Below are 114,543 nucleotides of genomic sequence, written 5' to 3' on the forward strand. Positions count from 1 at the left end.
GGGCGGAAGTGCTGCTTGAGCTCCTCGGTGACCCGGGCGCGCATCCGGTTGTAGCCGGTCTGCGTGTCCGTGCCGGACTGGAAGCCGGTGGCAACGCTCTTGGAGATGTCCCGGGTGCCGAGGTTCGTGGTCATGATGATCACGGTGTTCTTGAAGTCCACCACGCGGCCATGGCTATCGGTCAGGCGGCCGTCTTCCATGATCTGCAGCAGCGAGTTGAAGAGATCGGCGTGCGCCTTCTCCACTTCATCGAACAGGACCACGGAAAACGGACGACGACGGACCTTCTCGGTCAGCTGGCCGCCCTCGTCGTAGCCCACGTACCCCGGCGGGGCACCGAAGAGCCGCGACACCGTGTGCTTCTCCGAGTACTCGGACATGTCCAGCGTGATCAGCGCGTCCTCCTCGCCGAACAGGAACTCTGCGAGGGCCTTGGCCAGTTCGGTCTTGCCGACGCCGGTGGGGCCGGCGAAGATGAACGAGCCGCCCGGACGCTTGGGGTCCTTCAGACCCGCACGGGTGCGCCGGACCGACCGCGAAACCGACTTAATCGCCTCATCCTGGCCCACCACACGCTGGTGCAGCTCGTCTTCCATCTTCAGCAGGCGCGAGGACTCTTCCTCGGTCAGCTTGAAGACCGGGATGCCGGTGGAGTTCGCCAGCACCTCGGCGATGAGGTCCTCATCGACTTCGGAGATGTCATCCATGCCGCCGGTCTTCCACTGGCGTTCCTTCTCGGCGCGCTCGGCAATGAGCTTCTGCTCCTTGTCGCGCAGCGACGCGGCGCCTTCGAAGTCTTGCGCGTCGATCGCGGATTCCTTCTCCAGCTTCATGGCGGCGATCTTCTCGTCCATGATCTTGAGCTCGGGCGGCGCGGTCATGCGGCGGATGCGCAGCCGCGCCCCGGCCTCGTCGATCAGGTCGATCGCCTTGTCCGGCAGGAACCGGTCCGAGATGTAGCGCTCCGAAAGGCTCGCCGCCGAGACCAGCGCGCCGTCGGTAATGGTGACCCGGTGGTGCGCCTCATACCGGTCCCGGAGCCCCTTGAGGATCTCGATCGCGTCCGCAACGGAGGGTTCCTTGACCTGGATCGGCTGGAAGCGGCGCTCCAGCGCGGCATCCTTCTCGATGTGCTTGCGGTACTCGTCCAGCGTGGTCGCACCGATGGTCTGCAGCTCCCCGCGGGCCAGCAACGGCTTCAGGATCGAGGCCGCATCGATGGCACCTTCGGCGGCTCCGGCACCCACCAGGGTCTGGATCTCATCAATGAACAAAAGAATGTCCCCGCGGCTGCGGATCTCCTTGAGGACCTTCTTCAGCCGCTCCTCGAAGTCACCGCGGTAACGGGAGCCAGCCACCACGGAGCCCAGGTCCAGGGTGTACAGCTGCTTGTCCTTGATGGTCTCCGGGACATCCCCCCGGACGATCGCCTGGGCCAGGCCCTCGACGACGGCGGTCTTGCCGACGCCGGGCTCGCCGATCAGCACTGGATTGTTCTTGGTGCGGCGGGAAAGAACCTGCATGACGCGTTCCATTTCCTGCTCGCGGCCGATCACGGGATCCAGCTTGTTCTCGCGCGCCGCCTGGGTCAGATTGCGGCCGAACTGGTCCAGGACAACAGAACCGGCCGGGGTACCCTCGGCCTGGCCGGGGCCGACGCCGGCGCCCGTGGCCTCCTTGCCCTGGTAACCCGAGAGCAGCTGGATAACCTGCTGGCGGACCCGGCTCAGGTCGGCGCCGAGCTTGACGAGCACCTGCGCGGCAACGCCCTCACCCTCCCGGATGAGGCCCAGGAGGATGTGCTCGGTACCAATGTAGTTATGGCCCAGCTGCAGGGCCTCGCGCAGCGAGAGCTCAAGGACCTTCTTGGCACGAGGGGTAAAGGGGATGTGACCGGAAGGGGACTCCTGGCCCGGGCCGATGATCTCCTGAACCTGCTCGCGGACACCGTCGAGCGAAATGCCCAAGGATTCAAGGGCTTTGGCGGCAACACCTTCACCCTCATGGATCAGACCCAACAGGATGTGTTCGGTACCAATGTAACCGTGGTTCAGCATGCGTGCCTCTTCTTGGGCAAGCACAACTACGCGACGGGCACGGTCCGTAAATCGCTCAAACATTTCGCCACACTCCTGGCTGCCCCCATACCTTGATGCTACGTCGCCTCAGGCACGCTTGGGGCGTTCGCCGGAGGCAGATATTAGAGAGCCGGATTCAGCTGACGTCCCCCGTGTGGGTGGTGATGATAAAGGACTTGTCCACCCTGGCCAAAAGCCCTTGGCGCAAATCCCGGCGACACGCTTATCGAAACGCCGATAGCAGCGCATACGTACCCGTCGGGTCAGGAACGATCTCCGCTAGCCGTGCGGCGGAGCGCCTAAGTCCCGATCACCCTTGCGAGCCGTCGTGGGACTCTGAGACGTGCCGGCCACCGAATCTGACTGGGCCGCAGTCCTGACCACAGAACGGCGCCTTGCCCTTCTGGAGGGTTATCGGACGGGCGGAGATTCGTCAGCCCCGTAATCCACGAGTGTTTCGGCGATGGCCTGATCGAGGGGTGTTGCCGTGAGACCGAGCCTGTCCGCTATTTTGCTGCTGCCGACGATGAAGGGTTCCTCGAATTGGTACTGCATTTCAAGGAGTTCCCGAACAGTGGAGTTGATGAGACTGAGGCCGCGCAGGAGCAGTGGCGGCACGGCGCGGAGCCTGGTGCGGGGCTGGCCGGCGTGCTTGTAGATCATGTCGACGAGCTCTCTGGTGGTGCGCGTCTCGGGGTCGTTGGGCAGATGCCAGATTTCTCCGGGGGCGTCCGGGTGTTCGCCCAGCACGGCAAGACCTTCACCGATGTCAGGAATGTACGTGTAAGTATGGGGCTGGTCCGGGTCGCCGAGCACATTGGCGGTCTTACCGGCCAGGGCTGCGGGAAAGACCCGGTCCCCGAGGTTGGATTGTGCACCTCCGCGGGGGCCGAAATAGTCGGAGGCGCGGCCGATCGCGACTTCGACGCGACCTTCACGGTGGGCCGCGAGGAGCTCCTGCGACATCCTTGCCCGGAGTTGTCCTTTTTTGGTGTGGGCGTTGTATGCGCGGTCTTCGGTCAGCGGACGTCCGTCGGGGCGGCCGTACATGTACACGTTTTCCATGCTGACCAGACGGGCGCCGGTGCTTTCGGCGGCGGCCAGCACCCCGGACTGCAGGGCTGGGAACTGTGTGTTCCACTCAGGGTACGGCGGGTTCAGGGTCTGATAAACGACGGCGGCCCCCCGGGCTGCTTCGGCGGCGAATGCGGGATCGCCGGCGTCCCCGGCGGCAACTTCCACGTCGTTGGGAACGCGTGCTCGTCCTGACCGATTCACGAGCCGGACGGTCCGGTCACGGCTCCGGAGGGCGTCGTACGTGGCGAGCCCGATGGCTCCGGTGCCGAAGATGACGTGCAGTCCCGTGCTCATGCTGCTGCTGCCCCGGCCGTCTCGCCGGGGCGCTGTTCCACGGCGGGCCGGCGGACCAGGATGCTGACGCCGAGTGCAGCCACCCACAACCCCCAGCCGGTGCTGCCGAGGAGGCCTGCAAGGTCCCAGACGGGGAAGCCCGGGAGTGCCGTGGCAACGATGTCACCCTGATTCAGCAGATAGATCATGCTGACGGCGAGTCCGACGGCGCCGAGCCAGCGCGGGAGGATCCCGCTGCGCAGGATGATCACGCAGAGTGTGACCGACCACGCGATGACAAGCAACTGACCCAGGTGTTCCCCCAGCAGCGCTCCGCCGAACTGGTGTTGAGCGGTCCAGGCGGCGTCCACGGCCGCCCGTGTCGTGGCGTCGCCCGTGACATAGGAGCCGGCCAGGGGCGGAACGACGAACACCCAGCGCAGGAATCCTATGAGAGACAGGAGCACCGAGGCGGCACCTGCGTACGTGGCGACCCGCAGGGCCGGATCCTGGCGGAGGCCGAGCGCCGCGGGCAGCAGAAGAATCGGCACGGCAAGGAGCCCGTACGCCCAGGCCGTCGCAAACCAGATCCAGACCAACCCGGGACCGCCGGCTGCGAATGCCGGCAGCACCACGCCGGCCGGCTCCCGCAGGATGTCCGGCCAGTCAAACGTCACCGAAAGCGTGGTAGCTGCCGCGGCGAACGCGAGGGCGCTCACGACGAACAATCCGCCCGTCACCCGCCGAAGGTTCCTGCCCGGGTACTTGAATGTCACGATGGTCCGCCCTTCAATGCTCAACGTCCAGTTTCCGTCCGCGCATAAGTCAGTCCGGTATTTCCATCTGGAAGCCGCAGCCGCAGCGCAGGACCCTGGTGCGCAGATACACCTCCAGGGGCACGCCACCGAGATCTTCGGTTGACGCCGGGGCGCAGATGCTGCGTTGCTCGGAGCCGCCCACCGTCATCGGTTTCCCGCAGTGCATGTACGCCCCGCCGAACTGCAGCACCCCGGGCCCTTGCCCGGGCCGATTCGCGATCTCGGCAGCCTGCGCCACATTGGCCGGGTGGGCATAGAAAAAGCCGCATTCAACGCAGGAGTATGCGACATCCACCAGCCCTGTTCTCGGCGGCTTCATCGCCTGGATCGATTCGATGACGAGGTGCTCGTCGGTGACACACTCGGTGTGCCAGGGCCGTCGCCCGCGGGCACGTGCCGGTTTGCGGGGTGCGAGACGGTCGACATCTACAGACTCCTTAGTCCGGGAGCGCCCGTCCGGGATCTTCCGGCCGTGGCCCCATCATCGTGTCTCCCCCGGCATCAGGGTAGCTCTGCGCCGGGACGCTGACAAGGACACGGCTCACCTCGGCCAATAGTCTCCGCCCACGCACACCCCCGCTGCCGCAGTCCCCAAAATCGGCAACTCGGCGGTGTTCCCCGGGACACTCTGTAAGGCCGGCCTCTCAGGGCTGTGTTGCGTCGAAGAAACGCTGCTCCGGTCCGGTTGCCGTGATCTGGCCTGCCCTGGACCGGATAAAATCGCGGTCTTCCTGTGAGAGCGTAATCTCGCCGTGCTGGTCACAGTCGGCACTTCCGCCGGTCGCCTCACAGATGGTGGCCACCAGCGTGCGCGGGAGGATCAGGCATCCCGGGTTGTCGATCAGCCATTGCCGCGTTTCGGGCCTGAGCCTGTGCCAGTTGCCCTTGACGATCATCTCCATCGATGCTGCCTTCCTGTGGTGGCCACGGCCGAAGCGCCAGGTCCCGGGTAGTGGATCGCGCTCAGCCTACGCCCCGTGATCGAAGAATGACACGGCGCCCGGAGCTGAATGGTCCGAGGTAACCCCGCCGATTCCGCAGGCCGCGCCTATCGCGACGACACGCGCCTCAATCGGCGGCTGAGCGAACGACGCACCACTGGTTGCCTTCCGGATCCTGCAAGACCTGGAATGTGCCGACCGAATCGGCATGGATCGCGCCGACCATTACAGCCCCAAGGGCTACCGCCGCAGCGGCAGCGCCAGACACGTCATCCACGTGCACATCTAAATGGAGGCGGTTCTTAACCTGCTTCGTCTCGGGCACGCGCTGGAAGGCTGGTCGCGTCCATCCCGGCGGATCGATGAAGGACCATTCATTGCTTCGATGCACCGGAGTTCCGCCGGCATGATCACCCTGCGTGTGGGCAGACGTCAGCACGTTTTTCTTTGTTCGACAGCGCCGGTTGGCGAGCGGATACTGAAGAACCATGAAGCCTACCCAAAGCGGGTTGCGCATCCAGCTTCTCGGCTCGTTCATCGTGTACGTCAACGGGAACGCCGTCGAGAACAGCCACTGGCGGCTGCGGAAGGCAAAGGCCGTGGTGGCGATGCTTGCGTTGGCGCGTGGTCAGCGTGGCCGTCGCGAGCAGGTACTGGACCGCCTGTGGCCCGACATGGAGCCGGCGGCCGCCGCACGGAATCTGCATCAGACCCTGTACGTCGCTCGCCGTACGCTCGCTGGCGCTGGAGCCGGCAGCGACGGGCTGCTCGCCATCCGTGGTGACGTGGTCGTGCTGGATGACACTGGCCCGGTCGATGTCGATGTCCTGCAGTTCGAGCGTTCGGCCGTGGCAGCGTTGGCTGCAGGTGTCGAGGCAAACCTGCGCGATGCGGCCGACTTGTACAGTGGTGATCTTCTGCCGGAGCTGCCGGATGCGGATTGGCTGACGACACGCCGCGATGAGCTCCGGGAAATCCATCGCGAGGTACTGGTGAAACTGGCGTCCACGGTGGCGCAGCGCGCGCCGGAGGAAGCGTTGATCATCCTCACCCATGCGCTCGAATCCGATCCCATCCACGAGGGGGCCGTGCGTGCGCAGATGGTGGTACTGGCTGGGATGGGCCGGCGGTCGGAAGCATTGGCACGATATGAGCGGCTGGTCGACGAACTCCTCGACGCGTTCGGGACCGACCCGGACACCCGGACGATGGGACTGTTTCGCGAGTTGTTGACCGGCTCGCCGCCCGAGGAGCGCCTCCACCGGCCCGCCGGCGTGACCGGCAAAGACGATGCCATCGGTTATCTGCCATCCCCGCTGACAAGCTTCATCGGGCGCGAGCGTGAGCTCGTTGACGTCGAGCGGCTGATGGGCCATGCTCGCCTGCTCACCCTCACCGGGGCTGGCGGCAGCGGCAAAACCAGACTGGCATTGGAGGCCGCGAAGGCAGTTCGTCCTGAGTACGTGGACGGAGTCTGGTTCGTCGACCTCGCGGCCGTTGGGGAGTCGCTGCTGGTGGCCGATGCCGTAGCCGAGGTCCTCGGGTTGGATTCCGGCGCGGCACCAAGCCGCGTGCAAGCGCTGGTCGACCAACTGCGGCGACGCTCGCTGCTCCTCGTGCTGGACAACTGCGAACACCTGCTCGCGGCCTGTGCGCAACTCGTCGTCGCGCTACTCGACGGATCCCCTGGGGTTAAAGTGCTGGCCACCAGCCGGGAGCCACTCCATGCCGACGGAGAGTACACCTACCGGGTGCCGTCATTGCCCCTGCCCTCGCCCCTGCGGACCGACGCTCTCGACCTGGCCGCGCTGGGCCGTCTGCCCTCTGTCCGGCTTTTCGTTGAGCGGGCAGCGCAGGTCCGGCCGGGTTTCGCGCTCGACGCCGACAACGCGCAGGGGGTGACAGAGTTGTGCCGACGGCTCGACGGGATGCCGCTGGCCCTGGAATTGGCCGCGGCCAGAACCGCCGTACTCGAACCCGCCGAGATCGTCCAGAGATTGGGCGATGCTTTGTCCATGCTCGGCGGGGGAACCAGCGGCGTCACGCGGCACCAGACGCTGCGTGGCACCTTGGAATGGAGCCACGAACTGCTCACCAAACCGGAGCAGGTTCTGCTGCGCCGGCTGTCTGTGTTCGCGGGTGGTTTCACCCTCGACGCTGTGGTAGCAGTCTGCGCTGACGCGCCCCTCCAGCAAGTCGAACTGCTCGACCTGTTGGCCAAGCTGGTGGACAAGTCTTTGGTGGTCACCGAAAGGAGGGGCGCCGGGACCCGATACCGGCAATTGGAGACGGTCCGCCAGTTTGGGCACGAGAATCTCGATCATGCAGGTGAGGCGGCTCAACTGGCGGCTGCGCATTGCGCCTACTTCCTTGCCGTCGCCGAATCCCACAATCCCGAACGGGCCACCGGGGTGGTCATCGAACAGCCGAAGGTGCTCGACCGCGAGCACGACAACCTGCGCGCTGCGCTGCGCTGGTCGTGCGCACACGAGCCCGAGACCGCGCTCCGGCTCGTCGCCAGCCTGTGGCGGTTCTGGTTCCTCCGCGGTCACGCGGTCGAGGGAGCACGTTGGGTCGAGCGTGCCTTGGCGGTGGCTCCCGACTCGACCCGGCCTCGCGCGGCCGCTCTGATCGGCCTGACCGGGCTGGACAGCCGGCAGGGCCGCGGCGATCGGCATCGGGCGCTCGGCGCGGAGGCCCTGGCCATCATGCGGGAGATCGGCAACCCCGACGAGGTGGCGATGGCCCGGCTCATTGAGACCTCACTCGCCTGGAGCACTTTCGACTTGGACGAGGCCGAACAGCTGGCAGCCGACGTGCACACCGAGGCAGTCGAGGGTGGCAGACCCGAACATGCCGCTGCCAGCAGTTGGCTGCTCGGCCAGTGCGCGTTGTCCCGGGAGGACGGACCACTCGCCGCCCGTCACCTAAACACCTGCCTGAGCGAACTCGCACAGTCTGAGACCAGCACTCCACCCTTCCTGCCGGTGATCACGCCCAGCCTGCAACTGGTCCCGATCGCCGGACGGTTGGTCCCCTGCGTCGAGGAGACCCTGCTGTTGGGCCGGCGGGTTGGCGTCATCCAAGCCAAAGGCTACGTGCTGTCCGCGATCGGCTACGCGGCCAGGCTTTCGAGGGACACGCAGTCTGCGATATCCGTCATCACGGACGCAGCCGAACATTTCGCCGAGTTAGGAGATGACCTGGCTAGGGCGCAAACACTTCACCAACTTGGCTGCATTCTGCGCGACTGTGGCGACCACAGCGCGGCCGATGAGGCCCTGTCCTTGGCGCGGGAGCTTCGGCTCGGCCTGGGCGACCGACGCGGCGAGCTGCTGACCGAGATTAATATCGCCCTGCTCCGCGCCATGGGTGGTGATATCGACCGCGGCCTGACAGACGCTCGGCGTTGCCTTTCAGGGTTCGAGTCCGCGGGAGATCAGGTGGGGATGGGCGCCACGCTGACCATTCTCGGTGCCGTCGAACTGATCTCCGGGGAGGTCCGGGCAGCGCGAGAAATGTACAGGCAGGCAGCGGAAAGGGTCGCCCCATGGCGGCGACACACCGGCTGGCAACGGTTGATGGTGGCAGAACTATCCAACGAGCTCGGCGACCCGCATCGGGCGGCCCGCGAAATTGACAGGGCTGGGGCGATTTTCGACCGAACGAGATGCCTCATCGCCGGTCAGCGGCTGGCCGCACTGCGTAGGCGGGACTCGGATGATGATGTTGAGACGGCGTTGAGTGCTCGTTGAGGACGGTTCACTAGCGTTATTCCTGGATCTGACAAACGGATCTGACAAACAAACAGCAATCAGGAGGAACGCATCGTGACAACGACGCAGACTGGGCCGACCCGCATCGGCGAGGCCACCATCGCCGAGTTCGCCGCCGGCCTGCGCGGCACGGTCGTCCGCCCAGGGGACGCGGACTACGACCACGAACGCAGCATCTGGAACGGGGCCCACGACCGCCGCCCGACGCTCATCGCACGCTGCGCGGGTGTGGCAGATGTGATCCGCACGGTCGATCTCGCGCGCAGCGAGGGGTTGCCGTTGTCGGTTCGCGGCGGTGGCCACTCGATTCCCGGGTTTTCCACCGTCGACGACGGTATCGTGCTGGACCTTTCGCTGATGAAGGGGGTCCAGGTGGACCCTGCCCGCCGCCGCGTGGCGGCACAGGCAGGGTGTACCTGGAAGGACGTGGATGCAGAGACCCAGCAATTCGGGCTTGCGGTGACCGGTGGCCTGGTGTCCTCGACCGGCATCGCCGGCTTCACCACCGGCGGCGGCATCGGCTGGCTCGTGCGCAAGCACGGGCTGGCCAGCGACAACCTGGTCGGCGCCGACGTCGTCACCGCCGACGGGCAGTTTATTCACGCCAGTGCCGACGAGCACCCCGATTTGTTGTGGGGACTGCGCGGCGGCGGCGGCAATTTCGGTGTGGTGACGTCCTTCGACTATCAATTGCACGAAGTGGGGCCCATCGTCCTTTCCGGCCTGGTTTTCTACCCCGCAGAAGAGGCGGAGCAGGTGTTGCGCGGCTATCGGGCGGCCTGCGCGGCGGCCCCCGATGAGCTGACCACGCTGGTCAACATGACCACGGCGCCGCCGGTCCCGTTCCTGCCAGAATCAGTGCACGGCAAGCCGGTCATCGCTGTGGGAGGGTGCTGGTCCGGCGACCTCGATGCCGGCGATGCCGCCACCGCGCCCTTCCGGTCATTGGGCACGGTCATCGCCGATGTGTTCGCGGCCAACCCGTACGCGGGGTGGCAGCAGGCGCTCGATCCGCTGTACCCGCGGGGCGTGCACAACTATTTCCGCTCGGCATTTCTGCGCGCCGCCGACGACGCGTCCGTGCGCGTGCTGCTGGACTCGTTTGCGGCATTGCCCAACGCCATGACGCAGATTCACCTGCACCACCTTGGCGGCGCGGTCGGCCGGGTTCCTGCCGAAGCTACGGCCTTCGCACTCCGCGACCAAGAATTCATCGTCAATGTTATTGCGCGCACGCCGACGGCGGAAGGCTTCGCGGATGTCGTCGAATGGGCCCGGGGCGTGACGTCCGCGCTCGGTCCGGATGTGGCGGCCTACGTGAATTTCACAGGTGAAGCGAATACGACGCTCGTCCGGGCGTCGTACCCGGCGGATACCTACCGGCGGCTCGTGGAACTGAAGAACGAATACGACCCCACCAATCTATTCCGGTTGAACCAGAACATCGCCCCCACGGTGTGACAGCACTGCCTGCGTGAGAAGTGGATGATCGACCGAGGATCGGGAAGCAACCTGACAGCCCGCGCCAGAGGCACCTCGATTCCCCCGGCAACTGACCAGTAACGCCGCCGTTGCGGTGGTCTTGTTATCGCTCAATTTCTCAATCATCAAAAGGTGCCAATTTCACCAACATTGACACCGCGGATGGGCCGGCGGCACCCAGCTAACGCCTAACCTGAAGTTGCGTGAGTTGAGGCAGGAAGATCCCCGGGTTTCCGGGGATCTTCCTGCCCGTCTCGTGGGAAGCAGGCAAGGAGCGAGCCACAAAGCAGCAACGGCAGGAAACTCACTCCGGTGTGGACAACGTACACACCCGCTTTGGCCGGACAAACAGGAACCAGCTCTCCCCCAAAGCCACCGGTAAACAAGGATTCCGGAAAAAAAGACCTTCAAGAAATCCCCGCGGGTCATGTCGTCAGTAGGACCCCACAGCATGAATAGGTACAAGACCAACCACGGCAACCCGAGCAAGCCAGAAAGGAGACCCACATGAGCCCACATCCCAGCAGGCGGAGGGCTCACTGGCCAGGGCCCTGAACCCGCCACCCACACAACTTCATAGGCCACTGCGGCCAGGCACCGCCCGCGGCCAGCGTCAGAGGGTCCCAAATCAGGGTCAATGTCCACACGTTAAAGCAAAAACCCCTCTGACGAGGGGGTCTACTGTGCCCGAGGTGGGACTCGAACTGCATTCCCTCCCCTGCCAATACTGGACTCCCCGAGAAACATGCGGAATCCGGCCCGGTCCGACCCATATACGACGCAGTCCGAAGCCCAAAGTGTGTACTTTGTACACACTTCCTTTTTGCCACATTTCAGGCAACCCAAAGCGCTGCGTAGGAACCAGCGAAACGGCCGGGAGTGTCTGAATAACGGTGGATCCGGGGTTGGCCTGACACGCCGGGCGGTGCCTGGCGGGGAGGACTGATCATGAGCGGAACCATGGATCCCATGGCGACTGAATTGGATCAGCAAGAGTTAGCGAAGCAGCTCCTGGCCCAGGCCAGGGAGCAGGGAATCGAGCTGGTCGGCCCGGACGGGCTGTTGAACCGGTTGACGAAGAACGTCCTGGAGACCGCGCTGGAAGCGGAAATGGACGAGCACCTCGGCTACGGCAAACACGACGTGTCCGGGCGCGGGAGCGGGAACTCGCGCAACGGCACCCGCGCCAAGACCGTCATGACAGAGATCGGGCCGGTGGAGATCGACGTGCCGCGGGACACCGGTGCGACGTTCGACCCGCAGACCGTGAAGAAACGGCAGCGCCGGCTGACCGGCGTGGACGAGATGGTGTTGTCGCTGAGCGCGAAGGGCCGAAGTGCACGGGGCTCACATTGCCCCGGAAGTAGGACCTGAACGCATTGAGCAGGCGGTCCGCTTGGATCAGTTGATGCCAGAACAGCCGGACGGCTTCGCTGTCATAAGCGGCATGCAGGTAGTCCTCGGCGAACGGTATGGTCGGTTCGACCTCGTTCGGCACCGCCCGGATGGGGCCGTCTCGATGCCGAGCCGGTTCATGGCATCGGAGGTCTCACCATGGAATTCGACCACCGGCTTCGGGCTGAGGTTAACGTTGGCGCTCATGCCGTTGCCGGTGCCTAGCCGCAGGACGTGCTCGGAGAATTCGAATTCCATGTCGAAGGCGTCATGGCGGTCGGGGATGGAAGACGTCGTCAAGCCGCGCGGGGTGAGGTACAGCGTCACCTGCCACCAGTGGTTCAGCATCGGAGTGTGCGCCATGCGGATCTTGCCGACAATCTGCGTCCACATGTGGAGGTGTCCCCGGAGTTGCGGCCACCCGTTATGAGCGCCAGAAACTTCAGACGCGTCCGTCGCACGTCCTTCACAGCTAGAGGCCGACTCGACGTCTTCAGTCCGGCCGTACCCGCTTGTTCCATCCGTGGAAGGGCGCCCAGCTGCCCGCATCCCATGCCTCAGGTAGGCCGGGCGTGCTGAGGTCCCAGTCTGGCCGGATCTCCTTCGTCACTGCGCGCAGGTCACGGCGGAGGTCGTCGACGGAGGGACGCCCCCAGAACCAGTAGCCGTTGTAGATGCTGTGTATGACCAAGCCGGGCTTCAGAACGAGCGTGTGCGGGATCATCGGGTCGTGGTCCGGATCGGTGTATTCCTGGATGTCCAGATCCTGCTGCACGGTGCGGCCAGGATCAGAGAGGAACGGCCATTGCGCACCCACCGACGCACGGAATTCCTGGAGCACGTGGTGGTCATCGGTCGCAATGGTTCCCATCTGCGTGTAGGCCACAGCGACCTTAGGGTAGAACGCCGCAAGTTCAAGGTGGTGCTGATGCTCCTTAGGGCAGTAGTGTCCGCGCGACAGCATCAAGACCAGGGGGTCCTCCCCCTGCAACTCACTGAGCCTGCGGGGGATGTTCTCGTGGTCAGGCAACTCGTAATCGGGGAAGATGCCGCCAGGTGCAATATCTGAGCGCACGATTCGGCCGCCTTTCACGTGCCGGTGAGCGGCGACGGTCCCTGCCATCGACGTCGTTGCTGGCACCCAGTTGCGCTGTGGTGGCACCGCCGCTCCTGCGGGCGAGCCTACGCCGGCGCCGGGCACCCAGCAAGGGGCCGGGATTGGACAGGGAGGGGCAGGCTCGCTTAGGGGGAGCGCCTCCCAAGGCGCGTTTTCCAGAGACGAGCGCCCCTGCTTGCCCCCCGCATTTCCACGCCGTTCCAGCTTTTTGGGTGATTGATTTAGGTCTTGACTTTGGCACTGCAGCCGCGGTCGAGGAGCGGGCCGGGCCCCGTCAGCCAGCCCGGAAGTACAGGGATTCTGTACTGTCAGTGCTGCGCTTTGCGCCGCTCCGCCTGCTGGATGGACCAGGCTGCGTTGACCAGCCCCATTGTGGCTGAAGGTTTGCGGAAAGTTCCCCAGTTGCTCACCGTTCGAGGAATCGATTTCCTCACTGAGTAGACCCACATCGTTGACGTGGCTGCATGCCCGTTCGAATACCCCCCGTGCATGCCCGGGGCGATCTGCGTTGCTCGCCACAAGGGTTGGGCCCTGGCTCTCCCCCGCTGCATCCGACAAGGTAGGCTGCCCCCTTGACTTTCGTCCCGGATGAGGCCACTGTGGGGTCCCGAGGGCAGCGTCCTCGGCCGAAGATCGACCGGGGGGCGACAAGGAAAAGCGCATGGCGACCCCCGCCGCGTAAGCCCCACAGCATTGGCCTGATGCCCGCCGCCGGCACGCCTTTCCCGGGTCGCCAGTGAGCCCGATGCCGCCCTTTCATGGCGCGCCCGACCGAGGAGGCCGGGATGAGTACCGTCGACGAAAGCAAACAAAGTGCAGCAGCCAGCCCGCCGGTGAAGCCTGGGGAGTTCAGGCTCGAGGTCGTGGTCGTGCCCGTTTCGGACGTCGACCGGGCCAAGCGGTTCTACGGCGGACTGGGCTGGCGGTTCGACGCCGAGGTCGCCGTGGAGGACGGCTACCGTCTCATGCAGTTCACGCCCCCGGGTTCCGGCTGCTCGATCATCTTTGGCGAGGGCGTTGCCTCGGCGCCGCCGGGCTCGGCGCAGGGGCTGCACCTGGCGGTGTACGACATCGACGCTGCCCGGGCCGACCTCATCGCGCGCGGGGTCGAGGTCAGCGAGACATTCCACGACGCCACGGGGGTCTTCCACCACGCCGGGACAGCGGGACGCCTGGACGGTCCGGCTCCCGGACACCCGGACTACGGCTCGTTCGCCTCCTTCAGCGACCCGGACGGCAACGGCTGGATCCTCCAGGAGATCAAGACCAGGCTTCCGGGCCGCTGAAGCCCTCACGCTGAAAGGAGATTCCGATGGCCACCACTTACGAGTCCGCGGGCGACCTTGCGGAAGCCCTCAGGCGGGCCGCGAAAGCACACGGCAAGCACGAAGAGCTCACGGGCCAGGAAGACCCGGACTGGCCTGACTGGTACGCGCTCTATATGGTGCGCGAGCATGCCGGGGAGGAGTTGCCGACATGAACAGCGACTACGACGTGATCGTGATCGGCGGCGGCTCGCCGGGCGAACACTGCGCGGGAGCCCTCGCCGAGGGCGGCTTGCGCGTGGCCGTCGTGGAGCGCGAGCTGGTCGGCGGTGAGTGCACATACTGGGCGTGCATCCCGTCGAAAACCTTGCTGCGGCCCGGCGAGGCGGTCCATGCGGCACGCCAGGCTGCCGCAACTGCCGAAGTCGACGTCGAGGCGGCGTTCGCCTGGCGCGACTTCATGGTTTCGGACTATTCCGATGCAGGGCAGGAGCGCTGGCTGGCCGATCACGGGATCGACCTGCTCCGCGGCACCGGCCGTCTCGCCGGTCGGGGCGTGGTCGAGGTTGACGGCGTGCGGCATACGGCCGACCACGTGGTCCTGGCCAACGGTGCCGATCCCGTCGTGCCGCCGGTCCCGGGCCTGCGCGAGCTCGACGGCGTGTGGACCAGCCGCGAGGCGACCTCGATGAAGGCCGTTCCTCGCCGCTTGCTCATCCTCGGCGGCGGCCCGGTCGGTGTCGAGATGGCCCAGGCCGTGCGCCGATTCGGCGGCGAGGTGGCAGTCATCGACAGGTCCGCGCACGTCCTGGCTCGGGAGCCGGCGCCGCTGGGTGAGGCCCTCGGCGAGGTTCTGAGCCGTGAGGGCATCGAACTCGTGCTGCCGGCCACCTCGACCGCGGTGCGGCGAGACCGTGGGGACTACGTCGTCGAGATCGACGGCGGGCGCGAGCTGAGAGGCGACCGCCTGCTCGTCGCCACGGGCAGGCGCCCGCGTATCCAGGCGATCGGCCTGGAGACCGTTGGCATCGAGTCGGACGCCCGCGGAGTCCCGGTCGATGCGCACCTTCGGGTGGCGGACGGGCTGTGGGCGATCGGCGACGTCACCGGCATCTGGCCGCTGACCCACGTAGGGAAGTACCAGGGCGATATCGTCGCCGCGAACATCCTCGGCGAGGTGCGGGAGGCAAACTATGAGGCCGTTCCGCGGGTCACCTATACGGACCCGCAGGCCGCGGCGGTGGGCGCCGACGGGGGCCGCTTCAGCGCGAAGGTGCCGGTCTCGCAGGTGCCCAAGACTGCCACCTACACCCGTGACTACGCCGAGAGCAACGGCTTCCTGACCCTCCTCAGCGACGGCGAACGGCTGACCGGTGCGTACGCGCTCGGCCCGGAGGCCGGCGAGTGGCTGCAGCAGGCGACGCTGGCGATCCGGGCCCGTGTCCCCATCGATGTCCTAAGCGACACGATCCAGCCGTTCCCGACATTCTCAGAAATCTATGTCTCCGCGCTGAAGGCACTACGCGGGGAAATCGCGGTTGCGCGCTGGCCGGTCGGCGCGGGACCATCCACGGCGGACTGAGGGAAGGCGATCCGATGAGCACCGCAGCTGCCGCTTCGCCGGCCGCACGCGAGCCGGATTTTGCGGGGCACCCCGTGGTGGTGCTACGTGGCAGCGCCGGCGTCATCCTCGCCGGCCGTGATTCCGCGAAACTGGAGCACGCGGCCAACGAGCTCCTGCGTTGGGACTTCCTCATCGGCGATGAGCGGAGGCGTTTGGGATGCTGTGGAAGGCCGAACAGCAGAGTCACTGTCGGCGGCTGAATCCTCCTTCACCTGGCTTGGCCTCGAATCGGTGGCTCAAATCATTGCAGATGTTCGATCCGAGATCGATGTGGGTGCCGTGGACGACGACGAGAGGGCCGAGCAACTCGAGCTGTCAGCCGACGAAAGGTACAACGCCATCATCCCCTCAGAGGCTGCCTTGCATCTGGTCAAGTTGCGATCGGTGTCGTCGACCGGTGGCGATTCGAGCGCTTCCGGCGGGGAAATCGAGACGGGATGAATTGAGCGTGTTGGGATGAGCGTTGCCACAGTCACTACTGGGCAGGCGCCAGATATCGCGGAGGCTGTGATCGGCGAGAAGGTGCCGAGCTGATGGCCGCTACCGATCATCTTCGCGTCAGCGACAACGTCGGAAAGCTGTTGTCGCTCAACGTGGGAATGCCGAAAGACGTTGCTTGGAAGGGCAGGACAGTCCACACCGGCATCTACAAATACCCGGTGGACGGCCCCCGGTTCGTTCGACGACTCAATGTCGACGGCGACGGCCAAGGGGACCTCGGGGGCCACGGCGGTGAACAGCGCGCGGTGATGGTGTACCAGCAGGGGTCGTATGAACACTGGTCTGAACACCTCAACCGCAATGACCTGGTGCCCGGTAACTTCGGCGAGAACTTCACCGTCGCGGGCCTCGCGGATGATGAGGTCTGCATCGGCGACCGGTATCGGATCGGTGACGCCGAGTTCGAGGTGACACAGCCACGGGTGACGTGTTACCGCGTCGGCCTGCGCCTGGGGGTGCCGCAGATGGCTTCGCTCCTCGTCTCTCACCGGCGACCCGGCTTCTACCTTCGGGTGCTCACGGAAGGCACAGTGCAGGCCGGCGACCCGATCGTGAAAGTCGCCGACGGACGCCATCAGCTGGCCGTTGAAGCGATCGACGGCCTGCTCTATCTGCCGGACCGATCTCACGAACTCCTGAAGCTCGCGGTCGACATTCCGGCGCTGAGCCCCGGCTGGCAGCAGTCCTTCCACGAGCTGCTCGCCGCGGCGGACATGGGCCAGACCGGGCCGCAGGCCGAGGCGGGACAGGAACCCGGATGGAACGGGTTCCGGCCCTTTACCGTGACCAAGACCGTCCAGGTGACACCGTCCGTGCTCTCCCTCTATCTGAGCGACAGATCGGGCGCGGCCCTCCCGGCGACTAAGCCCGGCCAGTACCTGACGCTGCGGCTGCCGGTCGGCGGCACGTCTGCGGTCCGCAGCTACTCGATCTCCGGCCGCCCGGACGACGCCACCTACCGGATCAGCGTGAAGCGGGAGGAGCACGGAATCGTTAGCCGGTACATCCACGACACGGTCGCCGACGGAAGCGTCATCGACGTCGCGGCGCCCCGCGGTGAGTTCGTGCTCGACGACACCGACGAGCCGGTGCTGCTGCTTTCGGCGGGAATCGGGATCACCCCGGTGCTGTCGATGCTGGCCTCGCTGGCCTCCGCGCATCCGGATCGGCAGGTGTGGTGGCTCCATGTCGCCAGGGCCGAGGCGGACTACGGCCTTGCTTCCGAGGTTGAGCAGCTGCTCGGCCAGCTGCCGAACGCCCACTCCTTCCTCTGGTTCACCCGTTCGGCCCCGCCGCTCGAGGGGCCGGCACCCGGAACGATGTTCGGACGACTGGATGCGGACGGCTTGCGCGCGCTCGGCTTCGACGTGGCGTCGAGCGCCTACGTCTGCGGCCCGACGGGATTCATCGAAGGGATGACCGAGGCGTTGAAGGCCATCGACATCGCTCCGGGACGCATCCACTCCGAGCTCTTCTGCGCGCTGGCGTCGCTGAATCCCGGTGTCGTGGCGATGACGACGGCCGCGCCGCACCCGCCGGTGGGAACCGCGGGTACCGGGCCGGCCGTGACCTTCGTCCGGAGCGGTCTCACGGTGAACTGGTCGGACCGGTACGGGTCGCTGCTCGACCCGGCCGAGGCCTGCGACGTGTCGACGCGATGGTCGTGCCGCACTGGCGTGTGCCACACCTGCATTACCGGACTGCTCAGCGGTGCGGTCGACTACTCGCCCGAGCCGCTGGAGCGACCGGAGGCGTCGCAAACTTTGCTGTGCTGTGCTCAACCGACCGCCGAAACCGTCTTGGACGCCTGACCGCGAGGAGTTCGCGTACCTGGGGCACGACTCCGTTTCCATAGAGCCGGATGTTCGTCAGCAGCGCGTCGTCGGACAGACCGCCCATCGCGTACTTCAGGTCGAACCGGTTGGCCCGACCGTCGTCATGCTCCTGGCGATCTTGGTCGCCTCGGTGCCCCCCAGCAGAGCATTCCTCAAACTACGTGTTGACGCTCACCGCGGGCAAGTGGCAAAATCTTCCCTGTCCGAGCGGCTAGCGGTCCCGCGAGACTGCACTCACGAGGACGGCATTCCGCCGGAACGCGCGGGGATGCAAAGACGCAGAGAACCAGTGAGTGGACCGATGCCACCGGATACCAGCTATGTGCAGGCGATCCTTCCCGGTGCCCTGCTTTGGGGGCTCGGAGCCGGCCTGCTGGTGACACCTCCGACAGCCGCTGTGCACCGTCCCGTTCCGCAGGGAGTGAAATGACCGTGCTCATCAACGAAGAGACCCGGCGCTCATCCGGACCGCTCACAGGACAGACTGTCGTCGTGATCGGCGGCAGCATGGGGATCGGCCGTGCGACTGCCTTCGAGGCCCGTGCGCAGGGGGCCGATGTCATTCTCACCGGCCGCGATCCTAATCACTTGCGACTGGCCGCGCAGGAGGTCGGCGCGCTCAGCACGGCTGCCTTCGACGCCACGGAACACGAGCGCCTCGAACGGTTCTTCGAGGAGCTCCCCCAACCGATCGACCATGTGCTCGTCACCGCTGGTGGGTCCTACTACGCCCGTGTGCCAGATATGGATTTGGCACGCGTCCGCGGCGCGCTCGAAGAGCACCTCCTCCTCACCCTGAACGTCGCCCGATCGGCCATCGGCACCGTGCGCCCAGGCGGCACGCTGATCTTCATCACCGGCACCGGCGCACGCCGCCCCGGCCCCGGCCTGGCCGTCGCGGGCGTTTTCGCGGCGGCCCTGCCGGCTCTGGTCGCGAATCTCGCCTTGGAGCTGGCGCCCATCCGAGTGAACCTACTCGCGGCAGGCTTCGTCGACACGCCTCTGTCGGCGTCACTGCTCGGCGACGATCTCGACGCCCGTCGCAGCGAGCTTGGCAGAACCCTGCCCATCCGGAGGGTTGTGGAACCGGAGGACGTGGCAGCGCTCGCTGTTCACATCATGACCAACTCGGCACTGACGGGTGCGACCTTCGACGTCGATGGCGGCGAGCAAGTCCTTGGGAGGCAGTGAGGAAGCAGGGTCGGCCCACGACACTTCCCTGTACGGCGACGCTGATCAGTTGCCGTCGAATACAGCCTCTGGGCTCCACTCCGATGCCGGCTGAGAGTGAAGCCGCCAGTAGGCTTCGGCGATCAGTTCCGGCGCGAACGCTGTTCCATCCGCGATGTCTCCGGCGATGGTGACCCCGGTGACGTGCACGTTCTGCCGGGCCAGCTCGTAATGCAACAAATGGGTCACCGCGCGCAGGGCGGTCTTTCCGATCGAGAGGGTCGCATGCTCGGGCTGCGGGTCGTGGCTGAGCCAGCTGCCCGTCGTCAGGAACGTGCCGGTGCGGGCGTGTGCCATCGCCGGCGTGAGAACCTGCGCAGCAGTGATGGCGCCGAGCACGTCGACGTTGTACGCGGCCATCAGATACTCGGCGTCCGTGGCCAGGACACTGTCTCTTGCGATCAGGGCAGCGTTGTAGACCACGATTCCTGGGGCGTCGATCTGTGCGATGGCTTGCAGCCGTAGACGGAACGACTCCTGGTCGGCGGCGTCGGCGAGCACGGTGTCGACGTTGGCGCCGGAAGCGCGCAATTCGTCGGCGAGAGCGGCAAGGGACTCCTCATGGCGCGCGACGAGCGTGATTCGGAACCCTCCTCTGGCATAGCGACGGGCCACAGCGGCCCCGAGGCCCGGTCCGGCTCCGATGATCAGGACGTGCTGCGGGTCGATTGCGGCCGCATTACTCGTCCCTCCGGTCGGCATCAGGCCCTTTCGATCTGCCGGCCCGGCATCGGCTCTGCGATTGCTATCCGCCATGCGGGGGCGCCAAAGGTGTCGGCGAAGTACTGCGTCTCATGCACTACCTTCTCTTGAGCGAATTGCATGACGGACACCGAGTATGTCGGCACGCCGTCATACGTGATGATGCACTCGCTCACCCACAGATTCCCGCTTCCGGCGATCCGCAGTACCGTGAAATGCCTCTCGGCAGGGTGTCCACCACGTTGCGCCGCAATTGTCGTTCGACCTCGAAAGCGTTCACCCGACTGGGGATAGTCGAGGATCGCGTCGTCGGAATAGATAGCGTGTTCGGCTTCGCTATCCCCGCTTTCCGACGTGCGCCAGTGTGCCTCGAGTGCCGCCCTGGTCGGATCCATCGTGTTGTCCTTTCCGTGGGTGATTTCCGTCGATTCAGGTCGCCGTCCAGCGGTCTGCTTGTGGTCCAGTTTGAGTGCTGGCAGTTCCTCTCGCAATCCACTTTCACCCCGACCTGGTCGATCTGAGAGGTCGCGTGCGCGGCCAATGCGGCCGGGTGCGCATGCCGAGAGTGCTTTGGGGTCGGCGAGTGTCTCACGCTCACTCCTCGACCGCCACTGCCGGTTGTCCGATCCAACCATCGTCGGGCAGCGAACTCCGACCTTCGATGCCGATGGCGCCCAGCACCTCCCTTGCGGAGCGATGAGGACGCGGGGTCCTACGCACGACTGAGCGGGATGAGGCTCGATTCCGGCTCGGCGGCTTCTCGGCCGGGCGAGGCAAGATCGGCGAGGGACGCACGCGCGTTCAAAACTCTCGGTGTGAGGCCACGGAGAGAGTCTGGCCCGAACGCTCAATGAGGCGGCCGGCAGCGAAGGGCGAGAAAAAGACCTGAAAGCGAACAAGAGGTCGTGTAACGCAAAACTCGTGACCGAATGAACTTGTGTCAGCAGAAGCAGGCGAAGAAGAAGTCACCGATGAGCCCCGGGATCACACCCACACGGGTGTGGACAGTAATGATGGAACCCCCTTTGGCCGCACGAGACGGCACGCACCTCTCCTTCAGCCCCTCAGCAGCGACGAACCGGGTCGAAAAATCCGCAGGAAATTTGCGTCAGGTCATGTCATCACCACAACCCCGGGGCATGAATAGGTACAAGGCCAACCAGGCCCACCAGACCAAGCCGCAAAGGAGACCCGAATGACCCCACATCCCAGCAGGCGGAGGACTCACTAGCCAGGGCTCTGAACCCGCCACCCACGTAACTTCACAGGCCACCGCGGCAGCCGGGCACCAGCCGAGGAACAACCGTCAGAGGGACCCGACCAGGGTGGATGTACACATGTTAAAGCAAAAACCCCCTCTGACGAGGGGGAATGCTGTGCCCGAGGTGGGACTCGAACTGCATTCCAACCCCTGTAAACACTGGGAAGTCCCGAAAACATGCGGAATCCGGCCCGATCCGACCCACATACGACCCGATCCGAGACCCGACGTGTGCACAATGTACACACGGCCGCCGGCCCAACTGAGGAAGTGGCGCCTCGCACCAGCAGTGTCTGGCCCTGTGACAGGTCCAGGCCCGTGGTGAGTTTCGGCGATTGGTAATAGGGCGGTTTCTCACCGACGTCGCAACAGGTCGTGAGGGCAGCCGGCCCGTCCGTGCTGACCCCGTCAGGCGCATAGGACATGAATCAGGATGGGTGGGTGTGTGGACTTAGACCACACACCCATCGGCATCCATACGTGAAACCTCTGAATTGGCCCAGAATTGGTATTTCCCTCACCGAATACGGGTCCATACGCTGGAGACAGCACTAAGCACGGTCGCGAGGACCCGACGAAAACTGCGGAAGGGGACACATGGAGACCAGGCATCTACGGTATTTCCTGGCCGTCGCCGAGGAGAAGCACTTCGGCCGTGCGGCGCTGCGGCTTCACATGGCCCGGCCTCCCCTGTCGCACCAGATTAAACAGCTAGAGGAGCAGGTGGGTACGCCGCTCTTCGAGCGCACCACACGCAAAGTGGAACTCACCCCGGCCGGAGAACTGCTCTTCGAACGGGGCCGGCGCATCCTCCAGGACCTCGAAGACCTTGAATCGGACATAGTCCAGGTGGGTGAAGGCGCATCCGGTGTGTTGCGTCTGGGACTCTCCGGATCCGCCACCTATCGTCTGCTTCCTTCGCTCGTGCAGAGGGTGCAGCGAGAACTCGCGGGGCTGAAGCTGACCGTGCGGGGTGAGATGCTGACACCGCAAATGGTCGCAGACCTCGAGGAAGGAAGGCTCGACATCGCGGTGCTGCGGCCACCGGTTCACTCACCGGATCTGGGATTGGCCTACCTAGAGCAGGACCGGCTCGTTGCGGCCCTGCACGCAACTCATCCGCTGGCCAGTCGGGAGCAGTTGAGTCTGGCGGACCTCGCTGACGAGGCATTCGTCGGTTACCCTGCGGAGTCGGTGGTCACCAGGATCTTCCACGAGGCCTGCCGCCGCCAGGGATTCTCTCCGCGAATCGTCCAAGAGACCCGCGAAACATCCACTCTGCTCTCCCTGGTCGCAGCCGGTATGGGTATCGCTCTCGTTCCGATTACCTCCCGCATGTTCACCTTTCAGGACATTGTGTTCCGGCACGTCAACGACGCACCCGCCGTCGACCTCGCCGTTGCCTGGCGGCTTAGCGACAAAGCGCCACTCGTTCAGCGCTTCCTGACGCTGTTCGATACCGTCCCCGGCCACCTCGGCACCATGCCGTCCCGACCAGCTGGCGTCGCAGCCATATCCAAACTCCCCGAGGAACCTACCGATGAAAATTGAACGTATCGAGACGATTCCTTACTCGATTCCCTACTCCCACCCTTTGCGGTTTGCCAGCGGTGAAGTCCATGCAGCCGCGCATGTGCTCGTGCGGATCCACACCGACGAGGGCGTCACGGGGATCGCAGACACGCCTCCCCGCCCCTACACCTATGGCGAAACCCAGGCATCGATTGTGTCCGTTTTGCAGGACATCTTCGCCCCGCAGGTCGTCGGCTTGGACCCATTGGACCGGGAAAAAGTGCAGCGGATCATGGCCCGCACTGTGAACAACCCAACCGCCAAAGGCGCAGTGGACATCGCACTTTGGGACATTGCCGGAAAAGCGTTCGGGGTTCCGGTACACAAACTGCTGGGCGGCTACACCGACAGCATGCGGGTCTCCCACATGCTTGGCTTCCGCCCAGCCCCGGAACTACTCGACGAAGCGCTGCGATTCCGCGAGCTGTACGGCATCACCACGTTCAAGCTCAAGACCGGACGTCGTCCGCTATCCCTCGACGTCGAGGCCGCCCGAGTCCTGCGAGAAGGACTTGGCGAGGAGGCTGAAATCTATCTCGATGCCAACCGGGGCTGGAGCGCCAACGAGGCCCTCGAAGTGCTCCGTCGCACCGACGGCCTGGGACTGAGCATGCTGGAAGAACCTTGCGACGCCGCCGAGGCGATGAGCCGTCGACGCCTCGTGCGCCTGTCACCCATCCCGGTTGTCGGCGATGAGTCCGTTCCGACTCCAGGAGACGTTGCGCGCGAGCTCCTGTCGGGGGGTTGCAACGCCATCTGCATCAAGACGGCCCGCAGCGGGTTCACGCAGGCCAAAGAGATCCTGGGCCTATGCACCGGGCTGGGAGTGGATGTGACCATGGGAAACCAGATCGACACCCAGATCGGGTCCCTGGCCACCGTCACTTTCGGCGCCGCCCACGAAGCCACGCAACGTCGGGCAGGCGAGCTGTCCAACTATCTGGACATGGCCGACGACCTCATCGCAGAACCCCTCACCATCCGCAACGGAGCCATCCGGGTCCGCGAAGCCCCCGGGGTTGGTGCCGACATCGACGAACTCAAACTTGCCCGCTACCGCCAAGACACCTAAATCCCGGAAATTCCTCATCCCAAGGAGCCCCCAATGCTGTTTCTGGTCCGCATGGACGTCCACCTGCCCACCGATATGCCGCCCGAACAGGCCAACGAGATCAAAGACCGGGAGAAGACCTACTCCCAGCCCCTGCAGCGGGACGGACGCTGGCGGCACATCTGGCGGATCGTCGGCGAGTACTCCAATTTCTCCCTCTTCGACGTGTCCAGCAACGACGAACTCCACGGGCTCCTTACCGGGCTGCCCCTGTTCCCATATATGGACATCGCCGTCACCCCGCTCGCGCACCACCCCTCAGATATCACCTGACGGTTTCGAAGGAGCTCTATCGCGTGGAACGCCTGCACCAGAAAATAGAACTGCAGCACAGTTCCGGCATTCATTCGTGCCGGGTCTGAATAGGAACAAAATAGGTATTTCCCTCCGCCCAATCCCGCGGCCTACCGTATAAATATCCCCGGCTAATCCCGGACACAGTCGCAAAGACGCCCTCCGACAAAAATGACATAGGAGTCATCATGAGCGTTGAAACTCCCGTCCCCCGCTCCGAAGCCACCGGCACCGCCGCCGAGGCCGGCGCCGGGGCCACCGCCCGCTTCCGCGCCAACAAAACATCAGAGGCAGCCTCTTCCCGGGAACGCGTCGCACATCTGGCTGGCCGCCTCGTCAAGGCAATCAACGACACTGTCCTCGAAGAGAAAGTCTCCTACGCCGAATACAACGCGTTGAAAGCCTGGCTGATCAAGGTCGGCGAAGACGGCGAATGGCCACTGTTCCTCGATGTCTGGGTGGAACACTCCGTTGAAGAAGTTGCGAACGAAAACCGCCACGGGTCCAAGGGCACCATCGAGGGCCCGTACTACGTGCCCGACTCACCCGCACAGGAAACCCCGGCCACCTTGCCCATGCGCGACGACGAACCCGGCACGCCGCTGCTGTTCCAGGGTCACGTCACCGATGTCGACGGCGTACCGCTGCCGGGCGCCAAGGTGGAAATCTGGCAGGCAGACGACCTCGGTTTCTATTCGCAGTTTGCTCCCGGCCTCCCCGAGTGGAACCTCCGCGGAACCGTCCTGGCCGACAACGAAGGCCATTTCCAGATCAACACGATCCGGCCTGCCCCGTATCAAATCCCGACAGACGGTGCCTGCGGCCAGCTCATCGCTGCAGCCGGATGGCACGCCTGGCGCCCGGCGCATCTGCATTTGAAGGTCTCCGCCCCAGGTGCCCAGCTGATCACGACCCAGCTGTACTTCCCTGGCGATCCACACAATGCGGATGACATTGCCTCGGCGGTCAAGCCCGAGCTCATGCTCGGTGTTCAAGACCGCGAAGATGGTCCGGGCCGCGTCACAACGTACGACTTCCGGCTCGACCCCGAAGCCTGAGGCTCCCCCATTCAGCCAATCGGGTGCGATGGCCCATCCAATGAATAGAGAACAACTGGACAATCCCGCTAGCCGATCGCGCGAACAGGAGTAGAATCCAGGGAAGTATCTTCCATGGAATCTAAATGCTAGTGTTGATTCATGGACACCAGAGCTGACCGGACTGACTTCTATCCCCTCTTCAGTACGCTGACCCGGCTTGAAACAGAGCTGTGGGATGCGGTTGACGCCCGCCTGCGCCAGGAATGCGGGCTTCCCCTGGGGAGGTTCGAGGCGATGGTCGTCGTCTCCTCCCTTGGCACGTGCAGGGTGTTCGACATCGCCTCGGCGCTGGCCATCACGGTGGGCGGCGCCAGCAAGCTGGTTGACCGCGTCGAGGCGGCGGGGTACTGCTCGCGGAAGATGAACCCGGGCGACCGGCGCTCCTCCCTCCTTGACCTCACCGCGGCGGGATCCACTGTAGTTGAGCGGGGCCGCCAGGTGGTCGAGGAAGAACTCGCCCGCTGGTTCACCCCGGCCCTGAGTCCGACGGAGACCACCACCCTGCTCGACCTCTTGGCCCGGCTTCGCAGCGCCCAGCGGCCCGCCCTGGACTTCAAGGCGGCCGGCCAGTGAGCGGGCGCACCATGCGAGCAGTCGTGCTGGACGGCCCGGGGCCGGCCGAGGCACTGGTCATCCGGGAAAGGGCCATCCCTACGCCCCGGCCCGGGCAGGTGCTCATCCGGGTCCGGGCCTTCGGGCTCAACCGCTCGGAACTGCACACGCGCCTGGGCCTGGCCGAGGGCGTCACGTTTCCGCGCGTGCCCGGCATCGAAGCCGTCGGCGAGGTGGCGGACTCCCCCGGCGGCGAGTTCCGCGCCGGGCAGAAGGTGGTCACCCTGATGGGCGGCATGGGCCGGGTCTTCGACGGCGGCTACGCCGAGTACACCTGCGTGCCGGCCCGGCAGGTCATCTCGTTCGACTCAGACTTGCCCTGGTCCGTCATCGGCGCCATCCCTGAGATGCTGCAGACCGCACACGGCTCCCTCACCATTGGCCTGGACATCCAGCCCGGCCAGAGCCTGCTCATCCGCGGCGGAACGTCGTCCGTCGGCATGGCCGCCGCGATCCTGGCCAAGCGCCGCGGGCTCACGGTCCTGGCCTCGACCCGCGACGAGGCCAAGCGGGAAGCACTGGACGCGATCGGCGTCGATCATGTCCTGATCGACGACGGCGGCCTCGCCGCTGCCGTGCGCCGCATTGTTCCCGACGGCGTGGACGCCGCCCTCGAGCTCGTCGGCACCCCGACGCTGCGTGACACGCTGCGCGCCACCCGGGTCCACGGCACCGTATGCTTCACCGGGATGCTCTCAAACCAGTGGACAGTCCCGGATTTCTATCCGATTGACTACATTCCGCGGGGTGTCCGGCTGACCTCCTACACCGGGGGCGCCGCCGACCTTCCCGGCGGTGTGCTCCAGGAATTCCTGCAGGCAGTCAGCGACGGCACTGCAACCGTCCCCATCGGCAAGGTCTACACCCTCGATGACATCGCCCAGGCCCACACCGACATGGAGGAAAGCCGCACCAGCGGCAAACTCGTCGTAACCACGTAAGCGTCACCACCTAAAGGACCCGAACCGGCACGGCTCAACCTCATGGGGCCGGCCTCTGCCTTGCCTCCAAACCAGGAGTTGAACCCATGCCCCTTTTCGCTGCCCTCCCCCGCCCACCGCACCAGGCAGAACGACCCGCAGGTGGCACCGCCGCCGGCGATTCCCTGCCGCGGACCTCGATCGCCGTCGCAGCCCTGTCCACCATCGTGGAATGGTACGACTTCACCCTGTACCTCTTCATGGCCACCATCCTGTCCCGGGTCATTTTCGGCGGTGGCACGGAATCCCTGCTGGCCACGCTCGCGGCGTTCGCCGTGTCCTACCTCTGCGGCCCGTAGGCGCACTGGTGTTCGGACGCTTCGGGGACCGCTTCGGCCGACGGCCCGTACTGCTGGCGAGCATGGCCGTCATGGCTGCGGCCATGTTCGCCACCACCCTGCTCCCCACGCACGCACAGGCTGGCGCCACGGCTGGGGCTGCCTTCCTCGCCCTGCGATGCCTGATGGCCTTCTCCGTCGGCGGGGAATACTCCGCCATCACCACCTACCTCTACGAAGGTGCCCGGCCCGGACGCCGCGGCCTGATCGCCTCGCTGGCCTCGATGGCCAGCGAAATCGGAGCACTGCTCGCCGTTGCGGTCTCCGCCATCACCACCACGATGCTGGACCAGGCGGCTCTGGACAACTGGGGATGGCGCATCCCCTTCGCCTTCGGCACCTTCCTGGCACTGGCAACGCTTGCGGCCAGGAGCACGCTGCGCGAAACCCCCGTCTTTGCCGGACAGCCGACAGGCGAGACGCACCGGCCCCTGCGGTTCACCCTCCGCACCCAGCACGCCGGACTCTACAGAACCTTCGCCATTTCCGCCCTGGCGTCCACTGCCTACTACGTCGGCATCATCTATGCCCCGACCTTCCTCACCTCGGTCTCCGGCTTCCCTGAAGGCAGCTCCTTGTGGCTGTCCACAGTCGCTTCAGTCACCGTGATCGCGATAACGCCGTTCGCCGGCGCGCTCTCGGACAGGCTTGGGCGACGGACCATGCTGCTCGTGCTGTGCGCCGCTGCCATCGCTTTACCGGTTTTCATGTTCGCCCTCATGACGGCCGGTTCAGTCACCGCGGCATTGGCCGGCGCCGTCGTCCTTGCCTGCACAGCCGGCGGCATCACCGCCGTCGGCGCCTCCGCCGCCGCAGAACAGTTCGCCCCCGCCGGCAGGCTCACCGGACTCGCCCTGGGCGCAACGGCCGCGACAGCCGTCTTTGGTGGCATCGCGCCCTACGCCGCGGAGTTCCTGACCCAGGCAACAGGATGGAACCTGATGCCCGGCGCCCTTGTGGCCGCCGTCGCGCTGGCCACCCTGCCGGTCCTGGCCCGGATGCCGGAAACGGCGGTGCGAGCCCGGACGAATTGATCCAACTGAAGATCGACGTCGGCACTGAAGACGAGATGACGAGCAACCGAGCTGCAACCCTGGCAATCGCCGACACCAAGGGTAAGCAGGCCGCCGGCAGTATCGGCCTCTTCGTGGATATCGGCACCGAAGCCTTCTTCTCCAACCTCGTCCTCGCTCCGCACTGAGCATTCCCCCGCCGTGAGGGGAATAGAACCACACCTGACTTAGTTGAACCTTAAAGTAATTATTCCAAGGCCCCAATCAGGAGACTCCATGCAGACCGCCCCACTCGACCTCACCAAGACCGCCCTAGTGCTGGTGGACCTTCAGAACGACAACGTCCATTCTGACGGTGCTTTCGCCTCGTCAGGCTCCGCCGTCCATGCCGTTGAGCAGGAGCTGGTGCCGCACGTGAAGCAGTTGCTCGCATGGGCGCGCAGCCAGTCGATGCCTATCATTCACAATCGCATTGTTTTCTACCCCGGGGGTGACTTCGGCGGCAGCAACGCCCCCATCTTCCGGATGATCGGACCCGAGTCGCTCAAGCTCGGCTCATGGGGCGCCGACGCACTGGAAGGGCTGGAGGCTCTCGAGGGAGAACCGGTTCTCCTCCGGAATCGAATGAGCGGCTTCAACGGCACGGGCCTCGATCTGCTGCTGCGGAACCTGGGCGTTACCACGGTGGTGGTGGCAGGGGTCTGGACCAACATGGCTGTGGAACACACGCTCCGGGACGCAGCCGACCACGGCTACCGGCCCATCATCGTCACCGATGCGACATCGAGCATCAATGCCGACTGGCACGGCGCCGCGCTGACTTACGCCCTGACCAACATCGCCGAGTTCACGACGACGGACGAACTCACCGGGGCAGACGCGTGAACCACCTCCCGGACCCCCTTGTCCAGTGGCACTCCACCGACGATCCCACGCGCCCGCTCGTAGTCCTGCTCCACGGCCGCGGCTCCCGCGAAACGGAGATCATCGGACTGGCAGACCACCTCCCCGCCGCCGCAAGCTACGCGGCCGTCCGGGCCCCCATAGCCGAAGGCCGGGGCTTCGCCTGGTTCGCTAACCGCGGCATCGGCCGTCCATTGCCGGATTCCCTGGCTCAGAACATGGCCTGGTTCAGGGAGTGGCTGGAAGGCGTCGCCCCGGCCGGGCGGCCAGTGATACTCATCGGATTCAGCGGTGGTGCCGCCTTCGCCGGAGGCCTCATCCTGGACGACCCGGAACGCTTTGCGGGTGCGGCAATTCTTTATGGAACGCTGCCTTTCGACGCAGGAGTTCCGACCTCTCCGGACCGGCTGCAGGGCGTGCCGATGTTCGTCGCCCAGGGGGACGCCGACACGGTCATTCCGGCGAAACTGCTGGATGCCACGTGGCGCTATCTCGGCGCGGAGTCCGGCGCCAAGACCACGGCCGTCCGCTCCACCGGCGGACACAGCCTTGATGCCGGCACTGCCGCAGCCCTTGCCGAGTGGGTTACGGGGCAGCTGGGCTGACCCCTATTGGCCCGCGGTGTCTCAGGTCCGCAAACCTTCAGGCCCGCGACGTGCGGCACTTCAACCACCGCCGCCGCGGGCCTGCCGCCGCCTGTCTTGCAGAGCCACCGCCAAGTGCTGCAGCCGGAGTCGACGCCTGTCTCCAGCGCCTGCGCGGCGGCCAGGTGATCCGGCCGGCCGACGGCGGGTCGACGTCGAACACGCTGCAATCCGCGCGCTTACCTACGGTGACGGACCCAGAGTCTGCCCACTGCCCCGCAGCCCACCCGGCAGGCCGGCGGTCGCGTGATCCCAAGAAGGGAAATCCAAGGCGCCTTGGAGACCACCGGCCTTGCACTTGTCAGAAGACGATGACGGGTTTGATCGTCTTCCCGCTCTTGGGGAGTCCTCAAAGCCCTGGTTGATGTCGTCAAGGGCATAGTCACTGACGAGTTTTTCGAAGGGGAACCTGCCGTCCTTCCAGAGCTGGATCAGCCGGGGAATGAAGACCTGCGGCACCGAGCTGCCTTGGACCACGGTCTTGAAAGTCCAGCCCTTCACAAGGGACGCGCCGATCTCGAAGCTGACCTCCGTGCCAGGTTTGGCCGCACCAACGAGGGCGAGCGTGCCGCGCACCCCCAAGGCATCGGCGGCCTGGGGAAGGAGTGCGGGCAGTCCCGTGGTGTCCACGACGTAGTCGACACCTGCATCGGCCGTGATTTCGCGAAGCCGCCCGGCGACGTCGTCGGTCTTTGAATTGATGACATGTGTGGCGCCGAGCTCCCGGGCGAGTTCCAACCGTGAGTCGTGGATGTCAACGGCGATGATAGTGGCACAGTCCGCGACGCGCGCAGCCATGACTGCGGCGCAGCCGACGGCGCCAGTGCCGAAGACAACCAGTGAGGACCCGATTTCCGGCTTGAGTTCATTGAGGACAGTTCCCGCCCCGGTGTTGATGCCACAGCCCAGGGGGCCAAGGTGCTCGAGCGGGACGTCCTTGTCGACACGGACGACCGACTCCTCGACGACGTTTGCGTAGGTCGCGAAGGATGACTGGCCGAAGAAGTGGGACGAGATGGCCTCTCCGTCCTTACTTAGCGAGGTTTGGCCGTCCAGACGGCGCCCGCCGAAGTCCGCCGCCATAAGGTTCTCGCAGTACGCCATCTGGCCGTTGCGGCAACGCTTGCAGTGACCGCAGTACGCGGCAGCGAGAACAACATGGTCGCCAGGCACCACGGAGACAACCGAGTCGCCGACCGCTTCGACAACTCCGGCCCCCTCATGACCAAGGACGGCCGGCAGTGGTGTCGGATAGACCCCGTCGCGGACGAGCACGTCCGTGTGGCAGATCCCGGTTGCTACCATGCGGACCCTGACTTCATTGGGCCTCAGGGCGTCCAGTTCAAGCTGTTCGATTGTGAACGGCGTGTTGTGCTCGCGCGCAACAGCGGCAGTTATCTGCATGTCAATCTCCTCATCATCGTGGCCGGGATGATCATGCACCCCGACGTGGCTTGCGAACCCGCGCATGGCGTTTCGCACTGTGCCGCGCCTGTGTGCGCGTCGCAGCGTGGCCCAGCTTCGTCTGGAGCAGGAGAAGGCGGGGAACAGCGAAGTAGACGGCAATGGGAACGACCACAAGAGTGAGCGTGAAAGCGCGCAGGACCGGAGGCCACCCCGGCGCCAACGCGGCCAAGATACTCATCCCCATTGCGGCCAGCGGAAAGATCGCCACCCAGGTGATAGCAGCCCTTACGTGGACGGATGCCATACCGACGGTTCGGTGATGATGCGCATCCGTTTCATCGGCCGCTAGCGCTTTGCCCTCGTGTTCCACTCAATCTCCAAACGTCTGGTTGGAATTGATGCTACTGGGCGGTGATTCGTAAAAGCAAACGAACGGTTGGAGATATGATGGGGGCCATGGCCTGGGACACTGACGCGACGCAGAAGAAGATCCTCGATGCCGCAATCGCCGAGTTCTCCGAACGGGGCTTCTCCGGTGCGCGCATCCATCAGATTTCGCAGATCTCGGGGTGCAACCGCGAACGGATTTACTTCTACTTTGGCGGCAAGGCCGGACTCTTAGAAGCGGCACTCACGCGCGAACTCGCCACCGCCCTGGACGACCTTCCGATCGCCGGCACGGGTCCTGTTGCGATCGGAGATTTTGCGGGACAGTACTTTGATTTTTCCAGGAGTCGCCCCAGCCTCGCACGCCTTACCTTTTGGGAGGGGCTTGAGCAGGGTCATCCGGTAGGAGCCGAGACCCGCGCCCTCCGCTCGGCGAACAAAGTCACCGAGATCCGGAATGCCCTTCCGGCCTTGAGCGAGGCGGCGGCGGAGGATCTGCTCCTGACCATCGTCACCCTTTGCCACGCCTGGGTCTCAAGCCCGAATGTCCCCCTTGTGATCACCGGGGTGCCGGACGAAGAACGCAGACGCGCAGCCATCATGCGCACCAGCGAACTGCTCGCTCAAGATGCCGCGGATATGGCCCAGCGGCCGTCATAAGCGCCAGCCCGGCCTGCGCAGCTACCGCTCCCCCGCGCCCAACCCCGGTGGAACTCAACCGACCCACCCGACTCGCCGCGCGGCCATCAACGCAAGTACTCTGTTCCAAAAAATAGTTGACGCTTCAACTTTCACGGCGTACCTTTAGTTGTAGCTTCAATCATCACTCCCCCAAGAGAACAGAATCTGATGAAAACCCTCCTGGCCCGCATATTCGGAAAGAAGACTCCCATGACGAACCTCACCATCATCGGCAACGGCAACATGGCCCGCGGCATCGCAACCCGTGCCCTCGCCGGCGGCCTGACCGTCGAAATCCTCGGACAGGACGCCACCAAGGCCAAGGAACTGGCCGCCGAGCTTGGCACCGGCGTCACCTTCGGCACCACCGCCGACGCCCCCCAGGGCGCCATCGTGGTCCTGGCCGTCCCCTTCGACGCCGCCAAGTCCGTGGTCAGCACTTACGGCCAGGCCCTGACCGGCAAGACCATCGTGGACATCACCAACCCGGTGAACTTCGAGACCTTCGATTCCCTGGTCGTTGAACCCGGCACCTCCGCCGCCGAAGAAATCGCACGGCTTGCCCCCACCGGCGCCAACGTGGTCAAGGCGTTCAACACCACCTTCGCCGGCACCCTCGTCGCCGGAGAGTCAGGCGGACAGCCGCTGGACGTCTTCATCGCCGGCGACAACGCGGACGCCACCGCGGCCGTCAGCAGCCTCGTCAGCGCCGGCGGCATGCGTCCCCTGGTCGTTGGCCCGCTCAAGCGCTCCCGGGAACTCGAAGGCTTCCAGTTCGTCCTCATGACTATGCAGGCCAACACGGAGTTCGCCGACTTCAACTGGGACACCGGACTCCTGGTCACCAAATAACATCCGGCTGGCAACAGCTAACGCAACGTAAGCGAAAGAAGACGACGGCGGGAAACTTCCCGCCGTCGTCTTCTTTCGCCTCAGGTGGTCAAGGCACCTGACTAAATCCAGCTACCGGCTAGAACACGATCACCGGCTTGATGACGGCACCTCTCGCAGAGTCTTCGAACCCCTGGTTGATATCACTCAGGCTGTAGTTGCGCATCAGCTTGTCCATGGGGAACCGGCCGTCCTTCCACAACTGGATGAGCTTGGGAATGAAAATCTACGGTACGGAACTTCCCTGGATCACAGTTTTGAACGTCCATCCCTTGACCAGCGACAGGCCGATCTCGAACGAGACCTCCGTTCCAGGTGCGGCAGCGCCTACCAGCGCCAGCGTGCCCCGGAGGGCCAGGGCGTCGGCTGCTTTGCGGAGCAGCTCCGGCCGGGCAGTCGTATGGCTTGTAGCGATCCCCGTCCCGCTCATGCTCATCTTCGGTCCGTCCTGGGGATGGACCGTGGCTGCAAACGTGTTCCTCGGCCTCAGCCAAGGCCTGACATGGTCCACCGCCGTGATCATGAAAATGGACCTCGTCGGCCCGAAGCAGCGCGGCCTCGCGATGGGTCTGAACGAAGCGGCAGGATACCTCGGGGTCGCCGTCACTGCCCTGGCTACCGGGTACCTCGCCTCCGCGTACGGGCTCCGACCCGGCCCGTTCCTCCTAGGAGCCGCATACATCGCCCTCGGTTTGATTTTGTCTGTCCTGACCGTGCGCGAAACCCATCATCACGCCAAGACCGAGGCGTCCCGGCACGTCAGCACACACGCCAGTGCGCACGCCGGCCTCACTACCGGGCAGGTGTTCACGCTCACCAGCTTCAAAGACCGCTCACTCCCCGCAGCCAGCCAGGCGGGCCTGGTGAACAACCTCAACGACGGCCTCGCCTGGGGCCTCTTCCCCGTCCTGTTCATCAGCTTCGGGCTAAGCCTGAACCAGGTAGGCATCCTGGCCGCCATCTACCCCGCAGTCTGGGGCGCCGGGCAGCTCTTTACCGGGGCCGCCTCAGACCGGTGGGGCCGAAAATGGCTCTTCGCGTCCGGCATGCTCGTCCAGGCTGCGGGACTCGCGATTGTCGCGGCAGCCCACAGCTTCGGGCCCTGGATCGTCGCCGCCATCCTCCTGGGACTCGGAACGGCCATGGTCTACCCCGCCCTCCTGGCCGCAATCGGCGACGTCGCACACCCAACCTGGCGGGCCCGCTCTGTCGGGGTCTACCGGCTCTGGCGTGACGGCGGCTTCGCTATCGGGGCGCTCCTGTCCGGTCTCATCGCTGACCTTTATGGCATTCAGGCGGCCATCGTCGCCGTAGCTGCACTCACCGCCGCATCCGGTTTAGTCGTCGCCGTCCGAATGCGCGGCAATGACCATACGATGAGATGAAAACTGCCCTTCGTCTAGTACACCAGCCCACATGATCCCGCATAAACGTACAACCGCCAGAAGGCACAGTTCAGCGGCACTCACGACACATACCGACAACAGAACGCCGCCACGCACCGCCAAAAGTCACAACTATTGGGGCATTCGGGTCGTTTTTCGGAGACTTGCCATGGGCGCGTCAGAAACGGTCGTTTTTGACTGCATTGAATAGCCCCCCTTCCCTTGACTTAGCCTTGATCAGGCTTCAGGCGGGGAAACAGTGCCTCGGAATTGCCGCGGTCTATCGCGGCGCGCAGGAAGGGGTCCAGCGGGTAATGCTCGTACTGCATGTTCACGAAATCGATCGCCGGGGAGGGTGCGAACGGGAAGTCAGTGCCGTAGGTGATGCGGCCAGGGTCGGCGACCTCGAGCAGGCTGGGCAGCGCCGCCGGGCTGGCTGACAGGGCGACGTCGTAGTAGAACCGCCGCAGGATGGACTGCTTATTATCTGTCAGCGCCGCCAGCGCGCTGAGGGCCAGGTCCTTATCGTTGAGCATTGTCAGCAGGATCCTGTAGGCGATGTAAGGCACGAAGCCGCCAGCGTGGGCCAGGATGAACTTGATTCCCGAGTGCTTCTCCATTGCACCGGACAGGATCAGGCTGATGGCGGTGCGGGTGGTATCGAGCAAGAAATCCGCGGCGAAGGCGGGTATGCCCGGCACCGACGGAGCGGGCAGTTCACCGGGGTGGATGAACACTACGGCCCGGCGGTGGTGCAGGAACTCCAGCAGAGGGTCAAAGCCCGGGTCGCCCAGGTAGCGTCCGTCGTTGTTGGCCAGCAATACGATTCCGTCCGCGAGCAGGGTGTCCAGGGCGTACCGGGCTTCCGCGAGGGCACCTTCCACGTCGGGCAGCGTGAGGGTCGCGAAGAAGCCGAACCGGTCTGGCCGTGCGGCCACGATTTCTGCACTGTACTCGTTGACCTCCCGCGCCCGCCGCCGCGCCTCCGCGGCGTCACCGAAGTACACCCCGGGCGTGGACAGGGACAGGATGCCGGTCTGCACGTCGTGCCTGTCCATGAACTTCACGGCGGAGCGCTCGGACCACGACGGCAGAACTAAGCCGCCGGGCCGGATGCCCTTCTCATGCATCCAGCGGGCATAGCCCGGCGGAACGATGTGCTGGTGCGTGTCGATGCGGTACGGCCGGCTCATCCGAATCCTTGTCCACATGTCCGTTTCGCTGTTCCGTGGGACCCATAGATCAGCGGATGTGAACAATCTACTCGCTAAGCGGACCCAGACACCGGCTGCAGGGGCGTATCGGCTGAGTTGGACCGCTCCGGAGTGCTCTACGGATTTCGTAAAGACATGGTGGGCAGGTTTCGGGGTGGGTGTATTCGTAGAGGGTTCCGTCTGGCTCGAGTCTTCGACGAAGCAGAAGGACGGCCAGGACCACGACCCACGGCAGGAATGCCCTCGATCATGACGCGTTCCACAATCCCTAACCATGGGCTGCAGCTGTGCAATATCGGAATCATCCGTTACCCGGTCGTGTTCCCGGCCGCGACGGCGCGGCCGGCCATCTTTCCATCGGACACCGCCGGTGTCCATATCACTGCCTAAATGCCCTATCAACAGGGACCCATGAGGGCCACGCTGGCCTCACGGCGGAAGGGCGGTCCTGATGAAAATCACGGGACTTGAAGGCTGGCGCACGTGGATGTGGGCTTCATGGCTCGTGGCGGCAATGTTGTCATTGGCATTCCCTGACCTGACGGTCTACGGAATTGTCATCCCGGCCTCCGCGCTCCTGCTGGCTGTTCTGACCGGCCCGGTGGCCTGGCGGCGCGGGAGCGTCGATAAATCGGATCTGGCAGTGGTAGCAGCGCTGTACATCACCGTCGTCGCGCTGTTCCGCGTAGCCTTCACCGTGTTCACGGCGGCAAACGTTCTCGGCCTTTTCCTTTGCTTTGGTGCCGGCCTGGTCCTGGGGGTCGCGGGGCCGGTTTTCTACACGGTTAAGCGGGGGAGCCCGCTGTCCGATCTGGGCCTGTGGTGGGGGAACTGGAAGCAGGCAACAGTGCTTGGACTCATTCTGGCTTCCATTCAATTTGCAATCACGCTCTTCGGCTACCCCCTGCCGGCACCTGTTGAATGGGTTCCTTTGCTCGTTATGTCTTTGACCGTAGGCGCCTTCGAGACCGTGTTCTTCCGTGGCTTCGTCCAGATGCGCCTCACCGCGAGTTTCGGTCAGGCTCCCGGCATAGCCATCGCGGCTGGCCTGTACACGGCCTACCACGTCGGTTACGGGATGGGCGGCGAAGGAATGGTTTTCCTGCTTGGGCTTGGCGTGGTCTATGCGGTCGCGTTCGCCATGGTCCGCAACGTCCTTGTGTTGTGGCCGCTGCTCACGCCATTGGGCTCGTTCTTTAACAGCCTCAACAGCGGTGACATCGAGCTGCCGTGGGAGGCGATCCTGGGATTCGCCGACGTCCTGGGCCTCATGGCCGCTGCAGTCTGGCTAGGCCACCGGCGGCTGCAGCGAAAAAGCCCGCAGCGGGCAGCAACACCACGTCGAGGAAAGGGCAAGATGCCCCGATAGCGCAGCCCATTGCATGAACACCGCACCGCAGCCAGGGACTGCGGCTTCCGGACCGCCCACCAATCTCGCCGACCCATGGTCAAACACTCCATGGCCCGGACCGTCAGGGCCAACCGGGGCGCGGCCAACAACGATGCCTGGCGGCTGCTGCGTACAGTTGCCGTGAATCTCAAACGACTTCTGGAAAGCGGGCCCGGCATTGTTTGACGAGGACTCGAGCTCGTTGGGGGGAGGCTGAGAATACCGGCCAGAGCCACACCACACCCCAAGACGCCTCCTCCGGCGCACTGGCTTGCCATGTCCGTCCCGCCACGCGGCTGTGCCGTCTCGATGGCATTATCGTGCGATGCTGCCTGCAGATGTGGACGAAGCAGGTTTAGCGAGTTGGCCCGTAATCTGATCCGCCCAGCCGTCGACCGCCGCCCAGTCCCGCAAATCCCCGAAACGGCCCCCGATGAGCCGGAACAACATCAGGAGCGGTGCCGGCATCTGGCCGGCCTTGTAGACACCGGAAAAGATTTTATGGCCGCGAAGCGGAACCTCCTTGACCAGGACTCCTGCCAGGCGTTCCTGCTGCAGAGCCGAACCGCGCTTGCGAAACGGCCTTGGCAGCGCATCAGCCATCCCTACGCTGAACGCCCAGACAGGTCGCGTGGCCAGCTCGTCAGCATGGCCGTTGAAGAACAACAAAGCCGGTTGCAACCAGGCCTGGTTGTGGATGGCGCTGCCGACCACGACAGCCTCGTAGCCGGAAACAGCCTCGACTTCCTCCACGGACCGACACTCGACCTCGCCGAGTGCAACCGCCATACGGGATGCCACATGTTGAGCTATCTCCCGGGAGGACCCAAAAGCGCTTGCATAGGCAACAAGAACCGTCATGATGGAGCCTCCAGTCTTCCTTTCTCCCAGCCTCATGGAACCTGTGCCACCGCGGACGTGCCATAGGTCCCCATGGGTGAAAGACAGTTTAATCGGCACAGACCTGGCCGCTAATCCCGGGGCCCGCGGGGCACGCCAGCCCCCGGAAGAACACTGCGATTTGGGCGTGCGAAACGTTCGCTGATCCAGCATCCCGACCTCGGTTCGACTGAGGTAGGACGAGCGACGGCAGCGGCTGTTTCTCCGGGTATTGCCGACTGCCTCATCCGGCGTGTGATCGTAACGCCGGCTACAGCCCGGCAAGAGAGGCAAAGCACACGGGCGAGGAGGCCTTCGGCCTCTACCGGCAGGCCACGGCCGGCCAAAGAATCGGAGTATCAATGGTCTGAGGAGAAAGGGCGCGCTCATGATGTGGGGCTACGGCCCGAACATGGGCTGGATGTGGCTGTGGGGCATACTCCTGCTCGTCGGCATAGCCCTGCTGGTACTGGTCGCCGTGCGCATGTTTGCCGGAGGCGGGATGCAGGGACCCCCGGGGCCCTACCCCGGCAGGAGCCGGGCCCGGCAGATCCTCGACGTGCGCTTTGCCCGCGGTGAGCTGACCGCGGAGCAATACCGCGAGCATTTGAAGGTTCTCGGCGAGGACCAATAGTGGGCCCACTCAGCCGCCGGAACGCGTTGCTGCTGGGAGGCTTCGGCACGGCGGCCATAGCCGTCGGCGGAGCCGGGCTCTGGTGGACGCTCAGTTCCCGGTTCTCCCCGGTGCCGGGCGGGGACTTCACCGAACCGGAGCAGCTGCGCGGCAGCAACGGACGGTTGCAGGTCCGGCTCGAAGCGTCCCCGGGGTCGGTGCAGCTCGGCGGTCAACAGGCATCGGCGCTGGCCTACAACGGCGGAGTCCCCGGCCCAACCCTGCGGGTCCGGGCCGGGGACGTGCTCGACATCGAGCTGGTCAACAGCATGGCCGTCCCGACCAACCTGCATGTCCACGGACTCCACGTCTCACCGCAGGGCAACGGAGACAACGTTTTCAATGTTGTCCAACCGGGCCACTCGTTCAGCTACGAGTACCGGCTCCCGGCGGACCACCCGCCCGGCGTGTACTGGTACCACCCCCACCTTCACGGCATGGTCGCGGACCAGATTTTCGCCGGCCTGTTCGGTGCGATCATCGTCGAGGACGCACAGCCCGTGGATGTCAGCCGCGAGCGGGTGATGGTCGTCTCTGACATCACCCTGGACGGGTCCGGAACCGTCACCGACGCCTCGCCCATGGACCGGATGCTCGGCCGGGAAGGTGAATTTGTTCTGGTCAACGGACAAAGCAACCCGAAACTGTCCGCCCGGCCGGGCGAGCGTGAGCGGTGGCGGATCGTGAACACCTGCGTGTCCCGCTACCTGCGGCTGCGCCTGGACGGGCAGCAGATGCAGCTCCTCGGCATGGATTCCGGCCGTTTCCCCACGCCCCGGAACGCGGACGAGGTGCTGCTGGCGCCGGGCAACCGTGCAGATGTGCTGGTCACAGCTGTCGAGGGCGACGCCACTCTCGGGGCCGTCTACTACAACCGTGGCAGCATGGCCGCCATGATGGGACCGGCAGAGCCAGCCCCCAGCGACGGCCAGGGCACAGGGGATCTCGTGCTGGCGACTCTCTCGGTGTCCGGCGCCCCGGCCGCTTCTCCTCCGGCGGTGCCGTCCCGGCCTGCAGCGGCGGACCTGAGGACCGCGGCCGTTGCCGCGCACCGGCAGGTGACCCTCGCCGTCGGCGGCATGGGGATGGGGATGATGAGTTTCACCATCAACGGCCGTGGATTCAACGCAAGCCGGACGGACACTACGGTGGCCGCGCAGACGGTGGAGGAGTGGACCCTGATCAATCCCAGCCCGATGGACCACCCCTTCCATCTGCATGTCTGGCCGATGCAGATCGTCGAGGAGCGGGGTCAGACCCCGGGCCAGCCCGTCTGGCGTGACGTCGTCAACATACCCGCCAACGGACAGGTGCGGGTCCGGATCAACTTCACGGATTTCACGGGCCGCTCGGTGTACCACTGCCACATCCTGGACCACGAGGACCAAGGGATGATGGGCGTCATCGAAGTCCGCTAGGCACCGTCAGCACGTGTCCCGACGACGGCCCGGCCAACGCCCAGCCTGTAGCCTTAACCTGCCTAAAGTCCGCCACCGTTATCCGGAGGGAGAATGCCATGGCCGCAGCTTTCATGAGCCATGCCGCAGCCGCCCTTCGCCGCGGATTCCTGCTGATGGGCGTACTTGCCATCGTGGCCGGATTCCTCGGGATGCACATCTTGACCGGAGTGCATGGCGCTCACGCCATGACTGCGGTGACATCCTCCACGGAACCCGCGGGGTCGTCCTCCCCTACGGTACACAGCCTCGCATCACATCCCGGCGCCCATGCCCTGCAAGGCCGCACTACGGGCCATGACTCCATGGCTCTGCCCCCTGCGGCCACAGCGGGTCCCGAGCTGACGGCCGACAGCAGGGCCGCTGCCCCCGCGGCGTCGTGCGTGTGCCAATCCAGCTGTGCCGACCTTGCGTTGATGCACTCGGCCTGTGTGCCCTCGGCGGCCGTGACCTCCCTCGCCGCGCCCCCACCGGGCATGGCACCGACGTCAATCCACACCCCGGACTCGCGCGGAGACGGCGCCGATCGGACCTACTCCTATCTGCCCGCAAGTCCTTCGCCGGGCGATCTGTCGATCAGCCGGAGGTAAGACAGGGCCGCCGTGTCGTACCCGGCGCCCCTCCTTACAAGACACGTTCCAGCCCGATATTTTGGCGCGGGCGTGTCATCCGCAGGCGTGCCACAACGCCAATTTGATGATTGAAGGACGTGACCCCATGAAGAAAACCCTGACCATTTCTGCCTTTGGCTTCGCCGCCGCCATCGCTCTTGCCGGCTGCGCGGGCACCTCCGGAACTACACCCACCAACACCATACCGGGCATGGGCAGCGGCGGCATGGGCATGGCATCCAGCTCAGCCCCCGCAACCGCGGACCACAACGCCGCCGACACCATGTTCATGCAGGGGATGATCCCGCACCACGCCCAGGCCGTGGAAATGAGCGACATGATGCTCAAGAAACAGGGCATGGACGCGCGGATCACCGCACTCGCCACCAAGATCAAGGCCGCACAGGCACCGGAAATCGAGATGATGACGGGCTGGCTCAAGACCTGGAACGAACCCACCCCGATGGCGTCCGGTCACGGCATGGGCGACGGGATGATGGGCGACGAGGACCTCAAGACGCTCGACGCCGCCCAGGGCACCGAAGCGGCCAAGCTGTTCCTGACCCAGATGATCGCCCACCACGAGGGCGCGGTGATGATGGCCAAGACCGAAATCCGCCAGGGCAAGAACCCCGACGCCATCCAGCTGAGCAAGTCGATCGTGACCTCCCAGGAAGCTGAAATCCAGGAAATGAAGGCCCTGCTGGCAAGCCTCTAACCAGCAAACCGGGCCCCGGTCCTTGCCAGGACGGGGCCCTCCCCGGATTTATCCACCACACTGGAGCTCACCATGATTCCCCTCTCTCCGCCGGGCCCGGGCCGCGGCTGCCGTCACGGCCGCCGGGCTCATCGTGTCCCCGGCCGCCTGTGCCCCGGCCACCACCGGCCCCGCGTCATCGGCCCCCACGAAGAGTGCCTCCGGGCTTCCCAGCGCCCACGTCCACCGCATGGCCGTCAACGACGAGACCGGGCAGATCCTCCTCGCCACGCACGAGGGCCTGTTCGACATCTCCCACACCCCTGCCACCAAAATCGGCCCGACCAATGACCTGATGGGCTTCACCACCGTTCACGACGAGGGGATCTACTATGCCTCGGGACATCCCGGCAAAGACTCCGCCCTGCCCAACCCGCTCGGCCTGATCAGATCCGGGGACGGCGGCAAGACCTGGGTACTACTCTCCCGGCAGCGGGAGTCTGGTTTCCACGCCCTGACAACAACGAAAAACGGCGTCGTGGCCTTCGACGGAACGCTGATGACCAGCCCCGACGGACAAAACTGGACACCCGTAACCGCAGGGTTCACCCCGGCGGTCCTGGCCGGACACACCCACAGCGACACCGTGCTGGCAACCACCCCGCAAGGCCTCCAGAGGTCCACCGATGCAGGAACCACCTGGACGCTGAACGAATCCGCCCCGGTCGTGCAATACGCCGTATTTGCCAGCACCAATCACGTCGTCGGCGTCCAACCCGACGGCAACGTCCAGGTCTCCGCCGACAGCGGGGCCACCTGGTCCTCGAAGGGACGCATCAGCGGGGGTGTCCAGGCGATAACAGCGGTCAAGAAACCGGACGGCCCTCTGCGGATTTGGGCGGCCACGGCCGACGGGGTCGAAGCATCGGCCGACGGCGGTGCTACCTTCGCTCCGTACCAACCCAACTGACCGGCATACCCGCCTGGCCGCGGGGGCATGAACCGGGGCCGGGGCGGCCGTTCGGCGTTAGCTGCGGGAACTTACGGACATGCTGATGATGCACATGTCAGGCTCTTTCGTCCGGCGGCAGTCCTAGCGTCCTGCCGCCGGGGCAAGTGGACGAGGCACTGTGACAGGGGCTGGGCCGGGTTGGCCGGGGCGGGGCAGGCGCAGTCGCTTGAGGAGCAGGGCGTTGACGGCGACGAGGAAGCTGGATCCTGACATGGACAGTGCGGCAATTTCGGGGCTGAGAACTATTCCGGCGAAGGCGAAGACGCCGGCGGCGATCGGCAGGGCGATCGCGTTGTAGCCGACGGCCCAGCCGAGGTTCTGGCGCATCTTCCGCAGGGTGCCTTTGCCGATCCGCAGTGCGATCGGCACGTCGAGCGGATCGGAGCGCATCAGCACGACGTCGGCCGTTTCAATGGCCACGTCGGTTCCGGCGCCGATGGCGATGCCGAGGTCAGCCTGGGCCAGGGCGGGGGCGTCGTTGACGCCGTCTCCGACCATGGCGACTTTCTTCCCGGCCTGTTGCAGTTCGGCGACCTTGGCGGATTTGTCTCCGGGGAGCACTTCGGCGATGACGGTGTCGATGCCGAGCTGGGCGGCGATCCGCTGTGCGGTGGCCTCGTTGTCGCCGGTGAGCATGACGACTTCGATGCCGGCCTCATGGAGGGCCGTGACGGCGGCGGCCGCCGTGTCCCGGGCGGCATCGGCGAGGGCGATGACCGCTGCGGCGCGTCCGTCGACGGCGGCGAGCACCGCTGTGCGTCCCGTCGCGGCCAGGTCGTCACGGACCGCGGCCAGCGCGCCCAGGTCGATGCCTTCGTTGGCCATGAGTTTGCGGTTGCCGACCAGGACCCTGCGTCCGTCGACGGAGGCTCCGGCGCCGTGGCCGGGCACGTTCAGGAACCCGGAGGCAGCCAGCACCTGTGCGCCGTTTTCGCGTGCATGCCGGACGACGGCGGCGGCCAGCGGGTGTTCGGATTCCTGCTCCACGGCGGCGACGAGTGCCAGGAGTTCGCTTTCGTCGATGCCGTCGACGACGACGTCGGTCACCTCGGGTTCGCCCTTCGTCAGGGTCCCGGTCTTATCCATGACCACGGTGTCGATCCGAGCCGAGGTTTCCAGGGCCGTGGCGTTCTTGAACAGCACGCCTCGTTTGGCGCCCAGTCCGGTGCCGACCATGATGGCCGTCGGTGTGGCCAGCCCCAGGGCATCGGGGCACGTGATGACCACGACCGTGATGGCGAACAGCAGGGCGACCTGCACTCCGGCGCCGAGGGCGAGCCAGGCGGCGAAGGTCACGGTTCCTCCGATGAGGGCGACCAGGACCAGCCAGAACGCGGCCCGGTCGGCCAGGCGCTGCCCGGGGGCTTTGGAGTTCTGGGCCTCCTGGACGAGGGCGACAATCTGGGCCAGGGCGGTGTCGGCGCCGACCTTGGTGGCGCGGACCCGCATCGTCCCGGTGGTGTTGATCGATGCTCCGATCACCTCCAAGCCGACCGTCTTGCTGACCGGCAGGCTTTCGCCGGTGACCATCGATTCATCGACCTCGGACTGCCCTTCCTCGACTTGGCCGTCGACAGGGATCTTTGACCCGGGGCGGACGAGGAGCAGGTCGCCGGTCTGGACCTCGGATGTGGGGACTTCCACAGGTTCGCCGTCACGGATGACGACCGCGACCGGCGGGGCCAGTTCGAGCAGAGTACGAATGGCCTCGTTGGCTCCGCCACGGGCGCGCATTTCAAACCAGTGGCCCAGCAGCACGAAGGAGGTCAGGACGGTGGCAGCCTCGTAGAAGACCTCGCCGCCGCCGGTCAGTGTGACCCCGAGGCTGTAGAGCCAGCCGGCTCCGACGGCGAACGCGACCAGCACCATCATGTCCAGGGTGCGGGCCTTCAGCGCCCGGTAGGCGCCGTCGAAGAAGATCCAGGCGGAGTAGAAGATCACGGGCAAGGAAAGGATGAGGGCCATGACGTCATCGCGGAGGCCGAACGGCGTCGGGGCGGTGAAGCCGAGCATGTCGCGGCCCATCGGGGAGAACAGCGTCACGCCGACAGAGAGGATGGCGGCGACCAGGAACCTGTTGCGCATGTCCCGGACCATGTCATCCATCGACATTCCGCCGTGGTGTCCCCCGTGGCCCATCATCTCCTGTGGGCTGCGGGGGGCTGGCCCGGGAGCGTGCACGTGGCCAGGCATAGTCATGCCGGGAGGCATCCCATGACCCGTGTCGGTCACCGCCTGCGCGGACGCGGGGTGGGCAGCGTGGCCATCATGCTCGCCGTGGTGGTGCCCGCCGGCTGCCGGGGCGGCGGTGGGCGACACGGCAGCCGGTTCCTCCATGGGATAGCAGATGTGCTCCGGCACTGACTGTCCACGGCAGTGGTAGCCGCAATCGATGATCCAGCCGCCGATCTGCTCAACGGAGGTCCTGGACGGGTCGAAGGTGACCGTGGCCGTTTGGGCAACGGCGTTCGCATCAACGGCGGTGATGCCTGGTTGGCCGCCGAGCACTTTTTCGATGATTGCTTTGGACGTTGCCCATTGCAGTCCCTGGACTTCGACCGTTGTGCTTTTGAGTGTTTGTGGCATTGCTACTCTCCCGATATTGGTGACAGGCATCAGGGACGTCTGTCCGGCCCCTGGATCCAGGAGTCAGGTATGGCCTAGCTCCTGTGCAGGCTGTATCCGGCCTTTGCCACGGCTTCTCTGACATCGTCCAGCGAGAGTTGTGAGCGGCTGTCGACGGTGACCGGGGACGCCTTGCCCGGAGTCAGGGAGATCCGTACATCCGTGACGCCGGTGACCTTTTTCAACTGGGTGGTCACTCCCGAGGCGCATCCTGCGCCGGTCATGCCCTCGACCTCGTAGTCGGTCGCGACGATGGATCCGGTGTCCTGTTGAGGGCGGCCGATCTGCAGCCCGGACGTCGGTGCCGGGGCGCAGCAGGAGCAGCCGGACGTTTCGGCGGCCGGAGTCGCTGGGGTGGGGGGAATATCACTCACGTTCGGTCCGTTCATTTCGCTGTCAAGGAACGGGACCGCTCGGTGTGCAGCCCCGGAGACCTTCACTGCGTGTGAACCTGTCGGCTCGGACGCGACTTTCCGGTGACTTGAAACTATACCCCCGGGGGGTATTAGTCAAGGGCTGTTGAAGCCTATTAGTCACACAGGCACGGCCACCTCCCGCGCATGCCCGCGTAGCGGCCGCCTGCAGCTCAGTACGGAGTTTTGCCGGTCCTTGCAGCCAGAGGCATTGGCTCCCAATGTCGCATGCGCCCCATCGGATTCATCGTCGCTCAATGGCCCCGTCGGCCTTCCATCGTGTTGCTCGACTGCCTGCGAGGCCTAACGCAAGATCAACCGCAGCACTGTAATGGAGAGTCCGGACAGGAGGCGCAGGAATCGGATCCAGCCGCCTAGGGTCTCAGCAGTCTTCACCAGGCCCGGTCGGGGCCCATCCCGGCCAGCACCGAGGGCGTGGGCCACGCGGTTCAGAGTGGAGCCGTGGGCTGTGCGTGCCAGGTAGTAGTCCACTGTCGCCGCGAGCTGGGCCGCGGTGGACATCTGGGAGTGGCTGAATAACGGTGGATCCACGGCTATTCAGACACTCCCCGCGTGGCGCTTCCGCTTCTTCAGATCGTTCCCTCAAAGACGGACAGGGAACGGGTCCTGCTCGTGTCGCCCGAGATCGTGCATGTCTTCGCGTTGGTGTAGACACGCCTGCGGCCCAATCGGAGGAGGAAATTGGGCGCTAAGTGACTGTGAGGATTGTGGTGGCTGGTCGGGGAGTCTCGGGCGGGCGCCTGGCCGGGGAGGAAGACCCTGTTTGCGGATAGGTGACCGTGGTGGAGTTGAACCGGCGGCGTAAAGAGAATCGAGTAGCCCATGACCGGATGGCTGGTGGCAAGCGTTGGCCTGGTTGGTGACGGAACATATTTTGGCTGGGACGGTTTCACCATCCAGTCCGGAAATTTGATCGTGATCGTCGTGATGATCATCTTGTTCGTACTGGCCCTGGTCCTTCCATTTCCCGGCGGGAAGCGGCGGAAATGACCGCCGGTGCCACACCGGGGCACGGTGCGCCGGTCGATGAAGCGGACGCCCACACTTTAACCGGCAGGGTCCGCCGTTGGCTCCTGAGGAAGCTTCCGCCGGACAAGCTGTTGCCCGAGGACCAGCCGGTCTTTGTGGCGTCCTGGGCCTACGTATTTGGCATGGGAGCCGTCGCGTCCCTGCTGTGGATCATCGTTTCCGGGATCGTGCTGGGACTGAACGGACCACAATGGTATCACGTTTCCTCGCTGGGGAGCTTCGTCAACAGCACCCATTTGTGGAGCGTGGAGCTCTTCTTCATCTTCATGGTGGTGCACCTGTGGCTGAAATTCTGGATGGCGGCCTGGCGCGGGGGCAGGGTCCTGACCTGGATTACCGGCGTGATCTCGTTTGTCGTTTCCATCGTGGCGGCCTTCACCGGGTATCTGCTTCAGACGAACTTCGATTCGCAGTGGATCGCCTTCGAAGCGAAGGATGCGCTGAACGCGGTCGGAGTAGGCGCCTGGTTCAATGTGGCCAACGTCGGTCAGCTCTTCACCTGGCACGTCACGCTGCTGCCACTGGCCGTGGGCGCCATGGTGGTCCTGCACGTCCTGCTGGTCAGGGTCCACGGCGTTGCACCTCCACTTGAGGCCGCGGAGTCCGACGCTCAGCTACGTCGCGACCGGCCGGGGCCCGCCGAACCACCGGAGCCAGCCGAACCCAGGGGCGACGGGCGATGACCAGGAAAAGCAGCAGTATCTCTTGGCGGAACACGGACGACGTTGCCAGCCGGCCCTGGACAGGCAGCGTCCGCGAATATGACCTCATCAAGGAACTGATCATCGGCGTCGTCGTGGTTGGTCTGCTCGTGCTCGGTGTGTCCGCCATCTTCGGGTCCCCGGATGAGCCCAGCGTCAGCCTCAAGGCGTGGGCCACGGCCGCCCCCTCGGATTTCGTCGGCACCGCCGCCAAGGAGCTTGCCGGAACAAGCGATACCGCAGGATACGGGCCGCCCTATAACTCGACCCCGGACGCGACGCAGAAGATCGGCCCCGTGGACCTTCAAAGTCTCTCAGGCGTCCGCCTTCCGGTGGATACGGCCAGTGACTTCGTGATCACTCCGCTGTCCACGCTGCCGTCGCCGCCAGAAGCCCTGGCACGGTGGGCGGCCGCCACGGATCAGCAACGCTCAAGCTGGGCAGCCGCCTATTCCGACGCACTCGCCGCCGCTCCCGATAATGACCCGGCCAAGGTGGCCGGCGGCGACTATGGCCCGGTCCCGGCGCTGACCGGCGCACTGCTAGACATGGCGCGCCAGGGCAGCCTGGACGGGGTGCTGCAGAACGGCGGAAACTTCTACAACATGGACTACACGCGCAGTCTCCTGTTCTTGGGCGACGGCGGCTACTTCCCAGATCTTGCGGCGAGCCAGCACCTTTCCGGGGATCAGTGGGGCGTGATGAATGAAACCGGCGATACGCCGGGGCAGTCATGGTTGTGGCTCTTCTCGCTCCTCTACCAAATCGAGCCGTTCAAGTCCGCGCCCAATGCCGATGCAATAGTCGTTGTGGCGATGCTCGTGCTCACGGCTTTGCTGGCCCTGCTGCCGTTCATCCCTGGTTTGAGGTCGCTGCCGCGGATGATCCCCCTTCATCGCCTGATCTGGAAGGACTACTACCGCAACCGCTGAGCCCGCCGGCAACCTGTGACGCACAGTATCCGAGAGTAGATCCCGGGCGGGGGCAACTCTTAGCGGCCGGACCATGTTTAGGTGCGAGAAGATGAAGCCGGCGAACATGCTGGACGCCATCGCAGTCCTGGAGAATGCCGAAAACCTTCCTGACGTCGTTCTGATGGACCTGCTAATGCCCGGCACGGACGGGATCGAAACCACCAGGGAAGTCGTGAGTCGCTGGCCAGGAGTCAGCGTCATCGCTGTGACAGGTTTCCTTGAAGAAGACAAGATCAAAGCGGCCCTGAATGCGGGAGCCAGCGCAAAGACGCCGACGCCGTCACGGCAGCAGCAAACTACGCAAATGAAGCGGCCTTTGTCTTACTACACTCAATGTGCCCAACATGCGGTCCCCTCCCCCGACATCCTCCGCCCACACTGGCGCTGGGAGAAATCCAATATAGATACTGGAACCCTGAATCGCGCGTACCCCGCCCGCAAAACTGTCCCGCTCAGCTTGGACAATCGCGACAGTTGCACCCGCGCAGATCATTGACTGCGTCCGGGTCTGCACCAACGAACAGGACCTGGCAGCGCCGCGCAAGGCGCTTACGGGTCTGGGCGCCCCCGAGGACCTGATCAATAGTGACCACGGCGTGACCGGAAGGAACAGGAACGGCCGGGACCGAACGAAGCCCTGGCGGCTAGCCGGGCCGGCGGTACCCCGGTCGTCACCAAACCCGATCGGTTCGCCCGGCCTACCCGAGGCTCGAGAACATCATCGAGTTCATGACGAGAGTTTCCCAGGAGTTCCGGCCGGCGACAGGGACGACCCTGAGGATTTGATCCCCAAGTCGCAGCAAGTCATGCAATTCCAGGCGCTCCCGGCCATGAAGGAGTAAGCAGCAACACCGCTGTCCAAGCCAAGAGAAGGAGCCGCCAGACCAGCCGCCACCAACAAAAATGGGCCCCCGCGGGGTCCCATAAAGGAGATTTGTACACATTCAGCGGCCCACTAGCCCCTGAACAGGGAAAACACGTGCCCGAGGTGGGACTCGAACTGCATTCCAGCCCTTGCAACCACTGGACTCCCTCGAAAACATACGGAATCCGGCCCGATCCGACCCATGTACGACCCATCCGCAGCCCAAAGTGTGTACTTTGTACACACCCCAAATTGGCCAGCTCCACGGGTTCCGGCGAGGCCCGGCCCTGGTGCTTCAATCGCTTGAAGAGCCAGTTGATAGACGAGATTATGCCAAGTGGCAGCCTCCGCATCTCATAAGATGAATCACGCAAGGCGGCCACCGGTGGAGGGTGAGAGCCGAAGCTCCTACCTCCACCGGACCGCTAGCCGACGTGGATGCCGGGCCGGAGGGCCGGGTCCTGTTCTACCTCGCGGAGGATTTCACGCACCAGCGGGGCAGTGTCGCCCTCACCCAGGAACAGGTAGCGCATAAGGTGGCCAACGGGGTTGCCCTCGGACCACTCGAAATAGCACTGGGGCTTCGTGCCGGTCGAGTCGCGCATGGCCAGCAGGACCGCTGCGATCGCGTTCGGCACTGCCGGGGACTTCACCCGCAGGACCCGGTAGCCGTCCACTTCGACGCCTTCGACCCGGAGCGTGTGGCTGAACGCCGAAGGATCCGAGATCTCCACCTCCAGGAAGATGACATCCGCCGGGCCCGGAACCGGGTTCAGCCCGCGCTGTTCAAACTCCTTGTCCGCGTACTCAGACTTGTCACCGGCCTGGCGCTTGTTGGCGATCACGTTCAGCTGCCCGTCGAAGGCGATCGAGTCGGTGATGAACTGCCGGGCTGCCTCGTCGAATTCGATGGTTTCCAGCCGCAGTTCGGTGGTGCGCTGGACCCGGGAGATGAGCGAGACGACGATGATGCCGGCGATGAAGAACGCCGAGATTGCGATGCCGTCGGGCTTTTCGATGACGTTGGCGCCGAGTGCGTAGAGCAGGACCAGGGTCAGCGCACCGAAGCCGATGGTGCCGGCGCGGCTGTGCCGGCGGATCGCGGAGACCGTCACCGCGACGGCTCCGGAGACCATCATGGCCAGGATGCCGGTGGCGTAGGCGCCGGCCTGGGCGTTGACGTCGGCGTTGAAGGCGATGGTGATGCCGACGCTCAGCACGGTGTAGACGATCACGACCGGCCGGACGGCCCGGCCCCATTCCGGTGCCATGCCGTAGGCCGGCAGGTACCGGGGCACGATGTTGATCAGCCCGGCCATGGCGGATGCCCCGGCGAACCAAAGGATCAGGGCGCTGGAAATGTCGTAAACAGTCCCGAATCCGGCACCGAACAGGTCGTGGGCCAGGAACGCCAGGGCGCGGCCGTTGGCCTGTCCGCCCTCCTGGAACTCCTTGGCCGGAATCATGACCGTGGTCAGGAAGCTCGTGCACATCAGGTAAACGCTCATGATGGCCGCCGCGGTCGTAAGCAGCTTGCGGGTGTTCCTGACCCGGGACGCCATGACCTCTTCCGGGGTATTCCCGGCCGCCTTGATCACGGGCATCATCGACACACCGGTCTCGAACCCGGAGAGCCCGAGGACCAGCAGCGGGAACGCGATGACGGCCGGACCGATCAGGTCCACCGGTCCGCCGCCGGCACTGGCCAGCAGCCGGTCCTGCCACCCAGCGATCAGTGTCGGGTCGGAGACCACGTGCACGAACCCGGCGGCGACGACGGCGGCGTTCAGGAGTAGGTACACCGCCACGAGCGGGATGGCGACGCCGACGGCCTCGTTAAAGCCGAGCAGGAACACCCCGCCCAAGATCAGCAGCAGGATCACCGTGATGATGACCGCGTTGCCCTTCAGGCCTTCCGGAATCATCGGATTCTCCAGCAGGTGCACCGTGGCATCGGCGCCGGAAAGGGTGATGGTGATGATCCACGAGGTCGCAACGAAGCCCAGCAGCAGCAGAACGAAGAACTTGCCGCGCCAGAACGGCAACAGTTTCTCCAGCATGGCCACCGAGGACCAGCGGTTTGCGGTCCGGGGCGGCGGCCTGCTTCAGGTCAACCTGGGCCGGAACGGCGTGGTCAAAAGGTTGTCATTAGATCTTTCTGGTCTGTTGGGACTGGGCTGGTGCGCGCGTCGATAGGACCGCCCAATTGTATTAGAGACCATCCGTGACGCTGTCGGGCACCGGGCACACAAGCCACCGCTGACTTCCCGGCCCCGGCGGGTGCGGCTGGGCAGTCGCGTTAAGATCACGCAAATATCCGGGCCTCCCGCATATGGAAGCCGTTAAGGCCCGTTCCAGCGACGTTTCAGCGGTGATGTCATGAAACAAGAGGACATTGCGGCCACTGTGGCCGCGATCGGATTCTCGGCAGGAGCCAACCAGAATGAACACCAAATCCCGGCGAATACGCGACGCATCAGGTTTTCCGGGCGATCGGGCCCGGGATTTCGTCGCCGTGGATGACAGCGGGGATTTTTCGTACCACCGGTCGGAAGAGGAACTACTGACGGCGTTTGAATACGTCGGGGAAGCTGCGTGCATCATCGACCGCAGCGGCAGCTCGTACCGCCTGGTGCTGGACGCAACCCGTCATTCAGTCCTTGGACCTGTGCTGGGACCGGTGGAATTCCATTGGCTCCGCCATGCGTGGCTGAACGCTCAAAAGGCCCATCCGGACGAACACCGGCTCCGGCGCTTCTACCCCCTCACGAGGCACGAAGTGGTGGCGGGCTTGTTCGAAACACTCGCCCTGGAACACGGGACGGAACCGGCCAAGGAAGCATGGTCTCTGGACATCGACGGCATTGCCTCACAGCCATCCAGCCTCGAGGAGATCGATCGTCTGCTCGCCCGGCAAAGACAACTTGAACACGTCCATGTGAAAGACCCGTTTGGACACATCTACCGGCCGGCGCGACACCGCACTCACTGGTATCGGCCCGCTGCCGCCGGATCCATCCTCTACGTCGAGATCCCGGCCGCAGCACACTGAGAGCGGTTCCCCGCCGTACCGGGGCACGGCCGCGGCCCCGGTGTTAAGGATCCATCAAGATCCTCCCCGGGCCGGGAACGGCGCCCGGAGCCGGTGTTAACGTGGCAATGGGCACGATGGCGGGCATCGGGCGGAGAGGTACACATGACCACGATGAGCAGGCCGCCCGCGGATCATTCGGCGATGCGGCCGGGACCCAGGGAGAACTTCAGGAGCTGGCTGCTGTTCGGCCTCCAGGACGCCAAGGGAATCCATCAGGGCCCCGGCGCGGTGAGCGACTCCCATCTGAAAAAGCATCCGTGGTGGCAGGTCATGTGCCTGACCGGCGTCGATTATTTCTCCACACTGGGCTACCAGCCCGCGATCGCTGCCCTGGCCGCGGGCGTGATCTCCCCGCTGGCCACCCTGGTCCTGGTGGCTGTTACCCTGCTGGGCGCGCTGCCGGTCTACCGCCGGGTGGCCGGCGAAAGCCACCGCGGTGAGGGCTCCATCGCCATGCTGGAGCGGCTGATGCCGCGCTGGGGCGGCAAGCTCCTGGTCCTGGTTCTGCTGGGCTTCGCAGCGACGGACTTCATGATCACCATGACGCTGTCCGCCGCCGACGCCACGGCCCACGCGATCGAGAACCCGTTCGCCCCCGCCTGGATGCAGGGCCAGAACGTCGCGGTGACCCTGTTCCTGTTGGCCCTGCTCGGGGCCGTGTTCCTGCGCGGCTTCAAGGAGGCCATCGGCGTCGCGGTTGTCCTCGTCGGCATCTACCTGGGCCTGAATGTCGTGGTGGTGATCACGACCCTATTCGAAGCGTTCACCCACCCGGTTGCCGTGGGCGATTGGTGGCTGGCCCTCACCACCCAGCACGGGAGCCCGCTGATGGTCGTTGGGATCGCGCTGCTGGTGTTCCCTAAGCTGGCCCTGGGCCTGTCCGGCTTCGAAACCGGGGTGGCCGTGATGCCGCAGATCAAGGGGCGCCCCGGTGACACCGAAGACCAGCCGGTCGGCCGGATCGAGGGGACCCGCCGGCTGCTGACAACTGCCGCGGTCATCATGAGCGCCTTCCTCATCACGACCAGCTTCACCACGGTGGTCCTGATCCCGGCGCAGGACTTCGAGCCCGGCGGCCCGGCCAACGGCCGCGCCCTGGCGTACCTGGCCCACGAATACCTCGGGAACGGCTTTGGCACGGTCTACGACCTGAGCACCATCGCCATCCTCTGGTTCGCCGGCGCCTCCGCCATGGCCGGGCTGCTGAACCTCGTGCCACGCTACCTGCCCCGCTACGGCATGGCCCCGGGCTGGGCCCGGGCCGTGCGCCCGCTGGTGCTGGTGTTCACCGCCGTCGGGTTCCTGATCACGTGGCTGTTCGACGCCGACGTCGACGCCCAGGGGGGCGCCTACGCCACCGGCGTCCTGGTCCTGATGACCTCCGCCGCCGTCGCTGTGACGCTCTCCGCCCGCCGCCGCCAGCAGCGCAAGCGCACCGTCGGCTTCGGCATCATCGCCGTGGTGTTCATCTACACCACGGTCGCCAACATCTTCGAGCGGCCTGAAGGCATCCGGATCGCCTCGTTCTTCATCCTGGGCATCATCGTGATCTCGCTGCTCTCGCGGATACGGCGTTCCTTTGAGCTCCATGCCACCCATGTCCATCTGGACCGTCAGGCGCTGGAATTCATGTCTTCCAGCCTGGAGGGGCCCATCTCGCTGATCGCCCACGAACCCCTGCGGCTGAGCGCTGAGGCCTACCGGGACAAACTGACCTCCGCGATTGAAGTCAGCCACCTTCCACTGGACAAACAGGCGCTCTTCCTGGAAGTGATCGTGGACGATTCCTCCGACTTTGAAACGGCGCTGGAGGTCCGCGGCGTCACCCGGCATGGGCACCAGATCCTCGAGGTGCACGGACCCGTGGTGCCGAACACCATTGCCTCGGTGCTGCTCCACATCAGGGACGTGACCGGGCTGATGCCGCACATCTACTTCCGCTGGACTGAGGGAAACCCGGTGGTGAACCTCCTGCGGTTCCTGTTCCTGGGCGAGGGCGAGATAGCTCCCGTCACCCGCGAGGTACTGCGGGAAGCCGAACCCGACGTCACACGGCGCCCCTGGGTCCACGTCGGCTGAGCCCCGCCCGGATCCTGCCGGCAGCCCTTGGGAGGCCGCTGGATGCCGTCCGCCCCGACCGGTTCCTCGGGAACGGATCCCTGGAAATCGGGACGCCGGGAGGTCCGGAACACGGGCGACGGCGCCGAAAGTCCGCCCGGCGTCCGCGCACGTTAAGACGGCGTCAAGATCCGCCTTCCGGGCGTTAAGAATCCGTCAGGAACCGGCCTTGTCGTTCTTGGGAGGAGTTGACTTTCAGTAGCCCCGCAAACGGGGCGCGAATGAAAGGAACCTGCAATGGCCGACCTGGCTGTGATCGGAACTCTCCTGGTGGCGATGGGGTTGGTGATGTGGATCGGCCACGTCCTGGCCGGGATGGTCGGCGGCCCCGACGACCGTGCGGCGGGCGGCAAATGAGCGCCGATGCGATCATGTGGCTCGTCCTGCTGATTGCCGGATTGTGCCTCTTCGGGTACCTGCTGGCCGTCCTGATCCACCCGGAAAAGTGGTGAACGGATCATGACCTTCAACCCCGCATCCTTTGCTGTCCAGGTGGCGGCGCTTCTCATCATTCTGGCGGCCGTGCATAAGCCCCTGGGCATTTATCTGGCCCGGGTTTTCGAGCGCACGACGTCATCCCGACCGGAGCGTCTCTTCTACCGGCTCGCCGGCGTCGACGTCGGCACCGAGCAGACCTGGCCCGTGTACCTGCGCAGTGTGCTGGCGTTCTCGGCTGTGTCGATTCTGGCCGTGTTCGGCCTCCAGCGGCTGCAGGGTGTGCTGCCCGGCAGCAGATCCCTGCCCGGCGTGGATCCCTGGGTGGCCATGAACACGGCCATTTCGTTCGTGACCAACACGAACTGGCAGACCTACGTCCCCGAGGCCACGGTGGGCATCTTTGTGCAGATGACCCTGCTGGCAGTCCAAAACTTCCTCTCCGCCGCCGTGGGCATCGTCGTCGCCGTTGCCCTCATCAGGGGCATTGCCCGCACCAGGACGCAGCGGCTGGGCAACTTCTGGGTGGACCTGGCCCGGACATCGTTCCGGGTCCTGCTGCCGCTGACGTTCGTCGCCGCATTGGTGATGGTCCTCGGCGGGGTGGTGCAGAACTTTTGGTCCACCGAGGTCACCAACCAGGCCACCGGTGTTTCGCAGCTCATTCCGGGCGGCCCGGTGGCCTCCCAGGAAGCCATCAAGATCCTCGGCACCAACGGCGGCGGCTACTTCAACGCCAACTCCGCCCACCCGTTCGAGAACCCCAACGCGCTCATCAGCCTGTTCGAGGTGTTCCTCATCCTGCTCATCCCCTCCGCCCTGCCCTACGCCTACGGCCGGATGGTCGGGGACCAGAAGCAGGGCTACACGGTCGCCGCCGTCATGGGCACGCTCTGGCTGGCCTCGACCGCCCTCACCGGCTGGGCGGTCGCCGCCGGCCAGGGAACGGCAACCGCTGCCGCCGGCGGACTGGGCGAGGGCTTCGAACAGCGCTTCGGCGCCGCTCCGAGCGCGATCTTCGCCGCGACCACCACGCTGACCTCCACCGGGGCCGTGAACGTCGCCCACGACTCCCTGCCGCCGCTGGCCGGCGGAGTGGCGATGGTGAACATGATGCTCGGCGAGGTCGCCCCCGGCGGAACCGGCTCCGGGCTGTACGGGCTGCTGATCCTGTCCATCATCTCAGTGTTTATCGCCGGGCTGATGGTCGGGCGCACCCCGGAGTACCTGGGCAAGAAGATCGGACCCACGGAAATGAAGCTGGCCGCCATGTACATCCTGGTCACGCCGACCCTGGTGCTCGCCCTGTCCGGAATCACCGTCCTGCTGCCGGACATCATGGCCAACGCCCCCGCCACGGGTGCCCACCAGTTCAGCGAAGTGCTCTACGCCTTCACCTCAGGGGCCAACAACAACGGCTCCGCGTTCGGCGGCATCACCACCTCCGGCCCCTACCTCTCGACCATGCTCGGTATCGGAATGCTGCTGGGCCGGTTCCTCCCGATCGTCCTGGTCCTCGCCCTGGCCGGGTCCCTCGCCCGTCAGGGCAAGGTCCCCGCCTCCGCCGGAACCGTGCCCACCCACGGCCCGCTGTTCGGCTCCCTGCTGCTCGGCGTCACCGTGATCATGACCGCCCTGAGCTACTTCCCGGCCCTTGCCCTCGGCCCCCTCGCAGAAGGACTCCTTAAATGACCCCGTCCCAGACGGACACCGCCGCCCAAACCTACGCCGACGGCAACCCCCTCGGCACCCCCGGCGAGCACAAACACCACACCAAGGCCCCGGCGAAACTGACGCTCGCGTCCGTCGCGGCCGCCCTGCCACTCGCGGTCAGGAAACTCTCCCCGGCCCAGATGATCCATTCCCCGGTCATGTTCACCGTGCTGGTCGGGGCCGGCCTGTGCACGGCGATCTGCCTGTACCGGCCGTCGGTGTTCGGTATCGCCGTCACCGCCTGGCTGTGGCTCACCGTCCTCTTCGGCACGCTTTCCGAATCCATCGCAGAAGGCCGCGGCAAAGCGCAGGCCGACAGCCTCCGCGCGAGCCGCAAAGGCGTCCAGGCCAAGTTGCGCCAGCCTGACGGGACCACCCGTGACGTCCCGGGCACGGAGTTGCGGCTCAATGACGTGGTGATCTGCGAGGCCGGGGACGTCATCCCCTCGGACGGCGAAATCATCGAGGGCCTGGCGAGCGTCGACGAATCGACCATCACGGGTGAATCAGCCCCGGTGATCCGCGAATCCGGCGGCGACCGGTCCTCCGTCACCGGCGGCACCAAGGTCCTTTCTGACCGGATCGTCATCCGCATCACCGCGGAACCGGGACAGACGTTTATCGACCGGATGATCAAGCTGGTCGAGGGTGCCGTGCGGCAGAAGACCCCGAACGAGATCGCCCTGCACGTGCTGCTGGTGTCCCTGACCATCGTGTTCCTGGCCGTCACCATGTCCCTGGCCCCGTTCGCCGCCCTCGCCGGCGCGACCCCGTCCCCGATCGTGCTGGTCGCCCTGCTGGTCTGCCTGATTCCGACCACTATTGGGGCGCTGGTGCCGGCGATCGGGATCGCCGGCATGGACCGCCTGGTCCAGCACAACGTGCTGGCCACCTCCGGCCGGGCCGTGGAAACCGCCGGAGACATCACCACGCTGCTGCTGGACAAGACCGGAACCATCACGTACGGCAACCGCCGTGCCGTCAACTTTTTCCCCGCCAGCCAGGTGGAAAGGACCGAATTCATCGAGGCCGCACGGGTCTGCAGCCTGGCCGACGAAACCCCCGAGGGACGCTCCATCGTGGACCTCGCCGTGGACAAGGGGGTGACCGGGGCCAATCTGGCCACGCTCGAACGCAGCTCCGGCGTTTTTGCCGTCGTCCCTTTCAGCGCCAGCACCCGGATGAGCGGGCTGGACCTTCACGGCCGGCAGATCCGCAAGGGCGCCGCCTCCGCGGTTTCCGCCTTCGTCGCCGGGTACGGCGGCCATACCCCGACGGAAGTCGACCACCGGGTGAAGGAAATCTCGGCCCAGGGCGGCACACCCCTGCTGGTGGCCCAGGTGGGCAAGGATGGCTCCGCGGACGTCCTGGGGACCATCCACCTGGCCGACGTCGTCAAACCCGGCATGCACGCCCGGTTCGCCGAGTTGCGGAAGATGGGAATCCGGACCGTCATGATCACCGGGGACAACCCCATCACCGCCAAGGCGATCGCCGCCGAAGCCGGGGTCGACGATTTCCTGGCCGAAGCAACCCCGGAGGACAAGCTCGGGGTCATCAAAAAGGAACAGGCCGCAGGCCGGCTCGTGGCTATGACCGGCGACGGCACGAATGACGCGCCGGCCCTGGCCGCGGCAGACGTCGGCGTCGCCATGAACTCCGGCACCCCGGCCGCCAAAGACGCCGCGAACATGGTGGACCTCGACTCCGATCCCACCAAACTCATCAACATCGTCGGCATCGGCAAGCAGCTGCTCATCACCCGCGGCGCCCTAACCACCTTCTCGGTCGCCAACGACGTCGCCAAGTACTTCGCCATCGTCCCGGCCCTTTTCACCGCCACCTTCCCCGGGCTCGGACTGCTCAACATCATGGGCCTGGCCACCCCGTCCTCAGCCATCCTCTCCGCGGTGATCTTCAACGCCCTGATCATCATCGCCCTGGTGCCGCTGGCGCTCCGCGGAGTCAAATACCGTGCCGTCTCCGCCAACCAGGCGCTGGCCCGGAACCTGCTGATCTACGGACTCGGCGGCCTGATCGCACCCTTCATCGGCATCAAGATCATCGACCTGATGATCTCCCTCATTCCCGGAATCGGTTAGGAACGACCCCATGAACACCATCACCGGTTACCTCCGCCAGGCCGGCACCGCCCTGCGGTTCCTGTTCTTCGCCACCCTGGTCCTCGGCGCGGCCTACCCCCTGGCCGTCTTCGGCGTCGGACAGCTAATCGCCCCGTACCAGGCGAACGGCTCCATCATCAAAGACAGTGCCGGCGCGCCGGCCGCGTCTGCCCTGATCGTCCAGGCCGCGGCCGACGATTCCGGCACCCAGGACCCGCGCTGGTTCCACGCCCGGCCCTCGGCCGTGACGTGGGACCCGGCGTCGTCCTCGGCGTCCAACCTGGGACCCAACGATCCGAAACTGCTCGACGCCGTCGCCGCGAACCGGGCCGCCGTCGCGAAGACCGAAAACGTCCCGGAAGCGGCCGTTCCTGCCGACGCCGTGACCGCCAGCGGTTCCGGACTGGACCCCGACATCTCCCCGGCGTATGCGCGCCTGCAGGTTCCCCGCGTCGCCGCGGCGCAGCATTTGAGCGCCGACACCGTGAGGTCCCTGGTCACCAGGCACACCACCGGCGGCCTGGGGGCTTTTCTGGGCCAGCCATCGGTCAACGTGACGGCCCTGAATATTGATCTGGCCGCCGCTGTACCGTCCGAGTGATAGTCCAGGCAGAGAGGTTGTCCCTATGACACGCGGTACATTGCGCATATTCCTGGGAGCCGCCCCGGGGGTCGGCAAGACCTACGAGATGCTCGAAGAAGCCCACCGGCTCGGCAAGCGCGGCGAGGACGTCGTCGTCGCTTTCGCCATGGACCACGGACGCAGCGAGACGCGGGCGCTCCTGGAGGGGCTCGAGGTCATCCCGCCCAGGCACCTGCCGTACCGGGGTACGGAGTTTGAGGAGATGGACCTTGACGCGGTCCTGGCCCGGGCGCCGGGAACCGCGGTTGTAGACGAATACGCCCACTCCAACATCCCCGGCAGCCGCAACGAGAAACGCTGGCAGGACGTGGACGAACTCCTCACCGCCGGCATCAATGTCCTCTCCACCGTCAACATCCAACATCTGGCGTCCCTGGGGGACGTGGTGAGCGCCATCACTGACGTCCACCAGGCGGAGACCGTGCCCGACGATATCGTGCGCCGGGCCGACCAGATCGATCTGGTCGATATTTCCCCCGAGCTGCTCCGGCAACGCCTTGGTGATGGGAAGATCTACGCCGCAGACAAGATCGACGCCGCCCTATCCAACTATTTCCGTCTTGGGAATCTCGCCGCGCTGCGCGAACTTGCGCTGCTGTGGCTGGCCGACCGGGTGGACGAGGGCCTGGCCAAATACCGCGCCGAACAGGGCATCGACGCCAGCTGGCCCACCCGCGAACGCATCGTCATCGGACTGACCGGCAGCCCCGAAGGAGAGATCCTCATCCGCCGCGGGGCCCGAATCCTCAACCGCGTCAACGGCGGGGACCTGCTGGCGGTGCACGTCCGCGCCGCCGACGGCGTGGCCGCGGAGTCACCGCAGGCGCTCGAACGGCAGCGGCGGCTGATCCAGGACCTGGGCGGCAGCTACCACGTGGTGACCGGCGAGGACCCGGCCGCCGCGCTGCTGGACTTCGCCCGCAGCGTCAACGCGACCCAGATCGTCGTCGGCATCTCCCGCCACAAAAGGCTCGCCGGCCTGCTCGGCACGCTGCTGGGCGGCGGCGTCGGCACCCGGGTCGTCCGCGACTCCGGCGACGTCGACGTCCATATGGTCTCCCACCCGCTCGGCGGCCGCGGCGCCGGCCCACGGCAGCAGCGGGACCTCGGACGCATCCGGGTCACCGCCGGCTTCGTCCTGGCCGTCCTGCTCCCCGTGCTACTGCAGATGCTGCTGTCACTGAACCCGGACCAGAACGTCGCCACCGCGGTACTGGTCCAGCTCACCGGATCCGTTGCTGTCGCCCTCATCGGCGGCCTCTGGCCAGCCATCCTCGCCGCGCTGTGGAGCAGCCTCCTGGTCAACTCCTTCTCCACACCCCCGGTAGGCACCCTGACCATCAGCGACCCACAAAACCTCCTCGCCCTCCTGGTCTTCCTCGGCGTCTCCGCCGCCGTCGCCGTCGTCGTCGACCTCTCCGCCCGCCGGTCCAAAGAAGCCGCCCGGGCCCGCGCCGAAGCCACCACCCTGGGAGACCTCACCCGCGGCGCCGCCATCGCCGAAGACACGCTAAAAGGACTCCTGGAACAAGCCCTGGACGTTTTCCAGGTCAGTGGCGCCGCCCTCTACGCATCCACCGGAAACACCGAAACGGGAACGAGGGGGAACACCGGCTGGCGGCTCGTTGCAGAGGCCGGGGCAGTCCCTCCCGCCGTGCCGGAGGATACGGAAAACATCGAACAAATCGACCCGACGACCCGACTCGTCCTCTCCGGCCGGACACTGCCGGCCAGCGACAGACGGCTGCTAGGGGCGTTCGGCGCGCACTTGGCCGCACAACTGGAACGCCAGCAACTGGTGGCCAGCCGCCGTGAAGTCGTGCGCCTGGCCGAAAGCAACACCATGCGCACCGCCATTCTGCGTGCCGTCTCCCACGACCTCCGCACCCCGCTGGCCGGAATCAAACTTGCTGTCGGAGGCCTCAGGCAACCCGAGATCCGCTACACCCCGGAAGAGGAACAGGAACTGCTCGCCACCATCGACGAATGCTCCGACCGGCTCGACGCATTGGTGGGAAACCTCCTGGACATGTCCCGGATCACCTCCGACTCGGTCAACCCGCTCATCAAACCACTGCGCTGGTACGAAGTGATACCCGCCGCCCTCCATGGAACCCCGTCAAACAGGGTGCGGGTGGACCTGCCGGGAAACATGCCCGAAGTCGACGCCGACGCCGGAATGCTCGAACGCGTCATCGCGAACATCGTCGAGAACGCCCTCAAATACGCGCCGGACTCCGACGTGGTCATCGTCGGAGCGGCAGGCGGACTCAGCCATGCAACCCTCCACGGGTGCCCCGCCGGAGAACTGCGCATCATCGACCACGGCCAGGGCGTCCCCGCAGACAGCGTCATCCGGATGTTCCAGCCTTTCCAGCGCCTCGATGACGTCCCCCAGGCCACCGGCGTCGGACTCGGCCTGGCCGTGGCCAAAGGCTTCACCGAGGCCATGGGAGGAACCCTCACTGCGGAAGAGACACCAGGGGGCGGACTGACCATGGTGATCCGGTTGCCGCTCTCCGCCGGTGCCGCCTTCGACAGCGATGCCGGCCAGGCCCCCCTGGAGGCGCAGTCAGCCCTCCTCCAAAGACACCACACCCGGCCCCTGCCCAGCACGGAAGGCACACTGTGAACGACGTGCTCGTGGTCGACGACGACCCCCACCTCCTCAAAGCTCTCAAGATCACCCTGCACGCCCACGGATACACCGTCGTGACGGCACCCGACGGGGAGTCTGCCCTCCGGTCCGCAGCCCGGCACCCCTTCGGCGTCATAGTCCTGGACCTGGGCCTGCCCGACATGGACGGGACCACGGTCATCACCCGGCTCCGGCAATGGAGCAGCGTCCCGGTACTGGTCCTCTCCGCCCGGCACGGCTCCAACGACAAAGTCACGGCACTGGATGCCGGAGCCGACGACTACGTCACCAAACCCTTCGGACTGGACGAGCTCCTGGCCCGGCTGCGGGCAATCCAACGCCGAACCATCCAAGCCGACGAAGCACCCGTCATCACAACACCCTCCTTCACCGTCGACCTGGCCATGAGACGCGTAACCCGCAACGGCCAGGACGTGCGCCTGACCCCCACGGAGTGGGGCATCCTGGAACTCCTGGTCCGGAACCCCGAGAAACTCATCACCCAGCAACAGCTCCTCACCGAAATCTGGGGTTCCGCCTACACCAAGGAAGCCAACTACCTGCGCGTCTACATGGCACAGCTTCGCCGCAAGCTCGAACAAGAACCCGGCAACCCCCGCCACCTCCTCACCGAGGCCGGTATCGGCTACAGGTTCCAGCCCTGACCCCGATGATCGGGGGAAGGACGCCCAACGGTGAGCGCCGCAGGATCCTCCGGAGACCGCGTCGCCCCACGCGGGTCCGCTCTCGTGAGGACATGAATTACGTGGATTTCATCACAAGACACCAAAACGCTTTAGGTCCGGCGTGTTCCTCAGATAACGACCGGGACCTGGGAGTAGCCAAGCTCTTCGGTGATGTACTCGAAGGCGGCCTGGTTGGTGGTCACGTTCACTCCGGTGAAGGCGATGCCGGCGTCGGTGAACTTCTGCCTGGTCTTGGTGCAGCCGAAGCATCCGGCGGGCTTGGTGTAGATGGTGACGGCACGGTGTTTCAGCGACGCACCAACGATGCAGGTCAGGCGACCTGGTTCCCATACGGGGACCGGCCAACGGTCACCAGGTGACATTTAGCCCTGCGAAAAATCCGCCACTTAGCGCTGAGAATCTGCGGTTCGCTGCTTGTTCCGAAAGGGGAGCGCGTTCAACACCGCATTGCGCATCGTGATGCCCGATTGGGTCTTGGGTACGAGGAGGCGCGATGCGATGCCGGCGCCCCGTAGTAGCGGTCGGACGTGTTTGCGGTGCGTGTGTTCATAGCCGCCGAAAGCAGCGGTGTGGTCGCCCGGATGGGCGGCAATCGCGTCGGCGAGGGTCTTGGCACCTACGATCGCGCTGCTGGAGCCTTCACCGAACAGCGAGATGCAACTCGCCGCGTCACCGAGCAGCACCACGCGACCGGCACTCCACTGCGGTACGTCCACGCGGGTGACGGCGTCGAAGTACCTATCGCTGGACGCGCCCCATTCCTCGAGCGCGAGCGTGGTGAGCCATCTGCCGCCGGCGTAGGTGGACTCGACGAGGCGTCTTCCTTGTTCCGCGTCGCGGTGGTCGAAATCGCGCTGCCCACGGAAGATGAATGCGAAACCGGGCTTTCCGCCCGCCGGATGGATGGTCAAGGAGGTTCCCGGTTCGTTGTACAGCAGCACGGTGAGTGGATCCTCGATCGGCACAGGGGCGGGCACGGTGCCCACGAACATGCCGAATTGGCGGGAAAAACGTTCTTCGGGGCCGAAGGCCACGCGCCGAACGGTGGAGTGGAGTCCGTCGGCTCCTACGACCAGGTCGAAGCGACGGGAAGGGGTCCGCTGAAACTCGACGTCGATTCCGCCGCCGTCTTGGTGCAGGGCTGTGATCGAGTCGTCCCGGATGATGAGGCTGTTCTCCCGGGCCTTCTCGAGCAACAGGCCGACGAGTTCATTGCGCGCGACCTCGACCTCCTGGTGGCGGTCGACGCGTTGGCGCGTGCGGATCGTGGCCTGTGGCCGCCCGTCGGCGTCGACGAAGACCAGGCGTTCGACACCGGTGGCTGCCTCCTCCAGGCGCCGCCAGATGCCCATTTGCCGTGCAATTGCGACCGCTCCTCCGCGTACGTCGACAGGGTTGCCGCTAGATCGTGTGTCGGCCGCTCGTTCCACAATCGTGACCGACCAACCGGCCTTCGCCAGCCAGTACGCGGCGGTCGAGCCGGCAATCCCGCCGCCGGAGACCAGTACGCTTCGATCCACCATGCCCCCCATTCAAGCACTCAACACCAGAGGTGAGTCCGCTTCCCTGGGGATTCCACATCGGGAACTCCTCTGGATCGAGATGCGTTCTCGGACGCATCTGCTTTACTACCTGAATTCCCGCCCGCACGAGGTCCCGGTTGCGGGCGCCGGCGCTGTGGTTTGGTGGCGCCGTGGTGGAGGTCTGGCCGGCGTGACTGTGCCTGCACGGGAAGGTCTCTTGTTCTCTCGCTTGGGGTCCCGGCCAAAAGATTGTTCGATAAATCACTTTTATGCCGCGGGTTCCGCTACCCTCATCGGAGGATTAGGGGAAAAATATGCTGGAAATCGCTCTGACCTGCACAAACGCGACCTTGAGCGTGGACGCGGAGGCACATTGCACCTGAGGTGGATTCCGGGCTCTGCGGTGTCCGCAGCCGACTCTGACGCGGTCATCGCCGCCGTCCAGGGCGTGTCCGGAGCCAGCCTTCAGCCTATGCTGGTCGAGGTCGTGGACGTGTGCATGAGTCCCGGGGCGAGAGAGACGCTGTTGGGGATGCGGTTTGTTTCCGCCGTCGCCCTGGTCGGCGCCACGGGGGTCGACCGGGTGATGGCCGCGGCATTGCTGCGGGAGCAGGAGTGCCCGCACGGATACTTCACGTCCGTGGATGACGCCAGGGAATGGCTGAGTCGACTGCCGGTTCCGCATGAGTTGGAAGAATCCGGCGTCTAGCGGGGCGACGAAGCGGGGAGACCGGCCCGGGTGCAGATCCTCTTAAAGGCGGAAGGGCCGGCGCCGCTGGGCGCCGGCCCTTCCTGATGTTCCCTTGGGCAAAGGAAATATGTGGTTCAGCTTAGCTAATGGGTTTGTGGTGCTGCCACGGCCCGGGAACCTCGCTGTTCCTGGTCCCGCGGTTGGAAAGTCCGCCGGTCCCGTTGTCGCGGTTAAATGGCGGTCCGTCGCTGGTGAGTGGCTGCTGTGGTTCGCCTTGGGCGGCGGACCGCCCGACCTCCGGGAGGTTCCGGGTCCTGCTGGGGTGAGTGACCCGGGCGGCCGCATTGGGGGATCAGCCGCCCGGCTCACTGTCCGGATACTTGGTGTCGATGGTGTGCTTGTTCATGATGATCTGCTCCACGGCGCTGGCCGTGTAGCCCCAAATGATGAGCTGGTGCAGGTAGCGGAAGTGCCGCTTCTCGGCGCTCCGCCATGAGTCCTAGCCTCACGGAGTCCGGGGCGTACCCGATTCACTCCGGTAAGTCCGTGATCGACGAAGATCTGGGCGTCCTCTACACCCAAAGCAAGGACGGCATTGCGTTGGGCGGTAAGGTCCTGGTCGTTTGTCGAGACGCGGGCATAGCCGATCTTCATTCCAGTCATAACAAACATGGTTGCAGTAATCCCCCATCATCGTGCATTTGATCGTGCGGGCCTTACGTACATGGCCTGGCCAGCAATCGCCCGGAACGTGTGTCACTTTGCGAAGTCGTCTGCACGGAATGTCAACACTCGTCTGCACTTGCTCTAGGACGTCGCCGAGGATCACGGTTAGGGGCCAATCAATGTGTCCTGCCTGTCGGGGCGACCTGTTCGTTCGACGGGCGGCCAATTCTGCGGCTCCACATTTGCTGGCTTTAGAGTTGCCCCCCCCGGTCTTCAAAACCCAGTCGAAGATAGGGGCTGGGTTCCACACCCTCGGACGCTCAAAACTAACCCCGCCTTGCCGAAGTCCGCCTCTTCGAAGGGGATTTCACCGCTGAAGTCCGCCCCGTTGAACGAGGTGTTTTCGCCGCTGAAGGTCGCCCGGTCGAAGGTGGTTTGGCGGCTCCGGGTCACCAGGGTTCACAGGCAGGGGTCATTGATCTCTTGCACGGTGATGCTGCTCCCACGCACGTGTGTCGGCGTCACACGGAGTGTGGTGCGGGATTTAGCTGGCGGGCGTCTTGGGCGACCCCGGCGTGATCGAAATCGGCATGCAGAACCTTAGCTGGCCCCCGGATCCGTCGTTGATGCAGTCGAGCGACACATCCTCGTCATCGGTGTGGAGAATGACGTTCGACATCCCGCGCTTACCTTGATTGAAGGTGAGTTCAACGGTGCCATCAGGAGAAGTACAGCGGTAGGCGGTATTCCAGACGCTGTTGTCTTCGCACCGTTTGAGCTTTTGAGTCGCGCCGTCCTCATCGACGTACTCCCAGTCCTTGTCTCGGTACTCGCCGACCTGAATGGCGGAGTGCGGGACTGCGCGAGCGTCATCACGTGTGAATGGGCGCTCACAGGCCGCTAGCGTGAGCGCAACCCCCATCAAGACAGCTGCTGTGGCGCAGCGATGTAATCCCACCCGCGCATCCCCCTCTTTCTTGCCCAGCCGGGCCCTAGCCCACAGCTATCGTTGCAATCAGAAAATATGCGCTTACGGAGACTTCATATACGAAGGCCGGGGCTTCAGCCCAACAGAATCGCGCCAACAAATAGTCACAGACCATGACGGAATCTTCATCGTTCACCCAGATGATGTGGCCGCCTATGCAGCAACCCACGACGTGCGAGCACTTAGGTACTGGGCAAAAACCCCGACCCTTGGCCTACCAGCGAAGAACTTCGGGGAGGTGAAAGGACTGACCTTCAATCGTGTTCTTATTTTCCCGACTTCAGGCATCGGCGACTTCGTCAAATCGCAAAAAAGCATGGCACCGGACACACAAGCCAAGTTCTATGTTGGTGTGACCCGAGCAAGGCACAGCGTGGGGATTGTCCTGGATTCACCAGGATCTAGCGGGATTCCCAGATGGACACCATGAGCAACTGTTGGTGCATGTATCGCTGTCGTGCTCTGGGCGAGGCATCCTCCTCCAATTGGACAATCACGGGCGAATAAGACAGCTTGATTGACTGGTCCGTTCCGACCCGGAGATGTCTTCACCATGCTCTAGACTCCAGAACGGGTCATGCCCTGACCGGCTCAACAACACATGAACTGCCAAGTGAACGACGCGACATGGGAGTTTCAATGGACCTTGAGTTCTATGAGCCGGCCGAGGCGGCGGCCCTCATGCGGTGCACCGAGGCTTGGCTGCGGGAGGGCGCGGCCAGCGGCAAATTCCCGCACGTCTGCTGGGGCAAGGGAAAGATCATCTTCACCTCAGAGCACATCGCGGAGATCGCCCGGCTGCGCGAGGTCCCGGTGCATGCCGGTTCAACCCCGCAGGAACGCTTGATCGGCACCAGGGCACGGCGCCGCCTCGCGCCGGTCAGCAACCAGCAAACCTGACCGCGGCGGGGCCAAAGTCGAATGTCAGCGCGTGAAGCCCGTAATCGACCTCTCAGTGGCATCAGCGCCGGCCTGCAGCGCCTCGGGCATCAGGTGGCCATAGACCTGCTCCGTAGTGCGGGTTGAGGCGTGGCCAAGGCGTCGGGAGATCGTAAACAGAGACACACCGTCCTGGATCAGCCAGGACGCATGCGTGTGCTGGAGGTCATGAATGCGGGGCGACTTCTTCAGCCCATGTGCCTGAGCCGCTTGGACCGCAGGAACCCAGTAGTGGTGCCAATAGAGCTTGTGGATAATCCGCTCGCCCTTAGGTGTCGAAAACAGGAGTTCATCGCCAGGACGGCTGGCCGCGAGCGGTACCAAGAGTTCGACCAGCCCACGGTTGAGACCGATAGTCCGCTGCCCGCGCCGGTCTTGGTGGCTCCGATGTAGTACTGCGACTCACCGTCCCGTTTCCAGGCCTTGTTGATCCGCACCGTGGGCGGTTTGGAGAGCAAATCGACGTCGGCCACTTTGAGTGCCGTCGGTTCCCCAAATCTGGTTCCTGTCATGACCAGGAAGTTCGTGAAGGTCTTGTACCGCTCCCCCATGACTTCAAGGATCATGTTGTACTCGGAACGCGTGAGGAACATGGCTTCGTCTTCAGCCTTGTCGATACTCGGCAGCTGAACACCACGGCACGGATTCCGAGGGATATAGCGCAGCATTTCTGCAGTGTTCATTGCTGCAGAGATGAGGCCATGAACGTTGTGGATCGTCTTCGGAGACTTGCCCTTCGCCATCATCGACTTAGCCCAATGGTTGAGGTGCCGATAGTCGAGCTTGTCCACGGGAATGTGACCAATGACGTTCCTGATGTGAAGGTCCAGCATCACCTGGTACGTCCTGGTGGTTCCGCTGGACGGCCGGATCGGCAGGTCGATATGTCCCTGGACAACCTCGGCGACCGTGGGCACCGTGGCCTGGTTGGAAAGTATGGCCTGCTGGGCAATCGCGAAGGACTGCCCGTTCGCATCCAGCAAGCGCTTGAGGGTTTCGGCCGCCGCCTGCGTTGCGACAGTCAGGCCTTGATTCTTACGCGTTCCCGGATCACGCCAGCGCACCATGAACGACTTGGAACCGTCTTTTTTCACGCGGGCGCTTGATGCTGGCCACAGCAAAATGCTACGCCACTGTACACACTTTTTGTAGTTTTGTACACATTCAGCGACCCGAAGGCCGCTGACCTGCGGAAACACTGTGCCCGAGGTGGGACTCGAACCCACACACCTTTCGATACCGCATTTTGAGTGCGGCGCGTCTGCCAATTCCGCCACTCGGGCGCGGAGTACACCGGTGTAACAATCACTCAACCACAGTGCTGTGAGCAACGCGATCGCTTCCAGTGCGCGGAATTACTCTACATGCAGATAGGCTGAATTCCAGAATCGCGCCAGTGACGCCGCATCGAACCAAACCGGTCCAAGTACATCGGCGGACGAAACCTATGATGGTGTAGTTCCCGCCGTACCTTTCCAAGGAGTTCCCGTGTCAGAACAGACGGAGTCATCCCCCACTTCCCAGCCGGCTCGCCGCGTTGTTGTCGCCGAGGATGAAACCCTCATCCGCCTGGACATCATCGAGATCCTGCGGGGTGAAGGCTACGACGTCGTAGGCGAGGCGGACAACGGCGAAAAGGCCGTCCAGCTCGCCGAGGAGCTCAAGCCCGACCTTGTCCTGATGGACGTCAAGATGCCCGTCATGGACGGCATCTCGGCCGCCGAGAAGATCGTCAAGGCCCGGATCGCCCCTGTGGTGCTGCTGACGGCCTTCAGCCAGAAGGAACTCGTGGAGCGCGCCCGCGACGCCGGGGCGATGGCGTATGTGGTCAAGCCCTTCACCCCGGCGGACCTCATTCCGGCTTTGGAGATCGCGCTGTCCCGCCACGAAGAAATCAAGGCCCTCGAGAGCGAGGTCACCGACCTGCAGGAGCAGTTCGCCACCCGCAAGCTCGTGGAGCGCGCCAAGAGCCTCCTGACCACCAAGATGGGCCTGACGGAGCCGGAGGCCTTCCGCTGGATCCAGAAGACGTCGATGGACCGCCGCCTCAGCATGCGCGAGGTTGCCGAAACCATCATCAACCAGGTCAACTAGCCGCACCGCGGCCGCACACCCCAAAGCACCAAGGCCGCGCACCGCGAAGCACCAAACCACCAAACCACCAAAAAGGGAGGATCTCCGCCAACCGGCGGAGATCCTCCCTTTTGCGTTCAAGCTTTCAGAACTAGGCCTGGGCCCGGTTCTTCTTCTTCTTTTCCGGCCACGGGCCGACCTTGTCCTTGGCCACGGCTGGTTCGCCCTGGCCGCCGAAGTCGGCGAGGTCGCCCACCTTGTGGACCTTCAGCAGGTTCGTCGAACCGGCCTTTCCGGGAGGCGAACCGGCGGCGATGACCACCAGGTCACCGTCCTCGACGACCTTCAGCTCCAGCAGGCTGCGGTCAACCTGGGCCGTCATCTCGTCGGTGTGGCCGACCATCGGGACCAGGACCGGCTGGATGCCCCACGTCAGCGCGAGCTGGTTCCAGACGTGCTCCACCGGGGTGAAGGCGAAGACCGGCTTGATGGGGCGCAACCGCGAGAGGCGGCGTGCCGAGTCACCGGACTGGGTGAAGGTACAGATGTACTTCGCTTCCAGCTGGTCGGCGATCTCGACGGCGGCCCGGGTGATGGCACCGCCGCGGGTCTTGGGCTTGGTGCCCAACGGGGGAACGCGCTCCAGGCCGTGCTCTTCGGTGGACTCGATGATCCGGGCCATGGTCTTGACCGTCTCGATCGGGAACTTGCCCACGCTGGTCTCGCCGGACAGCATCACCGCGTCGGCACCGTCGAGCACCGCGTTGGCGCAGTCGGAGGCCTCGGCGCGGGTCGGGCGCGGGTTCTCGATCATGGACTCGAGGACCTGGGTGGCCACGATGACCGGCTTGGCCCAGCGGCGGGCCAGTTCGATGGCGCGCTTCTGGACGATCGGCACTTCCTCGAGGGGAAGCTCCACGCCGAGGTCGCCACGGGCCACCATGATGGCGTCGAAGGCGTCGATGATCTCGTGCAGCTGCTCCACGGCCTGCGGCTTCTCAATCTTGGCGATCACCGGCACGCGGCGGCCTTCTTCGTCCATGATCTCGTGGACGCGCTTGATGTCCGAGGCATCCCGGACGAAGGACAGGGCAACCATGTCCACGCCGCGGCGCATGGCCCAGCGCAGATCGTCCTCGTCCTTTTCGCTCAGCGCCGGCACGTTGACCGCAACGCCGGGCAGGTTGATGCCCTTGTTGTTGGAAACCCAGCCGCCAACAATCACCTGGGCAACCACCTTGACGTCGTCGACGTCGATCGCGCGGAGGGCGACCTTGCCGTCGTCGATCAGCAGGGCATCGCCGGGGTTGACGTCCTCGGTGAGGCTCTTGAGCGTGGTGGAGCAGATGTCCTTGGTGCCGGGCACGTCCTCGGTGGTGATCGTGAACGTGTCACCGACCTCCAGGAGGTGCGGTCCGTCGACGAAGCGGCCCAGGCGAATCTTCGGGCCCTGCAGGTCGGCCATGATCGCCACGGCCTTGCCGAGCTGGGCCGCTGCCTTGCGGACGTTCTCGTAGGTGTTGTCGTGCACGGAGTAATCGCCGTGGCTCATGTTCATGCGTGCCACGTCGACGCCGGCTTCCAGCACTGCAAGCGTGTTCTCAAAGCTTGCGATTGCCGGTCCGAAAGTGGCCACGATTTTAGCGCGTCTCATATACCTACCCTAGTGGTCTGTTGCATGGATTAAGTTGAAGTGCGGATGAATCACGGAGGTCCTGTTGGACTACAGAACTGCCATCGCACGGTCGGTCGGCGCCACGGGTGCCGGCAGAATGGTGCTGCCCATCAGGAACTTGTCCACCGCTGCCGCGCAGGCGCGCCCTTCGGCGATGGCCCAGACGATCAGCGACTGGCCGCGGCCGGCGTCCCCGGCGACAAAGATGCCTTCAGTGTTGGTCATGTAGTAGCCGTCCCGGGCCACGTTGCCGCGGCCGTCGAAGTCGGCCTGGACCTGGTCGGTGATCCCGGCCCGCTCTGGGCCGGTGAAGCCCAGGGACAGGAGGACGAGGTCCGCGGGGATGATTCGCTCGGTGCCGGCCTTCGGGAGGCGCTTGCCGTCGACGAATTCCGTCTCCGCCACCTTGACGCCGGTGAGTTTGCCGTTTTCCCCGACGAACTCCACGGTGGAAGCGAGGTAGGTGCGTTCGCCGCCTTCCTCGTGCGCGCTGGCGACCTCGAACAAGGTGGGGAACGTCGGCCACGGCTGGTGGCCGGCACGCTCGACGGGCGGCTGCTTGCCGATCGCGAGGGTGGTCACGGATGCGGCCTGGTGCCGGTGCGCGGTCCCGAGGCAGTCGGCTCCGGTGTCGCCACCGCCGAGGATCACCACGTGCTTGCCAGCGGCGTTGATCTGGTTCTCCACGGTCTCCCCCGCCACCACCCGGTTGGCCGGGACGAGGTAGTCCATGGCGAAGTGGACGCCCTCGAACTCGCGGCCCGGGATCGGCAGGTCACGCGGGACGGTGGCGCCGGTGGCGATCACGACGGCGTCGTACCGGCGGCGCAACTGCTCCCACGTCACGTCGGTGCCGATGGCCACGCCGGTGCGGAACCGGGTGCCTTCGGCCTTCATCTGCTCCAGCCGGCGGTCCACCTGCTCTTTTTCCATCTTGAAGTCGGGGATCCCGTAGCGCAGGAGTCCGCCGATCTTGTCGTCGCGCTCGTAAACGGCCACGGTGTGCCCCACCCGGGTCAGCTGCTGGGCGACGGCGAGCCCGGCGGGGCCGGAACCGACGACGGCGACCGTCTTGCCGGTCAGTCGCGCCGGCGGCAGGGGGTTAACCCAGCCGTTCTCGAAGGCCTGGTCCACGATGGATACCTCGACCTGCTTGATGGTCACCGCGGGCTGGTTGATGCCCAGCACGCACGACGCCTCGCAGGGGGCCGGGCACAGCCGGCCGGTGAACTCGGGGAAGTTGTTGGTGGCGTGCAGCCGCTCCATCGCTTCCTCGCCCTTGTCCCGCCAGATGAGGTCGTTCCATTCCGGAATGAGGTTGCCCAGCGGGCAACCCTGGTGGCAGAACGGGATGCCGCAGTCCATGCAGCGGCCGGCCTGGCTCTTCAGGACACCCTTTTCCTGGGCCTCGTAGACCTCTTTCCAGTCCATGATGCGGACCGGGACGGGACGGCGGGGCTGGGTTTCGCGCTGACGTACTTTCAGAAATCCGCGTGGATCAGCCACCGGTCACCTCCAGGATTCGAGACCAAACTTCTTCGCCGTCGGGGTCCAGGCCCTCTTCGATGGCGTCAAGACGGGTTTGCAGGACGGCCGCGTAGTCGCGCGGCAGCACCTTGGTGATGCGGGCTGCGGTGTCATCGAAGTTTTCGAGGAGCCGTGCCGCGAGCAGCGATTCGGTTTCCTCGAGGTGCTTGACGAGCAGCGCGTGGACGATGTCGCGGTCCTCGGCGTCGAGCTCGAGCAGCTGCAGCTCGCCGGACTCGAGGGCCTGCTTGTTGACGCGTTCGGTCTGCAGGTCCAGCACATAAGCCGTGCCACCGGACATGCCGGCACCGAAGTTGCGGCCAGTGCGGCCGATGATGAGCGTCTGGCCGCCGGTCATGTACTCGCAGCCGTGGTCCCCGATGCCCTCGGCCACCGCGGTGGCGCCCGAGTTGCGGACCATGAAGCGTTCGCCCACCTGGCCGCGCAGGAACATTTCACCGCTCGTGGCGCCATAGCCGATCACGTTGCCCGCGATCACGTTGCGTTCGGCCGGGAAAACGTTGGTGCGGTCCGGCCGGACGATGATGCGGCCGCCGGACAGTCCCTTGCCGACGTAGTCGTTGGAGTCGCCGAACATGCGCAGCGTGATGCCGGCCGGCAGGAACGCCCCGAGTGACTGGCCGGCGGTGCCATTGAGCGTGATGTCAATGGTGTCCGTGGCCAGGACGTCGGTGCTGAAGGTCTTCGTGACGACGTGGCCGAGCATGGTGCCGACGGAGCGGTCCGTGTTGATGACGTTCACGGAGATCTTCACCGGCGTGCGGTCACTCAGCGCTTCGGCTGCCATGGCGATCAGGCGTTGGTCGAAGTGCTTGTCGAGTTCGTGGTTCTGGCCGGTGAGGTTGCGCAGCGGCGCGTCCTTGTCGAACTCGAGGCCGTGCAGGATCGGATCCAGGTCCAGCCCTTCGGCCTTCCAGTGGTTGATCGCGTCGCGGGAGTCGAGCATCTCGGCATGGCCGATCGCCTCCTCGATGCTGCGGAAACCCAGTTCCGCGAGGATTTCGCGGACTTCCTCGGCCAGGAATTCGAAGAAATTCACCACGAATTCGGGCTTGCCGTTGAACCTGGAGCGCAGCTCGGGGTTCTGCGTCGCGACGCCGACCGGGCAGGTGTCCAGGTGGCAGACGCGCATCATGATGCAGCCGGAGACCACCAGCGGAGCGGTGGCGAAACCAAATTCCTCGCCGCCGAGCAGCGCGGCGATCACGACGTCGCGGCCGGTCTTGAGCTGCCCATCGACCTGCACCACCACACGGTCACGCAGGCCGTTGAGCATGAGGGTCTGCTGGGTCTCGGCGAGGCCGAGTTCCCACGGGACACCGGCGTGCTTGAGCGAGTTCAGCGGGGAGGCGCCCGTACCGCCGTCGTGTCCGGAAACCAGCACGACGTCGGCCTTGGCCTTGGTGACGCCGGCCGCCACGGTGCCGATCCCGACCTCGGAGACGAGCTTGACGTGCACCCGGGCCGAGGGGTTGGCGCGCTTGGCGTCGTAGATCAGCTGCGCGAGATCCTCGATCGAGTAGATGTCGTGGTGCGGGGGCGGCGAAATCAGGCCGACGCCGGGGGTCGAGTGCCGCGTGCGGGCCACCCAGGGGTAGACCTTCTGCGCCATCAGCTGGCCGCCTTCGCCGGGCTTGGCACCCTGCGCCATCTTGATCTGGATGTCGTCCGCGTTGGACAGGTACAGGCTGGTGACGCCGAAGCGGCCGGAGGCGATCTGCTTGACCGCGGAACGGCGGGTGGGATCGAGCAGGCGGTCCACGTCCTCGCCGCCTTCACCGGTGTTCGACTTGCCGCCCAACCGGTTCATGGCGATCGCCAGGGTCTCGTGGGCTTCCTTGGAGATGGAGCCGTAGCTCATGGCGCCGGTGGAGAACCGCTTTACGATGCTGGAAACCGGTTCCACTTCCTCAAGCGGCACCGCGGGACGGGAACCGGCCTTGAACTTCAGCAGCCCGCGCAGGGTCATGAGGTTCTCGGACTGGTCGTCAACGCCGCGGGTGTAGGCCTTGAAGATGTCGTAGCGGCGTTCACGCGTGGCGTGCTGGAGCCGGAAGACGGTTTCCGGGTTGAACAGGTGGGGTTCGCCGTCGCGGCGCCACTGGTATTCGCCGCCGCCGAGCAGGGGCTGGTGCGGCAGTTCGATGCCGTTCTCGGGGTAGGCCATGCGGTGCCGTGCCAGGACTTCGGCGGCAATGACATCGAGGCCGACGCCGCCGAGCTGGGAATGGGTGCCGGAGAAGTACTCGTCCACCAGGTCCTGGCCGAGGCCGAGCGCTTCGAAGGTCTGGGCACCGGTGTAGGAGGCCACGGTGGAGATGCCCATCTTGGACATGATCTTCAGGACGCCCTTGCCGAGGCCCTTGATCAGGTTGTAGACGCCGTCCTGCGGGGTGACCCCCACGACGTCGCCGGAGGCGATGAGCTGCTCCACGGATTCCATGGCCAGGTACGGGTTCACGGCGGAGGCGCCGTAGCCGATGAGTACGGCCACGTGGTGCGTCTCGCGGACGTCGCCGGCCTCCACCACGAGGGCGGTCTTGGTCCGGTTGGCGCTGCGCAGCAGGTGGTGGTGAACGGCGCTGACGAGCAGCAGGGACGGGATCGGCGCCCACTGGGCGTTCGAGTCACGGTCCGAGAGCACCACGTACTGGACGCCGCGGTTGATGGCGCCGGAGACCTGCTCGCAGATTTCGGTGAGCCGGGCGCGGAGGGCGTTCTCGCCGCCTTCCGGGCGGTACAGTCCGCGGACCTTCATGGCGACCCTGCCGCCGTCGGCGCTCTCGATGTTCGCGATCTTGGCGAGCTGGTCGTTGTTGATCACGGGGAAAGGCAGCGAGACCTGCGGCTGCCGGACCTGTTTGGTGTCCAGCAGGTTGCCGTTCGGGCCGATTGCGCACGTCAGGGACGTGACGAGCTCTTCACGGATGGCGTCCAGCGGCGGGTTGGTGACCTGCGCGAAGGACTGCACGAAGTAGTCGAAGAGCAGCCGCGGGCGCTTGGACAGCACAGCCACGGGAGTGTCGGAGCCCATGGCGCCGAGCGGTTCGGCGCCGGTGCGGGCCATCGGGCCCAGCAGGATCTTCAGTTCCTCGGTGGTGTAGCCGAAGGTCCGCTGGCGGATGTTGACCGAGGCGGCGGTGTGCACGACGTGCTCGCGTTCGGGCAGGTGGTTGAGGTCGATCAGGTTTTCCTTGACCCAGTCGGCCCAGGGATTCGCGGCGGCGACCTCGGCCTTGACCTCGGCGTCGTCGATAATCCGGCCGGCCCCGGTGTCCACCAGGAACATCTTGCCCGGCGAGACGCGGCCCTTCTTGACCACTTTGGAGGGTTCGACGTCGATCACGCCGACCTCGGAGGCGAAGATAATGAGGCCGTCTTCGGTGATCCAGTACCGGCCCGGGCGCAGCCCGTTGCGGTCCAGCGTGGCGCCGACCAGGTTGCCGTCCGTGAAGGAGACGGCCGCCGGGCCGTCCCACGGCTCCATGAGCATCGAGTGGTACTCGTAGAAGGCGCGGCGGGCCGGATCCATGGTGGCGTGGTTTTCCCAGGCCTCCGGGATCATCATCATGATCGAGTGCGTGATGGGCCGGCCGGAGAGCCAGAGCAGCTCCGCAACCTCATCGAACGAGGCCGAGTCCGAGGCGCCCGGGGTGCAGATCGGGTACAGCTCTTCGGGTGAGTCCCCGAGCAGCCGGCTGGACAGCTGCGACTGCCGTGCCCGCATCCAGTTGCGGTTGCCCTTGACCGTGTTGATCTCACCGTTGTGCGCGATCGTGCGGAACGGCTGGGCCAGGGGCCAGGACGGGAACGTGTTGGTGGAGAAGCGCGAGTGGACGATCGCGAGCTTGGTCTTGAAGCGCTTGTCCGAAAGGTCCGGGTAGAACGGCTCCAGCTGCGCGGTGGTGAGCATGCCCTTGTAGACGATGGTCCGGGAGGACAGCGACGGGAAGTACACGCCGAACTTGTTCTGGGCGCGCTTGCGGATCCGCCAGGCGCGGGAATCGAGCTCGTTGCGCTCGAGGGTTTCGCCGCTGCTGGAAGCGAAGAACGGCTGCGCAAAGTACGGCATGCAAGCCCGGGCCATGGCCCCGACCAGGTCGGCCACGATCGGGACTTCGCGCCAGCCAAGGACGGTCAGGCCCTCGTCCGCGGCGAGGCCTTCGATGCCGGACCGGGCGGCGTCGGATTCGCGCTGCTCGGCGGGCAGGAACGCCGTTCCGACGATGTATTGGCCGGGGGCCGGAAGTTCGAAGTCTGTGACCGCGCGGAAGAATTCGTCCGGCACCTGCATGAGGAGGCCGGCGCCGTCGCCGGTACCTTCATCGGCGCCCACGGCACCGCGGTGCTCGAGATTGCGCAGGGCGGTCAGGGCGGCGTCGACGATGTCATAGCCGGGTTCGCCGCGGAGCGTGGCGATGATGGCCAGGCCGCAGGCGTCCTTCTCGTTCTCCGGGTTGTAGAGACCGGCAGCGGCTGGAATCGCCGCGAACCGGCTGAAGGGTGACGCGGCAGCCGGGGTCGGGTCCGGATCGGACCAGCTGGGGCTGTGAAGAGTTTGGGTCATTGGAGACGTCCTTCCTCCTGATCGTGCGTATGGGAGGGACAACATTGGCCCCACTCGGCACGCCGGCATGTGACGGGCGCAACAGAGTGTTTTCTAACTGGAATTGTAGGCCAGCCCGGCCTCCTGTACTAACAGTTACGCAGGTGCTGGCCCGGGCTTGCATGGACAGCGTCTATCTGCTGTCCGCAGCAAGCCCTCTTGCCACGACGCTGTGGAGTCGGGTCCTGCGAGCGGTGGCTCCGCAACCCGAGATACCGGCGCTGAGCTACTTGGTGCCCTCAGCCTCCGGCGCGGTTCCAGTTCCCTGGCGGCCGGATACTGCTCCGGCTGCCGGAGCTCCAGTGGCGGGCGCAGTGCCGCCGGTGGAGTCCTTGCCCGCATCCTCGGATGCGCGAACTGGCCCGCTTTGGTTCTCCCGGACATTAGCACGGGACTCACTATCTGAGACAGCAGAGTCCGCATGGCGGATGGTTGTTGCGTCCGCGGGAACGGTGGCGCGGTCGGCGTCGGTGGCTTCAGCGTCCGTCTTTGACTCTGCCGGGTTCGTCTCTGCCGGGTTCGTCTCTGCCGTCTTTGTCTCCGCCGTCTCAGCATCTGCCGTCTTTGTCTCAACCGCCGTCGGCTCCGCCGGCTCAGTCTCCACCGGCTTTGTCTCCACCGGCCCGCGGCCCGGGAGGAACGGGGTGTCCGGCTCGGACGGCTTGCGCAGCCCGAGGATGATGAAGGCCAGCAGGGCTCCAGCAAAGACGATGATGCTGGTCCAGACGTTGAGCCTGGTGGTGATCCCGAAGAGGCTGATCTGCTCGGCGTCGTCGATCCGCATGGCCTCGATCCAGACCCTGCCCAGGGTGTAGTACATGGCGTAGACGCAGAAGAGGCGCCCCCGGCGGAAGTTGAATTTCCGGTCCAGGGCCAGCAGGATCAGCACACCAGCCAGGTTCCACAGCGACTCGTAGAGGAATGTCGGGTGGAAAAGCGTGTCTGCCGGCATGCCCGGAGGGAAGTTCGGGTTGTTGGGATCGATCTGCAGTCCCCACGGAAGCGTGGTTGGCCCGCCGAAGAGCTCCTGGTTGAAGTAGTTGCCCCACCGGCCAATCGCCTGGGCGAGCAGCAGCCCGGGAGCCGCAGCGTCCATGAAGGCGCTCAGCTTCACCCCGGCTCGCCGGCACCCGATCCAGGCGCCCACGGCGCCCAGCAGGACGGCGCCCCAGATGCCCAGGCCGCCGCGCTGGATCTGCGGAATCAGGGACAGATCTCCCGTGCCATCGAATCCTGGTCCGAAGTAGGCATCCGGGGAGGAGAACACGTGGTAGAGCCGGCCGCCGATGATGCCGAACGGGATGGCCCAGATGGCGATGTCCCAAACGCTGCCCTCAGGTGCGCCGCGGCGCGCCCAGCGGACGGAGGTGAGCCACAAGCCGGCAATGATGCCGGCGAGGATGCACAGCGCGTAGGCGTGGATGCGCAGGGCCCCCCACGGCAGCGGGATGTCGAATCCGGACCAGCTGGGGCTCGGAATGCTCGCGGGAATCATCGCCGCCGCGTGGAGGACTGACTGCATTGCTTACGCTTCTTCCTTGGTAAGGCCGGTGCTGAGGTCTTTCGTCAAGGAGGCTACCGCATCCACGCCGCCGTCCCGGATGGCCGCGACGAGGGCGGTGCCCACAATCACGCCCTCCGCATACTCGGCGATCTCGCGGACCTGGCCGGCGTTGGAGACGCCGAGGCCCACGCAGACGCGTTCGGCGCCCGCGGCATGCGCTGCGGCGACAACGTTCCTGGCCGCCGAGCTGACCGAGGTCCGGGCGCCGGTGACGCCCATGATGGAGACGGCGTATACGAAGCCGCGGCTCGCATCGACAGTGCGCTTCATGCGTTCCGGGGAAGACGAGGGAGCCACGAGGAACACCCGGTCCAGTCCGTACTTGTCGGAGGCTGCCATCCATTCGGCGGCCTCGTCAGGGATGAGGTCGGGCGTGATCAGCCCGGCTCCCCCGGCCTCGGCCAGGCGGCGGGAGAACTCGTCCACGCCCATCCGGACCACGGGGTTCCAGTAGGTCATGACCAGCACGGCGGCGTCGGTCTTGCTCGTGATGCCGCGGACGACGTCGAAGACCTCCCGGACGTGGAAGCCCTTCGCGAGGGCCTCCGTCGTGGCCGCCTGGATGACCTGGCCGTCCATGACCGGATCGGAGTACGGGATGCCGATCTCGATGAGGTCGGCGCCGTTCTCGGCCAGGGCGATGCCGGCGGCAATGGTGTCTTCAACGCTCGGGTAACCGGCGGGCAGGTAGCCGATCAGGGCCGCCCGGCCCTGGGCACGGGCGCGATCAATGGCCGCGGCCGACTTGCTGGCATTCTGCGCGGCGTTCTCGTTGCCGTCCTGGCTGATGCTCACAGCTGTTCCCCCTCTTTGGCGATTTCGGCTTCAGGCGAGTCCTGGTCCAGCAGGTCGAACCATTCCGCGGCGGTGGCCACGTCCTTGTCGCCGCGGCCGGAGAGGTTCACGAGCACAATCTTGTCGGACGCGCCTGCGGCGTCCTCCGCGGCGAGCCGCTGCCCCACCTTGATGGCGCCGGCCAGGGCGTGGGCAGACTCGATGGCGGGGATGATGCCCTCGGTGCGGCACAGGAGCCGAAAGGCCTCCATGGCTTCACTGTCCGTGATGGGCTCGTAGCTGACCCGGCCGATGTCGGCGAGGTAGGAGTGCTCCGGGCCGACCCCGGGGTAGTCCAGGCCCGCGGAGATGGAGTGCGACTCGATGGTCTGGCCGTCGTCGTCCTGCATGAGGTAGGAACGCGCGCCGTGCAGAACACCCGGCTTGCCGAGGGTGATAGTGGCCGCGTGGCGTCCGGTTTCGACGCCCTCGCCGCCGGCCTCGAAGCCGTAGATCTTGACCGAGGGGTCATCGAGGAAGCCGTGGAAGATGCCGATCGCGTTGGAGCCACCGCCAATGCAGGCACAGACGGCGTCGGGAAGCTGGCCCGTCTGGTCCAGGATCTGCGCCCGGGCTTCCTCGCCGATGACTTCGTGGAAGTAGCGGACCATTGCCGGGAACGGGTGCGCGCCGGCGGCGGTGCCGAGCAGGTAATGCGTGTTGCCCACGTTCGCAACCCAGTCGCGCAGGGCCTCGTTGATGGCGTCCTTGAGCGTCTGGGATCCGTTGGTCACCGGGATGACGGTGGCGCCTAGGAGCTCCATCCGGGCCACATTGAGGGACTGCCGGCGGCAGTCCTCGGCGCCCATGTAGACCACACATTCCAGGCCGAGCAGGGCTGCGGCCGTTGCGCTGGCAACACCGTGCTGGCCGGCACCGGTTTCGGCGATGACGCGGGTTTTGCCCATCCGCTTGGCGAGCAGCGCCTGGCCAAGGACGTTGTTGATCTTGTGTGAGCCGGTGTGGTTGAGGTCTTCGCGCTTGAGGAAGATCCGCACCCCGCCGGCGTGCTCGGCGAAGCGCTTGGCCTCGGTCAGCAGCGACGGGCGGCCCGAGTAGTTCTTGTTCAGGTCGGCGATCTGGGCCGTGAACTCCGGATCGGCCTTGGCCTTCTCGAAAGTGTCCTCGAGTTCGTCCAGGGCCGCGATGAGCGACTCAGGCATCCACCGGCCGCCGTAGTTCCCGAAGTAGGGCCCCGGGGCGTGCCGCAGGGACGGTTCGCCCTGTGCGGGATGCTCCTGGGGGCGGCCGCCCTGCAGGAACGCGTCCACGGCACTTTCGTCAGAGCCGGCTGCTGGCGCATCGACCATCAGTCTCACCATCCTGTTCCACTGCTAGCTTTGCGGATCTGCAGACGAGATCCGCTCATTGTCCGGGCAAGTTGCGGGCCCGGTACCGCTCACGGTCCGGACGGAGGCGCCAGGACCGGCCGGCCTCAGGCGCGGGCGGCGATTGCCGTTGCGCCGGCAGCCATGAATTCGGCGATCCGCTCGCGGGGCGTCGCGTCGCTGACCAGCGCCTCGCCGACCAGGACCGCGTTGGCGCCGCGTGCCGCGTAGTGTTTGACGTCCTCGACGTCGCGCACCCCGGATTCGGCCACCACGAGGGCGCCGGCGGGAATGCCGCCGGCCAGCTCCGCGAAGACGGAACGGTCGACGTCGAGCGTCTTGAGGTTGCGCACGTTGACGCCGATGATCCGGGCCTCCGCGGCTACCGCGCGCTCGATTTCCTCGGCGGTATGCGTCTCGACCAGCACGTTCATGCCGAGGTCGCGGCTGAGGGCCGTGAACTCGCGCAGCTGGGCGTCCGAGAGCGAGGCCACAATCAGTAGGATCAGGTCGGCACCGTGGGCCCGGGCCTCCCAGATCTGGTACTCGTCCACCATGAAGTCCTTGCGCAGCAGCGGGATGTCCACTGCGGCCCGGACGGCGTCAAGGTCGTCCAGGGAGCCGCCGAAGCGGCGTTCCTCGGTCAGGACGCTGATCACGGCGGCCCCGCCGTCGGCGTACTGCGCGGCGAGGGACGCGGGATCGGCGATGTCCGCGAGCCGGCCCTTGGACGGGCTGCGGCGCTTGACCTCGGCAATGACCTTGAGCTGGTCCCGGGTGCTGGAGGTCCCGCCCAGGGCGGCCCAGGCATCACGTGCGGGTGCCGCCGCGGCGGCGCGCTCCTTCAGTTCCGCGAGCGTGACAAGACGCTGGCGCGCCTGCATATCCTCCCTGACACCGGCATTGATGTCGTCGAGAACGCTCACGCTCAGTGGCCGGAGTTCTTCAGCTTGCTGCCGCCGACGCCGTAGCCGGCCTTGCGCATCGCCCAGCCGGCGAGCAGGCCGATCACCATGATCGCCGCACCTGCAACAAAGATCGGGGTGTTGGCGATGACGAAGGCGATGGACGCAATGAAGGCGCCGATCAGCATCACGATCACGCAAGTCCACGCGGCCGGGCTGTTGCCGTGACCCGGCGCTTCGCTGTGGTCGACGTCGTCGTAGACGCCCTTCGGCGCAGCGGACGTGGATGCGGAAACAGTGGCTTTGCTCATTGAAATCTCCTCAGGATGAATACTGCTTACATTCTGCCATTTTTTGGCAGTGTTGTTGGCCGCGTTACTGGCCGCGCCCGCGGCATCGGCTCACGTGGGGTCGTCTCCGCGGGACAACCTGTCCCAGCTGTCAATCTCGTCCGCGGGGGCGGCCGAGGCAGTACCGCCCACTGCAGTCCCGCCGGCGGCGGGCCCGGCGGCTGCCGCGTCATATTTGGTGCGGCTCTTCCAGTAGCGGCCGGCCGGGACGATCGCCAGGGCGGCGAGTCCCAACAGGGCGCCGGCGACGACGGCGAGTACGGGGAACACTGTCACGTCCACTTGCACGCTGCTGCCGCTGATGCCGGTGGCGGCCGCGATCGATCCCTGCGCGGCTGCCAGCGGGTCCGCCAGCACGACGGCGGCCGCGGCGACGATGCCCGCGGCCGCGAGGAGGATGATGGCCGTGATGACCCAGCGGGCTACGCGGCCAGCGATGGAGGCCGCGAGGCCGCCGGCGAGGGCAACAAGCGCCAGGGCCGTCACAGTGGTCGCAGCCTTGCTGCCCTGGACTTGCAGGCCGTCCTGGCTGGTCACGGCCCCGCCGAGCTGCGTGGGGTCGAGGTGCACGGTGAGCCAGGTCTGGGTGGTGGTCCCGAACACGGCCAGCGCCAGGGCGGCGATCACCAGGACCAGGGTGGACTTGCGGGCCCAGCCGGGGACGGCGGGCCGGGTGGTGGTCTTCACTGTGTTCTTGGCAGAGGCTCCCGGCTGCTCCATCAGTTCTCCGCCCCGGCGTCGGGCACCGAATCGGCGGTGATGTTGTGCAGCGACCTGGCCGTGTGCACGGCGCGGAGCGGGGCGGCCGCCTTGTTGACGGTTTCCTGGGCCTCGGTAGGGTTGACCGAATCTGCCACGATCCCGCCGCCGGCCTGGACGTAGGCGCGTCCTTCCCGGAGCAGGGCCGAGCGGATTGCGATCGCCATGTCCATGTCCCCGGCGAAGTCCAGGTAGCCCACCACGCCGCCGTAGATGCCGCGCCGGTGCGGTTCAAGTTCGTCCAGCAGGCGCAGGGCCCGCGGCTTCGGGGCACCGGAGAGGGTGCCGGCCGGGAACGTGGCCTTGAGGACGTCGTAGGCCTTGGCGGCCGGGGCCAGCTCGCCGACCACCGTGGACACCAGGTGCATGATGTGGCTGAAGCGTTCCACTTCCATGAATTGCGTGACGTCGACAGATCCTGCGACGCAGACCTTGGAGAGGTCGTTGCGGGACAGGTCGACCAGCATCAGGTGCTCGGCGCGTTCTTTCTCATCCGCCAGCAGTTCCTCGGCCAGGGCCTTGTCCGCCTCCACCGTCTTGCCGCGCGGCCGTGAGCCAGCGATGGGGTGGGTGATGACCTCGTCCCCGGTCACGGTGACGAGGGCCTCGGGCGAGGAGCCGACGATCGTGTACTCGCGGCCCTCGGCGTCCTCGAAGCTGAAGAGGTACATGTAGGGGCTGGGGTTGGTGTTCCGCAGGACCCGGTAGACGTCGAGGGGGTCGGCGCCGCACTCCATTTCGAAGCGGCGGGAGATCACCACCTGGAAGACCTCGCCGTCCACGATCGCCTCCTTGCCGCGGTCCAGGGCGGCCAGGTACTCGGATTCGTCCCAGCGTTCCTGCACGCTCGACGCGAAATCCAGGGCGGCCGTTTCGAGTACGGAGACGGGCTGCTCCACGGGGCGGCTGATCTTTTCCAGCAGGGCTTTCACGCGGGCGACGGCGTCGTGCCAGGCGTCGTCGACGCGTTCGGTGCTGTTGTCGAAGTTGATGGCGTTGGCGATCAGCAGGACGGTGCCGTCCATGTTGTCGTGGACCGCCATGTCCGTGACGAGGTTGAGGGCCATTTCGGGCAGCTGGAGGTCGTCCTCCGGCGGGCTGGTCAGCTTCTCCCAGTGCCGGACGGTTTCCCAGCCCAGGAACCCGACCAGGCCGGACGTGAACGGCGGGAGGCCGTCGAAGCGTTCTGTGCGGAGTGCCGCGACGGTGTCGCGGATGGCGTCCACCGGGTTGCCGTCCAGCGGCACACCGACCGGGGGCTCGCCCAGCCAGTGCGCGCTGCCGTCCCGGGTGGTCAATGTGGCCCGGGAGCGGGAGCCGATGAAGGAATAGCGGGACCAGGCGCCGCCGACCGCAGCCGATTCCATCAGGAACGTGCCGGGCTGGCCCTGGGCGAGCTTGCGGTAGAGCCCGATCGGCGTTTCGGCGTCAGCCAGCACCTTGAGCCGGACGGGGATGACGCGGCTGTGGCCTGCGAGTTCACGGAACTCTTCGAGGCCGGGGCTGATGATTCCAAGGTCCTGCATGGCTGTGCTTTCCGCCTGTTCTTTAGGTGGACCTGTCACGGGATCCGGTCATGGGATCCTCTGTGTCCTTGTGCGAGGGGGGGCTTAGCTTCCGTGGCCGACGACGGCGTCGATCTCGCGGCCGTCGAAGCAGGTCCGGGTTCCGGTGTGGCAGGCCGCACCGACCTGGTCGACCCGGACCAGCAGGGCGTCGCCGTCGCAGTCCATAGCGAGCGACTTGACCCATTGCACATGGCCGGAGGTGTCACCCTTGCGCCAGTACTCCTGGCGGGACCGCGAATAAAACGTCACGCGTCCGCTGGTCATGGTGCGGTGCAGCGCCTCGTCGTCCATCCAGCCCAGCATCAGTACCTCTTGGGTATCGAACTGCTGGACGATCGCGGCCACCAGGCCGGCGCTGTCCCGTTTGAGGGCGGCCGCCAATCCGGCCGGCAGGGGGCTGGCGCTGACAGGACTGCCATCGACGGGGCTGTCATTGACGGGGCTGGGGGCGGTTGCGGGCTGCTCAGACATCAGATCAAGTCTAGTGCCTCCGGGCAGGCCGCTGGCCTCCGGGTCCTCCCGCCGCTTAACACTGGGGCACCAAATGAGCCGCCCGCCCCGTCACTCGCCGGATGAGGCCGCCAGGCGCAGTTCCGGCGGCGATTCCTTTGCCCACGCACGGCTGTCTCGTGCTAGTTTCACAAGTGATGCATTTCGTCGAACCGTCCCGAGAAGTCTTGGCCGAAACCCTGCTGGCGGCCGGCCCTGATGCCGCCACGCTCTGCACAGGTTGGCTCACCCGCGATCTTGCCGCGCACCTGTACCTGCGCGAGCGGAAAATCGCCGTCGGCCTGGGCCTGCTGATCAAACGCCTTTCCAAGGCCTCGGACCAGGCGACGGCCGAACTGGCGCGCACGCTGAAGACCTCAGAGGACTACGCCAAGCTAATCAACGACTTCCGCGCCGGTCCCCCAGCGCTGTCCCCGCTGCGGATCAAGGCCTTGGACGAGAGCTCCAACCTGATCGAGTACTTTGTGCACACCGAGGACGTCCGCCGCGCCGTGGACCGCTGGGCCCCGCGGGCCCTGGATCAGGCCTACTCGGACGCTCTGTGGGATGAGCTCGTCAAGCGGGCCGCCATCCTGTACCGCGGCGTGGATCTGGGCATTGTGCTGGTGAGCCCCTCCGGTCCGCGGCATGTGGCCAAACGCGCCCCCGTGTCGGTGGCCATAGTCGGCGAACCGGGCGAGCTGCTCATGCACGCCCACGGCCGCACCCGCCACGCCCTGGTGACCTTTGAAGGCCAGCCCGACGCCGTTGCGCTTTTGCAGTCCGCCGAAGTCGGTCTCTAACCCTTAAAGCAACGCGGGTGGGGATCAGCGGACTTCGAAGCCTGCCTCGCGGATCGCGGCCTTGACCTGCGCGATCATGTCCAGCGGGCCGAAGTGGAAGACCGAGGCCGCGAGGACAGCGTCGGCGCCTGCTGCCACGGCCGGCGGGAAGTGCTCGGGCTTGCCGGCGCCGCCGGAGGCGATGAGCGGGACCTTGACCCCGGCCCGCGCCAGGCGGATCAGTTCGAGGTCGAATCCGTCTTTGGTGCCGTCGGCGTCGATCGAGTTCAGCAGGATCTCGCCTACCCCGCGGTCGGCCGCTTCCCGCGCCCAGGCGATGGCATCGATCCCGGTCCCCTGCCGCCCGCCGTGCGTGGTGACTTCGAAGCCTGACGCCGTGGGCTGCGAACCCGGTCGGGTGCGCCGCGCGTCGAGGGAAAGCACCAGGACCTGGGAACCGAAGTGCCGGGTGATCTCGTCGATTACGTCCGGCCGGGCGACGGCCGCGGTGTTGATGGCAGCCTTGTCCGCGCCGCAGCGCAGGAGTTTGTCCACCTCAGCCACGCCGCGGACGCCGCCGCCCACCGTCAGCGGGATGAAGACTTCCTCGGCGGTGCGGCGGACGACGTCGAACGTGGTCTCCCGGTTGCCGGAGGACGCTGTGACGTCAAGGAAGGTCAGCTCGTCGGCGCCGCTGTTGTCGTAGCGGTGCGCCAGTTCCACCGGGTCCCCGGCGTCGCGGAGGCCCTCAAAGTTGATGCCCTTGACCACGCGGCCGGCATCGACGTCGAGGCACGGGATGACGCGCACGGCAACAGTCATGACTTCTCCTGATAATTGCTGGAGGGTAATTGCTGGAGGAACTTGGCGGGACCCGGCGGGTGCGCCTAGATGCGGCAGGCGTGGATGCTGCTGACCAGGATGGCGCGGGCGCCGAGGTCGTAGAGCTCGTCCATGATCCGGTTGGTTTCCCGCTTGGGCACCATCGAGCGGACGGCCACCCAGTCCGAATCGCGCAGCGGCGAGACGGTGGGCGATTCCAGGCCCGGGGTGAGTGCGGCGGCCTGCTCCACGAGTTCCTTGCGGATGTCGTAGTCCATCATCACGTACTGCCGGGCCACGAGGACGCCCTGGAGCCGGCGGATCAGTACCTCCGTGGCCGGGTTCTGCTCGCCCTTGCGGCCGATCAGCACCGACTCGGAATTCAGGATCGGCTCGCCGAAGATCTCCATGCCGGCAGCCTTGAGCGTGGTGCCGGTCTCGACGACATCGGCGATCGCGTCCGCGACGCCGAGGCGCACGGAAGATTCCACGGCGCCATCGAGGCGGACCACCTTGGCGTTGATGCCGCGCTCGGCCAGGTAGCCGCGCAGCAGTCCGTCGTAGCTCGTGGCCAGGCGCTTGCCCTCGAGCTGGGCGACGTTGCTGAAGTCGCCTATCGGGCCGGCGAAGCGGAAGGTGGAAGCGGCGAAGCCCAGCGGCAGCAACTCCTCAGCCTCGACCTCTGCGTCGAGCAGCAGGTCGCGGCCCGTGATGCCGACGTCGAGCGTTCCCTGGCCCACGTACACGGCAATGTCGCGGGGGCGCAGGAAGAAGAACTCAATATCGTTGTCCGGGTCCACCATGACAAGCTCGCGGGTGTCGCGGCGCTGGCGGTAGCCGGCCTCGGCCAGCATGGCCGCGGCGGCTTCGGACAGGGATCCCTTGTTCGGGACGGCAACTCTAAGCATGGGAAAAGTCTCTCTTGGGTGCGGAAGGATCTGTTGGGGCACATCGGCCACGCGGTGCACGGGATCCGCCAGCGAAGGCATGGCGGTCTCCGGTGCGGGCGCGGCTAAAGATGCTTGTAGACGTCTTCCAGGGTGAGTCCTTTGGCGAGCATCAGAACCTGCAGGTGATACAGCAGCTGCGAAATTTCCTCGGCGGCGGCTTCATCGGATTCATACTCGGCAGCCATCCAAACCTCGGCTGCTTCCTCCACGACCTTCTTGCCGATGCCATGGACTCCGGAATCCAGTTCAGCGACGGTGCGGGAGCCTTGCGGGCGGACGGCTGCCTTTTCACTCAGTTCTGCGAACAGCGACTCGAAATTCTTCACGCCCCCAAGCCTACTTGCTCCCGGCGCGGGAACGCCCGCCGGGCCGTTGCATGACGGAGGGGATGTGAGGCGATACACAACAAACACAGCCGGCGCGGGCGGCCAGGGAGCCGCCCGCGCCGGCTGTGGCTGCAGCTTGGCGGCTCAGCCGAACTGCTTGAGCGTCACTGCCGTAGCCAGGGCGGCGGTAACCGCCTCGTGTCCCTTGTCCTCGGTGGATCCCGGCAAGCCGGCCCGGTCGATCCCCTGCTGTTCGGTGTCGCAGGTCAGCACGCCGAAGCCCACGGGGACGCCGGTGCGGACGCTGACCTCGGTCAGGCCCAGGGTGGCCGCCTCGCAGACGTATTCGAAGTGCGGGGTGCCGCCCCGGATGACGACGCCGAGCGCCACGACGGCGTCGAAGTGCGGTGCCAGCCGGGCGGCCGCGACCGGGAGTTCAAACGTGCCGGGCACGCGCAGGACCGTCGGCTCACTGATTCCGGCGTCCTTCGCGGCGCGCAGGGCGCCGTCGAGCAGTCCGTCCATGATCTGGGTATGCCAGCTCGCGGCCACAATGGCCAGCTTGAGCCGTGAGGTTTCCTCCGGTTTGAAGGTGCTGAGGTCGATCTGGGGGGCGCCGTGGCCGCTCATAGGGTATTCCTTGCTGTTGAGTCTGATGGTTGGCCAGTGGCGGCCCGTGCGGGCCGCCGCCCGGTCAGTCTTGGTCGTGTTCGAATCCGGACAGGCCGGCGGCCGGAGCGGGTTCACCGTCCAGGACCAGGCGGTGGTCCATCCGGTCCTTCTTCGTTTGCAGGTAGCGGAGGTTCTGCTCCCGAGAGGGAACCTCGGTGGGGACCATCTCCACCACCTTGACGCCTGCCTGGGCGAGCCGGTCCTGCTTGTCGGGGTTGTTGCTCAGGAGCCGGATCTCGTGGAGACCCATCTCCGCGAGGATCTGGGCCGCGGCCTTGTAGCAGCGCGCGTCGACCGGCAGCCCGAGCTGCTCGTTGGCCTCCACGGTGTCGAACCCGGCCTCCTGCAGGGCGTAGGCCTTCATCTTGTTCGCCAGGCCGATCCCGCGGCCCTCCTGGCCGCGCAGGTACAGCAGCGTGCCGCCGAGTTCGTTGATCAGCTCGAGGGCATAGGCCAGCTGTTCGCCGCAGTCGCAGCGGTAGGAACCGAACACATCGCCGGTGAGGCATTCCGAATGGAGGCGCACCAGCGGGGGCTGGCCATCCACCGGGGCCATCGGTGAACTGACCGCCAGGTGTTCCGCACCGGTGGCCAGATCGGTCCAGGCCTGCGCCACGAAATCGCCGAAGGCGGTGGGCAGCTGGACAATGGGTCCTGCGCTGACCGGATGCGGCTGACGGGCCATGGCCATCTCTTCTCGGGTCTCCGAAGTCGTCACTATTTCTCCTCCATCAGACGGGGTCCGTTGCGTGGCTGCCGTGCTGTTCTGCTTCAAGATACGCCACCAGATCAGCAATCGAAATCAGGGGGCAGCCATGCTCAACCGCGAAGCCTCGCAATCCGTCCAGCCGCATCATCTCTCCGTTGTCGTACACAAGCTCTGCTATCACTCCCACGGGCTCCAGTCCGGCCAGCCGGCACAGGTCCACGGCCGCCTCGGTGTGGCCGGGACGTTCCCGCACTCCCCCCTTAACGGCGCGGAGCGGAAAAACATGCCCGGGACGGGTCAAAGAATTTGGCTGGCTTTGCGGGTCGGCCAGGATCCGGGCCGTCAGGGCGCGGTCCGTGGCGGAAATTCCGGTGCTGATACCCACCGCGGCGTCGCAGGACACAGTGTAGGCGGTGCCCTTGGCGTCCTCGTTGATTTCCACCATCGGCGGCAGGGCCAGGGCGTCGGCGCGGTCGGCGTCGAGCGGCACGCAGATCACTCCGGAGCTGTAGCGGACTGTCCAGCCCATCAGCGCCGGGGTCGCGTGCTCGGCGGCGAAAATGATGTCGCCTTCGTTCTCGCGGTCCTCGTTGTCCACCACCAGGACGGGGCGCCCGGCTGCCATGGCGCTGATGGCGTCCTCGATCGGGTCGAGGCCCGCCCGGCCGGTGCCGGCTGCGGCGGCGCGGAGCGCCTCTGCCAGGTCATGGCCGGGCTGGTCTTTGACTCGGCTCACTTCGCGGCCCCTTCCGTCGGCGCGGATTCTCCGGCGGTCGTTTCGGCCGCCCTATGCGCTGCCGGCGACGTTCCGCCGGCAAAGGAGAGCAGCCGCTCGGTGTACTTCGCCAGGACGTCGACCTCAAGGTTTACATGGCCACCGAGCGGCTTCTGGCCCAGGCCGGTCTCGGCCAGGGTGGTGGGGATCAGCCCCACTTCAAACCAGGGCGCCGGATCGTTGGCCGGGCTGACCGTCATGACGGTGAGGGAGACGCCATCGACGGCGATGGATCCCTTTTCGGCGATGTACCGGGCCAGGCCGGCCGGCACTGCGAACCGGAGCCGGTCCCAGTTGCCAAGCCCTTCACGCTCCAAGAGCTGGCCGACGCCGTCGACGTGTCCCTGCACCACATGACCGTCCAGCCGTCCCCCGGCGGGGACGCAGCGTTCCAGATTCACCGGATCGCCCGCAGTGAGCTCTCCGATGGTGCTGCGGTCAAGGGTCTCGCCCATGACGTCGACGCTGAAGTCCCGGCCATCGATCTGCGTCGCGGTGAGGCAGACGCCGTTGACCGCTATGGAACCGCCGAGGGCGAGGCCGTCCGTGGTGCCGGGCGCGTGGAGCCGAACGGTGGCACTGCTGTCCCCGTTGCGCTCAACGGACAGCACCTTCCCCTGCTCGGCGATAATTCCGGTAAACATCAATTGCCTCCTGCGGCGGTGTCCGCGCCGGTGCGGTGCGGGGTTGTATCGGATGAAGTAGAGGTGGCGGCCGGATCGACCGGGGTAGCCGGGGTCGCCGGGGTCGCCGGGCGAAGATGGAGCCGGAGGTCGCGGCCGAGGACCTGGACGGCGCCCCCGGATGCCGGGTCCCATTCCCACTGTTGGGCATCGGCCAGGGTGGTGATGCCGAGGCCCTCCAGGGCGGCCGTGCCGGAGCCGAGCAGTGTCGGTGCCAGGTAGATGATGAGTTCGTCGACCAGGCCGGCCGCAAGGAACGCGCTCAGGATTCGCGAGCCGCCTTCCACCATGAGGTGACGGACGCCGTGTGCGAACAGCTGGTCCAGGGCCTCGCTTGGATCGCGGGTGGCCAGGTGCAGGACGTTGCCGTCCGCCCCGTGGATGGCGGCGTCGTCGGGAATGCCCCGGTACCCCATGACGGCGCGCAGGGGCTGTTTACCGTCTGCTTCGCCGTCGGCGTTCCGGGCGGTGAGCCGGGGGTTGTCGATCAGCACCGTCTGGGTGCCCACCAGGATGGCGTCAATCCGGCCCCGCAGGGCATGGTTGTCGGCGAGCGATTCCGGGCTGGAAATCCACTGGCTGGTGCCGTCGCTGGCAGCGATGCGGCTGTCGAGGGTCTGCGCGATGTGCAGGGTGACGAACGGCCGTTTCGCGGCGACGGCGTCGAACCAGCGCCGGTTCAGATCCAGCGCCGCGTCGGCCGCCAGCTCCGAGCGGACGCGGACGCCCGCGGCGCGGAGCGTCAAGGCCCCGCCGGCGGCCGGATCGTGGGGATCGTCGACGGCGTAGATGACGTCGGTGATGCCGGCGTCGATTATCGCCTGCGCGCAGGGCCCGGTGCGCCCGCAGTGGTTGCAGGGCTCGAGGGTCACCACGATCGCAGCGCCGCGGAGATCCAGTCCCGCCGCCGTCGCCTGGGCGATGGCGTCAGCTTCGGCGTGGGCAGTCCCGGCTCCGCGGTGGTATCCGGTGGCGAGGAGCCTTCCGTCGGTCCCAACGACGACGGCGCCCACGAGCGGGTTGGCGCCCCGCGGACCCTGCGCCGCGGCGGCGAGGGCAGCCTGCATGGCAGCACTCTCGGCAGCGCTGAACGGGGCTGGGCTGAACGGGGCAGCGTCGAGCGGGGCAGGGTTGAATCCGGCGTTCAAGCCGGAGCCGTTGAGGGCACTCACTTGGCCACCACCGGGTCGGGGAAGGCGGTTTCGACCGTGACCGGCCGGTTCGCCAGCTTCGAGGCACGCCACCAGACGAAGAATCCGGTGAGCGTGAAGAAACCGTAGAAGAGGTACATGACGGCGCTGGCGTAGTAGCCCGCGCTGAATAGCAGCGGCACACCGACGATGTCCACCGCCACCCAGATGAGCCAGAATTCGGTCCAGCCGCGGGCCATACCGTAGGTCGCCAGCAGCGAGCCCATGAATGTCCAGGCGTCGGCCCAGACCGGCGGGTACGAGCCGAGGGAGTCGAAGAGCGGCGTCAGCGCGGCGGTCCCGGCCACGAGGCTGAGAGCCAGAATAACCCGGGTTTTGTTGCTGGCCCAGCGTGGCGCGACGGCTGCCCCGCCGCCGGCGGACTGCCTGCCCTGCTGCCAGCGGTACCAGCCGTAGAGGGCGACGCCGATGAACATGACCTGGCGCCCGGCCTGGCCCCACAATGTAGCGGGCGTGGCGGAGCCGAAGACGTTGCCCAGGAAGACCGTCAGAAGCAGTAAGTTGCCGGCGATGCCGACGGGCCATGCCCAGACCCGGCGGCGCATGCCGCCGACGGCGCTGGCGAGGCCAAAGATGTTGCCCAGCACTTCACGAAGAATCAGGACAGATCCGCCTACCGGGATCTGCGCTTCGAAGAGCCATCGCAAGAGGTCCATGCGTGTGTCGTTCCTTCCCTCAAGAACCGCGATGGCTCCGGGGGTATACGACAGCACAATTATGCGGCGCCTTCTGGGCGCCGCAGTAACAGCTGTACGTGCTTCTCTCATCCAGACTTTAACTGTCGGTACCGGAATTTCACCGATTCAACCGTTTGCCGGCATCCTTTCCGAAGAAAGGCGCTGGCGCGCGGGTCGCGGACTGTCACCGCCGGTTCGGACTTACACCGACCCCGGAGCACGTATGTGTGTTGTTATTCTGACACAACTGCCGGGCAGCGCGGGCTATTCCCTGCCGCGCAAGTTACGGTCTGAGTCTTCTTGGCACGGCAATTCCCTACCGGGACCGTGGTTGCCTCAGCGACTCCCGGCCGCCCGGAGCCTTTCGACGGCCGCCGCCGGATCCGCGGCGCCGTAGACGGCTGACCCCGCCACAAAGACATTCGCTCCCGCCTCGGCGGCTCGCACGATCGTCTCCTCGGTGATGCCGCCGTCGACTTGCAGCGCCACTCCGACGCCGGCGCCGTCAATGGCCGCCCGGGCCCGCCGGATCTTGGGCAGCGTCAGGTCCAGGAAGGACTGCCCGCCGAAGCCCGGCTCCACCGTCATGATCAACAGCAGGTCCAGTTCCGGGAGCATGTCCAGGTAGGGCTCCACGGGGGTGCCCGGGCGCAGCGCCATGCCGGCCTTGGCGCCGCGGGCGCGCAGCTCCCGCGCCAGTTTGATCGGCGCGATCGAGGCTTCGGCGTGGAACGTCACAGAGGCCACCCCGGCGTCGGCGAAGCCCGGCGCCCAGCGGTCAGCGTCGGCGATCATCAAGTGGACGTCCAGCGGCACCGGGCTGACGGCCTGGATGCGCTGCACCACCGGCAACCCGATCGTCAGGTTGGGCACGAAATGGTTGTCCATGACGTCCACATGCACCGCATCGGCATTGCTGATGCGGTGCAGTTCGGCCTCAAGATTGACGAAGTCAGCCGAAAGGATGCTCGGGTTGATGCAGCACTGGGCCATGGATTTCCTTCTCGTTCGTACTTAGCTGGTTCGTACTTAGCTGGTTCGTACTTAGCTGGTTCGTACTTAGCAGGCAGTGCCCCAGTATCAGTGAAACTCAGGCCTTCTTGTGAATCAGCGCCAGGAACATGGCGTCCGTCTGGTGCACGTGCGGCCAGAGCTGGGCGGTGAGCTCGTGCCCGGCCTCTAGGTGGCCGGTGAGGCTGACGCTGTCCAGCACGGCGCCGGAGTCGAGGAGCTCGAGATCCTCGCGCTTGCGCAGGACATCACTGACGACGGCGGTGGTCTCGGCCGGGTGCGGGGAGCATGTCACGTAGGCCACCACGCCGCCGGGCTTGACGGCGTCGATCGCTGAGTTGAGCAGCTGGCGCTGCAGCGGGCCAAGGTCCACGAGGTCCTTGGGAGTGCGCCGCCAGCGCGACTCCGGGCGCCGGCGCAGGGCGCCCAGGCCGGTGCACGGGACATCGACGAGAACACGATCGAAGGACTCCGGCTGCTCGGCGCCGATGTCGCGGCCGTCCCCGGTCCTGACCTCCCAGGCGTCCCGCGGGACCGCGGACAGGGCCTGGCGCACGAGTTTGGCCCGGTGCGGGGCGGATTCGTTGGCCAGCAAGTGGGCGCCCTGCTGCCGGGCGAGGGCAGCGAGCAGGGCGGCCTTGCCGCCGGGGCCGGCGCAGAGATCCAGCCAGCGCTCCCCCGCGCTCCCGCTGTCCGTCCCTTTTTCCCCGTCGGGATCCGCGCTGGTTTTTGCGTCGAGGCCTGTGCCGCGGCCTGTGCCGAGGTCGACGGCGGCCATGGCCCGGGCCACGAGCTGCGAGCCGACGTCCTGGACACGGGTGCTTCCGTCCCGGACCGAGGCGAGCCGGCCGAGGTCCCCGCCGCTGGAGAGCGCGGATCCCTCGACGAGTTCACCCGGGGTGGCCCCAATTTCCAGGGCCTCGTCCAGGCTGCCGACGCCGGGCAGTGCCACGAGGTTCACCACGGGCGCGGCGTTGTCGGCTTCGAGGAGCTCGTCAATCTCAGCGACTGGGCGGCCGTGGGCCACGAGCGACTGGCGGAGCGCGCGGACGATCCACTCGGGGTGGGCGTAGCGGATGGACGCGATGGTGGTGGCGTCGGTCTCGGTGCTGAGCAGCACCTCGAGCCACTCGTCGAGGGTGCGGGCGGAGACTTTGCGCAGCACGGCATTGATCAGGGCCGAGGGACCGGCCCCGATCACGGCGCGGGCCAGCCCCACGGTCTGGTCCAGGGCGGCGTGGGCGGGCACGCGCATGGCGAGCAGCTGGTGCGCACCGATCCGCAGGGCATCGAGGATCGCGGGATCCAGCTGGTCAAGCGGCCGGTCGACGCAGCGCGCCAGGATGGCGTCGTACGTGCCCTGGCCGCGGAGAGCGCCGTAGCTGAGCTCGGTGGCGAATCCGGCGTCGCGCTTGTCCAGCCCGTGGTGCCGGATCCGGGCAGGCAGCACCAGGTTCGCGTAAGCGTCCTCGGCTGCCACGGCGCGGAGCACCTCAAAGGCAACCAGCCTGGCCGGATCGGCGCGGCGGGTCCGCTGGGACGGGGCGCTCTCGGTGAAGCCGCGCTGCGGGCCGCGGTTGCGTTCCCTACCTTGGGCGTTCCGCCGGCTGCCGCCGCGGGCCCCCTGGCCACTGCCTCGGCTGCTGCCGCTGGTCCCGGACTCGCTCATTCGAATACCACGCTTTCAAGTGTTGCCTGCCCACGCGCCCAATCAGCGGCGGCCATCATTTTCTTGCCCGCGGGCTGGACCCGCGTCAACTCCACCGGGTGCGAACCCGTACCTACGAGGACTCGTTTTCCGTCCATGGCCAGCCTTCCGGGCCGAAGTGCGGCGGACTCCGGGGACTGAAGCACCGGTTCCAGTTTGATCCGCTGGCCATCCAGCATGGTCCAGGCGCCGGGCTCTGGCGTGACTCCGCGGGCCCGGCGACCGATCGCCAGTGCGGGCTGCTGCCAGTCGAGCCGGCCGTCCTCGAGGCTGAGTTTGGGTGCCAGGCTAACCTCGCCCTGTTGCGGCAGCGCCACGGCCTTGCCTGCGTCGATGGCGGACAGGGTCTGGGCCAGCAGGACTGCACCGGTGTGGGAGAGCCGTTCGAGCAAAGCCCCGGCGGTATCGACGGGGTGCACGGTCTCGGTGAGGGTTCCGAAGACCGGGCCGGTGTCCAGCCCCTCCTCGAGACGGAAGGTGACGGCGCCGGTGACGTCGTCGCCGGCGATGACGGCGCGCTGCACGGGGGCGGCGCCGCGCCAGGCCGGCAGCAGGGAGAAGTGCAGGTTCACCCAGCCGTGGCGGGGAACAGCGAGGGCAGCACTGGGAATCAGGCCGCCATAGGCAACGATCGCCGCGACGTCCGGCGCGGCGGCGGCAATGCGGGCAGTGACCCCGGCATCCACTTTGGCGGCGTGGATGATCTCGATGCCGAGCTCGGCGGCCCGGGCCGCCACGGGCGACGGCGTCAGGACCCGCTTGCGTCCCAGCGGGGCGTCCGGGCGGGTGAGGACAGCGACGACGTCGAACCCGGCGTCAATCAGGGCGTCCAGGGACGGCACGGCGACGGCCGGGGTTCCCGCGAACAAGACCCTCACGGGGTGATTCCGAAGCTGGACCCGCCAAAGCTCGTCCCGACGCTCTTCGCGCGCTTGCTTGTTGTCTGTTCCGTAATGGCGTCGTAGTTGGCATTGCGGATGGCGCGCAGGGCGGCCTTGCGGTCCTCGCCCTCGAGCCTGTCGGTGTAAAGGATGCCGTCCAGGTGGTCGGTCTCGTGCTGGAAGCAGCGCGCCAGCATGTCCTCGCCCTCAACGGTGACGGGGTTGCCATGGAGGTCCACGCCGGTCACCCGGGTTTGGCGATACCGCCGAACGGGGAAGCCGAGGCCCGGGATGGACAGGCATCCCTCGACCTGGTCCGGCTGGAAGTCCTCGCTGTTTTCCAGCACGGGGTTGATGATGTGACCCTCCACGCCGCCAATCCGGTAGGTGAAGACGCGCAGGCTGACTCCGACCTGGGGTGCGGCCAGGCCGGCGCCCTCGACATCCTCCATGGTTTCGGTCATGTCGGCGACGAGCTTCGCCAGTTCAGGCCCGAATTCCGTCACGGGATCGGCAACTGTGCGCAGCACAGGATCCCCAATGATGCGGATATTCAAAATGGCCATGTGCAGTCGGTCCTCACGGTGGGCGGCTAGGGATCCAGTCCAGTTTAGTTGCAGCTGCCGGGCTCCTGCTCTGGATGCCTGTGCAGGGACGCCGGCTCAGCACTTCGGTTCAGGGATGCCGGTCCACTGTTGCCCGTTCAGCGCTGCAGGCTCAGCGCTTCACGGGAGGGGCCAGCGGAAGCAGTGCTGCTCCCGCTGTCGCGGTGTCGGCTGACATTTCCCACACGCGGCGCAGCGCGCAGAATTTCCACCAGTGGTGTTTCAGGACGTCGGGGTTGGCCCGCTGCGGACGGACTTCGGTCTCGCCCACCGCCACGGCCAGGAGGATGGGGGATTCGCCGTGCTGCCAGGCCTCCCACTCCCCCGCCACGGGATCCACGAGGCTCTCCTCCGCCTTCATGCCGGCCACGAGCTGCATGACCACCTTGTCATCCAGCGGCTTGACCGTGCCGTCCCGGCTGGTGCCCTTGGTCTTGTAGTCGATAAGACAGGTCCTGCCATTGATCCGTGCCACGAGGTCCAGGGTGCCTGCATAGCCCACCGTCTTGTTCCACACCGTAATCTCCGGGGCAATGGGTTCAACCTGGAAGAGCTCCCACCATTCGTCGAAGCGTGCCGCAAAGGCTTCCTCACCGTTGGCGGCCAGGGCCTCCCGTGTTTCCTTCATCTGGTGGGGCCGGCCGAGCGCGCGCAGCGCAACCTGCTCGCAGTAGTTGTGAACGCGGTCGCCGCGCTTGGCGGCATCGTCCCGGTACGACTCCGCCGCCTTGGCAGCCCGGCTGACCGCCTGGCGCAGTTTGGCGGGGCTCCTCAGGACGCCGGGGAGCTCGGGATCCTGCGCCAGGCTGTTCGCGCCCATGTATCCGAACCAGCCATCCAGGCCGTGTGGCTGCTGGCCGATCACTGTGGTGATGGAGGGGACGGAGAACTGTGCCGATGTGGAACGGGCGTACATGCGGCCATAGTCCGTGGCGTGGGCGAGGAGTGGAGCGGTCATATAAAGACTCTTTCACGGGGGTCCGACAACGGTGAAAAGCAAAATGGTCCGCCCCGCTGAGTCAGCGGAACGGACCATTTCGTTAGTGGGCGATACTGGGTTCGAACCAGTGACCTCTTCGGTGTGAACGAAGCGCGCTACCACTGCGCCAATCGCCCTAACGACATTGAATGCTAGCCCACTCGGGCGGATTTTAGAAATCGGTCCCGGGAACCGGACTTCGCCACCTGTTCGCCGATCTCTCGCGCAACACCATGTGTACCAGGCCGGTGCAGTGGACATCTGCATTGGTCCCACGGAGAGTCCCGCGCAAGAGCCCCGGCACCGTTTCGAGCCGCGGCCTGGGACGGACGCTAATTACAGCGCTGTAATTAGCAAAATCCCCTAGAAATCAAGGAAGTATGGCCATATAGAGGTGGCCGATGCGCCTCGATTTGTAGATTCCCGGAACCTCCTATAGAGTTCTTACTCGTTGGAACGCGAGGAAATGCCGAATGCGGCACGGAAACGCACGCCAACAATGCGGACGTAGCTCAGCTGGTAGAGCACCACCTTGCCAAGGTGGATGTCGCGAGTTCGAATCTCGTCGTCCGCTCGCAGGACACTGTCACGGCAAAGGTTCTTCGGAATCCTGTCTACACGGTGGGTTGGCCGAGAGGCGAGGCAGCGGCCTGCAAAGCCGTATACACGGGTTCGAATCCCGTACCCACCTCGGTGAAAACCCTGGTTTCCGGTTCCGACCGGATGCAAGGGGCGATTGGCGCAGCGGTAGCGCGCTTCCCTGACACGGAAGAGGTCACTGGTTCGATCCCAGTATCGCCCACCAAAGCAAGGTAACTTGCTTGATGCAGTACCACCGGCCCAGCCGGCATGGACTAAAATGCGGACGTAGCTCAGCTGGTAGAGCACCACCTTGCCAAGGTGGATGTCGCGAGTTCGAATCTCGTCGTCCGCTCTCTTCATTACAACTCCACTCCGGATCCTTCCGGTTGCGGGCGATTGGCGCAGCGGTAGCGCGCTTCCCTGACACGGAAGAGGTCACTGGTTCGATCCCAGTATCGCCCACCACAAGAGCAGCTCCCCGGAGCTGCTTTTTTTTGTGCACTGGGGTCCTTCTACCCTGTGCATCTCGCCCTCCGACTTTTATCCTGTGGGCGGACACCCTTGGCACCCCCGCCACCTCCCGCTAGGGTAGAAAACGCTAGGAGCGATCTGGCTCCGCGACCGAAGGGAGGTGCCCGTGGGTTTACTTGACGATCTAAAGGGCAAGGCTCAGCAAGTGATTGGTGGCAACGAAGAAGCCATCAAGGACGGCATCGAAAAGGCCGGCGATTTCGTCGACTCTAAGACCGGCGGAAAGCACGCCGACAAGATCGATGCCGTGCAGCGGGGCGCTTCCGACTTCGTGGACCAGGCGAACGACCGGCCGAACACGGCTCCCGTCGCCGATCAGACTCCCGTAGCCGGCGAGCGACCTGTAGCCGGGGAACCCCCCGTAACCGGGGAACCCCGCCAGCCAGGCCTCTGACCCAGATACGTCAGCGAGGTGCCGGTCCCGCCGAGAGGTGGCGCCGGCACCTCCGGCATTTAAGGGCGACTCCGGGCAGTTGGAGGGGCTGGAGGCTAGGACGGCTCGTGGTTTTGGCCCTCGCGGGCCAGCGCGGTGAGCCGGGAGACAGCGCGGAAGTACTTCTTCATGTACCCGCCAGTCATCATTTCCTCGGTGAAGAGCTGGTCGAACGGCACTCCGCTGGCAAGGATGGGCACATCTTTGTCGTACAGCCGGTCCGCCAGCACCACAAAGCGCAGCGCAACGGCCTGCTCGGTAATCGTGTGGACGTTCTTCCACACGACGCCTTCGATCCCGTCCAGCAGCTGGCGGTAGCGGCTCGGGTGCACGCCGGCCAGGTGGTTGATCAACGTGCTGAACTCGTCGCGGGCCACGGTCTTGCCGTCGAATTCGGCATGCATGTGGTGGGTCAGGTCATCATTGCGCAGCGGCGCCGGTGCGGCCGGCAGGCCACGATGGCGGAAGTCCTCGCCGTCGATCCTGACAACATCGAACTGGTCAGCCAGCACCTGGATTTCACGGGCGAAGTCGACGGCGGCGAAGCGCCCGTCGCCGAGGGAGCCCGGCAGCGTGTTCGATGTTGCGGCAAGTTTCACGCCGGCGTCGGCCAGTTCGCGCATGAGCCGAGACATGAGCACGGTGTCGCCCGGGTCGTCGAGCTCAAATTCGTCGATGCATACGAGCCTGTAGTGGCTCAGGGCCTCAACGGTCTTGCGGAAGGACAGCGCCCCGACGAGGTTGGTGTATTCGACGAACGTGCCGAAGGCCTTGGGACCGGGGGCGGCATGCCACAGCGACGCCAGCAGGTGGGTCTTGCCCACACCGAATCCGCCGTCGAGGTAGATCCCAGCCCGGGACGTGTCTTTCTTGCCGAAGAGCCGCTTGAACAGGCCGTCGCCGTCGCGCGCACCCACGCCCGCCGCGAAATGCTCCAGGGCATGGACCGCATGGGCCTGGCTGGGCTGGGAGGGATCGGGCCGGTAGCTCGAAAACGACACCTCACCGAACCGGGGCGACGGATAGAACCCGTTGAGGAGTTCGTCCACGGAAACTGCCGGCGTACGGGCGGCGAGCTGTTCGATCTGTACCAAGGTGGTCCGTTCTGCTGGTCTCTTGTCCCCAGCAAGAATACCGGCAAAGCATGCCCGGCCCGCGTGCGCGTGTACGGACCCGCGGCCGGCGTGAGGAAGACCACATTTCCCCGTGTGAACGCGTTGGAGCATTCCCGCCCGCCCGTGACTAGTGTTGTAAACAGGCCCGGCGCCGCGCATGCTTTCCGCGCCCTGCCTCCTGACCGTTCCAGTGAAAGGCCATCGCAATGTCCTACCCCGTTGAGCAGAACGAGAAATTCGCCGAGTACGCCCACCCGGACCGCCTGGTGTCCACCGAATGGCTGGCCACGGCGATCGAGGATGGCGCCCTCGACGGCGGCAACCTCGTGCTGGTGGAATCCGACGAAGACGTCCTGCTGTACGAGACCGGCCACATCCCCGGGGCCGTGAAGATCGACTGGCATACAGACCTCAACGACGAAGTGACCCGCGACTACATCTACGGCGAAGCGTTCGCCGCGCTGGCTGCGGCCAAGGGGATTTCCCGGGACAGCACCGTGGTGATTTACGGCGACAAGTCGAACTGGTGGGCCGCGTACGCCCTGTGGGTCTTCACCCTCTTCGGCCACGAGGACGTCCGGCTCCTGGACGGCGGCCGGGACAAGTGGATCGCGGAGGGCCGTGCGCTCTCCACCGAAACGACCGTCGCCTCCCCCGCTGACTACCCCGTCGTCGAGCGCAACGACGCCCCGATCCGCGCCTTCAAAGATGATGTCCTGGCCCACTTCGGCAAGCCGCTGATCGACGTCCGCTCGACCGAGGAATACACGGGCCAGCGGACCCACATGCCCGCCTATCCGGAAGAGGGCGCGCTGCGCGGCGGCCACATCCCCACCGCGGCCTCCATCCCCTGGGCCCGCGCGGCCGCCGGCGACGGCTGCTACCGGAACCGCGGTGAACTCGAGACCCTGTACCTCGGCGAGGCCGGCCTGAAGGCGGGCGATGACGTCGTGGCGTACTGCCGGATCGGCGAGCGGTCCAGCCACACCTGGTTTGCGCTGAAGTACCTGCTGGGCTTCGAGACTGTGCGGAACTACGACGGTTCCTGGACCGAATGGGGCAATGCCGTGCGCGTCCCGATCGTCAAGGGTGCCGAGCGCGGCGCGGTTCCGGCCGGCCGTTAGTTACGGTCAGCATCGCCCGGAACTGTCAGCGACAGGGACAGGGACAAGGACAAGGACAGGAACAGGGACACAATCGGCGCGAATGCGTAAGCTGGGAATGATGAATACTTCAACCCTCCCCGCTGCGCTGGCGGACATTGTCGACGATTTCCAGGCCCTGACCGAAGCCGAGCGGCTGCAGTTGCTCCTCGAGTTCTCGCAAGGACTTCCGGAACTTCCGGAGCGGCTCCGGGACCACCCGGAGCTGCTGGAGCAGGTCGTGGAGTGCCAAACGCCGCTCTTCCTGACCGTCGAGACGGAACCGGCCGACGGCGTCGGGCCGGAACGCGTCCGGCTCTACTTCAAGGCCCCCAGGGAGGCCCCGACCACCCGCGGCTTCGCCGGAGTTCTCCATGAAGGACTCGACGGGCTCAGCGCCGCGGAAATCCTGGCCGTTCCGGACGACATGCCCGAGCTGCTGGGCCTCACCCGGGCCATCACTCCCCTGCGCATGCGCGGAATGACCGCCATGCTGGGCCGGATCAAGCGCAAAGTCGTCGCGTCCGGAACCCGGCAGTCGCCGGCGCAGTCCTGACCTCCAGCGCCCGGACAGCCAGAGGACATGGCCCGTAAACACGCGTCGCAGGGAACTCCGGCCACCGCAGCACTCGCGGCCGCCGGGGTTCCCTTTGTCGCCCACCCCTACGCACATGACCCCGCAATGGCCAGCTATGGCCTCGAAGCAGCGGAAGTGCTCGGCGTCGACCCTGCCCGGGTCTTCAAGACCCTGATGGTCGACGTCGACGGCCGGCTCGCCGTCGGCGTCGTGCCCGTGAGCGGAAGCCTGGACCTCAAGGCGATGGCCGCAGCCTTGGGCGGCAAGAAGGCAGAGATGGCCGACCCGGCCGTGGCGCAGCGACGGACCGGTTACGTGCTCGGGGGCATCTCACCGCTCGGTCAACGCCAGTCCTCCCCCACGGTGGTGGACGACAGCGCCCTGGAGCTGGAGACCATCCTCGTTTCAGGCGGACGGCGTGGCCTGGACATCGAGCTGGATCCGGCCGAGCTCATTCGGCTCACGGCTGCCCGCACCGCCAGGATCGGAACCCGGCGCGACTGACCTGGTCTCAGTTCGTGCCTCAGTTCGTGTCAGTTCGTGTCTGAGTCCTGCGTGGCGTACCCGGCCGCCGGCTCCTGGTCGCCGGGGTTGGCGCGAGGCGCAAGCTGCTGCCGGAGCCAGGCCGCTACCTGCCGCTCCCAGCGCTCCGGATCCACGTTCCATTCCTTGGTGTGCAGGGCCCTGTCGAAGGGCTCGAACGTGACCATCTCCGGATTCTTCTCGGCCAGCGCGGCGGACGGCCCAAAAGGCACGTATTCGTCGTCCACGCTGTGCACAATGAGGGTGGGCGTCCGCAGCTCCACGGCCCGCGAAACCCAGTCCATCGCCTTGAGGTCAACGGGGGCGGCGAGCCCGGTCAGCCGCCGGCCCAGGCGGTGGCTGAGCATCAGCTGTCCGTAGCGGCCCACGGACGACGGGATCCGGTTCAGCTCGGCGTGGTGGGCCAGCACGTTGACCCAGTTGATCACCGGCGCGTCCAGGACCATTGCCCGGATCAGGTGGCGATGCCGGGAGAGGTCAGCGGTCTGGAGGCAAATCGCGCCGCCCATCGACCAGCCGAACAGGACTACCTCGCGGGCGCCCTGTTCCAGGGCGTAGCCGATAGCGGCCTCGACGTCGCGCCATTCGGTGGAGCCCAGGCCGTAGCGCCCGTCGCTGGCCGACGGGGCCAGGCCGTCGTTTCGGTAGGAGATCAACAGGCTGGACATGCCCAGTTCCCGGGCGGTCCGGACGGCCCGCAGGCCTTCCTGCCGGGTGGCGCCGCGCCCGTGAACCATGATTGCCCAGACGTCCGGGGCCAGATCCTCCACCGCCGGCGTGGCGCGGATCAGCCAGGCCGGCGCGGTCCCGGAATCGACGTCGATCAGCACGTCCTCCACTGGAAGCCCCAGCGCGGCCGGATCCGGATAGGCCGCCCCGCTCCACCAGCCACGCCGGGCGGTGGCCAGGTCCCCGCTGTAGACGTGGTCGACCTCGCGCAGCACGGTGCGTTCGGCCGGCGAGTAGGACAGGATCCGGCCGATCCGCGCATGGCCGCGGCCGCCGTCGAAGAAGAAACCGTAGACTCCGTCCACGGTCGAATCCGGGGTGGCGGCAAGAATGACCTGCAGCGCCCGCCCCTCGCGGATGACGGCCAGCACTTCCTGGTCCTCCGCCCGGATCCGGGCCGGAGTGATGACGCGGCGGGCGAAATAAAGCGCGAGGGCCGAGGATCCGGCGGCGAGCACGCCCGCAGCGGCGCTGCCGCCGATGATGCCCCCCAGCGCCCACTTGGCGCTTCCGGACCGGGCGGCGCCAGGGGCTGCCCCAACGGGGAGTGCTGTTCCGCGGGCAGCGTTTCGGCGGACCGCAGTCCGGCGAAGGTCCGGGCGGAGGTCCGGGCGGAGGCGCAAAGAGGATGCCATGGCACCATTCTTACTGAACCGCAGCCCAACCATGGCATTGGCACGTTTCAGGCAACACGGTTCAGCAGGACGGGTTCAGGCAGCCCGGTTCAGGCAGCACAGTTCAGGCAGCAGGGCCGCCGGCATGGACACGCCAGGCTCCGGCAGGACACAACCATGCAGGGCAACACCAGCGCGACTAGGCTGGGGTCATGAGTGATCCAATCGTCATTTTGACAGAAGAGCCCCTCGGTGCGGATGACCGCGTCAACATTGAAACCCTGGTTGCCGGCGGTGATGCGCCCCTGCTGATTCTGGTGCCGGCCAACACCGAGCGACACCTGGTGGTGGATTTCCTGGAGAACCTTTCCTTGCTGGAAATTGCCAAAGCCTTCCGTGAACTGACGGCACACTCCGATCCCACCGTGGAGCGGGCAGAAGCCGCCGACACCCTGGCCGCTTCGCTGGCCGCACTGGCCGGCCTGGGCGGCGGCGTCTCGGGCGAAGTCGTCGAGGGCAAGGCCGTCGACGGCCTGGTTGCCAAGGTCAAGGAACTCAGTGCCGGACAGGCTGTGGTCATCACCCGCCCGCACGCTGTCGCCGACACCTTCCACACCGACTGGGCCACCAAGGCGCAGGACAAGCTGGGCCTGCCCGTCCTGCATCTGTATGCCGGGTCGGGATTTATCGGGGACTCCTGAGCGTTATTGAGGCTATGAGCATCTTTAACAGGTCCAAATCCATGCCCTCGGCAGTGCCCGCCCCTGAGCCCGCCGCCGAGTCCGCCGCTACGCCGCTTGAACAGCCGGCGGGCGAACAGACGGCAGCCGAAAAGCCGGTCGAAAAGACCGATGCCCAGTGGCGCGAGGAACTGACGCCCGAAGAGTACCGCGTGCTCCGCCAGGCCGGCACCGAGCGGCCGTACACCGGTGAATACTGGGACACCCACACCCGGGGCGTCTACCAGTGCCGGGCCTGCGGCACCGAACTCTTCACCAGCAACGAAAAGTTCGACTCGCACTGCGGCTGGCCGTCCTTCTGGGCGCCGCTCGCCGAGGGCACCGTGCGCTACATCCATGACCGCACGATGGGCATGGAACGGGTGGAGGTCCGCTGCGGCACGTGCGATTCGCACCTGGGCCACGTGTTCGACGGCGAGGGCTACGGCACCCCCACGGACCAGCGGTACTGCATCAACTCGGTCTCCCTGAAGCTCGCTCCCGCGGACGACGCCGGGCAGTAACCCGCAGCCCTTCCTCTCCTTCCGCTGGAACGGCTTTTCAGAATCACTTGCCCCAGACTTTCTTATGCTCGAAGCAATTTTGCATTAGAGCCTCTGTTTGCTTGCTACGCTCGATTTAGATCCAGCGACACGCTCCACAGCAACCAGAAAGGCGACCGTCGACGATGACCACGACCGCTCTCACCGCCCCCGCCCCGATCACTGCCGGCAACCAGGAATGGCTGCGGCTCAAGGCTGCCGCCACGGCACTGCAGGCCCTCCAGGTCAAGGACGGATCCGTGCCGGATGCCGAAGCCCACGAAGCCGCGGCCGGGCACGTTGAAGCCATCACCGCGGCGGTCACGGCCCTGGCCCCGTCCTTCCCGCACGATGCGAAATACCTTGAACTGCTCGTCACCGACTTCGGCCGCTGGGCCGAGGGGGGCTTTGGCGTCCCGGACTTCCTGGATTCCCTTCAGGCCTTCCAGCCGCAGCAGCACCGGGTCAACGGACTCCAGCACCTCGTCGTGTTCCCGATGTACACCCAGAACGGCAGCAGCAGCCGCCTCGTCGAGGCCGTGCTGATCGAGGTCATCTGGCCCGAGTTCATCGACGGCTTGGAGACGGGCGAATACTCCAACAAGCTCTTCGTCCCGATCCGCTTCCTGGACTTCACCCCGGGCTACAACACCAACTCCGCTGTCCTCTTCCCCGAGACCGTCGCTGTCCGAGAGACCCCGACGTTCACGTGGGGCGCGATCTTTGCCGATCGCGAGGCCGCCCGCTTCCGCCGCGTCCTGCGCGCCGCCGCCGAGATCACTTCCCTGCAGCTGCCCGAGGACGCCGCAGGGCTGCTGGAGGACCAGGAGCTGACGCAAGAAACCTTTGTCATGTGGGACCTCATCCACGACCGCACCCACATGCGCGGGGACCTGCCCTTCGACCCGTTCATGATCAAGCAGCGCATGCCGTTCTTCCTCTACTCGCTCGAGGAACTGCGCTGCGACCTGACCGCTTTCCGCGAATCGGTGAAGATCGAGAAGGATGAGGACGCCGACCCGGAGGCACGCCGGCACGCCAAGCTTGTCCAGTACGCCGTGATCTTCGACCGCATCTTCCGCTTCGCCATCACCGGCACCCGCGTCCGCAACTACGACGGCCTCGGCGGTCAGCTGCTCTTCGCCTGGATGCACCAGCACCGCGTCCTGCACTGGACCGACAGCAAACTAAGCATCGACTGGGACGAGGCCGCCGGCGTCGTGGTTGAACTCGGCGCGAAGATCGAGGAACTGTACTGGCGCTCGATCGACCGTCCCAAGATGGCCCACTGGCTCGCCGCCTACGAGCTCATCTCCGGAACGGTCACGCCCAACCCGGCCTCGGTCTGGGCCAAGGGTCCGGACGCCCTCCCCCTGGACGGCCCGCCCCGCGGCCTCACGGACCAGGTCCTTGACGACGAGTTCCCGCTCTCCATGTTCTACGAGGCGCTGGAGAAGAAGATGCGGCCCGTCATCGAATCCACTGCCGGCATCACCGGGTCTTCAGACACCGGCACAGCCACTGGCGCAGACACCGCCAGCGGCGCCCCGGCCCTGAACGCCGGATGAGCGCCGGACGCACCTTGAACGTGCTGGTCACGGGCGGCAGCGGGCCGTCCGGGATCGCCACGGCCCGCGCCCTCCGCGACGCCTGCCACAGGGTCTTCACCGTCGGTTCGAATGCCGCACGCATCGAGGCCGCCGCCGCCGAAGCCGGCGTCGGCGTCACCCCGCTTGTGAGCGACCTCGCCAGCCTGGCGGACGTACGGGCCTTGCGGGCTAGCGTGGCCGGCATGGCCGGAAACGTCGACGGCGTCATCCACCTGGTGGGCGGCTGGCGCGGCGCGAAAGGCATCACGGACCAGAGCGACGACGACTGGGACTTCCTGGAACGCAATGCCGTCACGACGCTGCGGAACGTCACGCGCGTCTTCTTCGACGACCTTGCCGCGTCGGACACCGGACGGTTCGCCATGGTGTCCTCCACGGCCGTGAGCGCCCCGACGGCGGGCGGGGCCAGCTATGCCGCGGCGAAGGCCGCCGCGGAAGCCTGGACACTTGCGGTCGCGGACGGCCTCCGGCGAGCCCAGTCGGGGCGAAAGGAAGACCCCGTGGAGCAGCACAGCGCCGCCGCGATCTTCGTGGTGAAGGCCCTCGTTGACGCGGGAATGCGGGCGAAGGCCCCGGAACGGTCCTTCCCGGGCTTCACGGACGTGGCAGACCTGGCGGCTGCCGCAGCCGGGCTCTTCAGCACTCCTGCCGGCGAGCTGAATGGCCAGCGGCTGCTGCTCAGCCGCTGAACAAATCCAGATTCAATGCCCCCTGCCGCAGTGGCCCGGGCCCACTCCCGCCGGACTCGGTGCCCCGGACTTGGCCGCCGGACTTAGCCCCTGCGGCCCGACCTCTTAGACTGAAAGCGTGAGCAAAACGATGACCAGCACAGTTGAAACTGACCCTGCCAGCACTGCGGTGCGGCTCCACGATCCTTCCGTCCGCGGCTTCGCCTCGGACAACTATTCCGGCGTGCACCCGGAGGTTCTCGCGGCCTTGGCCGCCGCCAACGAAGGCCACCAGGTCTCTTACGGCGAAGACGACTACACGGCGCGCCTGCAGCAACTGATGGAGGGGCACTTCGGTGAAGGCATCGAGTGCTTCCCCGTGTTCAACGGCACCGGCGCCAACGTCCTGTCCCTGCAGTCGCTGCTGCCGCGCTGGGGTGCCGTCATTTGCGCCTCCACCGCCCACATCAACATGGACGAAAACGGTGCACCGGAGCGGATCGGCGGCATCAAGCTGCTGCAGGTCCCCACCCACGACGGCAAGCTCACGCCTGCACTGATCGACCAGGAAGCCTGGGGCTGGGGCGATGAGCACCGCGCCCAGCCGCTGGCCGTATCCATCACCCAGACCACCGAGCTCGGTACCTGCTACACCCCGGACGAGGTGCGGGCCATCGCGGAGCATGTCCACGCAAAGGGCATGAAACTGCACATGGACGGCGCCCGGCTGGCCAACGCCGCCGCGCACCTGGGCGTTCCTCTGCGGGCCTTCACCCGCGACGCCGGCGTGGACATCCTCTCCTTCGGCGGCACGAAGAACGGCCTGCTGTTCGGCGAGGTTGTGGTCGCCCTGAACCCCGAAGCGGCCCACGGCCTGGTGTACCTGCGCAAGATGAACATGCAGCTGGCGTCCAAGATGCGGTTCATGTCCGCTCAGTTCATTGCCCTCCTCGAGGGTGACCTGTGGTTGCGGTCGGCCTCGCACGCCAACGCCATGGCCGCCCGGCTGCGCGCCGGCGTTGAGGCTATCCCCGGCGTCGAACTGAGCCAGAAGACCGAGTCCAACGGTGTCTTCGCCGTCCTGCCTCCCGGGGTCGCGGACCGGCTGCGCAAGTCCTTCCGCTTCTACGACTGGAACGAGGCGGCCCGCGAGGTCCGCTGGATGTGTTCCTTCGACACCACCGAGGAAGACGTTGATTCCTTCATTGCGGCCATCAAGCGCGAGCTCGCCGGCGCCTGAGCCCTGCACGGCTTCCCCTGCCCGGCGGCGAGCCTGCCGGGCAGGGGCCTGGCCGTTGCATAGCCTTCCAAGGTGAGCTCCCTCGATCAGGTTCCGGCAGATTTCCTCTTCGCCTTGGGGACCCTTCGACAGGCACGCTGCCGCAGCGAGCTGCACCTGGACGAAATTCCGGCACCGTCGCGGCTGGCGCCGTTCGCAGTGGCTCTGGGGGCCGAGGTGATCGGACCGGGCGAGTCCCCCGCCGGCGGGCCGGTCCACGGCCCGGCCGCCGCGGCCCTGGCGCGGGCGTCAGGCAGCGACGACGTCGAACTGGCCACCGGCCGCTTTATTCTGCTCCACGATCCCGACGGCTCCGCCGTGTGGGACGGGGAGTTCCGGATCGTCACCTACATCCGTGCCCAGCTGGAAGCCGAGATGGGCAACGACGAGCTCCTGGGGTCCGTGGCCTGGACGTGGCTGGTCGAGGCGCTGGATAACCATCAGGCCCCGTACCGCTCCGCCGGCGGCACCGCCACCAGGGTGCTCTCGGAGAGCTTTGGAACATTATCGGACCGGCCGAATTCAATCGACATTGAGCTCCGCGCCTCCTGGACCCCGGCCACCCCGGACATCACCTCGCACCTTGAGGCGTGGTCGGACATGGTCTGCACCTTCGCCGGACTGCCGCCACTGCCCGAGGGCGTGACGCCCCTTCCCCGGCGCCCCCGCGGACACGCATGAGGCGCCTGTTCGGCCACGGTCACGGCCTTAGACGCCATGTTGTCGGTAAACTGTAGAGACCATGACCCCTCAGAATCCGGAAATCAGCACGGCCGGCGCCATTCGCAATACGGCCGAGGCCGCTGACACCACAGCCCACATCACCGTGGAAGGCTTCGACAGCCTGGTCCCTGAAGTAATCGACCTCGACGTTCCCCGCGACGGCGTGCCGCTGGTCATTGAAACCCAGTCCGGACTCGAACGCTGCGCCGCGGCCCTCGCCGCCGGCCACGGCCCTGCGGGCGTGGACGCGGAGCGGGCCTCAGGCTTCCGCTACGGCCAGCGCGCCTTCCTGGTCCAGATCCGGCGCGAAGGCTCCGGGACCTGGCTGATCGATCCAGAACCCTTCGGGGACCTGAGCATCATCAATGACGCATTGCGCGGCGTCGAATGGATCCTGCACGCCGCCAGCCAGGACCTGCCCTGCCTGTCCGAACTCGGCATGTGGCCGGACAAACTCTTTGACACCGAGCTCGCCGCGCGTCTGGCCGGGTTGCCCCGGGTGGGCCTCGCCGCCGTCATCGAACAGCTCTTGGGCTTCGGCCTGGCGAAGGAACACTCCGCCGCCGACTGGTCCACCCGCCCGCTGCCGGAACCGTGGCTGCGCTATGCGGCGCTCGACGTCGAAGTCCTCACCGAACTGCGCGAGGAACTAATCGAACTCCTCGTGGCGGACGAAAAACTGGAATACGCCGAGCAGGAATTCGCCGCCATCCTCGAGGCCGGACAGGCCCCGCCCCGCGTTGATCCGTGGCGCAAGACGTCCGGGCTCCACCAGATCCGGGACCGCCGCCAACTGGCCGCAGTCCGGGAGCTGTGGCTGGAACGCGATTCACTGGCCCAGAAGCGCGACGTCGCCCCTGGCCGGCTGATCCCCGACTCCGCCCTCGTCGCCGCCGCCAAGGCAATGCCCTCCACTGTTCCCCAGCTCCTGGGCACCAAGGGCTTCCACGGCCGCGCCGCGCAGCGCGAGGCACCCCGCTGGCTGCGCTGCATCGGAATGGCCAGGGCCCTTGAGGACCTGCCGCCGCTGCACCTGCCCACCAACGCGCCCCCACCCCCGCGCGTCTGGGCGGACCGGGACCCGGAGGCGGCTGCCAGGCTTGCCACCGCCCGTCCGAAACTCCAGGCCAGGGCCGAGGAACTGAACCTGCCAGTGGAAAACCTGCTAACTCCGGACTACCTTCGGCGGGTCGCATGGCGTCCGCCGGCTGAGCTCAGCGAGGAAGGCGTGGCCGAGGAACTGGCGAACCTCGGGGCGCGCCAGTGGCAGATCGAAATTGCTGCTCCGCTCATTGCCGAGGCCTTCCTGCACCCCGAGCCGCTGCCCGTGAAGGAGCCCAAGGCCCCCGCGGAGACGCCATCGGGTTCCACGCTCTAGCAGGTCCTCCCGGGACTGCTCCTTTTCCTCCTTGTCAGCCATGTTACTGGCGAGTAACATAAGTCATGATGTCGCCCGGATCCCTCCAGCCTGTGGCAAGCCCTGCCACCGGCGGGGTTCCGGCAACCATGTCTCAATGAGGAGTATCAGGTGAGCCAAGCCCACAGCAGTGGAACCCCCAGCAGCGCGAGTCCCCGCACCGCGGGTCCCCGCGCCGTCCGCGACGTCGTCTTTGTCGACGGCGTCCGCACCCCGTTCGGCCGCGCGGGCGAAAAAGGCATCTACGCCGGCACCCGCGCCGACGACCTCGTGGTCAAGTGCATCCGCGAACTGATGCGCCGCAACCCCTCGCTTCCGGCGGACCGGATCGACGAGGTCGCGATCGCCGCCACCACCCAGACCGGCGACCAGGGGCTGACCATCGGCCGCACCGCCGCCCTGCTGGCCGGACTCCCCCGGACGGTGCCCGGTTTCGCGATCGACCGGATGTGCGCCGGCGCCATGACGGCCGTAACCACGACGGCGAGCGGCATCGGCTTCGGCGCGTACGACGTCGTGATCGCCGGCGGCGTGGAACACATGGGCAACCACCCGATGGGCGCAGGCTCCGACCCCAACCCGCGCTTCATGGCCGAACGGATCGTGGACCCCGCCGCCCTGAACATGGGGAACACGGCCGAGAACCTGCACGACCGCTTCCCGGCCATCACCAAGGACCGCACCGACGCCTACGCCGTCGCCTCGCAGGCCAAACTCGCCGCGGCCTACGCCAACGGCCAGATCCAGCCCGACCTCGTGCCCGTCGCCACGATGAAGCCGGGCCGGGGCTGGACCGTCAACACCGTGGACGAACCCCCGCGCCCCGGAACCTCACTCGGGGACCTGGCCGCCCTCAAGACCCCGTTCCGCGCCCACGGCCGGGTCACGGCGGGCAACGCCGCCGGCCTGAACGATGGCGCAACGGCCGCCCTGCTGGCCTCCGCCGATGCTGCCGAGGAACTTGGGCTGCCGGTCAGGATGCGCCTGGTCGCCTACGCCTTTGCCGGTGTGGAACCCGAAGTCATGGGCATCGGCCCGGTCCCGGCCACCGAAAAGGCCCTCAAGAACGCCGGACTCGGCATCGGGGACATCGGACTGTTCGAAATCAACGAGGCCTTCGCCGTCCAGGTCCTCAGCTTCCTGGACCACTTCGGGATCGCCGACGACGACCCCCGGGTCAACCGCTACGGCGGGGCGATCGCCGTCGGGCACCCGCTGGCGTCCTCCGGGGTCAGGCTGATGAACCAGCTGGCCCGGCAGTTCGAGGAGGACCCCTCGGTCCGCTTTGGCATGACCACGATGTGCATCGGCCTGGGCATGGGCGCCACCGTAATCTGGGAGAACCCGCATCACGCGGATTACGGCATCGAAGCACCCGTCATCGAAGCACAGCACGCAGAGACCACGACCACCAAGACTGGAGCCACAGCATGAGCGCCGCTGATTTCCGCAAGCTTGCCGACCTCTTCCCGAACGAGACGGTCACCCACTCCTATGTCCAGGACATTGAACTGCCGCCCGTCAACGGCAAGAGCCCCGGCATCTTCGCACTGGTCACTCTCGACAACGGTCTGGACCACTCCAAGCCCACCACGCTCGGACCCAACACGCTGATCGAACTCGGCACGGTCCTGGAAGGGCTCAAGGAACGCGCCGCCCGCGGCGAGATTGCCGGCGTCGGCGTCACCGGCAAGCCGTACTTCCTCGTGGCCGGCGCCGACCTGTCAACGGTCAAGTCCGTCAGCGGACGCGAACAGGGCCGGTGGATGGCCCAGCTGGGCCACGACGTCTACGCCACCCTGGCCGGCCTGGGCGTGCCGAGCTTCGCGTTCATCAACGGCCTGGCCCTGGGCGGCGGCCTGGAGATCGCACTGCAGTCCACCTACCGCACAGTCTCCACCAGCGCCGGCGCGCTGGCCCTTCCCGAGGCGTTCATCGGACTCATACCGGGCTGGGGCGGGGTCTACATCCTGCCGCGGCTGATCGGGCCAGAGAACGCCCTCAAGGTGATGATCGAAAACCCGCTGACCAACAACCGCACCCTCACCGGGCCACAGGCCTACCAGCTCGGCATGGCGGACGCGATGTTTGAACCGGCCGACTTTGTGGAACAGTCCCTTGCTTGGGCCGCGAAAGTCATTGCCGGCACCGTGGCGCCGGAGCGGGCGAACGCGGTGGACCCTTCCGCTCCCGAGGTCGCCGCACGCTGGGCGGCCGCCGTCGCCAAGGGCAGGGCCTTTGTGGAGGCCAAGACCTCCAACGCCTCACCGGCGCCGGCCAAGGTCCTGGACGTCATGGAAGCTAACCGCACCCTAACCCAAGCGCAGTCCGCCGAGCTCGAATGCGAGACGCTGGCGGACCTCATGCAGACCGACGAGTTCCGCTCCACCGTCTACGCCTTCCTGGACCTCGTGCAGCGGCGCTCCAAGCGTCCCGCCGGCGCCCCGGACCGCAAGCTCGCCCGCCCGGTGACAAAGATCGGCGTCGTGGGCGCCGGGCTGATGGCGAGCCAGCTGGCACTGCTCTTCGCCCGCCAGCAAAAGGTTCCGGTTGTGCTGACGGACATTGACCAGGCCCGCGTGGACAAGGGTGTGGGCTACGTCCACGCCGAGGTGGACAAGCTGCTCGCGAAGGGACGGATCAGCCCCGACGCCGCCAACCGCACCCGCGCGCTCGTCACGGGATCTGTTTCCAAGGAGGCCTTCGCCGACGCCGACTTCGTCATTGAGGCGGTCTTTGAGGAACTCAACGTCAAAAAGCAGGTCTTCAAGGAAGTCGAGGCGATCGTCTCGGCAGAGTGTATCCTTGCCACGAACACGTCCTCGCTGTCCGTCACGGCGATGGCGGAGGACCTGGAGCACCCGGAGCGCCTGGTTGGCTTCCACTTCTTCAACCCGGTGGCCGTGATGCCGCTGCTGGAGATCGTGCGCGCGCCGAGGACCGACGACGCCGTACTGGCCACCGCGTTCGAGCTCGCCAAGGGACTCAAGAAGTCCGCCGTACTGGTCAAAGACGCCCCGGCGTTCGTGGTCAACCGCGTCCTGCTGCGCCTCATGGGTGAAGTCACCGCGGCCTTCGACGAGGGCACGCCCGCCGAAGTGGCGGATAACGCGCTGCGTCCGATGGGCCTGCCCATGACTCCGTTTGTGCTCGGTGCCATGGTGGGCCTGCCCGTTGCCCAGCACGTCCAGGAATCGCTGCACGCGGCGTTCGGGGACCGCTTTAGAGTCTCGGAGAACCTGCAGGCGCTGATCGACAATGGCGTGACGTCCATTTGGGCCGTGCAGAATGGGACGC

At 66.0% G+C, this 114,543-nt stretch carries 104 protein-coding genes, 7 tRNA genes, 7 pseudogenes and 1 riboswitch (1 of these 119 only partly in view); of the genes and pseudogenes, 63 read left to right on the forward strand and 55 right to left on the reverse strand.

Going from position 1 to position 114,543, the window contains the following annotated elements:
- The 6 genes from BLS42_RS12670 to BLS42_RS12695 all read right to left on the reverse strand — a co-directional run.
- Positions 1–2,120 (reverse strand): ATP-dependent Clp protease ATP-binding subunit (locus BLS42_RS12670; RefSeq protein ID WP_090581971.1); only part of this gene is annotated, 2,120 nt, incomplete at its 3' end.
- 369 nt (positions 2,121–2,489) lie between these two features.
- Entirely contained in the window at positions 2,490–3,449 is a 960-nt protein-coding gene (locus BLS42_RS12675) for an NAD-dependent epimerase/dehydratase family protein (RefSeq protein WP_090581694.1), read from the reverse strand.
- A complete protein-coding gene (locus BLS42_RS12680) occupies positions 3,446–4,228 on the reverse strand; it encodes a DUF4386 domain-containing protein (RefSeq protein ID WP_256336449.1) in 783 nt (260 codons plus the stop codon). The genes BLS42_RS12675 and BLS42_RS12680 overlap by 4 nt, the downstream gene beginning before the upstream one ends.
- A gap of 25 nt (positions 4,229–4,253) precedes the next feature.
- Positions 4,254–4,541: a hypothetical protein gene (locus tag BLS42_RS12685; RefSeq protein WP_090581696.1), complete on the reverse strand. Its 288-nt coding sequence runs from the start codon at positions 4,539–4,541 to the stop codon at positions 4,254–4,256.
- Positions 4,542–4,890: 349 nt separating this feature from the next.
- Entirely contained in the window at positions 4,891–5,148 is a 258-nt protein-coding gene (locus BLS42_RS12690; RefSeq protein ID WP_256336450.1) for a hypothetical protein, read from the reverse strand.
- Positions 5,149–5,314: 166 nt separating this feature from the next.
- A complete protein-coding gene (locus tag BLS42_RS12695; protein WP_176803425.1) occupies positions 5,315–5,677 on the reverse strand; it encodes a VOC family protein in 363 nt (120 codons plus the stop codon).
- Between BLS42_RS12695 and BLS42_RS12700 the strand changes: the two genes are divergently transcribed.
- The 3 genes and pseudogenes from BLS42_RS12700 to BLS42_RS12710 form a co-directional block, all read left to right on the forward strand.
- The gene (locus BLS42_RS12700; protein WP_090581698.1) at positions 5,676–8,942 is read left to right on the forward strand and encodes an ATP-binding protein; all 3,267 of its coding nucleotides are present in this window, start codon (positions 5,676–5,678) and stop codon (positions 8,940–8,942) included. The two genes, BLS42_RS12695 and BLS42_RS12700, sit on opposite strands and share 2 nt — an antisense overlap.
- Positions 8,943–9,017: 75 nt before the next feature.
- A complete protein-coding gene (locus BLS42_RS12705) occupies positions 9,018–10,424 on the forward strand; it encodes an FAD-binding oxidoreductase (protein WP_090581700.1) in 1,407 nt (468 codons plus the stop codon).
- A 981-nt stretch (positions 10,425–11,405) separates the two neighbouring features.
- Positions 11,406–11,777: pseudogene (locus tag BLS42_RS12710) on the forward strand (transposase); the annotation flags it as partial.
- Between the two features lie 61 nt (positions 11,778–11,838).
- On the opposite strand, the pseudogene BLS42_RS20830 reads toward BLS42_RS12710, so the two are convergent.
- The 4 genes and pseudogenes from BLS42_RS20830 to BLS42_RS20835 all read right to left on the reverse strand — a co-directional run.
- Positions 11,839–11,943 (reverse strand): annotated as a pseudogene (locus tag BLS42_RS20830) (DUF5996 family protein); the annotation flags it as partial.
- Between the two features lie 23 nt (positions 11,944–11,966).
- Positions 11,967–12,389 (reverse strand): annotated as a pseudogene (locus BLS42_RS12715) (DUF5996 family protein); the annotation flags it as partial.
- Positions 12,334–12,915, reverse strand: coding sequence for a redoxin domain-containing protein (locus tag BLS42_RS12720; RefSeq protein ID WP_090581978.1), 582 nt, complete (start codon positions 12,913–12,915; stop codon positions 12,334–12,336). The gene BLS42_RS12720 and the pseudogene BLS42_RS12715, both read right to left, overlap by 56 nt.
- Positions 12,916–13,341: 426 nt before the next feature.
- Positions 13,342–13,620: pseudogene (locus tag BLS42_RS20835) on the reverse strand (hypothetical protein); the annotation flags it as partial.
- Positions 13,621–13,742: 122 nt separating this feature from the next.
- Between BLS42_RS20835 and BLS42_RS12730 the strand changes: the two are divergent.
- The 7 genes from BLS42_RS12730 (at position 13,743) to BLS42_RS12750 (ending at position 19,373) form a co-directional block, all read left to right on the forward strand.
- Positions 13,743–14,243, forward strand: coding sequence for a VOC family protein (locus tag BLS42_RS12730; protein WP_176803405.1), 501 nt, complete (start codon positions 13,743–13,745; stop codon positions 14,241–14,243).
- A gap of 26 nt (positions 14,244–14,269) precedes the next feature.
- On the forward strand, positions 14,270–14,437 hold the full coding sequence (locus BLS42_RS20265; RefSeq protein WP_176803407.1) for a hypothetical protein: 168 nt from the start codon (positions 14,270–14,272) through the stop codon (positions 14,435–14,437).
- Entirely contained in the window at positions 14,434–15,804 is a 1,371-nt protein-coding gene (locus tag BLS42_RS12735) for a dihydrolipoyl dehydrogenase family protein (protein WP_090581705.1), read from the forward strand. Before BLS42_RS20265 ends, BLS42_RS12735 begins: the two co-directional genes overlap by 4 nt.
- A gap of 14 nt (positions 15,805–15,818) precedes the next feature.
- The gene (locus BLS42_RS20000; RefSeq protein ID WP_143019190.1) at positions 15,819–16,046 is read left to right on the forward strand and encodes a hypothetical protein; all 228 of its coding nucleotides are present in this window, start codon (positions 15,819–15,821) and stop codon (positions 16,044–16,046) included.
- Positions 16,047–16,077: 31 nt separating this feature from the next.
- Positions 16,078–16,287 (forward strand): hypothetical protein, encoded by a 210-nt coding sequence (locus BLS42_RS12740; protein WP_090581707.1) that lies wholly within the window; start codon positions 16,078–16,080, stop codon positions 16,285–16,287.
- 92 nt (positions 16,288–16,379) lie between these two features.
- Positions 16,380–18,158 (forward strand): MOSC and FAD-binding oxidoreductase domain-containing protein, encoded by a 1,779-nt coding sequence (locus tag BLS42_RS12745; protein WP_090581708.1) that lies wholly within the window; start codon positions 16,380–16,382, stop codon positions 18,156–18,158.
- A 450-nt stretch (positions 18,159–18,608) separates the two neighbouring features.
- Positions 18,609–19,373: an SDR family oxidoreductase gene (locus tag BLS42_RS12750; RefSeq protein ID WP_090581711.1), complete on the forward strand. Its 765-nt coding sequence runs from the start codon at positions 18,609–18,611 to the stop codon at positions 19,371–19,373.
- 45 nt (positions 19,374–19,418) lie between these two features.
- On the opposite strand, the gene BLS42_RS12755 is transcribed toward BLS42_RS12750, so the two are convergent.
- Complete coding sequence (locus BLS42_RS12755; RefSeq protein WP_176803409.1) at positions 19,419–20,114, reverse strand: SDR family NAD(P)-dependent oxidoreductase; 696 nt, start codon at positions 20,112–20,114, stop codon at positions 19,419–19,421.
- Positions 20,114–20,509 (reverse strand): nuclear transport factor 2 family protein, encoded by a 396-nt coding sequence (locus tag BLS42_RS12760; RefSeq protein ID WP_090581715.1) that lies wholly within the window; start codon positions 20,507–20,509, stop codon positions 20,114–20,116. The genes BLS42_RS12755 and BLS42_RS12760 overlap by 1 nt, the downstream gene beginning before the upstream one ends.
- Before the next feature lie 1,463 nt (positions 20,510–21,972).
- Here BLS42_RS12760 and BLS42_RS12765 point away from each other — a divergent pair.
- From BLS42_RS12765 to BLS42_RS12805, 11 genes and pseudogenes are all read left to right on the forward strand, one after another.
- Positions 21,973–22,926, forward strand: a complete 954-nt coding sequence (locus BLS42_RS12765; RefSeq protein ID WP_090581717.1) for a LysR substrate-binding domain-containing protein — start codon at positions 21,973–21,975, stop codon at positions 22,924–22,926.
- Entirely contained in the window at positions 22,916–24,019 is a 1,104-nt protein-coding gene (locus tag BLS42_RS12770) for a mandelate racemase/muconate lactonizing enzyme family protein (RefSeq protein WP_090581719.1), read from the forward strand. Before BLS42_RS12765 ends, BLS42_RS12770 begins: the two co-directional genes overlap by 11 nt.
- Positions 24,020–24,052: 33 nt before the next feature.
- The gene (gene catC / locus BLS42_RS12775) at positions 24,053–24,331 is read left to right on the forward strand and encodes a muconolactone Delta-isomerase (RefSeq protein WP_090581721.1); all 279 of its coding nucleotides are present in this window, start codon (positions 24,053–24,055) and stop codon (positions 24,329–24,331) included.
- Between the two features lie 209 nt (positions 24,332–24,540).
- Positions 24,541–25,410 (forward strand): catechol 1,2-dioxygenase, encoded by an 870-nt coding sequence (gene catA, locus BLS42_RS12780; protein ID WP_090581723.1) that lies wholly within the window; start codon positions 24,541–24,543, stop codon positions 25,408–25,410.
- 141 nt (positions 25,411–25,551) lie between these two features.
- Positions 25,552–26,025: a MarR family winged helix-turn-helix transcriptional regulator gene (locus BLS42_RS12785; protein ID WP_090581725.1), complete on the forward strand. Its 474-nt coding sequence runs from the start codon at positions 25,552–25,554 to the stop codon at positions 26,023–26,025.
- Positions 26,022–27,005: a zinc-binding alcohol dehydrogenase family protein gene (locus tag BLS42_RS12790; protein ID WP_256336455.1), complete on the forward strand. Its 984-nt coding sequence runs from the start codon at positions 26,022–26,024 to the stop codon at positions 27,003–27,005. Before BLS42_RS12785 ends, BLS42_RS12790 begins: the two co-directional genes overlap by 4 nt.
- Positions 27,006–27,091: 86 nt before the next feature.
- Positions 27,092–27,343, forward strand: a complete 252-nt coding sequence (locus BLS42_RS20405; RefSeq protein WP_218122109.1) for a hypothetical protein — start codon at positions 27,092–27,094, stop codon at positions 27,341–27,343.
- Between the two features lie 2 nt (positions 27,344–27,345).
- A pseudogene (locus BLS42_RS12795) lies at positions 27,346–28,416 on the forward strand (MFS transporter); the annotation flags it as partial.
- Positions 28,413–28,583 carry a hypothetical protein gene (locus BLS42_RS20270; protein WP_176803411.1) on the forward strand — a complete coding sequence of 57 codons (171 nt, stop codon included), beginning with the start codon at positions 28,413–28,415 and terminating at the stop codon, positions 28,581–28,583. The pseudogene BLS42_RS12795 and the gene BLS42_RS20270, both read left to right, overlap by 4 nt.
- 88 nt (positions 28,584–28,671) lie before the next feature.
- Positions 28,672–29,280, forward strand: coding sequence for a cysteine hydrolase family protein (locus tag BLS42_RS12800; protein ID WP_090581728.1), 609 nt, complete (start codon positions 28,672–28,674; stop codon positions 29,278–29,280).
- Positions 29,277–29,903 (forward strand): alpha/beta hydrolase, encoded by a 627-nt coding sequence (locus BLS42_RS12805; protein WP_090581730.1) that lies wholly within the window; start codon positions 29,277–29,279, stop codon positions 29,901–29,903. The genes BLS42_RS12800 and BLS42_RS12805 overlap by 4 nt, the downstream gene beginning before the upstream one ends.
- 222 nt (positions 29,904–30,125) lie before the next feature.
- On the opposite strand, the gene BLS42_RS12810 is transcribed toward BLS42_RS12805, so the two are convergent.
- Positions 30,126–31,346 carry an NAD(P)-dependent alcohol dehydrogenase gene (locus tag BLS42_RS12810; protein ID WP_143019192.1) on the reverse strand — a complete coding sequence of 407 codons (1,221 nt, stop codon included), beginning with the start codon at positions 31,344–31,346 and terminating at the stop codon, positions 30,126–30,128.
- Positions 31,347–31,805: 459 nt separating this feature from the next.
- Here BLS42_RS12810 and BLS42_RS12820 point away from each other — a divergent pair, with 459 nt between their 5' ends.
- Both BLS42_RS12820 and BLS42_RS12825 read left to right on the forward strand, forming a co-directional pair.
- The gene (locus BLS42_RS12820) at positions 31,806–32,396 is read left to right on the forward strand and encodes a TetR/AcrR family transcriptional regulator (RefSeq protein ID WP_176803413.1); all 591 of its coding nucleotides are present in this window, start codon (positions 31,806–31,808) and stop codon (positions 32,394–32,396) included.
- Positions 32,397–32,627: 231 nt separating this feature from the next.
- A complete protein-coding gene (locus tag BLS42_RS12825; RefSeq protein ID WP_090581982.1) occupies positions 32,628–33,269 on the forward strand; it encodes an NADPH-dependent F420 reductase in 642 nt (213 codons plus the stop codon).
- A gap of 265 nt (positions 33,270–33,534) precedes the next feature.
- Here the strand turns inward: BLS42_RS12825 and BLS42_RS20275 are convergent, their stop codons facing one another.
- Complete coding sequence (locus BLS42_RS20275) at positions 33,535–33,738, reverse strand: hypothetical protein (RefSeq protein ID WP_218122112.1); 204 nt, start codon at positions 33,736–33,738, stop codon at positions 33,535–33,537.
- Here BLS42_RS20275 and BLS42_RS12835 point away from each other — a divergent pair.
- Positions 33,710–34,693: pseudogene (locus BLS42_RS12835) on the forward strand (MFS transporter); the annotation flags it as partial. The gene BLS42_RS20275 and the pseudogene BLS42_RS12835 sit on opposite strands and share 29 nt — an antisense overlap.
- Before the next feature lie 227 nt (positions 34,694–34,920).
- Here BLS42_RS12835 and BLS42_RS12840 read toward each other — a convergent pair.
- Positions 34,921–35,886, reverse strand: a complete 966-nt coding sequence (locus tag BLS42_RS12840) for an amidohydrolase family protein (RefSeq protein ID WP_090581735.1) — start codon at positions 35,884–35,886, stop codon at positions 34,921–34,923.
- A 472-nt stretch (positions 35,887–36,358) separates the two neighbouring features.
- Between BLS42_RS12840 and BLS42_RS12845 the strand changes: the two genes are divergently transcribed.
- Entirely contained in the window at positions 36,359–37,276 is a 918-nt protein-coding gene (locus BLS42_RS12845) for a CPBP family intramembrane glutamic endopeptidase (protein ID WP_090581737.1), read from the forward strand.
- 336 nt (positions 37,277–37,612) lie between these two features.
- Here BLS42_RS12845 and BLS42_RS12850 read toward each other — a convergent pair whose 3' ends face one another.
- Positions 37,613–38,194: a flavodoxin domain-containing protein gene (locus tag BLS42_RS12850; protein ID WP_371129570.1), complete on the reverse strand. Its 582-nt coding sequence runs from the start codon at positions 38,192–38,194 to the stop codon at positions 37,613–37,615.
- Between the two features lie 370 nt (positions 38,195–38,564).
- Here BLS42_RS12850 and BLS42_RS12855 point away from each other — a divergent pair, with 370 nt between their 5' ends.
- Together BLS42_RS12855 and BLS42_RS12860 are read left to right on the forward strand one after the other, a co-directional pair.
- Entirely contained in the window at positions 38,565–38,810 is a 246-nt protein-coding gene (locus tag BLS42_RS12855) for an SHOCT domain-containing protein (protein WP_090581741.1), read from the forward strand.
- Positions 38,810–40,267, forward strand: coding sequence for a multicopper oxidase family protein (locus BLS42_RS12860; RefSeq protein ID WP_090581743.1), 1,458 nt, complete (start codon positions 38,810–38,812; stop codon positions 40,265–40,267). Before BLS42_RS12855 ends, BLS42_RS12860 begins: the two co-directional genes overlap by 1 nt.
- A 62-nt stretch (positions 40,268–40,329) precedes the next feature.
- Here BLS42_RS12860 and BLS42_RS20280 read toward each other — a convergent pair whose 3' ends face one another.
- On the reverse strand, positions 40,330–40,491 hold the full coding sequence (locus BLS42_RS20280) for a hypothetical protein (RefSeq protein ID WP_176803415.1): 162 nt from the start codon (positions 40,489–40,491) through the stop codon (positions 40,330–40,332).
- A gap of 532 nt (positions 40,492–41,023) precedes the next feature.
- Between BLS42_RS20280 and BLS42_RS12870 the strand changes: the two genes are divergently transcribed.
- A complete protein-coding gene (locus tag BLS42_RS12870; protein WP_090581747.1) occupies positions 41,024–41,635 on the forward strand; it encodes a DUF305 domain-containing protein in 612 nt (203 codons plus the stop codon).
- 133 nt (positions 41,636–41,768) lie between these two features.
- Positions 41,769–42,584, forward strand: a complete 816-nt coding sequence (locus BLS42_RS12875) for a F510_1955 family glycosylhydrolase (RefSeq protein WP_371129571.1) — start codon at positions 41,769–41,771, stop codon at positions 42,582–42,584.
- 123 nt (positions 42,585–42,707) lie between these two features.
- Here the strand turns inward: BLS42_RS12875 and BLS42_RS12880 are convergent, their stop codons facing one another.
- The 3 genes from BLS42_RS12880 to BLS42_RS12890 all read right to left on the reverse strand — a co-directional run bounded on the left by BLS42_RS12880 (position 42,708) and on the right by BLS42_RS12890 (position 46,216).
- Complete coding sequence (locus BLS42_RS12880; protein ID WP_090581751.1) at positions 42,708–45,212, reverse strand: heavy metal translocating P-type ATPase; 2,505 nt, start codon at positions 45,210–45,212, stop codon at positions 42,708–42,710.
- A gap of 74 nt (positions 45,213–45,286) precedes the next feature.
- A complete protein-coding gene (locus BLS42_RS20610) occupies positions 45,287–45,625 on the reverse strand; it encodes a heavy-metal-associated domain-containing protein (protein WP_256336457.1) in 339 nt (112 codons plus the stop codon).
- Between the two features lie 342 nt (positions 45,626–45,967).
- A complete protein-coding gene (locus BLS42_RS12890) occupies positions 45,968–46,216 on the reverse strand; it encodes a hypothetical protein (RefSeq protein WP_143019194.1) in 249 nt (82 codons plus the stop codon).
- 291 nt (positions 46,217–46,507) lie between these two features.
- On the opposite strand from BLS42_RS12890, the gene BLS42_RS20285 reads away from it, so the two are divergent.
- The 4 genes from BLS42_RS20285 to BLS42_RS12905 all read left to right on the forward strand — a co-directional run bounded on the left by BLS42_RS20285 (position 46,508) and on the right by BLS42_RS12905 (position 48,885).
- Positions 46,508–46,675: a hypothetical protein gene (locus BLS42_RS20285; RefSeq protein WP_176803417.1), complete on the forward strand. Its 168-nt coding sequence runs from the start codon at positions 46,508–46,510 to the stop codon at positions 46,673–46,675.
- Positions 46,672–47,397: a cytochrome b N-terminal domain-containing protein gene (locus tag BLS42_RS12895; protein ID WP_090581755.1), complete on the forward strand. Its 726-nt coding sequence runs from the start codon at positions 46,672–46,674 to the stop codon at positions 47,395–47,397. The genes BLS42_RS20285 and BLS42_RS12895 overlap by 4 nt, the downstream gene beginning before the upstream one ends.
- On the forward strand, positions 47,394–48,347 hold the full coding sequence (locus tag BLS42_RS12900; protein ID WP_256336458.1) for a hypothetical protein: 954 nt from the start codon (positions 47,394–47,396) through the stop codon (positions 48,345–48,347). The genes BLS42_RS12895 and BLS42_RS12900 overlap by 4 nt, the downstream gene beginning before the upstream one ends.
- 91 nt (positions 48,348–48,438) lie before the next feature.
- On the forward strand, positions 48,439–48,885 hold the full coding sequence (locus BLS42_RS12905; protein WP_176803419.1) for a response regulator: 447 nt from the start codon (positions 48,439–48,441) through the stop codon (positions 48,883–48,885).
- A 794-nt stretch (positions 48,886–49,679) separates the two neighbouring features.
- Here the strand turns inward: BLS42_RS12905 and BLS42_RS12910 are convergent.
- Positions 49,680–51,314: an APC family permease gene (locus BLS42_RS12910; RefSeq protein ID WP_256336459.1), complete on the reverse strand. Its 1,635-nt coding sequence runs from the start codon at positions 51,312–51,314 to the stop codon at positions 49,680–49,682.
- 383 nt (positions 51,315–51,697) lie between these two features.
- Here BLS42_RS12910 and BLS42_RS12915 point away from each other — a divergent pair, with 383 nt between their 5' ends.
- The 8 genes from BLS42_RS12915 to BLS42_RS12950 all read left to right on the forward strand — a co-directional run bounded on the left by BLS42_RS12915 (position 51,698) and on the right by BLS42_RS12950 (position 62,683).
- Entirely contained in the window at positions 51,698–52,306 is a 609-nt protein-coding gene (locus BLS42_RS12915; protein WP_090581758.1) for a hypothetical protein, read from the forward strand.
- Between the two features lie 144 nt (positions 52,307–52,450).
- Complete coding sequence (locus tag BLS42_RS12920; protein ID WP_090581760.1) at positions 52,451–54,427, forward strand: APC family permease; 1,977 nt, start codon at positions 52,451–52,453, stop codon at positions 54,425–54,427.
- Between the two features lie 392 nt (positions 54,428–54,819).
- The gene (locus BLS42_RS12925; RefSeq protein ID WP_084475820.1) at positions 54,820–54,918 is read left to right on the forward strand and encodes a potassium-transporting ATPase subunit F; all 99 of its coding nucleotides are present in this window, start codon (positions 54,820–54,822) and stop codon (positions 54,916–54,918) included.
- Positions 54,919–54,925: 7 nt separating this feature from the next.
- Positions 54,926–56,593, forward strand: coding sequence for a potassium-transporting ATPase subunit KdpA (kdpA, locus tag BLS42_RS12930; RefSeq protein WP_090581761.1), 1,668 nt, complete (start codon positions 54,926–54,928; stop codon positions 56,591–56,593).
- Entirely contained in the window at positions 56,590–58,716 is a 2,127-nt protein-coding gene (gene kdpB, locus BLS42_RS12935; RefSeq protein WP_090581763.1) for a potassium-transporting ATPase subunit KdpB, read from the forward strand. Before kdpA ends, kdpB begins: the two co-directional genes overlap by 4 nt.
- A gap of 10 nt (positions 58,717–58,726) precedes the next feature.
- Positions 58,727–59,338, forward strand: coding sequence for a K(+)-transporting ATPase subunit C (gene kdpC / locus BLS42_RS12940; protein WP_090581765.1), 612 nt, complete (start codon positions 58,727–58,729; stop codon positions 59,336–59,338).
- A gap of 25 nt (positions 59,339–59,363) precedes the next feature.
- Positions 59,364–62,012 (forward strand): DUF4118 domain-containing protein, encoded by a 2,649-nt coding sequence (locus BLS42_RS12945; RefSeq protein WP_090581767.1) that lies wholly within the window; start codon positions 59,364–59,366, stop codon positions 62,010–62,012.
- Positions 62,009–62,683 (forward strand): response regulator, encoded by a 675-nt coding sequence (locus BLS42_RS12950; RefSeq protein WP_090581769.1) that lies wholly within the window; start codon positions 62,009–62,011, stop codon positions 62,681–62,683. The genes BLS42_RS12945 and BLS42_RS12950 overlap by 4 nt, the downstream gene beginning before the upstream one ends.
- 149 nt (positions 62,684–62,832) lie before the next feature.
- Here BLS42_RS12950 and BLS42_RS12955 read toward each other — a convergent pair whose 3' ends face one another.
- Together BLS42_RS12955 and BLS42_RS12960 are read right to left on the reverse strand one after the other, a co-directional pair.
- A complete protein-coding gene (locus BLS42_RS12955; RefSeq protein ID WP_090581771.1) occupies positions 62,833–63,087 on the reverse strand; it encodes a glutaredoxin family protein in 255 nt (84 codons plus the stop codon).
- Between the two features lie 24 nt (positions 63,088–63,111).
- A complete protein-coding gene (locus tag BLS42_RS12960; protein ID WP_090581773.1) occupies positions 63,112–64,248 on the reverse strand; it encodes an FAD-dependent oxidoreductase in 1,137 nt (378 codons plus the stop codon).
- 403 nt (positions 64,249–64,651) lie between these two features.
- Between BLS42_RS12960 and BLS42_RS12965 the strand changes: the two genes are divergently transcribed.
- Positions 64,652–64,957: a hypothetical protein gene (locus tag BLS42_RS12965; RefSeq protein ID WP_090581775.1), complete on the forward strand. Its 306-nt coding sequence runs from the start codon at positions 64,652–64,654 to the stop codon at positions 64,955–64,957.
- A gap of 483 nt (positions 64,958–65,440) precedes the next feature.
- Here BLS42_RS12965 and BLS42_RS12970 read toward each other — a convergent pair.
- Positions 65,441–65,602 (reverse strand): annotated as a pseudogene (locus BLS42_RS12970) (recombinase family protein); the annotation flags it as partial.
- A 547-nt stretch (positions 65,603–66,149) separates the two neighbouring features.
- A complete protein-coding gene (locus tag BLS42_RS12975; RefSeq protein ID WP_090581777.1) occupies positions 66,150–66,527 on the reverse strand; it encodes a hypothetical protein in 378 nt (125 codons plus the stop codon).
- 705 nt (positions 66,528–67,232) lie between these two features.
- Between BLS42_RS12975 and BLS42_RS12980 the strand changes: the two genes are divergently transcribed.
- Positions 67,233–67,493, forward strand: a complete 261-nt coding sequence (locus BLS42_RS12980) for a hypothetical protein (protein WP_090581779.1) — start codon at positions 67,233–67,235, stop codon at positions 67,491–67,493.
- A gap of 24 nt (positions 67,494–67,517) precedes the next feature.
- Here the strand turns inward: BLS42_RS12980 and BLS42_RS20615 are convergent, their stop codons facing one another.
- Together BLS42_RS20615 and BLS42_RS12990 are read right to left on the reverse strand one after the other, a co-directional pair.
- Complete coding sequence (locus BLS42_RS20615; RefSeq protein WP_256336461.1) at positions 67,518–67,856, reverse strand: tyrosine-type recombinase/integrase; 339 nt, start codon at positions 67,854–67,856, stop codon at positions 67,518–67,520.
- Positions 67,857–68,733: 877 nt separating this feature from the next.
- Positions 68,734–68,815, reverse strand: a tRNA-Leu gene (locus BLS42_RS12990).
- Between the two features lie 205 nt (positions 68,816–69,020).
- Between BLS42_RS12990 and BLS42_RS12995 the strand changes: the two genes are divergently transcribed.
- Positions 69,021–69,626, forward strand: coding sequence for an ANTAR domain-containing response regulator (locus tag BLS42_RS12995; protein ID WP_090581781.1), 606 nt, complete (start codon positions 69,021–69,023; stop codon positions 69,624–69,626).
- A gap of 130 nt (positions 69,627–69,756) precedes the next feature.
- Here BLS42_RS12995 and pyk read toward each other — a convergent pair whose 3' ends face one another.
- The 11 genes from pyk to hisI form a co-directional block, all read right to left on the reverse strand.
- On the reverse strand, positions 69,757–71,259 hold the full coding sequence (pyk, locus tag BLS42_RS13000) for a pyruvate kinase (RefSeq protein ID WP_090581783.1): 1,503 nt from the start codon (positions 71,257–71,259) through the stop codon (positions 69,757–69,759).
- Positions 71,260–71,328: 69 nt separating this feature from the next.
- The gene (locus tag BLS42_RS13005; protein ID WP_090581785.1) at positions 71,329–72,786 is read right to left on the reverse strand and encodes a glutamate synthase subunit beta; all 1,458 of its coding nucleotides are present in this window, start codon (positions 72,784–72,786) and stop codon (positions 71,329–71,331) included.
- Positions 72,779–77,395, reverse strand: a complete 4,617-nt coding sequence (gene gltB / locus BLS42_RS13010) for a glutamate synthase large subunit (protein ID WP_090581787.1) — start codon at positions 77,393–77,395, stop codon at positions 72,779–72,781. Before gltB ends, BLS42_RS13005 begins: the two co-directional genes overlap by 8 nt.
- 265 nt (positions 77,396–77,660) lie before the next feature.
- Complete coding sequence (gene lgt, locus BLS42_RS13015) at positions 77,661–78,956, reverse strand: prolipoprotein diacylglyceryl transferase (protein ID WP_090581790.1); 1,296 nt, start codon at positions 78,954–78,956, stop codon at positions 77,661–77,663.
- Positions 78,957–78,959: 3 nt separating this feature from the next.
- Positions 78,960–79,793 carry a tryptophan synthase subunit alpha gene (trpA, locus tag BLS42_RS13020; protein WP_090581792.1) on the reverse strand — a complete coding sequence of 278 codons (834 nt, stop codon included), beginning with the start codon at positions 79,791–79,793 and terminating at the stop codon, positions 78,960–78,962.
- Positions 79,790–81,142, reverse strand: coding sequence for a tryptophan synthase subunit beta (trpB, locus tag BLS42_RS13025; protein WP_090581794.1), 1,353 nt, complete (start codon positions 81,140–81,142; stop codon positions 79,790–79,792). Before trpB ends, trpA begins: the two co-directional genes overlap by 4 nt.
- A 125-nt stretch (positions 81,143–81,267) precedes the next feature.
- Entirely contained in the window at positions 81,268–82,086 is an 819-nt protein-coding gene (trpC, locus tag BLS42_RS13030) for an indole-3-glycerol phosphate synthase TrpC (protein ID WP_090581796.1), read from the reverse strand.
- Positions 82,087–82,088: 2 nt separating this feature from the next.
- A complete protein-coding gene (locus BLS42_RS13035) occupies positions 82,089–82,376 on the reverse strand; it encodes an HGxxPAAW family protein (protein ID WP_090581798.1) in 288 nt (95 codons plus the stop codon).
- Positions 82,377–82,466: 90 nt separating this feature from the next.
- Positions 82,467–83,135 carry a Trp biosynthesis-associated membrane protein gene (locus BLS42_RS13040; protein ID WP_090581801.1) on the reverse strand — a complete coding sequence of 223 codons (669 nt, stop codon included), beginning with the start codon at positions 83,133–83,135 and terminating at the stop codon, positions 82,467–82,469.
- Positions 83,135–84,700 (reverse strand): anthranilate synthase component I, encoded by a 1,566-nt coding sequence (locus tag BLS42_RS13045; RefSeq protein ID WP_090581803.1) that lies wholly within the window; start codon positions 84,698–84,700, stop codon positions 83,135–83,137. The genes BLS42_RS13040 and BLS42_RS13045 overlap by 1 nt, the downstream gene beginning before the upstream one ends.
- A gap of 84 nt (positions 84,701–84,784) precedes the next feature.
- Positions 84,785–85,213: a phosphoribosyl-AMP cyclohydrolase gene (gene hisI, locus BLS42_RS13050; protein WP_090581805.1), complete on the reverse strand. Its 429-nt coding sequence runs from the start codon at positions 85,211–85,213 to the stop codon at positions 84,785–84,787.
- A gap of 176 nt (positions 85,214–85,389) precedes the next feature.
- Here hisI and BLS42_RS13055 point away from each other — a divergent pair, with 176 nt between their 5' ends.
- Complete coding sequence (locus tag BLS42_RS13055; RefSeq protein ID WP_090581807.1) at positions 85,390–86,034, forward strand: TIGR03085 family metal-binding protein; 645 nt, start codon at positions 85,390–85,392, stop codon at positions 86,032–86,034.
- A 24-nt stretch (positions 86,035–86,058) separates the two neighbouring features.
- Here the strand turns inward: BLS42_RS13055 and hisF are convergent, their stop codons facing one another.
- The 15 genes from hisF to BLS42_RS13130 form a co-directional block, all read right to left on the reverse strand.
- Positions 86,059–86,835, reverse strand: a complete 777-nt coding sequence (gene hisF / locus BLS42_RS13060; RefSeq protein ID WP_090581810.1) for an imidazole glycerol phosphate synthase subunit HisF — start codon at positions 86,833–86,835, stop codon at positions 86,059–86,061.
- Between the two features lie 65 nt (positions 86,836–86,900).
- The gene (gene hisG, locus BLS42_RS13065; RefSeq protein ID WP_090581988.1) at positions 86,901–87,743 is read right to left on the reverse strand and encodes an ATP phosphoribosyltransferase; all 843 of its coding nucleotides are present in this window, start codon (positions 87,741–87,743) and stop codon (positions 86,901–86,903) included.
- Between the two features lie 104 nt (positions 87,744–87,847).
- Positions 87,848–88,111: a phosphoribosyl-ATP diphosphatase gene (locus BLS42_RS13070; RefSeq protein ID WP_090581812.1), complete on the reverse strand. Its 264-nt coding sequence runs from the start codon at positions 88,109–88,111 to the stop codon at positions 87,848–87,850.
- A 144-nt stretch (positions 88,112–88,255) separates the two neighbouring features.
- Complete coding sequence (gene ribH / locus BLS42_RS13075; protein ID WP_090581814.1) at positions 88,256–88,741, reverse strand: 6,7-dimethyl-8-ribityllumazine synthase; 486 nt, start codon at positions 88,739–88,741, stop codon at positions 88,256–88,258.
- 64 nt (positions 88,742–88,805) lie between these two features.
- Positions 88,806–89,468 carry a GTP cyclohydrolase II gene (gene ribA, locus BLS42_RS13080; RefSeq protein ID WP_090581990.1) on the reverse strand — a complete coding sequence of 221 codons (663 nt, stop codon included), beginning with the start codon at positions 89,466–89,468 and terminating at the stop codon, positions 88,806–88,808.
- Positions 89,469–89,514: 46 nt separating this feature from the next.
- Complete coding sequence (gene ribB, locus BLS42_RS13085; protein ID WP_090581992.1) at positions 89,515–90,195, reverse strand: 3,4-dihydroxy-2-butanone-4-phosphate synthase; 681 nt, start codon at positions 90,193–90,195, stop codon at positions 89,515–89,517.
- 29 nt (positions 90,196–90,224) lie between these two features.
- Complete coding sequence (locus tag BLS42_RS13090; protein WP_090581816.1) at positions 90,225–90,911, reverse strand: riboflavin synthase; 687 nt, start codon at positions 90,909–90,911, stop codon at positions 90,225–90,227.
- Positions 90,911–92,017, reverse strand: coding sequence for a bifunctional diaminohydroxyphosphoribosylaminopyrimidine deaminase/5-amino-6-(5-phosphoribosylamino)uracil reductase RibD (gene ribD / locus BLS42_RS13095; RefSeq protein WP_090581994.1), 1,107 nt, complete (start codon positions 92,015–92,017; stop codon positions 90,911–90,913). The genes BLS42_RS13090 and ribD overlap by 1 nt, the downstream gene beginning before the upstream one ends.
- Positions 92,018–92,118: 101 nt before the next feature.
- Positions 92,119–92,817 carry a nicotinamide riboside transporter PnuC gene (gene pnuC / locus BLS42_RS13100; protein ID WP_090581818.1) on the reverse strand — a complete coding sequence of 233 codons (699 nt, stop codon included), beginning with the start codon at positions 92,815–92,817 and terminating at the stop codon, positions 92,119–92,121.
- A gap of 94 nt (positions 92,818–92,911) precedes the next feature.
- A riboswitch (FMN riboswitch) is annotated at positions 92,912–93,063 on the reverse strand.
- Positions 93,064–93,174: 111 nt separating this feature from the next.
- Positions 93,175–93,831: a ribulose-phosphate 3-epimerase gene (gene rpe / locus BLS42_RS13105; protein WP_090581820.1), complete on the reverse strand. Its 657-nt coding sequence runs from the start codon at positions 93,829–93,831 to the stop codon at positions 93,175–93,177.
- Between the two features lie 97 nt (positions 93,832–93,928).
- Positions 93,929–95,518, reverse strand: coding sequence for an RsmB/NOP family class I SAM-dependent RNA methyltransferase (locus BLS42_RS13110; protein WP_090581822.1), 1,590 nt, complete (start codon positions 95,516–95,518; stop codon positions 93,929–93,931).
- Positions 95,515–96,435, reverse strand: a complete 921-nt coding sequence (fmt, locus tag BLS42_RS13115) for a methionyl-tRNA formyltransferase (RefSeq protein WP_090581825.1) — start codon at positions 96,433–96,435, stop codon at positions 95,515–95,517. Before fmt ends, BLS42_RS13110 begins: the two co-directional genes overlap by 4 nt.
- The gene (gene def / locus BLS42_RS13120) at positions 96,432–97,004 is read right to left on the reverse strand and encodes a peptide deformylase (protein WP_090581827.1); all 573 of its coding nucleotides are present in this window, start codon (positions 97,002–97,004) and stop codon (positions 96,432–96,434) included. Before def ends, fmt begins: the two co-directional genes overlap by 4 nt.
- A gap of 151 nt (positions 97,005–97,155) precedes the next feature.
- On the reverse strand, positions 97,156–98,001 hold the full coding sequence (locus BLS42_RS13125) for a cytochrome (protein ID WP_090581829.1): 846 nt from the start codon (positions 97,999–98,001) through the stop codon (positions 97,156–97,158).
- An 86-nt stretch (positions 98,002–98,087) separates the two neighbouring features.
- Positions 98,088–98,159: transfer RNA gene (locus BLS42_RS13130), tRNA-Val, on the reverse strand.
- Between the two features lie 364 nt (positions 98,160–98,523).
- On the opposite strand from BLS42_RS13130, the gene BLS42_RS13135 reads away from it, so the two are divergent.
- From BLS42_RS13135 to BLS42_RS13160, 6 genes are all read left to right on the forward strand, one after another.
- Positions 98,524–98,596: transfer RNA gene (locus BLS42_RS13135), tRNA-Gly, on the forward strand.
- Positions 98,597–98,642: 46 nt separating this feature from the next.
- A tRNA-Cys gene (locus tag BLS42_RS13140) sits at positions 98,643–98,713 on the forward strand.
- Between the two features lie 39 nt (positions 98,714–98,752).
- A tRNA-Val gene (locus BLS42_RS13145) sits at positions 98,753–98,827 on the forward strand.
- 56 nt (positions 98,828–98,883) lie between these two features.
- A tRNA-Gly gene (locus BLS42_RS13150) sits at positions 98,884–98,956 on the forward strand.
- Between the two features lie 38 nt (positions 98,957–98,994).
- Positions 98,995–99,069: transfer RNA gene (locus tag BLS42_RS13155), tRNA-Val, on the forward strand.
- 172 nt (positions 99,070–99,241) lie between these two features.
- Entirely contained in the window at positions 99,242–99,529 is a 288-nt protein-coding gene (locus tag BLS42_RS13160) for an antitoxin (RefSeq protein ID WP_090581831.1), read from the forward strand.
- A gap of 95 nt (positions 99,530–99,624) precedes the next feature.
- Here the strand turns inward: BLS42_RS13160 and zapE are convergent, their stop codons facing one another.
- The gene (gene zapE / locus BLS42_RS13165) at positions 99,625–100,662 is read right to left on the reverse strand and encodes a cell division protein ZapE (protein ID WP_090581833.1); all 1,038 of its coding nucleotides are present in this window, start codon (positions 100,660–100,662) and stop codon (positions 99,625–99,627) included.
- A gap of 227 nt (positions 100,663–100,889) precedes the next feature.
- On the opposite strand from zapE, the gene BLS42_RS13170 reads away from it, so the two are divergent.
- The 3 genes from BLS42_RS13170 to ybaK all read left to right on the forward strand — a co-directional run bounded on the left by BLS42_RS13170 (position 100,890) and on the right by ybaK (position 102,906).
- Complete coding sequence (locus tag BLS42_RS13170) at positions 100,890–101,807, forward strand: sulfurtransferase (RefSeq protein ID WP_090581836.1); 918 nt, start codon at positions 100,890–100,892, stop codon at positions 101,805–101,807.
- 100 nt (positions 101,808–101,907) lie between these two features.
- Positions 101,908–102,381 carry a SufE family protein gene (locus tag BLS42_RS13175; protein WP_176803421.1) on the forward strand — a complete coding sequence of 158 codons (474 nt, stop codon included), beginning with the start codon at positions 101,908–101,910 and terminating at the stop codon, positions 102,379–102,381.
- 27 nt (positions 102,382–102,408) lie between these two features.
- Positions 102,409–102,906: a Cys-tRNA(Pro) deacylase gene (ybaK, locus tag BLS42_RS13180; RefSeq protein ID WP_090581840.1), complete on the forward strand. Its 498-nt coding sequence runs from the start codon at positions 102,409–102,411 to the stop codon at positions 102,904–102,906.
- Positions 102,907–102,935: 29 nt separating this feature from the next.
- Here the strand turns inward: ybaK and BLS42_RS13185 are convergent, their stop codons facing one another.
- Positions 102,936–104,309, reverse strand: a complete 1,374-nt coding sequence (locus BLS42_RS13185) for an alpha/beta hydrolase family protein (protein WP_090581841.1) — start codon at positions 104,307–104,309, stop codon at positions 102,936–102,938.
- Positions 104,310–104,500: 191 nt separating this feature from the next.
- On the opposite strand from BLS42_RS13185, the gene BLS42_RS13190 reads away from it, so the two are divergent.
- The 9 genes from BLS42_RS13190 to BLS42_RS13230 all read left to right on the forward strand — a co-directional run.
- Entirely contained in the window at positions 104,501–104,989 is a 489-nt protein-coding gene (locus BLS42_RS13190) for a hypothetical protein (RefSeq protein ID WP_090581843.1), read from the forward strand.
- 14 nt (positions 104,990–105,003) lie between these two features.
- On the forward strand, positions 105,004–105,531 hold the full coding sequence (gene msrB, locus BLS42_RS13195) for a peptide-methionine (R)-S-oxide reductase MsrB (protein WP_090581845.1): 528 nt from the start codon (positions 105,004–105,006) through the stop codon (positions 105,529–105,531).
- Between the two features lie 164 nt (positions 105,532–105,695).
- Positions 105,696–107,117: a DUF6421 family protein gene (locus BLS42_RS13200; protein ID WP_090581847.1), complete on the forward strand. Its 1,422-nt coding sequence runs from the start codon at positions 105,696–105,698 to the stop codon at positions 107,115–107,117.
- On the forward strand, positions 107,114–107,848 hold the full coding sequence (locus tag BLS42_RS13205) for an SDR family NAD(P)-dependent oxidoreductase (protein ID WP_090581849.1): 735 nt from the start codon (positions 107,114–107,116) through the stop codon (positions 107,846–107,848). Before BLS42_RS13200 ends, BLS42_RS13205 begins: the two co-directional genes overlap by 4 nt.
- A 130-nt stretch (positions 107,849–107,978) precedes the next feature.
- Complete coding sequence (locus BLS42_RS13210) at positions 107,979–109,067, forward strand: threonine aldolase family protein (protein WP_090581851.1); 1,089 nt, start codon at positions 107,979–107,981, stop codon at positions 109,065–109,067.
- A gap of 72 nt (positions 109,068–109,139) precedes the next feature.
- On the forward strand, positions 109,140–109,787 hold the full coding sequence (locus BLS42_RS13215) for a DUF3000 domain-containing protein (RefSeq protein ID WP_090581853.1): 648 nt from the start codon (positions 109,140–109,142) through the stop codon (positions 109,785–109,787).
- A 61-nt stretch (positions 109,788–109,848) separates the two neighbouring features.
- On the forward strand, positions 109,849–111,207 hold the full coding sequence (locus BLS42_RS13220; protein WP_090581855.1) for an HRDC domain-containing protein: 1,359 nt from the start codon (positions 109,849–109,851) through the stop codon (positions 111,205–111,207).
- A gap of 150 nt (positions 111,208–111,357) precedes the next feature.
- A complete protein-coding gene (locus BLS42_RS13225) occupies positions 111,358–112,680 on the forward strand; it encodes a thiolase family protein (protein ID WP_090581857.1) in 1,323 nt (440 codons plus the stop codon).
- Positions 112,677–114,543 carry the 5' portion of a 3-hydroxyacyl-CoA dehydrogenase NAD-binding domain-containing protein gene (locus tag BLS42_RS13230; protein WP_090581859.1) on the forward strand. The gene runs 311 nt beyond the window's last position, so only the first 1,867 of its 2,178 coding nucleotides appear in the window; its start codon is at positions 112,677–112,679; the stop codon falls past the right edge of the window. The genes BLS42_RS13225 and BLS42_RS13230 overlap by 4 nt, the downstream gene beginning before the upstream one ends.

It is taken from the genome of Arthrobacter sp. ov407 (assembly GCF_900102895.1).
In the GTDB taxonomy this organism is placed as follows: Bacteria; Actinomycetota; Actinomycetes; order Actinomycetales; family Micrococcaceae; genus Arthrobacter.

Bases quoted from the DNA above. Each gene is read 5' to 3' on its own strand.
- BLS42_RS12675 (WP_090581694.1), bottom strand. From the start codon at position 3,449: ATGAGCACGGGACTGCACGTCATCTTCGGCACCGGAGCCATCGGGCTC.
- BLS42_RS12690 (WP_256336450.1), bottom strand. From the start codon at position 5,148: ATGGAGATGATCGTCAAGGGCAACTGGCACAGGCTCAGGCCCGAAACG.
- BLS42_RS12700 (WP_090581698.1), top strand. From the start codon at position 5,676: ATGAAGCCTACCCAAAGCGGGTTGCGCATCCAGCTTCTCGGCTCGTTC.
- BLS42_RS12695 (WP_176803425.1), bottom strand. From the start codon at position 5,677: ATGGTTCTTCAGTATCCGCTCGCCAACCGGCGCTGTCGAACAAAGAAA.
- BLS42_RS12730 (WP_176803405.1), top strand. From the start codon at position 13,743: ATGAGTACCGTCGACGAAAGCAAACAAAGTGCAGCAGCCAGCCCGCCG.
- BLS42_RS20265 (WP_176803407.1), top strand. From the start codon at position 14,270: ATGGCCACCACTTACGAGTCCGCGGGCGACCTTGCGGAAGCCCTCAGG.
- BLS42_RS12735 (WP_090581705.1), top strand. From the start codon at position 14,434: ATGAACAGCGACTACGACGTGATCGTGATCGGCGGCGGCTCGCCGGGC.
- BLS42_RS20000 (WP_143019190.1), top strand. From the start codon at position 15,819: ATGAGCACCGCAGCTGCCGCTTCGCCGGCCGCACGCGAGCCGGATTTT.
- BLS42_RS12745 (WP_090581708.1), top strand. From the start codon at position 16,380: ATGGCCGCTACCGATCATCTTCGCGTCAGCGACAACGTCGGAAAGCTG.
- BLS42_RS12750 (WP_090581711.1), top strand. From the start codon at position 18,609: ATGACCGTGCTCATCAACGAAGAGACCCGGCGCTCATCCGGACCGCTC.
- BLS42_RS12755 (WP_176803409.1), bottom strand. From the start codon at position 20,114: ATGCCGACCGGAGGGACGAGTAATGCGGCCGCAATCGACCCGCAGCAC.
- BLS42_RS12760 (WP_090581715.1), bottom strand. From the start codon at position 20,509: ATGGATCCGACCAGGGCGGCACTCGAGGCACACTGGCGCACGTCGGAA.
- BLS42_RS12765 (WP_090581717.1), top strand. From the start codon at position 21,973: ATGGAGACCAGGCATCTACGGTATTTCCTGGCCGTCGCCGAGGAGAAG.
- BLS42_RS12770 (WP_090581719.1), top strand. From the start codon at position 22,916: ATGAAAATTGAACGTATCGAGACGATTCCTTACTCGATTCCCTACTCC.
- catC (WP_090581721.1), top strand. From the start codon at position 24,053: ATGCTGTTTCTGGTCCGCATGGACGTCCACCTGCCCACCGATATGCCG.
- catA (WP_090581723.1), top strand. From the start codon at position 24,541: ATGAGCGTTGAAACTCCCGTCCCCCGCTCCGAAGCCACCGGCACCGCC.
- BLS42_RS12785 (WP_090581725.1), top strand. From the start codon at position 25,552: ATGGACACCAGAGCTGACCGGACTGACTTCTATCCCCTCTTCAGTACG.
- BLS42_RS20405 (WP_218122109.1), top strand. From the start codon at position 27,092: ATGCCCCTTTTCGCTGCCCTCCCCCGCCCACCGCACCAGGCAGAACGA.
- BLS42_RS12800 (WP_090581728.1), top strand. From the start codon at position 28,672: ATGCAGACCGCCCCACTCGACCTCACCAAGACCGCCCTAGTGCTGGTG.
- BLS42_RS12810 (WP_143019192.1), bottom strand. From the start codon at position 31,346: ATGCAGATAACTGCCGCTGTTGCGCGCGAGCACAACACGCCGTTCACA.
- BLS42_RS12820 (WP_176803413.1), top strand. From the start codon at position 31,806: ATGGCCTGGGACACTGACGCGACGCAGAAGAAGATCCTCGATGCCGCA.
- BLS42_RS12825 (WP_090581982.1), top strand. From the start codon at position 32,628: ATGACGAACCTCACCATCATCGGCAACGGCAACATGGCCCGCGGCATC.
- BLS42_RS20275 (WP_218122112.1), bottom strand. From the start codon at position 33,738: ATGAGCGGGACGGGGATCGCTACAAGCCATACGACTGCCCGGCCGGAG.
- BLS42_RS12840 (WP_090581735.1), bottom strand. From the start codon at position 35,886: ATGAGCCGGCCGTACCGCATCGACACGCACCAGCACATCGTTCCGCCG.
- BLS42_RS12845 (WP_090581737.1), top strand. From the start codon at position 36,359: ATGAAAATCACGGGACTTGAAGGCTGGCGCACGTGGATGTGGGCTTCA.
- BLS42_RS12850 (WP_371129570.1), bottom strand. From the start codon at position 38,194: ATGAGGCTGGGAGAAAGGAAGACTGGAGGCTCCATCATGACGGTTCTT.
- BLS42_RS12855 (WP_090581741.1), top strand. From the start codon at position 38,565: ATGATGTGGGGCTACGGCCCGAACATGGGCTGGATGTGGCTGTGGGGC.
- BLS42_RS12870 (WP_090581747.1), top strand. From the start codon at position 41,024: ATGAAGAAAACCCTGACCATTTCTGCCTTTGGCTTCGCCGCCGCCATC.
- BLS42_RS12880 (WP_090581751.1), bottom strand. From the start codon at position 45,212: ATGCCACAAACACTCAAAAGCACAACGGTCGAAGTCCAGGGACTGCAA.
- BLS42_RS20285 (WP_176803417.1), top strand. From the start codon at position 46,508: ATGACCGGATGGCTGGTGGCAAGCGTTGGCCTGGTTGGTGACGGAACA.
- BLS42_RS12895 (WP_090581755.1), top strand. From the start codon at position 46,672: ATGACCGCCGGTGCCACACCGGGGCACGGTGCGCCGGTCGATGAAGCG.
- BLS42_RS12900 (WP_256336458.1), top strand. From the start codon at position 47,394: ATGACCAGGAAAAGCAGCAGTATCTCTTGGCGGAACACGGACGACGTT.
- BLS42_RS12905 (WP_176803419.1), top strand. From the start codon at position 48,439: ATGAAGCCGGCGAACATGCTGGACGCCATCGCAGTCCTGGAGAATGCC.
- BLS42_RS12910 (WP_256336459.1), bottom strand. From the start codon at position 51,314: ATGCTGGAGAAACTGTTGCCGTTCTGGCGCGGCAAGTTCTTCGTTCTG.
- BLS42_RS12915 (WP_090581758.1), top strand. From the start codon at position 51,698: ATGAACACCAAATCCCGGCGAATACGCGACGCATCAGGTTTTCCGGGC.
- BLS42_RS12920 (WP_090581760.1), top strand. From the start codon at position 52,451: ATGACCACGATGAGCAGGCCGCCCGCGGATCATTCGGCGATGCGGCCG.
- BLS42_RS12925 (WP_084475820.1), top strand. From the start codon at position 54,820: ATGAGCGCCGATGCGATCATGTGGCTCGTCCTGCTGATTGCCGGATTG.
- kdpA (WP_090581761.1), top strand. From the start codon at position 54,926: ATGACCTTCAACCCCGCATCCTTTGCTGTCCAGGTGGCGGCGCTTCTC.
- kdpB (WP_090581763.1), top strand. From the start codon at position 56,590: ATGACCCCGTCCCAGACGGACACCGCCGCCCAAACCTACGCCGACGGC.
- kdpC (WP_090581765.1), top strand. From the start codon at position 58,727: ATGAACACCATCACCGGTTACCTCCGCCAGGCCGGCACCGCCCTGCGG.
- BLS42_RS12945 (WP_090581767.1), top strand. From the start codon at position 59,364: ATGACACGCGGTACATTGCGCATATTCCTGGGAGCCGCCCCGGGGGTC.
- BLS42_RS12955 (WP_090581771.1), bottom strand. From the start codon at position 63,087: ATGTCACCTGGTGACCGTTGGCCGGTCCCCGTATGGGAACCAGGTCGC.
- BLS42_RS12960 (WP_090581773.1), bottom strand. From the start codon at position 64,248: ATGGTGGATCGAAGCGTACTGGTCTCCGGCGGCGGGATTGCCGGCTCG.
- BLS42_RS12975 (WP_090581777.1), bottom strand. From the start codon at position 66,527: ATGGGGGTTGCGCTCACGCTAGCGGCCTGTGAGCGCCCATTCACACGT.
- BLS42_RS12980 (WP_090581779.1), top strand. From the start codon at position 67,233: ATGGACCTTGAGTTCTATGAGCCGGCCGAGGCGGCGGCCCTCATGCGG.
- pyk (WP_090581783.1), bottom strand. From the start codon at position 71,259: ATGAGACGCGCTAAAATCGTGGCCACTTTCGGACCGGCAATCGCAAGC.
- gltB (WP_090581787.1), bottom strand. From the start codon at position 77,395: ATGACCCAAACTCTTCACAGCCCCAGCTGGTCCGATCCGGACCCGACC.
- lgt (WP_090581790.1), bottom strand. From the start codon at position 78,956: ATGCAGTCAGTCCTCCACGCGGCGGCGATGATTCCCGCGAGCATTCCG.
- trpB (WP_090581794.1), bottom strand. From the start codon at position 81,142: ATGGTCGATGCGCCAGCAGCCGGCTCTGACGAAAGTGCCGTGGACGCG.
- BLS42_RS13035 (WP_090581798.1), bottom strand. From the start codon at position 82,376: ATGAGCAAAGCCACTGTTTCCGCATCCACGTCCGCTGCGCCGAAGGGC.
- BLS42_RS13040 (WP_090581801.1), bottom strand. From the start codon at position 83,135: ATGGAGCAGCCGGGAGCCTCTGCCAAGAACACAGTGAAGACCACCACC.
- BLS42_RS13045 (WP_090581803.1), bottom strand. From the start codon at position 84,700: ATGCAGGACCTTGGAATCATCAGCCCCGGCCTCGAAGAGTTCCGTGAA.
- hisI (WP_090581805.1), bottom strand. From the start codon at position 85,213: ATGTCTGAGCAGCCCGCAACCGCCCCCAGCCCCGTCAATGACAGCCCC.
- BLS42_RS13055 (WP_090581807.1), top strand. From the start codon at position 85,390: ATGCATTTCGTCGAACCGTCCCGAGAAGTCTTGGCCGAAACCCTGCTG.
- hisF (WP_090581810.1), bottom strand. From the start codon at position 86,835: ATGACTGTTGCCGTGCGCGTCATCCCGTGCCTCGACGTCGATGCCGGC.
- hisG (WP_090581988.1), bottom strand. From the start codon at position 87,743: ATGCTTAGAGTTGCCGTCCCGAACAAGGGATCCCTGTCCGAAGCCGCC.
- ribH (WP_090581814.1), bottom strand. From the start codon at position 88,741: ATGAGCGGCCACGGCGCCCCCCAGATCGACCTCAGCACCTTCAAACCG.
- ribA (WP_090581990.1), bottom strand. From the start codon at position 89,468: ATGGCCCGTCAGCCGCATCCGGTCAGCGCAGGACCCATTGTCCAGCTG.
- BLS42_RS13090 (WP_090581816.1), bottom strand. From the start codon at position 90,911: ATGTTTACCGGAATTATCGCCGAGCAGGGGAAGGTGCTGTCCGTTGAG.
- ribD (WP_090581994.1), bottom strand. From the start codon at position 92,017: ATGCAGGCTGCCCTCGCCGCCGCGGCGCAGGGTCCGCGGGGCGCCAAC.
- pnuC (WP_090581818.1), bottom strand. From the start codon at position 92,817: ATGGACCTCTTGCGATGGCTCTTCGAAGCGCAGATCCCGGTAGGCGGA.
- rpe (WP_090581820.1), bottom strand. From the start codon at position 93,831: ATGGCCCAGTGCTGCATCAACCCGAGCATCCTTTCGGCTGACTTCGTC.
- BLS42_RS13110 (WP_090581822.1), bottom strand. From the start codon at position 95,518: ATGAGCGAGTCCGGGACCAGCGGCAGCAGCCGAGGCAGTGGCCAGGGG.
- def (WP_090581827.1), bottom strand. From the start codon at position 97,004: ATGGCCATTTTGAATATCCGCATCATTGGGGATCCTGTGCTGCGCACA.
- BLS42_RS13125 (WP_090581829.1), bottom strand. From the start codon at position 98,001: ATGACCGCTCCACTCCTCGCCCACGCCACGGACTATGGCCGCATGTAC.
- BLS42_RS13170 (WP_090581836.1), top strand. From the start codon at position 100,890: ATGTCCTACCCCGTTGAGCAGAACGAGAAATTCGCCGAGTACGCCCAC.
- BLS42_RS13175 (WP_176803421.1), top strand. From the start codon at position 101,908: ATGAATACTTCAACCCTCCCCGCTGCGCTGGCGGACATTGTCGACGAT.
- ybaK (WP_090581840.1), top strand. From the start codon at position 102,409: ATGGCCCGTAAACACGCGTCGCAGGGAACTCCGGCCACCGCAGCACTC.
- BLS42_RS13185 (WP_090581841.1), bottom strand. From the start codon at position 104,309: ATGGCATCCTCTTTGCGCCTCCGCCCGGACCTCCGCCCGGACCTTCGC.
- BLS42_RS13190 (WP_090581843.1), top strand. From the start codon at position 104,501: ATGAGTGATCCAATCGTCATTTTGACAGAAGAGCCCCTCGGTGCGGAT.
- msrB (WP_090581845.1), top strand. From the start codon at position 105,004: ATGAGCATCTTTAACAGGTCCAAATCCATGCCCTCGGCAGTGCCCGCC.
- BLS42_RS13200 (WP_090581847.1), top strand. From the start codon at position 105,696: ATGACCACGACCGCTCTCACCGCCCCCGCCCCGATCACTGCCGGCAAC.
- BLS42_RS13205 (WP_090581849.1), top strand. From the start codon at position 107,114: ATGAGCGCCGGACGCACCTTGAACGTGCTGGTCACGGGCGGCAGCGGG.
- BLS42_RS13210 (WP_090581851.1), top strand. From the start codon at position 107,979: ATGACCAGCACAGTTGAAACTGACCCTGCCAGCACTGCGGTGCGGCTC.
- BLS42_RS13220 (WP_090581855.1), top strand. From the start codon at position 109,849: ATGACCCCTCAGAATCCGGAAATCAGCACGGCCGGCGCCATTCGCAAT.